General features: G+C 60.5%; 110 protein-coding genes, 3 tRNA genes, 3 pseudogenes and 1 other annotated feature (2 of these 117 only partly in view). Of the genes and pseudogenes, 34 read left to right on the forward strand and 82 right to left on the reverse strand.

Translation table 11 applies throughout. The features are described from left to right. From ytfQ to pcsA, 7 genes are all read right to left on the reverse strand, one after another. A protein-coding gene (gene ytfQ / locus AC1DMK_RS00570) for a galactofuranose ABC transporter, galactofuranose-binding protein YtfQ (protein WP_037061626.1) crosses the window boundary here: on the reverse strand, nt 1–745 show its 5' portion. The gene continues 218 nt to the left of window position 1, outside the view; only the first 745 of its 963 coding nucleotides appear in the window; the start codon lies at nt 743–745; its stop codon lies beyond the left edge, outside the window. A gap of 147 nt (nt 746–892) precedes the next feature. Further along, a complete protein-coding gene (locus AC1DMK_RS00575; RefSeq protein ID WP_477856567.1) occupies nt 893–1,966 on the reverse strand; it encodes a BMP family ABC transporter substrate-binding protein in 1,074 nt (357 codons plus the stop codon). 49 nt (nt 1,967–2,015) lie between these two features. Next, nucleotides 2,016–2,936, reverse strand: a complete 921-nt coding sequence (locus tag AC1DMK_RS00580) for an ABC transporter permease (RefSeq protein WP_037061622.1) — start codon at nt 2,934–2,936, stop codon at nt 2,016–2,018. Next, nucleotides 2,933–4,018: an ABC transporter permease gene (locus tag AC1DMK_RS00585; protein WP_037061621.1), complete on the reverse strand. Its 1,086-nt coding sequence runs from the start codon at nt 4,016–4,018 to the stop codon at nt 2,933–2,935. The genes AC1DMK_RS00580 and AC1DMK_RS00585 overlap by 4 nt, the downstream gene beginning before the upstream one ends. Continuing rightward, on the reverse strand, nt 4,008–5,582 hold the full coding sequence (locus AC1DMK_RS00590; protein WP_037061620.1) for an ABC transporter ATP-binding protein: 1,575 nt from the start codon (nt 5,580–5,582) through the stop codon (nt 4,008–4,010). The genes AC1DMK_RS00585 and AC1DMK_RS00590 overlap by 11 nt, the downstream gene beginning before the upstream one ends. A 39-nt stretch (nt 5,583–5,621) precedes the next feature. After that, the gene (locus AC1DMK_RS00595) at nt 5,622–6,605 is read right to left on the reverse strand and encodes a quinone oxidoreductase family protein (RefSeq protein WP_037061618.1); all 984 of its coding nucleotides are present in this window, start codon (nt 6,603–6,605) and stop codon (nt 5,622–5,624) included. A gap of 10 nt (nt 6,606–6,615) precedes the next feature. After that, on the reverse strand, nt 6,616–7,344 hold the full coding sequence (gene pcsA, locus AC1DMK_RS00600; RefSeq protein ID WP_037061616.1) for a phosphatidylcholine synthase: 729 nt from the start codon (nt 7,342–7,344) through the stop codon (nt 6,616–6,618). 248 nt (nt 7,345–7,592) lie between these two features. Here pcsA and AC1DMK_RS00605 point away from each other — a divergent pair, with 248 nt between their 5' ends. Then, nucleotides 7,593–8,405 carry a ferredoxin--NADP reductase gene (locus AC1DMK_RS00605; RefSeq protein WP_477856569.1) on the forward strand — a complete coding sequence of 271 codons (813 nt, stop codon included), beginning with the start codon at nt 7,593–7,595 and terminating at the stop codon, nt 8,403–8,405. A 48-nt stretch (nt 8,406–8,453) separates the two neighbouring features. Here AC1DMK_RS00605 and AC1DMK_RS00610 read toward each other — a convergent pair whose 3' ends face one another. The 5 genes from AC1DMK_RS00610 to AC1DMK_RS00630 form a co-directional block, all read right to left on the reverse strand. Next, nucleotides 8,454–9,068, reverse strand: a complete 615-nt coding sequence (locus AC1DMK_RS00610; protein WP_477856571.1) for a GntR family transcriptional regulator — start codon at nt 9,066–9,068, stop codon at nt 8,454–8,456. A 106-nt stretch (nt 9,069–9,174) separates the two neighbouring features. After that, complete coding sequence (locus AC1DMK_RS00615; protein ID WP_477856572.1) at nt 9,175–10,383, reverse strand: ABC transporter permease; 1,209 nt, start codon at nt 10,381–10,383, stop codon at nt 9,175–9,177. Further along, nucleotides 10,364–11,089, reverse strand: coding sequence for an ABC transporter ATP-binding protein (locus AC1DMK_RS00620; protein ID WP_477856574.1), 726 nt, complete (start codon nt 11,087–11,089; stop codon nt 10,364–10,366). The genes AC1DMK_RS00615 and AC1DMK_RS00620 overlap by 20 nt, the downstream gene beginning before the upstream one ends. Before the next feature lie 10 nt (nt 11,090–11,099). After that, the gene (locus AC1DMK_RS00625; RefSeq protein WP_477856575.1) at nt 11,100–12,398 is read right to left on the reverse strand and encodes an efflux RND transporter periplasmic adaptor subunit; all 1,299 of its coding nucleotides are present in this window, start codon (nt 12,396–12,398) and stop codon (nt 11,100–11,102) included. Between the two features lie 265 nt (nt 12,399–12,663). Next, nucleotides 12,664–12,870 (reverse strand): hypothetical protein, encoded by a 207-nt coding sequence (locus AC1DMK_RS00630; RefSeq protein ID WP_037061607.1) that lies wholly within the window; start codon nt 12,868–12,870, stop codon nt 12,664–12,666. 300 nt (nt 12,871–13,170) lie between these two features. Here AC1DMK_RS00630 and AC1DMK_RS00635 point away from each other — a divergent pair, with 300 nt between their 5' ends. The 4 genes from AC1DMK_RS00635 (at nt 13,171) to AC1DMK_RS00650 (ending at nt 15,298) form a co-directional block, all read left to right on the forward strand. Further along, nucleotides 13,171–13,353 carry a hypothetical protein gene (locus AC1DMK_RS00635; RefSeq protein ID WP_037061606.1) on the forward strand — a complete coding sequence of 61 codons (183 nt, stop codon included), beginning with the start codon at nt 13,171–13,173 and terminating at the stop codon, nt 13,351–13,353. Between the two features lie 217 nt (nt 13,354–13,570). After that, a tRNA-Lys gene (locus AC1DMK_RS00640) sits at nt 13,571–13,646 on the forward strand. Between the two features lie 380 nt (nt 13,647–14,026). Next, entirely contained in the window at nt 14,027–14,275 is a 249-nt protein-coding gene (locus tag AC1DMK_RS00645) for a hypothetical protein (protein WP_477856577.1), read from the forward strand. 435 nt (nt 14,276–14,710) lie between these two features. After that, nucleotides 14,711–15,298, forward strand: coding sequence for a hypothetical protein (locus AC1DMK_RS00650; protein ID WP_477856579.1), 588 nt, complete (start codon nt 14,711–14,713; stop codon nt 15,296–15,298). A gap of 289 nt (nt 15,299–15,587) precedes the next feature. On the opposite strand, the gene AC1DMK_RS00655 is transcribed toward AC1DMK_RS00650, so the two are convergent. Beyond that, the gene (locus AC1DMK_RS00655) at nt 15,588–15,923 is read right to left on the reverse strand and encodes a hypothetical protein (protein WP_477856581.1); all 336 of its coding nucleotides are present in this window, start codon (nt 15,921–15,923) and stop codon (nt 15,588–15,590) included. Nucleotides 15,924–16,461: 538 nt separating this feature from the next. Between AC1DMK_RS00655 and AC1DMK_RS00660 the strand changes: the two genes are divergently transcribed. From AC1DMK_RS00660 to AC1DMK_RS00675, 4 genes are all read left to right on the forward strand, one after another. After that, nucleotides 16,462–17,127 carry a class I SAM-dependent methyltransferase gene (locus tag AC1DMK_RS00660; RefSeq protein ID WP_477856582.1) on the forward strand — a complete coding sequence of 222 codons (666 nt, stop codon included), beginning with the start codon at nt 16,462–16,464 and terminating at the stop codon, nt 17,125–17,127. 507 nt (nt 17,128–17,634) lie between these two features. Next, nucleotides 17,635–17,964 (forward strand): DUF6665 family protein, encoded by a 330-nt coding sequence (locus AC1DMK_RS00665; protein WP_477856584.1) that lies wholly within the window; start codon nt 17,635–17,637, stop codon nt 17,962–17,964. Nucleotides 17,965–18,076: 112 nt separating this feature from the next. Then, nucleotides 18,077–18,826, forward strand: coding sequence for a cytochrome c biogenesis CcdA family protein (locus AC1DMK_RS00670; RefSeq protein WP_037061577.1), 750 nt, complete (start codon nt 18,077–18,079; stop codon nt 18,824–18,826). Nucleotides 18,827–18,873: 47 nt separating this feature from the next. After that, nucleotides 18,874–19,824: an AEC family transporter gene (locus tag AC1DMK_RS00675; protein WP_037061576.1), complete on the forward strand. Its 951-nt coding sequence runs from the start codon at nt 18,874–18,876 to the stop codon at nt 19,822–19,824. Here the strand turns inward: AC1DMK_RS00675 and AC1DMK_RS00680 are convergent. Genes AC1DMK_RS00680 through cysG form a run of 5 tightly spaced genes read right to left on the reverse strand, consistent with a single transcriptional unit; the run spans nt 19,804 to nt 25,007 of the window. Continuing rightward, on the reverse strand, nt 19,804–21,015 hold the full coding sequence (locus tag AC1DMK_RS00680) for a UbiH/UbiF family hydroxylase (protein WP_477856586.1): 1,212 nt from the start codon (nt 21,013–21,015) through the stop codon (nt 19,804–19,806). The two genes, AC1DMK_RS00675 and AC1DMK_RS00680, sit on opposite strands and share 21 nt — an antisense overlap. A 36-nt stretch (nt 21,016–21,051) precedes the next feature. Continuing rightward, nucleotides 21,052–21,564, reverse strand: a complete 513-nt coding sequence (locus tag AC1DMK_RS00685; protein ID WP_037061574.1) for a DUF934 domain-containing protein — start codon at nt 21,562–21,564, stop codon at nt 21,052–21,054. 10 nt (nt 21,565–21,574) lie between these two features. Then, nucleotides 21,575–23,245, reverse strand: a complete 1,671-nt coding sequence (locus AC1DMK_RS00690) for a nitrite/sulfite reductase (RefSeq protein ID WP_477856588.1) — start codon at nt 23,243–23,245, stop codon at nt 21,575–21,577. Nucleotides 23,246–23,253: 8 nt separating this feature from the next. Beyond that, the gene (locus AC1DMK_RS00695; RefSeq protein ID WP_037061570.1) at nt 23,254–23,568 is read right to left on the reverse strand and encodes a DUF2849 domain-containing protein; all 315 of its coding nucleotides are present in this window, start codon (nt 23,566–23,568) and stop codon (nt 23,254–23,256) included. A gap of 2 nt (nt 23,569–23,570) precedes the next feature. Beyond that, nucleotides 23,571–25,007: a siroheme synthase CysG gene (cysG, locus tag AC1DMK_RS00700; RefSeq protein ID WP_477856590.1), complete on the reverse strand. Its 1,437-nt coding sequence runs from the start codon at nt 25,005–25,007 to the stop codon at nt 23,571–23,573. A gap of 261 nt (nt 25,008–25,268) precedes the next feature. On the opposite strand from cysG, the gene AC1DMK_RS00705 reads away from it, so the two are divergent. Continuing rightward, nucleotides 25,269–25,856, forward strand: a complete 588-nt coding sequence (locus AC1DMK_RS00705; RefSeq protein ID WP_037061569.1) for a nucleoside deaminase — start codon at nt 25,269–25,271, stop codon at nt 25,854–25,856. 6 nt (nt 25,857–25,862) lie between these two features. Further along, nucleotides 25,863–26,696: a nucleoside triphosphate pyrophosphohydrolase gene (mazG, locus tag AC1DMK_RS00710; RefSeq protein WP_477856593.1), complete on the forward strand. Its 834-nt coding sequence runs from the start codon at nt 25,863–25,865 to the stop codon at nt 26,694–26,696. A gap of 3 nt (nt 26,697–26,699) precedes the next feature. Here the strand turns inward: mazG and hflX are convergent, their stop codons facing one another. The 8 genes from hflX to dusB all read right to left on the reverse strand — a co-directional run bounded on the left by hflX (nt 26,700) and on the right by dusB (nt 36,760). Continuing rightward, nucleotides 26,700–28,031, reverse strand: coding sequence for a GTPase HflX (gene hflX / locus AC1DMK_RS00715; RefSeq protein ID WP_477856595.1), 1,332 nt, complete (start codon nt 28,029–28,031; stop codon nt 26,700–26,702). Nucleotides 28,032–28,108: 77 nt separating this feature from the next. Continuing rightward, nucleotides 28,109–28,351 (reverse strand): RNA chaperone Hfq, encoded by a 243-nt coding sequence (gene hfq / locus AC1DMK_RS00720; RefSeq protein ID WP_003539403.1) that lies wholly within the window; start codon nt 28,349–28,351, stop codon nt 28,109–28,111. 110 nt (nt 28,352–28,461) lie between these two features. Then, nucleotides 28,462–29,325 carry a D-amino-acid transaminase gene (locus tag AC1DMK_RS00725; protein WP_037061557.1) on the reverse strand — a complete coding sequence of 288 codons (864 nt, stop codon included), beginning with the start codon at nt 29,323–29,325 and terminating at the stop codon, nt 28,462–28,464. A 61-nt stretch (nt 29,326–29,386) separates the two neighbouring features. Further along, entirely contained in the window at nt 29,387–30,751 is a 1,365-nt protein-coding gene (gene ntrX / locus AC1DMK_RS00730) for a nitrogen assimilation response regulator NtrX (RefSeq protein WP_037061554.1), read from the reverse strand. After that, complete coding sequence (locus AC1DMK_RS00735) at nt 30,741–33,011, reverse strand: HAMP domain-containing histidine kinase (RefSeq protein ID WP_037061548.1); 2,271 nt, start codon at nt 33,009–33,011, stop codon at nt 30,741–30,743. Before AC1DMK_RS00735 ends, ntrX begins: the two co-directional genes overlap by 11 nt. 193 nt (nt 33,012–33,204) lie before the next feature. Continuing rightward, nucleotides 33,205–34,656 (reverse strand): nitrogen regulation protein NR(I), encoded by a 1,452-nt coding sequence (gene ntrC / locus AC1DMK_RS00740; protein ID WP_037061546.1) that lies wholly within the window; start codon nt 34,654–34,656, stop codon nt 33,205–33,207. Continuing rightward, on the reverse strand, nt 34,653–35,807 hold the full coding sequence (locus AC1DMK_RS00745; RefSeq protein WP_037061543.1) for a two-component system sensor histidine kinase NtrB: 1,155 nt from the start codon (nt 35,805–35,807) through the stop codon (nt 34,653–34,655). Before AC1DMK_RS00745 ends, ntrC begins: the two co-directional genes overlap by 4 nt. Next, nucleotides 35,804–36,760, reverse strand: a complete 957-nt coding sequence (gene dusB / locus AC1DMK_RS00750; RefSeq protein ID WP_477856889.1) for a tRNA dihydrouridine synthase DusB — start codon at nt 36,758–36,760, stop codon at nt 35,804–35,806. The genes AC1DMK_RS00745 and dusB overlap by 4 nt, the downstream gene beginning before the upstream one ends. Before the next feature lie 207 nt (nt 36,761–36,967). On the opposite strand from dusB, the gene AC1DMK_RS00755 reads away from it, so the two are divergent. Then, nucleotides 36,968–38,188, forward strand: a complete 1,221-nt coding sequence (locus tag AC1DMK_RS00755) for a bifunctional 2-C-methyl-D-erythritol 4-phosphate cytidylyltransferase/2-C-methyl-D-erythritol 2,4-cyclodiphosphate synthase (RefSeq protein ID WP_477856599.1) — start codon at nt 36,968–36,970, stop codon at nt 38,186–38,188. Further along, complete coding sequence (locus AC1DMK_RS00760; protein ID WP_477856601.1) at nt 38,185–38,685, forward strand: CinA family protein; 501 nt, start codon at nt 38,185–38,187, stop codon at nt 38,683–38,685. Before AC1DMK_RS00755 ends, AC1DMK_RS00760 begins: the two co-directional genes overlap by 4 nt. Here AC1DMK_RS00760 and AC1DMK_RS00765 read toward each other — a convergent pair. From AC1DMK_RS00765 to AC1DMK_RS00845, 17 genes are all read right to left on the reverse strand, one after another. Then, nucleotides 38,676–39,119, reverse strand: a complete 444-nt coding sequence (locus tag AC1DMK_RS00765; RefSeq protein WP_477856603.1) for a type II toxin-antitoxin system RatA family toxin — start codon at nt 39,117–39,119, stop codon at nt 38,676–38,678. The two genes, AC1DMK_RS00760 and AC1DMK_RS00765, sit on opposite strands and share 10 nt — an antisense overlap. A 9-nt stretch (nt 39,120–39,128) precedes the next feature. Then, the gene (locus AC1DMK_RS00770) at nt 39,129–39,698 is read right to left on the reverse strand and encodes a P-loop NTPase family protein (protein WP_477856605.1); all 570 of its coding nucleotides are present in this window, start codon (nt 39,696–39,698) and stop codon (nt 39,129–39,131) included. Between the two features lie 36 nt (nt 39,699–39,734). Continuing rightward, the gene (locus AC1DMK_RS00775; RefSeq protein ID WP_477856607.1) at nt 39,735–40,307 is read right to left on the reverse strand and encodes a P-loop NTPase family protein; all 573 of its coding nucleotides are present in this window, start codon (nt 40,305–40,307) and stop codon (nt 39,735–39,737) included. A gap of 9 nt (nt 40,308–40,316) precedes the next feature. Continuing rightward, on the reverse strand, nt 40,317–40,868 hold the full coding sequence (locus tag AC1DMK_RS00780) for a P-loop NTPase family protein (RefSeq protein WP_477856609.1): 552 nt from the start codon (nt 40,866–40,868) through the stop codon (nt 40,317–40,319). Between the two features lie 72 nt (nt 40,869–40,940). Further along, nucleotides 40,941–41,912, reverse strand: coding sequence for a lipoyl synthase (gene lipA / locus AC1DMK_RS00785; RefSeq protein ID WP_037061527.1), 972 nt, complete (start codon nt 41,910–41,912; stop codon nt 40,941–40,943). Nucleotides 41,913–41,949: 37 nt separating this feature from the next. Next, entirely contained in the window at nt 41,950–42,198 is a 249-nt protein-coding gene (locus AC1DMK_RS00790) for a GlsB/YeaQ/YmgE family stress response membrane protein (protein WP_037061526.1), read from the reverse strand. Nucleotides 42,199–42,213: 15 nt separating this feature from the next. Beyond that, on the reverse strand, nt 42,214–42,468 hold the full coding sequence (locus AC1DMK_RS00795; protein ID WP_037061524.1) for a GlsB/YeaQ/YmgE family stress response membrane protein: 255 nt from the start codon (nt 42,466–42,468) through the stop codon (nt 42,214–42,216). A 118-nt stretch (nt 42,469–42,586) separates the two neighbouring features. Then, nucleotides 42,587–44,035, reverse strand: coding sequence for a dihydrolipoyl dehydrogenase (gene lpdA / locus AC1DMK_RS00800; RefSeq protein WP_477856611.1), 1,449 nt, complete (start codon nt 44,033–44,035; stop codon nt 42,587–42,589). Nucleotides 44,036–44,050: 15 nt separating this feature from the next. Further along, nucleotides 44,051–44,632, reverse strand: a complete 582-nt coding sequence (locus AC1DMK_RS00805; RefSeq protein ID WP_037061519.1) for a GNAT family N-acetyltransferase — start codon at nt 44,630–44,632, stop codon at nt 44,051–44,053. 2 nt (nt 44,633–44,634) lie between these two features. Next, nucleotides 44,635–45,276 (reverse strand): SGNH/GDSL hydrolase family protein, encoded by a 642-nt coding sequence (locus AC1DMK_RS00810; protein WP_037061515.1) that lies wholly within the window; start codon nt 45,274–45,276, stop codon nt 44,635–44,637. 19 nt (nt 45,277–45,295) lie between these two features. Beyond that, nucleotides 45,296–46,642 (reverse strand): pyruvate dehydrogenase complex dihydrolipoamide acetyltransferase, encoded by a 1,347-nt coding sequence (locus tag AC1DMK_RS00815; protein WP_477856613.1) that lies wholly within the window; start codon nt 46,640–46,642, stop codon nt 45,296–45,298. An 18-nt stretch (nt 46,643–46,660) separates the two neighbouring features. Next, nucleotides 46,661–48,049 carry a pyruvate dehydrogenase complex E1 component subunit beta gene (locus tag AC1DMK_RS00820; protein ID WP_477856615.1) on the reverse strand — a complete coding sequence of 463 codons (1,389 nt, stop codon included), beginning with the start codon at nt 48,047–48,049 and terminating at the stop codon, nt 46,661–46,663. A 15-nt stretch (nt 48,050–48,064) separates the two neighbouring features. Next, the gene (gene pdhA / locus AC1DMK_RS00825) at nt 48,065–49,111 is read right to left on the reverse strand and encodes a pyruvate dehydrogenase (acetyl-transferring) E1 component subunit alpha (protein WP_037061508.1); all 1,047 of its coding nucleotides are present in this window, start codon (nt 49,109–49,111) and stop codon (nt 48,065–48,067) included. A 146-nt stretch (nt 49,112–49,257) separates the two neighbouring features. Further along, nucleotides 49,258–49,578, reverse strand: coding sequence for an FtsB family cell division protein (locus AC1DMK_RS00830; protein WP_037061506.1), 321 nt, complete (start codon nt 49,576–49,578; stop codon nt 49,258–49,260). A gap of 138 nt (nt 49,579–49,716) precedes the next feature. Beyond that, the gene (gene eno / locus AC1DMK_RS00835; protein ID WP_037061503.1) at nt 49,717–50,991 is read right to left on the reverse strand and encodes a phosphopyruvate hydratase; all 1,275 of its coding nucleotides are present in this window, start codon (nt 50,989–50,991) and stop codon (nt 49,717–49,719) included. Between the two features lie 141 nt (nt 50,992–51,132). Then, on the reverse strand, nt 51,133–51,978 hold the full coding sequence (gene kdsA, locus AC1DMK_RS00840) for a 3-deoxy-8-phosphooctulonate synthase (protein ID WP_196246746.1): 846 nt from the start codon (nt 51,976–51,978) through the stop codon (nt 51,133–51,135). After that, a complete protein-coding gene (locus AC1DMK_RS00845; protein WP_037061500.1) occupies nt 51,975–52,856 on the reverse strand; it encodes a VOC family protein in 882 nt (293 codons plus the stop codon). Before AC1DMK_RS00845 ends, kdsA begins: the two co-directional genes overlap by 4 nt. A 202-nt stretch (nt 52,857–53,058) precedes the next feature. Between AC1DMK_RS00845 and lexA the strand changes: the two genes are divergently transcribed. Next, nucleotides 53,059–53,781, forward strand: a complete 723-nt coding sequence (gene lexA / locus AC1DMK_RS00850) for a transcriptional repressor LexA (RefSeq protein WP_037061498.1) — start codon at nt 53,059–53,061, stop codon at nt 53,779–53,781. Nucleotides 53,782–53,940: 159 nt separating this feature from the next. On the opposite strand, the gene AC1DMK_RS00855 is transcribed toward lexA, so the two are convergent. Further along, complete coding sequence (locus AC1DMK_RS00855) at nt 53,941–54,078, reverse strand: ComEC/Rec2 family competence protein (protein WP_477856619.1); 138 nt, start codon at nt 54,076–54,078, stop codon at nt 53,941–53,943. Nucleotides 54,079–55,198: 1,120 nt separating this feature from the next. Here AC1DMK_RS00855 and gltA point away from each other — a divergent pair. Further along, the gene (gene gltA / locus AC1DMK_RS00860; protein WP_477856621.1) at nt 55,199–56,488 is read left to right on the forward strand and encodes a citrate synthase; all 1,290 of its coding nucleotides are present in this window, start codon (nt 55,199–55,201) and stop codon (nt 56,486–56,488) included. A 50-nt stretch (nt 56,489–56,538) separates the two neighbouring features. On the opposite strand, the gene lpxB is transcribed toward gltA, so the two are convergent. The 15 genes from lpxB to AC1DMK_RS00935 all read right to left on the reverse strand — a co-directional run bounded on the left by lpxB (nt 56,539) and on the right by AC1DMK_RS00935 (nt 71,580). After that, nucleotides 56,539–57,720 (reverse strand): lipid-A-disaccharide synthase, encoded by a 1,182-nt coding sequence (gene lpxB, locus AC1DMK_RS00865; RefSeq protein ID WP_477856623.1) that lies wholly within the window; start codon nt 57,718–57,720, stop codon nt 56,539–56,541. After that, nucleotides 57,717–58,598 carry an LpxI family protein gene (locus AC1DMK_RS00870; RefSeq protein ID WP_477856625.1) on the reverse strand — a complete coding sequence of 294 codons (882 nt, stop codon included), beginning with the start codon at nt 58,596–58,598 and terminating at the stop codon, nt 57,717–57,719. The genes lpxB and AC1DMK_RS00870 overlap by 4 nt, the downstream gene beginning before the upstream one ends. A 3-nt stretch (nt 58,599–58,601) precedes the next feature. Further along, entirely contained in the window at nt 58,602–59,420 is an 819-nt protein-coding gene (gene lpxA / locus AC1DMK_RS00875) for an acyl-ACP--UDP-N-acetylglucosamine O-acyltransferase (protein WP_477856626.1), read from the reverse strand. After that, nucleotides 59,417–59,884, reverse strand: a complete 468-nt coding sequence (gene fabZ, locus AC1DMK_RS00880; RefSeq protein ID WP_037061490.1) for a 3-hydroxyacyl-ACP dehydratase FabZ — start codon at nt 59,882–59,884, stop codon at nt 59,417–59,419. Before fabZ ends, lpxA begins: the two co-directional genes overlap by 4 nt. Further along, nucleotides 59,877–60,938, reverse strand: coding sequence for a UDP-3-O-(3-hydroxymyristoyl)glucosamine N-acyltransferase (gene lpxD, locus AC1DMK_RS00885; RefSeq protein WP_477856629.1), 1,062 nt, complete (start codon nt 60,936–60,938; stop codon nt 59,877–59,879). Before lpxD ends, fabZ begins: the two co-directional genes overlap by 8 nt. A gap of 50 nt (nt 60,939–60,988) precedes the next feature. Continuing rightward, nucleotides 60,989–63,328, reverse strand: a complete 2,340-nt coding sequence (bamA, locus tag AC1DMK_RS00890) for an outer membrane protein assembly factor BamA (RefSeq protein WP_037061767.1) — start codon at nt 63,326–63,328, stop codon at nt 60,989–60,991. Between the two features lie 195 nt (nt 63,329–63,523). After that, nucleotides 63,524–64,657 (reverse strand): RIP metalloprotease RseP, encoded by a 1,134-nt coding sequence (gene rseP / locus AC1DMK_RS00895; protein WP_477856630.1) that lies wholly within the window; start codon nt 64,655–64,657, stop codon nt 63,524–63,526. A gap of 28 nt (nt 64,658–64,685) precedes the next feature. Continuing rightward, nucleotides 64,686–65,519 carry a phosphatidate cytidylyltransferase gene (locus tag AC1DMK_RS00900; protein WP_477856632.1) on the reverse strand — a complete coding sequence of 278 codons (834 nt, stop codon included), beginning with the start codon at nt 65,517–65,519 and terminating at the stop codon, nt 64,686–64,688. Continuing rightward, on the reverse strand, nt 65,519–66,265 hold the full coding sequence (locus AC1DMK_RS00905; RefSeq protein WP_477856634.1) for an isoprenyl transferase: 747 nt from the start codon (nt 66,263–66,265) through the stop codon (nt 65,519–65,521). Before AC1DMK_RS00905 ends, AC1DMK_RS00900 begins: the two co-directional genes overlap by 1 nt. Before the next feature lie 45 nt (nt 66,266–66,310). Continuing rightward, nucleotides 66,311–66,871 (reverse strand): ribosome recycling factor, encoded by a 561-nt coding sequence (gene frr / locus AC1DMK_RS00910; RefSeq protein WP_037061483.1) that lies wholly within the window; start codon nt 66,869–66,871, stop codon nt 66,311–66,313. Between the two features lie 52 nt (nt 66,872–66,923). Next, entirely contained in the window at nt 66,924–67,646 is a 723-nt protein-coding gene (pyrH, locus tag AC1DMK_RS00915; RefSeq protein ID WP_037061481.1) for a UMP kinase, read from the reverse strand. A gap of 94 nt (nt 67,647–67,740) precedes the next feature. Then, nucleotides 67,741–68,667, reverse strand: coding sequence for a translation elongation factor Ts (gene tsf / locus AC1DMK_RS00920; RefSeq protein ID WP_477856637.1), 927 nt, complete (start codon nt 68,665–68,667; stop codon nt 67,741–67,743). Nucleotides 68,668–68,911: 244 nt separating this feature from the next. Continuing rightward, a complete protein-coding gene (gene rpsB, locus AC1DMK_RS00925; protein WP_037061479.1) occupies nt 68,912–69,676 on the reverse strand; it encodes a 30S ribosomal protein S2 in 765 nt (254 codons plus the stop codon). A 219-nt stretch (nt 69,677–69,895) separates the two neighbouring features. Next, nucleotides 69,896–70,549, reverse strand: a complete 654-nt coding sequence (locus AC1DMK_RS00930; RefSeq protein ID WP_477856890.1) for a pentapeptide repeat-containing protein — start codon at nt 70,547–70,549, stop codon at nt 69,896–69,898. Between the two features lie 194 nt (nt 70,550–70,743). After that, a complete protein-coding gene (locus AC1DMK_RS00935) occupies nt 70,744–71,580 on the reverse strand; it encodes a cell envelope integrity EipB family protein (RefSeq protein ID WP_037061478.1) in 837 nt (278 codons plus the stop codon). 136 nt (nt 71,581–71,716) lie between these two features. Here AC1DMK_RS00935 and AC1DMK_RS00940 point away from each other — a divergent pair, with 136 nt between their 5' ends. From AC1DMK_RS00940 to AC1DMK_RS00955, 4 genes are all read left to right on the forward strand, one after another. Continuing rightward, a complete protein-coding gene (locus tag AC1DMK_RS00940) occupies nt 71,717–72,187 on the forward strand; it encodes a RidA family protein (protein WP_037061477.1) in 471 nt (156 codons plus the stop codon). Further along, the gene (locus tag AC1DMK_RS00945; RefSeq protein ID WP_477856640.1) at nt 72,184–72,903 is read left to right on the forward strand and encodes a glycerophosphodiester phosphodiesterase; all 720 of its coding nucleotides are present in this window, start codon (nt 72,184–72,186) and stop codon (nt 72,901–72,903) included. Before AC1DMK_RS00940 ends, AC1DMK_RS00945 begins: the two co-directional genes overlap by 4 nt. A gap of 78 nt (nt 72,904–72,981) precedes the next feature. After that, nucleotides 72,982–74,172, forward strand: coding sequence for a GNAT family N-acetyltransferase (locus AC1DMK_RS00950; RefSeq protein WP_037061473.1), 1,191 nt, complete (start codon nt 72,982–72,984; stop codon nt 74,170–74,172). A 50-nt stretch (nt 74,173–74,222) separates the two neighbouring features. Then, entirely contained in the window at nt 74,223–74,648 is a 426-nt protein-coding gene (locus tag AC1DMK_RS00955) for an HIT family protein (protein ID WP_037061471.1), read from the forward strand. On the opposite strand, the gene AC1DMK_RS00960 is transcribed toward AC1DMK_RS00955, so the two are convergent. From AC1DMK_RS00960 to AC1DMK_RS00995, 8 genes are all read right to left on the reverse strand, one after another. After that, entirely contained in the window at nt 74,649–75,590 is a 942-nt protein-coding gene (locus AC1DMK_RS00960; protein WP_477856642.1) for a phosphatase PAP2 family protein, read from the reverse strand. Between the two features lie 111 nt (nt 75,591–75,701). Continuing rightward, nucleotides 75,702–78,212, reverse strand: a complete 2,511-nt coding sequence (gene clpA / locus AC1DMK_RS00965) for an ATP-dependent Clp protease ATP-binding subunit ClpA (RefSeq protein WP_477856643.1) — start codon at nt 78,210–78,212, stop codon at nt 75,702–75,704. Between the two features lie 10 nt (nt 78,213–78,222). Beyond that, nucleotides 78,223–78,576: an ATP-dependent Clp protease adapter ClpS gene (gene clpS / locus AC1DMK_RS00970; protein ID WP_037061466.1), complete on the reverse strand. Its 354-nt coding sequence runs from the start codon at nt 78,574–78,576 to the stop codon at nt 78,223–78,225. Nucleotides 78,577–78,839: 263 nt separating this feature from the next. After that, entirely contained in the window at nt 78,840–79,208 is a 369-nt protein-coding gene (locus tag AC1DMK_RS00975; RefSeq protein ID WP_037061465.1) for a phasin family protein, read from the reverse strand. A gap of 216 nt (nt 79,209–79,424) precedes the next feature. Continuing rightward, on the reverse strand, nt 79,425–79,871 hold the full coding sequence (locus AC1DMK_RS00980) for a DUF3597 domain-containing protein (protein ID WP_477856645.1): 447 nt from the start codon (nt 79,869–79,871) through the stop codon (nt 79,425–79,427). 252 nt (nt 79,872–80,123) lie between these two features. After that, nucleotides 80,124–80,330: a DUF3126 family protein gene (locus AC1DMK_RS00985; RefSeq protein WP_037061461.1), complete on the reverse strand. Its 207-nt coding sequence runs from the start codon at nt 80,328–80,330 to the stop codon at nt 80,124–80,126. A 150-nt stretch (nt 80,331–80,480) separates the two neighbouring features. Beyond that, nucleotides 80,481–81,314: a serine O-acetyltransferase gene (gene cysE / locus AC1DMK_RS00990; RefSeq protein WP_037061459.1), complete on the reverse strand. Its 834-nt coding sequence runs from the start codon at nt 81,312–81,314 to the stop codon at nt 80,481–80,483. Nucleotides 81,315–81,435: 121 nt separating this feature from the next. Further along, on the reverse strand, nt 81,436–82,221 hold the full coding sequence (locus AC1DMK_RS00995) for an alpha/beta fold hydrolase (protein WP_477856646.1): 786 nt from the start codon (nt 82,219–82,221) through the stop codon (nt 81,436–81,438). A 159-nt stretch (nt 82,222–82,380) separates the two neighbouring features. On the opposite strand from AC1DMK_RS00995, the gene AC1DMK_RS01000 reads away from it, so the two are divergent. Together AC1DMK_RS01000 and AC1DMK_RS01005 are read left to right on the forward strand one after the other, a co-directional pair. Beyond that, the gene (locus AC1DMK_RS01000; protein ID WP_037061456.1) at nt 82,381–82,626 is read left to right on the forward strand and encodes a zinc-finger domain-containing protein; all 246 of its coding nucleotides are present in this window, start codon (nt 82,381–82,383) and stop codon (nt 82,624–82,626) included. A 31-nt stretch (nt 82,627–82,657) separates the two neighbouring features. Next, the gene (locus tag AC1DMK_RS01005; protein ID WP_477856649.1) at nt 82,658–83,809 is read left to right on the forward strand and encodes an FAD-dependent monooxygenase; all 1,152 of its coding nucleotides are present in this window, start codon (nt 82,658–82,660) and stop codon (nt 83,807–83,809) included. On the opposite strand, the gene AC1DMK_RS01010 is transcribed toward AC1DMK_RS01005, so the two are convergent. Next, complete coding sequence (locus tag AC1DMK_RS01010) at nt 83,810–85,000, reverse strand: cystathionine beta-lyase (RefSeq protein WP_477856650.1); 1,191 nt, start codon at nt 84,998–85,000, stop codon at nt 83,810–83,812. A 369-nt stretch (nt 85,001–85,369) separates the two neighbouring features. Here AC1DMK_RS01010 and AC1DMK_RS01015 point away from each other — a divergent pair, with 369 nt between their 5' ends. The 4 genes from AC1DMK_RS01015 to AC1DMK_RS01030 all read left to right on the forward strand — a co-directional run bounded on the left by AC1DMK_RS01015 (nt 85,370) and on the right by AC1DMK_RS01030 (nt 89,649). Then, entirely contained in the window at nt 85,370–86,395 is a 1,026-nt protein-coding gene (locus AC1DMK_RS01015) for an amino acid ABC transporter substrate-binding protein (RefSeq protein WP_037061450.1), read from the forward strand. A gap of 94 nt (nt 86,396–86,489) precedes the next feature. After that, nucleotides 86,490–87,692, forward strand: coding sequence for an amino acid ABC transporter permease (locus tag AC1DMK_RS01020; protein WP_477856652.1), 1,203 nt, complete (start codon nt 86,490–86,492; stop codon nt 87,690–87,692). Between the two features lies 1 nt (nt 87,693). Continuing rightward, nucleotides 87,694–88,845: an amino acid ABC transporter permease gene (locus tag AC1DMK_RS01025; protein ID WP_477856654.1), complete on the forward strand. Its 1,152-nt coding sequence runs from the start codon at nt 87,694–87,696 to the stop codon at nt 88,843–88,845. 30 nt (nt 88,846–88,875) lie between these two features. Beyond that, complete coding sequence (locus AC1DMK_RS01030; protein WP_037061447.1) at nt 88,876–89,649, forward strand: amino acid ABC transporter ATP-binding protein; 774 nt, start codon at nt 88,876–88,878, stop codon at nt 89,647–89,649. Nucleotides 89,650–89,786: 137 nt separating this feature from the next. Here the strand turns inward: AC1DMK_RS01030 and AC1DMK_RS01035 are convergent, their stop codons facing one another. Next, complete coding sequence (locus AC1DMK_RS01035) at nt 89,787–90,221, reverse strand: hypothetical protein (protein WP_037061761.1); 435 nt, start codon at nt 90,219–90,221, stop codon at nt 89,787–89,789. A gap of 228 nt (nt 90,222–90,449) precedes the next feature. Here AC1DMK_RS01035 and AC1DMK_RS01040 point away from each other — a divergent pair, with 228 nt between their 5' ends. The 3 genes from AC1DMK_RS01040 (at nt 90,450) to AC1DMK_RS01050 (ending at nt 91,966) form a co-directional block, all read left to right on the forward strand. Further along, nucleotides 90,450–91,511 (forward strand): class I SAM-dependent methyltransferase, encoded by a 1,062-nt coding sequence (locus AC1DMK_RS01040; protein ID WP_477856656.1) that lies wholly within the window; start codon nt 90,450–90,452, stop codon nt 91,509–91,511. A 235-nt stretch (nt 91,512–91,746) separates the two neighbouring features. Continuing rightward, nucleotides 91,747–91,821, forward strand: a tRNA-Glu gene (locus AC1DMK_RS01045). Between the two features lie 70 nt (nt 91,822–91,891). Then, a tRNA-Glu gene (locus tag AC1DMK_RS01050) sits at nt 91,892–91,966 on the forward strand. A 22-nt stretch (nt 91,967–91,988) separates the two neighbouring features. Here the strand turns inward: AC1DMK_RS01050 and AC1DMK_RS01055 are convergent. The 6 genes and pseudogenes from AC1DMK_RS01055 to AC1DMK_RS01080 all read right to left on the reverse strand — a co-directional run bounded on the left by AC1DMK_RS01055 (nt 91,989) and on the right by AC1DMK_RS01080 (nt 97,681). Then, nucleotides 91,989–92,567: a hypothetical protein gene (locus AC1DMK_RS01055; protein WP_037061442.1), complete on the reverse strand. Its 579-nt coding sequence runs from the start codon at nt 92,565–92,567 to the stop codon at nt 91,989–91,991. A 134-nt stretch (nt 92,568–92,701) separates the two neighbouring features. Beyond that, a pseudogene (locus AC1DMK_RS01060) lies at nt 92,702–93,034 on the reverse strand (thiamine pyrophosphate-binding protein); the annotation flags it as partial. A 206-nt stretch (nt 93,035–93,240) separates the two neighbouring features. After that, the gene (locus tag AC1DMK_RS01065; RefSeq protein WP_037061440.1) at nt 93,241–94,053 is read right to left on the reverse strand and encodes an aldolase; all 813 of its coding nucleotides are present in this window, start codon (nt 94,051–94,053) and stop codon (nt 93,241–93,243) included. A 28-nt stretch (nt 94,054–94,081) separates the two neighbouring features. Continuing rightward, on the reverse strand, nt 94,082–95,236 hold the full coding sequence (locus tag AC1DMK_RS01070; RefSeq protein WP_477856659.1) for a M20 aminoacylase family protein: 1,155 nt from the start codon (nt 95,234–95,236) through the stop codon (nt 94,082–94,084). 10 nt (nt 95,237–95,246) lie between these two features. Continuing rightward, nucleotides 95,247–96,482: an allantoate amidohydrolase gene (locus AC1DMK_RS01075; RefSeq protein ID WP_477856660.1), complete on the reverse strand. Its 1,236-nt coding sequence runs from the start codon at nt 96,480–96,482 to the stop codon at nt 95,247–95,249. Continuing rightward, the gene (locus AC1DMK_RS01080; RefSeq protein ID WP_477856662.1) at nt 96,479–97,681 is read right to left on the reverse strand and encodes a diaminopropionate ammonia-lyase; all 1,203 of its coding nucleotides are present in this window, start codon (nt 97,679–97,681) and stop codon (nt 96,479–96,481) included. Before AC1DMK_RS01080 ends, AC1DMK_RS01075 begins: the two co-directional genes overlap by 4 nt. 97 nt (nt 97,682–97,778) lie before the next feature. On the opposite strand from AC1DMK_RS01080, the gene AC1DMK_RS01085 reads away from it, so the two are divergent. After that, a complete protein-coding gene (locus AC1DMK_RS01085; RefSeq protein ID WP_477856664.1) occupies nt 97,779–98,252 on the forward strand; it encodes an Lrp/AsnC family transcriptional regulator in 474 nt (157 codons plus the stop codon). Nucleotides 98,253–98,272: 20 nt separating this feature from the next. Here the strand turns inward: AC1DMK_RS01085 and recJ are convergent, their stop codons facing one another. From recJ to AC1DMK_RS01105, 4 genes are all read right to left on the reverse strand, one after another. Next, a complete protein-coding gene (gene recJ, locus AC1DMK_RS01090) occupies nt 98,273–100,075 on the reverse strand; it encodes a single-stranded-DNA-specific exonuclease RecJ (protein WP_037061431.1) in 1,803 nt (600 codons plus the stop codon). 134 nt (nt 100,076–100,209) lie between these two features. Next, nucleotides 100,210–101,532 carry a homoserine dehydrogenase gene (locus tag AC1DMK_RS01095; protein ID WP_037061427.1) on the reverse strand — a complete coding sequence of 441 codons (1,323 nt, stop codon included), beginning with the start codon at nt 101,530–101,532 and terminating at the stop codon, nt 100,210–100,212. A gap of 63 nt (nt 101,533–101,595) precedes the next feature. Further along, the gene (locus AC1DMK_RS01100; RefSeq protein ID WP_037061425.1) at nt 101,596–102,816 is read right to left on the reverse strand and encodes an LL-diaminopimelate aminotransferase; all 1,221 of its coding nucleotides are present in this window, start codon (nt 102,814–102,816) and stop codon (nt 101,596–101,598) included. Between the two features lie 224 nt (nt 102,817–103,040). Then, entirely contained in the window at nt 103,041–103,457 is a 417-nt protein-coding gene (locus tag AC1DMK_RS01105) for a hypothetical protein (RefSeq protein WP_037061423.1), read from the reverse strand. A gap of 154 nt (nt 103,458–103,611) precedes the next feature. Here AC1DMK_RS01105 and phaC point away from each other — a divergent pair, with 154 nt between their 5' ends. Then, nucleotides 103,612–105,450 (forward strand): class I poly(R)-hydroxyalkanoic acid synthase, encoded by a 1,839-nt coding sequence (gene phaC, locus AC1DMK_RS01110; RefSeq protein WP_477856668.1) that lies wholly within the window; start codon nt 103,612–103,614, stop codon nt 105,448–105,450. A gap of 24 nt (nt 105,451–105,474) precedes the next feature. Here phaC and AC1DMK_RS01115 read toward each other — a convergent pair whose 3' ends face one another. Then, nucleotides 105,475–106,497, reverse strand: a complete 1,023-nt coding sequence (locus AC1DMK_RS01115) for a methyltransferase (RefSeq protein WP_477856670.1) — start codon at nt 106,495–106,497, stop codon at nt 105,475–105,477. A 370-nt stretch (nt 106,498–106,867) separates the two neighbouring features. Here AC1DMK_RS01115 and AC1DMK_RS01120 point away from each other — a divergent pair, with 370 nt between their 5' ends. Beyond that, nucleotides 106,868–108,181 (forward strand): DUF2778 domain-containing protein, encoded by a 1,314-nt coding sequence (locus AC1DMK_RS01120; RefSeq protein WP_477856672.1) that lies wholly within the window; start codon nt 106,868–106,870, stop codon nt 108,179–108,181. Nucleotides 108,182–108,217: 36 nt separating this feature from the next. Here the strand turns inward: AC1DMK_RS01120 and AC1DMK_RS01125 are convergent, their stop codons facing one another. Together AC1DMK_RS01125 and AC1DMK_RS01130 are read right to left on the reverse strand one after the other, a co-directional pair. Next, a complete protein-coding gene (locus tag AC1DMK_RS01125) occupies nt 108,218–108,895 on the reverse strand; it encodes an NAD(P)H-binding protein (RefSeq protein WP_477856674.1) in 678 nt (225 codons plus the stop codon). Nucleotides 108,896–109,047: 152 nt separating this feature from the next. After that, nucleotides 109,048–109,242 (reverse strand): annotated as a pseudogene (locus AC1DMK_RS01130) (SulP family inorganic anion transporter); the annotation flags it as partial. 93 nt (nt 109,243–109,335) lie between these two features. Continuing rightward, nucleotides 109,336–109,391, reverse strand: a sequence feature (sul1 is cis-regulatory element that is thought to sense ions involved in sulfur or methionine metabolism; They are found in Alphaproteobacteria). 872 nt (nt 109,392–110,263) lie between these two features. Here AC1DMK_RS01130 and map point away from each other — a divergent pair. The 3 genes and pseudogenes from map to AC1DMK_RS01145 all read left to right on the forward strand — a co-directional run. Beyond that, nucleotides 110,264–111,100 carry a type I methionyl aminopeptidase gene (gene map, locus AC1DMK_RS01135; RefSeq protein WP_037061410.1) on the forward strand — a complete coding sequence of 279 codons (837 nt, stop codon included), beginning with the start codon at nt 110,264–110,266 and terminating at the stop codon, nt 111,098–111,100. Nucleotides 111,101–111,223: 123 nt separating this feature from the next. Continuing rightward, a pseudogene (locus AC1DMK_RS01140) lies at nt 111,224–111,553 on the forward strand (JAB domain-containing protein); the annotation flags it as partial. Nucleotides 111,554–111,634: 81 nt separating this feature from the next. After that, a protein-coding gene (locus tag AC1DMK_RS01145) for a dual specificity protein phosphatase family protein (RefSeq protein ID WP_051973978.1) crosses the window boundary here: on the forward strand, nt 111,635–111,672 show its 5' portion. It continues 553 nt past the right edge of the window; the window shows 38 of its 591 coding nt (coding positions 1–38); its start codon is at nt 111,635–111,637; the stop codon falls past the right edge of the window.

Below are 111,672 nucleotides of genomic sequence, written 5' to 3' on the forward strand. Positions count from 1 at the left end.
CGATCGAGACAACGAGGATATCCTTGCCTGGCTTCAGGCCGGCTTCCTTGATTGCCTGGATACCGCCGACGGCCATGTCGTCGTTGTGTGCGTAGAGAGCGCAGATGTCCTTGCCGCCGTTCTCAGCTTTCAAGAAGCTCTCCATGACTTCCTTGCCCTTGGTGCGGGTGAAGTCGCCGGTCTGGCTGCGAACGATCTTGAAGTTCGACTTGCCTGCGATGGCTTCCTCGAAGCCCTTCTTGCGGGCGATTGCCGGCGACGAGCCGGTGGTGCCCTGAAGTTCAACGATGTCGCATTTCTTGTCGCCGACCGTCTTTACCAGCCAGTCGCCGGCAACCTTGCCCTCGTGAACCTGATCGGAGGTAACAGCCGTTAGGTAGAGGTCCTCAGGTGCCTTGATGTTGCGGTCAAGCAGGATGACCGGGATATCGGCTTCCTTGGCTTCCTTCAGGACGGCGTCCCAGCCGGTCTCGACGACGGGGGCGAGAAGGATGGCGTTGACGCCCTGAGCGATGAAGGAGCGGATCGCCTTGATCTGGTTTTCCTGCTTCTGCTGGGCATCGGCGAATTTCAGGTCGATGCCGCGCTTCTTCGCTTGTTCCTTGGTGACGGTCGTTTCAGCAGCGCGCCAACCGGATTCCGAGCCGATCTGCGAAAATCCCACAACGAGCTCGGCAGCGGAGGCCGAACCGAACATGCAAGCAGCAAGAATCGTGGCACTCAAGAGTGCAGTCTTCAATTTCATGATTTCCTCCCAAAGCCGCCTCTTAGCGGCACACGTAAGGAAAATCATATAGTATTACTTTTGTAAATGGACATTGTTGCATGCAGTGCAGCAAAAAGGGCGCCCGACGGGGGCGCCCTTTCGCATCTGCTAATTGAAGTAGCCGGTTTACTTCGGCAACTTGTCGTCAACGCCTTCGACGTAGAAGTTCATACCGAGCAATGTACCATCATCGGCCTTTTCGCCAGCCTTCAGCCATGGCGTTCCGTCCTGCTTGTTGATCGGGCCGGTGAACGGATGCAGTTCACCCGACTTGATCTTGGCTTCGGTTTCCTGGGCCATCTTCTTCACGTCGTCTGGCATGTTGGTATAGTCCGCCATCTTGAGGATGCCGTCCTTCAATCCATCCCAGCTCTGCTCGGACTTCCAGGTGCCGTCCAGGAGCGCGTGAACGCGCTTGGAGTAGTAGTTGCCCCAAGTGTCGACGATCGCGGTCAGCTGAGCCTTCGGGCCGGCTGCGATCATGTCGGAAGCCTGGCCGAATGCGTGGATGCCACGCTCTTCGGCAACCTGCATCGGCGCAGTGGTATCGGTGTGCTGCGTCAGCACGTCCACGCCCTGGTCGACCATTGCCTTTGCGGCATCGGCTTCCTTGCCAGGGTCAAACCAGGTGTTCACCCAGATGACCTTGAGCTTGAAGTCCGGATCGATCGATTTGGCGCCCTGCTCGAAGGCGTTGATGCCCATGACCACTTCCGGAATCGGGAAGGAGGCGATGTAGGCGGCGCCGTGGTTCTTCGACGTCTTTGCTGCGATCTGACCAAGGATGTAGCGGCCTTCATAGAAGCGCGAGTTGTAGGTTGCGAGATTCGGACCAGACTTGTAGCCGGTGCCGTGCTCGAACTTTACTTTCGGGAACTTGGCGGCAACCTTGACCGTCGCGTCCATGAAGCCGAAGGACGTGGTGAAGATCAGTTTGCAGCCAGAGCGGGCGAGACGCTCAATGGCGCGCTCGGCATCCGGGCCTTCCGGCACGTTTTCAAGATACGGTGTGTCGATCTTGTCACCGAATTCCTTCTGGATCTGCTGACGTCCAAGATCGTGCGCCTGCGAATAGCCGCCGTCCGTGTGCGAGCCGACGTAAACGAAGCAAATCTTCGTCTTGTCCGCGGCCTGGGCGGCGGTGCCGACGCTCAGGATCGCAGCTGCCGAGGTAGCTAAGGCGAATGCTAGTTTTTTCATGATAACCCCTGTTGGTTTGAGTTTCCGGATGCCCGTCTCATTTTTGTGTTTAACGTTCCGGGACGAAAGGCTTTCCCAGCGACGCAGGCGTATTGATCAACGTTGTGCGGCGATTATGAGAAATGATGACAAGAACTACAATAGTCGCCGCATAGGGCAGCATCGACAGGAACTGCGCCGGGATACCGACGCCAAAGGCCTGCGCGTGCAGCTGCAGGATCGTGACGGCCCCGAAGAGGTAGCCGCCGGCGAAGACGCGCCATGGACGCCAGGACGCGAAAACCACCAGCGCCAGCGTGATCCAGCCGCGACCGGACGACATGTTCTCAACCCATTGCGGTGTGTATACCAGCGACAGCTGCGCGCCCGCCAGGCCAGCGCAGGAGCCGCCGAACATTACGGCGAGATAGCGGGTGCGAACAACGTTGATGCCGAGCGCATGAGCGGAGCCGTGGCTATCGCCGATCGCACGGAGCTTGAGGCCCGTGCGGCTGCGGAACAGGAACCAGCTGACCCCGAGGAGAAGCGCAACCGACAGATAGACCGTCAGATCCTGCCTGAACAGGACGGACCCCAGAAGCGGAATATCGGAGAGGTATGGGATGACGATCGGCGCGAGGCGAACGCCCGGCACGCTGACGTAGCCCTCGCCCAGCATACCGGATACTCCGAGACCAAGGATCGTCAACGCCAAGCCGGTCGCCACCTGGTTGGCGACGAGCGTGAGCGTCAGAAAACCGAAGAGCAGCGAGAAAAGGGCGCCCGCGCCGATCCCGGCCAGCAGCCCGATGTAAGGCGAGCCCGTAGCCTGCGCGCCAGCGAAGGCCGCAACGGCACCCATGATCATCATGCCCTCGATGCCGAGATTGAGCACGCCCGATCTCTCGGCCACCAGTTCGCCCAGGGCTGCGATGACGAGTGGCGTCGAAGCCGTGATGACGGTCAGAAGGATTGCTTCGAAAATGCTCATGCGAGGCCTCCCCGCAACCGCGACCAGACGATGCGGATCTTGTAGTAGATCAGCGTATCGCAGGAGAGCACGAAGAAAAGCAGCAGGCCCTGGAAGACGCGGGTGACCTTGTCAGACACGCCGATCGAAAGCTGTGCCGCTTCGCCGCCGAGATAGGTCAGCGCCAGCACCAATCCCGATGCGATAATGCCGAGCGGGTTGAGGCGGCCGAGAAACGCAACGATGATCGCCGTGAAACCGTAGCCGGGCGATATGGCCGGCTGCAGGTGGCCGATCGAGCCGGACACCTCGGAAATTCCGGCAAGTCCCGCGAGCGCGCCGGAAAACAGAAAGCTGAACCAGATCATCTTCTTCGACGAGAAACCGGCAAAACGCCCTGCCCGCTCGGATTGGCCAAGCACCACGATCTCGAAGCCTCTCAGGGTGAATTTCAGCATGAACCAGACGAGAATGGCGGCAATGATGGCGAAAACGAAAGCCCAGTGCGCGCGGCCGGACTCCTCCCAGATCGCGGGCAATGTTGCCTCCGGTGCGAACGGCACGCTTTCGGGGAAATTGAAGCCCTGAGGGTTGCGCCATGCGCCACGGATCAGCCAATCGAGGAAAAGCTGCGCAATATAGACCAGCATCAGGCTCGTCAGGATCTCATTGGTGTTGAAGTGCGCCTTTAGAAGTGCCGGGATGGCGGCGAAAAGCGCGCCTCCTATCGCTCCCATGACCAGCATCAGCGGCAGCACCATCGGCGAATGCCACTCGGTGAACAGGATCGGCAGTGTGGAGCCGGCAATCGCGCCCATCGTAAACTGGCCTTCGGCACCGATATTCCAGTTGTTGGAGCGATAACAGACCGCAAGCCCAACCGCGATCAAGATCAGGGGCGCTGCCTTGACAGCCAATTCGTGCAGCGACCAGACTTCTAGCAGCGGCTCGAGGAAGAAGGCGTCCAGCGCCTCGACCGGATCCTTGCCGAGAATCGCAAACATGATCGCACCGGCGATCAGTGTCAGCGCCAGTGCCAGCAGGGGCGATACGAAACCGTACAGCCGCGAAGCCTGAGGCCGCTTTTCGAGTTCAATGCGCATTGTCCGTCTCCGGTGCGGTCGTGCTTTCGTGCAGGCCGCCCATCAAGAGGCCGATCTTTTCGCGCGACAATTCGCCGGCTGCAAAGGGCTGCGACAAGCGCCCCTCGGAGATGACTGCGATTTCGGTCGCAACCTCGAATATCTCGTCGAGGTCCTGGCTGATGACGACCACGGCGGAACCGTTGCGCGCCAAATCGACCAGCGCTTGTCGAATGCGGCTCGCCGCCCCGGCGTCGACACCCCAGGTCGGCTGGTTGACGACCAGCACCGCGGGCTGGCGATCGAGCTCGCGGCCGACGATGAACTTCTGCAGGTTGCCGCCGGAAAGCGAGCCGGCGGCAGGATCCTCGCCGCTCTTTCGCACGTCCATCTCTTGGGAGATGCGCCTGGTCGCGATCCTCACCGCGCTACGGCGAATGATCTTCAGAAAGCCGCCGCCAAGGAACGCCTTGCGGTCGGATTGGCTACGCGCCAGCACCAGATTGTCAGACAGCTTCATGGCAGAGACGGCAGCGTGGCCGTGGCGTTCTTCGGGAACGAAGCCGGCGCCGAGCAGACGACGGGCGGTAATTCCGAGGGTCCCGACCGGCTTGCTGCGGATGGTGACCGCGGCAGATGTCGAAACCGGATATTCGCCGGACAGCGAATCGAAAAGCTCACCCTGGCCGTTCCCGGCAACACCGGCGATCGCAAGTATTTCACCCGACCGCACGGCCAGAGACACATCCTTGAGCGGCATGGCGAAAGGGGTGCGAGCCGCAACGGACAGATTTGAAACCGCGAGCTGGACGTCGCCCTTATTGCCGCGATCCGGGTGCGTGACGGTGGCAACGTCGTTGCCGACCATCATGCGGGCGAGCGAGGCCGGGGTCTCCTGACGCGGGTCGCAGGCGCCCGTCACCTTGCCATGACGAAGGACGGTGGCGCGATCGCAGATGCGCTGCACCTCTTCAAGGCGATGGCTGATATAGAGGACGGAGCGGCCCTCAGCCTTAAGCTTGAACAGCGTTTCAAAAAGCCTGTCGGCTTCCTGTGGCGTCAGCACCGAGGTCGGTTCGTCGAGAATGATGAGCTTGGGGTTCTGCAGAAGCGCGCGCACGATCTCGATGCGCTGGCGCTCGCCGACGGAAAGATCGGCGACATGGGCGTGCGGATCGAGAGGCAGGCCGTAGGCGCGCGAAAGCGTCCGTGCCTCTTCGGCGATCCTGCCAATCGGAATGCTGTCGTCCAGGGAAAGCGCGATATTCTCGGCAACCGTCAGCGCCTCGAACAGCGAGAAATGCTGAAAGACCATGCCTATGCCGAGCTTTCGGGCGGCACCCGGCGATGTGATCGATACAGGTCGACCTTCCCACACCACCTGCCCGTGCGTCGGATCGAGAACGCCGAACAGCATCTTGACCAGCGTCGATTTGCCGGCGCCATTTTCGCCGAGAAGAGCGTGGATTTCACCCGGCGCGATATCGAGATCGATCTCGCTACAGGCAGCAAAGCTGCCAAACAGCTTCGTCAGCTTCTGAACCGACAATAACGCGCCGGAAACCGGCACATCCGATGAAGACACGTTCCCCTCATTTCCCGCTGCCGATCTGCCCGTTATGGATCATTCTGGGATCAGCAGTGTAGTTCCGGTCGTTTTTCTTGACTCCAGATCCGTGTGGGCCTGCCCAACCTCACGCAACGGATAGGTTTGGTTGATATTGATACGCACTTTGTTGCTCAAAACAACATCAAATAGCGCGTTTGCACAATCAGTTAGCTCTTGGCGCGTGGCGATGTAGGAGAAAAGCGTGGGACGCGTCGCAAAGAGCGAGCCCTTCTGCGCGAGCATTGCCAGCGTGAAGTTTTCGATCGGTCCGGACGACTGCCCGAAGGACACGAACATGCCAAGCCGTTTCAAACAGTCGAGCGACTGCGGAAAGGTATCGCGGCCGATGGAGTCGTAGACGACATCGACGCCCTTGCCGCCGGTGATCTCCCGAATTCGTTCGACAAAATTCTCCGTGTTGTAGTTGACGACGTGGTCGTAGCCATGGTCGAGCGCCATGCGCACCTTGCTGTCCGATCCCGCGGTACCGATCACCGTTGCGCCCAGCGCTTTCGCCCACTGGCCGGCAATCTGGCCGACGCCGCCAGCCGCCGCGTGGAACAGGATCGTCGTGCCGGGACCGACCTTGAAGGTCCGGTTCAACAGATATTGCGCAGTCATGCCTTTCAGCATCATCGACGCGGCCGTCTCCAGCGAGATGCCATCCGGCACCTTCACGAGATGCTTCGTCTCGATATTGCGCTCGACGCTGTAGGCGCCGTCTGAGCCGGCATAGGCAACGCGATCGCCGAGTTGAAAATCGTCCACACCGGGGCCGATTGCGGTGACTGTGCCGGCAGCCTCCTTGCCCGGCACGAAGGGCATGTGCGGAGCTTTGTAGAGGCCCGTGCGGAAATACACGTCGATGAAGTTCAGGCCGACAGCGGCATGCCTGATCTGGACTTCCCCGGCAGACGGCGGCGACAGATCGACGTCGGCATATTCCAGTACATCAGGCCCGCCGGTCCTGTTCAGCACTATCGCCTTTGTCCTCATCATCGTCCGCCTCCTACCCGTTTCGTCCCAGCGCCGGGAAGAACTGCAAAACGGCGCCGATGCAGTAGAGATAGATGCCGCTCAGAATGAAGAGGACAAGCGCCCAATGCGGGATACTGAAGTGCATCAGGAGCGCGTACATCCCCAGTGCCGACCACAACAGAAAGATACCGAGGTTGAGGGGACGCAGGCGTTGAACGCGGACCGGGTGCAAAAAGTTGATCGGCAGGAACGTCAGGATCACCGACACGGTGACGACGACAAGCGCCGTGGCCGCGCTCGCATCGATGACGAAGAGCGTGAAGACGATCATGTTCCAGACAACAGGGAAGCCAGAGAAAAAATACTCGTCGGTCTTCATGCCCATGTCGGCGTAATAGATGGCACTAGATACGACGATCATCCCCGCCGCGACGAACGACCAGGGCTCGCCGATCATGCCACTCTGATAAAGAGCAAATGCCGGCAGCAGCACATAGGTCACGTAGTCGATGATATTGTCGAGCGTGTCACCAGACCAGTTCGGCAGAACCTCCTTGACCTTGACCTTGCGTGCGATCGGCCCGTCGATCCCATCGACCAGGAGCGCAAGGCCGAGCCACCAGAACATATCGATAAAACGATGTTCTGCGGCCGCCACCACACCGAGAAATGCCAGAAACGAGCCAGAAGCCGTCAAAATATGGACGGAAAAGGCGCGCATCTCCGCATAAGGTACGCGCTTGTACTTGAAAATCTTCATGTTTCCCCGAGCAGCCCAAGCCATTCGCACCCGGCAGGCGCGATTTTTTGCTTAATATGCATCCTTTGCATCGGTTCGCCAGCGCAAAAGCGACGGATGGTCACAGGGCGCTCGAATCCTGACGATGACATGCATATTTCGTGCAAGTCCCCCGAGAAAGAATGGAATACCTTTCACCGAAGGCCTATTTGTAATATCTGGCTCGCATCGAAAAGATCATTCGAAGAACTACGGGATCCGAAACCGCAATGAACGCCCCTGCCAAGACCGAAGACTTCGCCTCACCGATACCTGCCGGCGTCTACGCCGAAACCGTGCTCAGCGTCACGCACTACACGGATCACCTGTTCCGTTTCACGATGACGCGCCCGCAGGGCTTCCGCTTCCGCTCCGGCGAATTCGCGATGATCGGTCTGATGGTCGAAGGCAAGCCGATTTTCCGCGCCTATTCCATCGCCAGCCCGGCGTGGTCCGAGGAACTCGAATTCTTCTCGATCAAGGTTCCGGACGGTCCGCTAACCTCGCACCTGCAGGCTATCAAGCCGGGTGACCAGGTTCTGATGCGCAAGAAGCCAACCGGCACGCTGGTGCTCGATGCGCTGACCCCCGGCCGTCGTCTCTATATGTTCTCGACCGGCACCGGCATCGCGCCTTTCGCGAGCCTTATCCGCGATCCCGAGACCTACGAGAAGTTCGAGGAAGTTATCCTCACCCACACAACGCGCGACGTTGCCGAACTGAAGTACGGTTTCGACCTCGTGCAGGAGATCCAGCAGGACGAACTGCTCAAGGAAGTCGTCGGCGACAAGCTGCGCCACTACGCGACCGTCACCCGCGAAGATTTCGAATATCGCGGCCGTATCACCGACCTGATCTCGTCGGGCAAGCTGTTTACCGACCTCGGCGTGCCGCCGCTCGATCCGGCGATCGATCGCGGCATGATCTGCGGCTCCTCCGCTATGCTGAAGGACACCAAGGCACTCCTGGAAAACGCAGGCCTCAATGAAGGTGCCAACAGCAAGCCCGCGGAATTCGTCATCGAAAGGGCTTTCGTCGGCTAGACCGAACGAAACAGGATAGAGATCGCGGCCCCGGAAACGGGGCCGTTTTCATTGGCGACTGTGGTAATCGATGAGCGACGTCATCGCCTTGCGGGCGTCGGCCACATTGCCCTGCTGGATGGCACGGATAACGGCGACGTGCAGCGAGATAGATCGGTCCATGCGATCGTGGTTMGCCTTCGCGTACCAGAGCCGACGCGAATGCGTCTGAACGGGCGCAAGCGCCGAAATGATGAAGGCGTTGGGGCATGCTTCTTCGAGAATCTCGTCGAACGACTTGTCGGCGGCAAAGAATGCAGCCAGATCGCCGCTGACGGCGCAGTCTCCCATCCTGCGGGCGCAGTCGATAAGCCGATTTCGCTGGACGTCAGTCGCATGTTCCGCAACGAGCGCTGCCGCAATCGGTTCGAGCTCGCGGCGAACCTGCATGACATGACTGTGATCACTCGGCTTGATCTCGGCGATCTGCAGACCGACACGCGGCTTGACGACAATCAGGCGCTGCCAGGCGAGCTTCTGGATTGCCTCGCGCACCGGCGTGCGGCCGTGGCCAGAGAGATCGATAAGCTGCTTCTCGGTCACAAGCGCGCCGGGCAGCAAGGCCAGCGTCACGATCGCGTGCTCCAGCGCCAGATAGGCAAGATGGCTCTGTGAATTCTGCATCGCAGGTCCGTGTTCGCTCTGATATATCTTAGTTGGGCCAGCCATGAATGCAATGGCAAGTTGCCATGATATATCAGAGCGATGCTGGGCGCCGCGGCCAACCCCGCTATTCGTGGCGAAGCGCCTCGATCGGGTTGAGCTGTGCTGCGCGCCGCGCCGGAAAGTATCCGAAGATCATGCCGATCGCCGCCGAAAAGGCAAATGCGACAACAATCATCATAGGGCTTACGACAAAGGGCACCTTCAGCAGCGTCACGGCGCCGAAGCCAAGGCCCAGTCCCAGCAAAATGCCGGTCACCCCGCCGAAGATGGAGAGGGCGACCGCCTCCACGAGGAACTGCAGCAGAACCTGCTTCTCCAAAGCGCCGATCGCCAGTCTAATGCCAATCTCGCGCGTGCGCTCAGTGACCGAGACCAGCATGATGTTCATGATCCCAATGCCGCCGACGAGCAGACTGATTGCCGCAACCGCACCCAACAGGCTGGTCAGCAGCGTTGTCGTGCCGGTCATGGCTTCGGCAATTTGCGTCATGTCGTTGACGTTGAAATCATCCTCGCGGCCAGGGACGATCTTGCGCCGCTCGCGCAGCAGGTTTTCCGTTTCCGCCTGTACCTTCGACGTCGAAACGCCGTCACGCGCCGAGATCACCACCATCGAAACGTTTGCATTGGCTTTGCCGCCGATCCGGCGCTGATAGACCTTGACAGGTATGACGACGACATCGTCCTGGTCGTTGCCCATGCCGGACTGGCCACGTTTGGAGAGCACTCCGATGACGCCGCAAGACACCTTGCCGACCCGGATCTGCTGGCCGGTCGGGTCGGCGGCCCCGAAGAGCTGCGAGCGGACGGTCTCGCCGAGGATGCATCGAGCGCGCCCGCGCTCTTCGGCCGCCTCGAAGGTGCGGCCGACGGCCATGTCCCAGTCCTGGGCGATCAGGTAGTCGTTCGTCGTTCCCATGACGGTCGTCGAATGGCTCTGACCACCGTAGATGACAGTCGCAGTGGTCTGATTGAGCGGCGCAACCGCGCGCAGACCGCCGACCTGATCGCGGATGGCTTCGACATCGGAAACGGTGAAGCGCCGTGCCTCGGAGCTGGCGCGGCCGGGGCCGAACTGGCCCGGGCGCGCAAACAGCATGTTCGTTCCAAGGCGCGACAGCTCGGAGGTCACCTGGGCAGTCGTGCCGTTGCCGATCGTCACCAGCGCGATGACGGCCGCAACGCCGATGACGACGCCGAGAACCGTAAGGAACGAACGCAGCATGTTGCGGCTGATCGCCCGCAGCGCGAGCTTAAGCGTCTCGAAGAACATGCTCAGCCCTCCCGCTCCCGGTCCCGTCCGTTTCGAGCTTGCCGTCGACGAAACGAAGCAGACGCTGCGCATAGGCCGCAATATCAGGTTCGTGCGTCACCATGACGACCGTGATGCCCTGCTCGCGGTTTAGGCGCGTCATCAGGTCCATGATCTCGACACTGGTCTTGGTGTCGAGGTTGCCGGTCGGTTCGTCCGCAAGCAGCAGCGACGGTCGGGTGACGATCGCCCGCGCGATGGCGACGCGTTGTTGTTGGCCGCCCGAGAGTTCCTGCGTCTTGTGATGCTCGCGCCCGGACAGACCGACAAGGCCCAGCGCTTCCATGGCCAGACGGTGACGCTCGCCGGCGTGCATGCCGCGGTAGATCAGTGGCAGCTCCACATTCTCCACCGCCGAGGTCCTCGGCAGCAGATTGAACCCCTGGAAAACGAACCCGAGCATGTGACGGCGCAGCATCGTCAGCTGCGCGCGATCGAAGCCCTGGGTGGAAATGCCCTGAAAGAGGTATTCACCCGCGGTCGGCACATCGAGACAGCCGAGAATGTTCATCGCCGTCGACTTGCCGGACCCGGACGGCCCCATGATCGCGACGAACTCATGCGTGCGAATCGACAGATCGACGGCATCGAGCGCGCGTATTGCCGCTTCACCATGGCCGTAGATCTTGGACACATGCCTGAATTCGATAAGTGGCGGGCTCGTCATATCGGCCCGCCTATTTCGACTGCTCGGTCGAGTCGGTTACCAGGGCATCGTTATCCTTCAGCCCGCCGGAAACCACCTGGGTGAACTGCCCGTCCGACGAGCCGACCTGGATGATCACAGGCGCAGGCTTGCCGGCCTTCAACACCCACACACGGCGTTTGGCTCCGGTCAGAACCTCGCCGCCCTGGTTGCCGCCGCTTCGTGGCCCCATCCGCGGCGGCCGAAACAAGCCGAACAGACCACGCCCGCGCGACGATTCGACAGCAGGCGGCGCATAGCGAAGCGCCTGGTTCGGAACCATCAGGATGTCCTTGACCGCCTCGACCGTGACGTCAGCGATGGCCGTCATGCCCGGACGCAGCAGCAGCTTGGCATTGTCGACCGACAGGATCGCCTTGTAGGTCACCACGTTGTTCGTCGTCTCCGACGCGAAGCGGATCTGCTTGATCTCGGCCGGGAACGTGCGATCGGGATAGGCATCGACGGTGAACGTTGCCTTCTGGCCGACCGCGATCTGTCCGACGTCGGCCTCGTCGACATCGACCTGCAGCTCCATCTTTCTGAGATCGCCGCCGATGACGAACAAGACCGGCGCCGACAGCGAGGCGGCAACGGTTGCCCCCGGATCGACCGAGCGCGTGAGAATTACCCCGTTGATCGGCGAAACGATCTTTGCCTTTGCAAGGTTCACCTCGGCAAGCTGCAGATCGGCCTCCGCCGATAGCACGGCGGCTTCGTTTATGTCCTTGGCGGCCACGGCGGAATCAAGCTTGTAGCGTGCATCCTCCAGGCTCTGCTGGGTGGACACATTGCTCTGCACCAGATTGCGGATGCGTTCGTAGGAGCTTTGAGCGGATTCCAGATCGGCATTGGCCTTGACCACATTGGCCTTTGCTGAAACGAGCTTGGCTCGCGTGCTCTTGACGTCCGCCTCCAGCTTGTTGGTGTCCAGCACGGCCAGAACCTCGCCTGATTTGACCTCGCTGTTGTAGTCGACATTGACGTCGCGGACGGTGCCTGACAGCTCGCTGGAGATGTCAACCTGCTCGGTCGGCTGCACGGATCCCGTCGCCGTCACCAGCACGGTCAGATCGCCACGCTTGGCCGGTTGGGTGGTGTAGCTCAACTGACTGGCACCCTGTCGCGAATAGACATAGGCCGAAGCGGCGCCTGCAAGGATCAGCAGCAGCAGCACCAACGAGCGCCTGAACCAGAGCCCGTTCTTCTTTCGGCCGGACGCAGCAAGAATGGCGGCCAGATCCGCGCTTCCGGTGGTCGTCGCCTGGCTGACATTCCCAGTATCGTTCATTCGCGCCTCGATCAATTTCAGCCAATCCGGCCGTCCGTCCTCGAATAGCAACGTGAAGCGGAACGCAGCATTAGCAGCGACCGCATTGGCACGCCGACGCCCGAAAAGGAAATGAAATCTTGGTAATGAAAGTCTGGTTTTGACAGACCGCTTCGCAATCCGCTGTGGGACACGGACGTTTGGCTACGACTTCGCCGCGCTCGCACATGCCCCGGACGCCTTTGCATGTTTCGAAAACGATCACGACAAAGGCGGTCAGGCGGTGTCACGCACCGAGCGCAGCCAGGGAAACAGGTGGACGGCGCTTGGCCGCCATCAGGAGGTCCAGCTCAGTCGCCGACGGCCCAAACTTGTCAAAGAGGCGTGTCGCCTCGTCCTCTTCAAGCCGGTACTTCCGCGCGAACTCGATGAGGCTGTAGGGCCGACCGCGCAAGACCTTTCGTGTGGTGGGGTGTTCGATCACGTTGGTCATAGTAATCTCCTTTCGATGAAGGGTTAGGTAGGGCGCTACACGCATTTGTGAAGCAGGTAGCGATACCGAAGGGTTTGATTTACTTAAATTTTTTTGCGGAACATTCTCGTTTGTCGTGCATTGTGACGCGATAGCGCACGAGCACTGCCGTTTGATCCGGGCAGCTCCCCAATCGACCTGGGCTAAACGAGTTCTTCGTGGAGCATCACGAAATATTAAACCGGGGAACCCCTCTGCGCCGCCAGGGTTTAGCACCTTGAGGTCCGACGTGGCCTCACGTTCAAACCCAAGGAGACCGAAATGGCAAACCAAGGTGGAACCCACGATCAGCACGTCAAGGCCGGCAAACAGAGCCAAAAAAATGCCGGCGCCTCCGGAAGCGAGCGCAACATGTCTTCGTCCGGTTCCCGCGACCAGCAGGGCAGCAGCAAGAATGAAAAGCAGACGAAGGCTGACCAGCAAAGCGACAAGGGCAAGCACTAGCGTCGACTCGAGACGCCCATCAACAATCCCGCAAATATGCGGCCCGCGCCCCAGGCGCGGGCTTTCGTTGAGACAACCTCCGTCGCCCTTTGCAGGCACACCGCAAGAAATGTGCCTAATGCACAGAATAAGGTCGATTTTTCGGTTGACCACGATGGGGCCTCTGCATATGTTCCGCGCACTTCCAGCCGGGGCGAATTTGAGCCTTGGAACAAGGGAGAGCGTAGCTCAGCYGGTAGAGCAACTGACTTTTAATCAGTAGGTCTCGGGTTCGAACCCCGACGCTCTCACCAATAAAGACAAGCACTTAGCGACAAAATACGACCGATCTCAAGCGCTGGTMGCCACCATGGGGCTCGCGTCACTTTGGTTCTCGGACCGAGACCCAAATATTCCGGTTGGTTGCCCTAGTTTCGTACAAAGACAATCCATGCTCGATTATGGAGATAACATCGGGAATCACGGGCAACCGCCCGAGCGCAAACTTGAATGTAAAGAACCAAGGGCTTGAGTTGAGCGTTTTATAGCGTGCTAGGATTTTGATCTCTCTAGACGCCTTTCTGATGTCTTCCGCTGCGGACTCTCGTCTCAACCTCTCAGCGGACAGTGCGGCGGATTACGTTTGCCTCCGCACACGGTAGCCAACCAATTGTCAACGGTGTAATGCTCGCGAATGGCCCTCGACCCTATCAAAGCTCTGTCGGACTACGGTGAAGCAAAATGCACCGTGCAGTTCTGGGTTACCGACGCACCTGCAGTCGAATTCAATTCTCTCAAGGCTGCTGTCCGCTATGCAAAAGATAATGGCGGGCGATGGGAGGAGGTCGAAATCACGGTGCACCTCCCAAGGGAAGACATCGTTTACGCGACGGAAAAAGTGCACCGATTGATCGATGCATTGCGAGATCGCCGCCAGAAGTAGCTTCCCTCGGAACCATTCGGATGTCGGGCAGCATTACTGCCGGTACGGTCTTCCGCGATTGGGCGCCACAATCTCCTCGCACCGCAACTGATCGGAACCTGACAGGAAGCGCTTGAGGTTGCCAAACTGCATATCCTCATGCCGCGGGCACGCGCCATTCCTTTTATGGGGTTTGCACAAACCGCAAGCCGCAATACACGGGCGCTTTCTCTTGTGATGCACTACCGCCTCCGAACATCCTCGGTGCGCCCCTATGGCGCACGAACATGTGTCGGAGATGGTTTCGATGCGGCCTCATGAAGTGATTGGTAACCACGGCGATCGAGAAACCGAAACCCGCCGGCATGTGGGCGCCCGCCGGCGAGCATTTGGTGCGACCATTGCTCCCATTGCCAAGTCTCGCTACTTTTCAGGTCACCTTAGAGGGACTTCATCATGGACGTTCTCTTATCGTGGCTTCGCCTCCCATGGAACGATCTTGTGTTCTATGCAAAGGCACTAATCTCAGTGGGGGCTATTGGAACTCTCTGGGAACTTTTCAATTGGCTGAGAGAGCGTCGGAAGGAGGCCAGGGAATCGGCCGAAGCAGCAGAACAGCTGAGGATCGAGGCCTATAATGATGGCTATCGAGCCCTCAGCGATCGATACGTGGCCCTACTCACTTCCTTGGTACAACATCCAGAGCTTGGAGTCCTGCCGTGGATGGATTCAGCCGCCAAATTGTCAGCCGCAGACATCGCCCGCAGGAGCATCTACTTTGAAATGCTCATGTCTATTTTTGAAAGTGCGTGGGTCAATCGAGATCGGACTGACGAAATAGCAAAATATCAATGGCCCGGGTGGGAGCGCTTCATTATTTCGATGCTTCGGTCGCCGCACTTTAGAGAACACGTCAGCAAAGATCCGAGTTCGGAGGAGTTCGGTGGATACGATCAAAGATTCGAGGCCTATCTCGATGATCTTTTGTCCAAACATGGTGTCGCTACACCCGTCATCTCTGGCGCGGCGGGTCGAAAACGATAGCATCGCCGCCCCAAGGAGGCTACGGAAAGGTGCTCCAGTTGATCGATGCATTGAGATCGACGCCGGAAAGTGGGCTTCCCTTGTGATGGTACGGTCACTTCGGAGTTCCACCCGACCACACGGTTTTCTTCGGTCGCCTACTCTCCTTCCACTTGGAGAGATCCTCGACGTCCTCCCCTGCCCCCGAAGCGACGAGCTTGGACAGGTAGTCGCAGGTCGGCATCCAGTCCCTCTAGGCGTCAGCAAAAATGGCCCGACGTTTACCAGCGCCGAGCCTACCCGCTACCGGCTAGTAGTCAAAATAGAGGGTTACTCCCGACCTCCGTTGGTAGCCGTAGTAGTCAGGATAGCCGCCGTAGGGCCGCTGATAGCCATAGTACGTCGGATAACTGCGGTATCCGTATGGGCGAGCGTAGCAGTTGCCGTAGCAGGACCGATAGGCGTACCGACGGTTCGAGTGACCATACGCATGCCCGTTACCGTGACCCTTGTCTTTGACAAGCTCGACGTCAGCGGTGTGGACAGGTATCGCCTTCGGCACGACGATCGGTGTGGCGTTTAGCGGCAGGGCGAAAGATGCAGCCACGACCATGGCTGCGAATGGGGGAAAAAGCTTCTTCATCATTGGCGCATCCTTTCAGGCTGCGAACCTGGCTTAATTAGCATTAACCTCCGATGAACGGCTGCACGCTGCGGACTTCCAAAAAAACACCGGCCGGCGCGCTGCTGGTGTGGGCACGGGCGGTGATCGCGCCGGTCATTGCGATAAAAAGCCTGCCGCTGGCCAGGGCGATCGGCAGCAGGCGGCGCGCAAGATCGCGCCATGAAATGGTAGCGGGTGGTATGCCACCACCACCCGCCCGGCCGACGGTTCACGCGTCGAGCCGCCCCCGCGGGGGTCTGAACTATTGAAGGTCTTCCCCGAAGACCCTGACCGCGTCGCAGTCCGGCGTTTGCGTGGTCATCCCTCGTCAGGACGCCCTCGCGCAGGCATGTAACCCCAGCGTTGTCTGCATCGTCGGCGCCATCAGTGATTGCATCACCACCTCCCAAGTAATGAAGCGGATACATCCAATGTTTGAGATAAAAGTGTCCTTCCGATCGGATACGCTCCGCCATGGAAAGTCGAAACTCGCGGGGGATAGGCGATGGCTGCAGAGAGTGTGCGCAACTTGTTCGTCAACAGTGACTATTCTCTCTCCGAGCGAATGCGGCAAAAGCGCTGGGAGCTGACTCTTAGACTTTTTCCAGACCTTTCGGAAATGAAGGTCTTGGATCTCGGCGGAACGAGGGAATGGTGGCTGAGGGCCCCCGTTCGCCCTCGTCACGTCACAGTTCTCAATCTAGACGGCGGAGAACAATCCGGTTGGCTTACAAAGATCGAAGGTGATGCCTGCCATGCCGATACGCTGCTGGCCGGTCAGAGCTTTGATCTTGTATTTTCCAACAGCCTTATCGAGCATGTCGGGGGCCACAAGGCGTGGTCGATGCTCTCACAAGCAATTCGATCGCTTGCGCCAAGATACCTGGTGCAAACGCCATACCGTTACTTTCCGATCGAGCCCCACTGGTTGTTTCCCGGGATGCAATTTCTACCGCTGCAGTTCCGCTCCAAGATCGCCTCCAGCTGGCCGCTAGGCCACACCTCGGGCTGGCCGAAGAACCAGGCGCTAGAAGAGGTTATGTCGACACAATTGCTTACGGCTACGGAAATGCGAGCGTACTTCCCTGATGGAAAACTGTATTGGGAAAGGTTCCTGGGACTTCCGAAGTCGATGCTTCTCGTCCGGCAGGCACAGGCCTCCGACGTTGCCGCCGGGCCCGCCTGACTGAAAGACCGCTCCATGTCAAACTGAGCGTATGGCGGTGTGTTTACTCAGCGCCACGCAGGACGCTTCGCGGATTGTCGCCGGCGGCGGCAATCTTGGCGTCGACCTCACCAAATTGTCAGGAACACCCGACGGAGCAGATTCGGCAAGCAAACGCGTCTCACGCGGCCGGCTGTTGATTTTCCCGCGCCAAACTGTCGGTATCCTGTTCCAATTTCGCCGGAAACCTGCCAAAAGCCCGGTCGGGCGCGACTGCCGTTAACTTTAGAACGGGGTCGGGTGGCAGATTGACGTCACGCTGCTGCCACGAGATCACGTGGCCGTCCTTTTTGTCGCTCCTCGTCGAGCTGCCAACAGGCAGCGGTATCGCCCTCTTATGCTCGCGATTGCCTCCCTTTACGAAAACCGACGACGGCAATAGAGTTTCACCGGTCTGTTCACGCCTGAACGGGTGGAAACGCCGAAGACGGCCGGCCACCTTGATGCGGGCGACCGTGGAGGGTTTCTATGAGCTTTCGTCCACCACAATCGCTGAGGCAACCGTTTTCGGTTGAAAGCGGATTCAACGTCCTTGAATACGAGCTCATGGCCGAGCGCGCGAACTCCCTTGGGCGCCATGGACGCAAGGTCGAATCGGCCCTCCGCGATCTGAAGGCATGGGACGCCGGGCGCCAAGGCGACCGCGCAAGGGAGAGCCTGCTGAACGAAGCGTCGGATGCGGTCTGGGCGTTGTTCGTGCAGCGCGAAATTTGCGGATTGCGAAACAGCCGCGATGTCATCCAGCGCTACGACATACCGGAGGCGGTACTGGCGCGCCTTGGATCGACGCGCCGCTGACCGCTTCGGACATGCCGCGTATTGCCAGCCTAAACGCGAAAAGGTGATTGGCGGGATAGGGCCGGCTGAGGTAGGACTTCGCACAATATTGCCTGCCGGCGGAGAAGACCGAGTGTCGATTGCTGATATTTCCTTGCTGAGCGCTCTGATTGCCGGTGCGCTTTCGTTTCTGTCGCCCTGCGTCCTGCCCCTGGTCCCGCCCTATCTCTGCTACATGGCCGGCATTTCCGTCGAGCAGTTTCGCGGCGGCGGCGCTGTTACGGTCGCACCTGACGTGCGGCGCGGCGTTCTCTTTTCAGCGCTGTTCTTTACCCTTGGCTTTGCCACCGTATTCGTGGCGCTGGGTGCCGGTGCATCGAGCATCGGCATGGCGCTTCGTCAGCATCTCGACCTGCTGTCGAAGATCGGTGGCCTGATCATCATAATCATGGGCCTCAACTTCCTCGGCCTCTTCCGAATTGGACTGCTCGCACGCGAAGCCCGCTTCCAGGGAAGCGGCAAGCCGGCGACGCTGACGGGGGCCTATGTCATGGGGCTTGCCTTCGCCTTCGGCTGGACGCCCTGCATCGGTCCTGTTCTCGGCGCTATCCTCGGTGTTGCTGCCTCACGCGAAACGGTCGGCTCCGGTGCCGGGCTGCTTGCCGTCTATTCGCTCGGGCTTGCCATTCCGTTCTGGATCGCAGCTGGCTTCTCCGGGGCCTTCATGGGCTTCCTTGCGCGCTTCAGGAGGCATCTAGGTGCTGTCGAGAAGGTCATGGGCGTGTTCCTGATCCTGACGGGCCTTGCCTTCATGTTCGGATTTGTCAGCGATGCCGCGATCTGGTTCCAGCAGACCTTTCCAATCCTGATGAAAATCGGCTAAGCGGGTATCGCGCCCACGCCCGCCGACCATCCGCACTGGACTAGCAATTGGCCGATATCGTCAGTCTTCTGTTGCCGTTCTTCGGCCTGATCCTTATCGGCTACATGGCTGCAAAAGCCACAAAGCAGCCGGCAGAGGCGCTCGGATGGCTGAACACCTTCATCATCTACGCCGCCCTGCCCGCGCTTTTCTTCAAGCTCGTCTCGCGCACGCCGTTCGAAGATCTGACGCGGATCGATTTCATCGCAACGGATCTGGCGGCCACCTACTCGGTCTTCATTGCGCTCTTCGCGATCGCACGATGGGTCCGCGGGAACGCGCTCGCCGACTGCACGATCCAGTCGTTTGCAGGAGCCTACGGCAATATCGGCTATATGGGACCGGGTCTGGCGCTGCTGGCGCTTGGAGAGGAGGCGGCGGTCCCGGTCGCGCTCATCGTCTGCCTCGAAAACGCGCTTCACTTCATCGTGGCGCCGGCGCTGATGGCAGCCGCCGGCGATGACCGTCGCTCTCGCGGGCAACTCGTCTTCGACATCGCCCGGAAAGTGGCCTTCCACCCATTCATCCTATCGACAGCACTGGGCTTCGCGGCGGCTGCCTTCCGTATCGATCAGCCGCTCGCATTCCAGCGGCTTGTCGACTATCTCGCGCAGGCCGCCGCCCCGTGTGCGCTGTTTGCGATGGGTGTCACACTGGCGCTGCGCCCGCTGAAACGCATACCGGCCGAAATCGGCTATATCGTTCCGGCAAAGCTGATCATTCACCCGCTTGTCGTGTTTCTCGCCCTCAGGGCGATCGGCGGGTTCGAGCCGGTGTGGGTCTATGCGGCCGTCCTACTCGCCGCCCTGCCGACTGCAACCAATGTTTTCGTCATCGGCCAGCAATACGGGGTCTGGCAGGAGCGTGCCTCGGCGACGATACTGATCACCACGCTGCTCTCGGTGGCAACCGTGTCGCTCTTCCTGACAGCTATAAAATCAGGCTTTCTTCCGACGTAGGCTCTCCCTGATCGCAGCCGGAATATCGCGGAAACCGCGACCGGGCTCGATACCCTCGCGCATGACGATGCTGCGGAGCGGCGGGAACGCCGACAGGATATGCAGGCCTGCCGCGCGCAGCATTTGCACGGGAAGGAAATCGGAGAGCAGCGACCGGTTGAGGAGATCGACGCTCGCGGTGCGTGTCATGATATCGGCGCGGCGCTTGCGGTCGAACTGGTCGCCGGCATCAGCGGCAACAGGCAGTTCGGGACGCGCGCAGAGAATATCGGTCAGCGCCATCACGTCGCGCAGGCTAAGGTTCAGGCCCTGTGCGCCGATTGGCGGAAAGACGTGCGCCGCTTCACCAATCAGCGCGGCGCGGCCTTTGCCGGAGCGATGCGCCATCATGCCGGAGAGCGGCCAGATCTGAACGCCATCCTCGACGTTGACCTTGCCAAGGAGCGACTGCATGCGCTCCTCGACGACATTGCTCAACTCGGCATGCGAGAGTTCGCAGCGCGCCTCGGCATCCGACGGGTTCTGGACCCAGACGAGGCTTGAACGGTTGCCGGGCAGCGGCACCTGTGTGAAAGGGCCGCTCTCGGTATGAAATTCGGTCGATATGTTCTCGTGCGGCAGCGAATGGGAAAAATTCAGGACCATCGCCGTTTGCGGATAGGACCAGTTGCGAACGTCGATCCCGACCGTTTCCCGCAGCTTCGACCGGCGGCCGTCGGCGCCCACGGCAAAGCCGGCAGTGAGAACCTCACCGTCCGCCAGCGTGATCGAGACTGCGTCGGAGGAGAGCACTATCGCGTCAGCGAATGCGCTGAAGCGCGTGATGTTGCCCTCAGTCGCGACCGCGGCGTCCAGCACCTCAATCAGCGCCTTGTTCGGAAAATTGTAGCCGAAGGCTTGGAGGCCGACCTCGACCGAGCGGAAGGTCGTAGGGGGGGCGCGCAGCAGGCGATTCGTGCCGTCGATGATGCGCATGGTGGCGAGCGGCGCCGCCGAGGGTCGCAGCTTTTCCCAAAGTGTCAGGCGGTCAAGGAAGCGGATCGACTGGTCCATCAGCGCGGTCGTGCGCCGGTCCTCCCTTGGTGCCGGCGGCGCAACGAGTGCCACATTGCGTCCACCGCGCGCCAAAGCGATTGCGGCGATCATGCCTGCCAGGCCGCCGCCGATCACCGCTATTTCGAAAGTCTTCATTGCACCGTTCCGTCAACTGATGACGGCGAGCCGGCCTTATGCCACCGGCTTCGCCTGACGGCGCCAACTATAACTCTTGCCGGCGTCCGCGTCACGGGCAGTGGGCTGATAATAATGCGGAATGTCCGGAAGGCGCTTCTCGGCAAGGCGCTTCAGCGCAGTCTCGTTGGTGACTGAGAAGCTGTCGATGCCGACGCGCAGCATCAGCGGTACCTGGTCGATCAGGATGTCGCCGACGGCGCGCAGCTCGTTGGTATAGCCCAGCCGATCACGCAGCAGAGACGCATGGCTGAAGGCGCGGCCGTCGTTGAACGCCGGGAACGCGACCGCCACAAGTTCGAGCCTGTACAGATAGGGCTCGAGCTTGCGGACGTCATCAGCAGGCTTGATCAGAACGCCGAAGCTGACCTCGTTGCTCTCATCGGCCTTGGCGATCAACTCTTCCAGGCTGAGAAGGGGCTTCTGCCCCTCGCCTGCCTTCAGCTCTTCCGTTTCGATCACCCACGGATCGTTCTCGACGAAGCCGGTTTCTCTCCAGATCTTGGTCATGCTCTTTTCCTTATGCCGCTTGCGCTGCCGAGCCGTAGAGCGCGTCCTTGAACGGCTGCGGGCCGACGCGGCGATAGGCTTCGAGGAAGATCTCCGACGGATCCTTGCGGAGCCCCAGGTAGGTATCGACAATGGTTTCGATCGCGTCCGTCACCTTGTCCGGCTCGAATCCGCGGCCGATGATCTCGCCGATCGATGTATGTTCGTCGCCGGAGCCGCCAAGCGTGATCTGGTAAAGCTCGGCACCTTTTTTCTCGACGCCGAGCAGGCCGATATGACCAACGTGATGGTGGCCGCAGGCGTTGATACAGCCAGAGATCTTGATCTTCAGCTCACCGATCTCGGCCTGGCGTTCGGCGGCGCCGAATCGGGTCGAGATTTCCTGCGCGAGCGGGATCGAGCGCGCGTTGGCAAGTGCACAGTAGTCCAGCCCGGGACAGGCAATGATGTCCGTGATCAGGCCTGCATTGGCTTCCGCAAGGCCGATCGCCACGAGACCGCGGTAGACGGCTTCGAGGTCAGCGAGCGCCACGTGCGGCAGGATCAGGTTCTGCTCATGGCTGACGCGGATTTCGTCGAAGGCGTATTCCTGCGCGATATCTGCAATCGCGTCCATCTGGTTGTCCGAGGCATCGCCCGGAATACCGCCGATCGGCTTCAGCGAGATGGTCACCATGCCGTAGTCGGGGTTTTTGTGCGGCTGCACGTTCTGCTGAACCCAACGGGCGAAGTCCGCATCGGCCTTCTTCCAGCGGGCAAGGTTTTCCCAGCCTTCGGCGCGCTCGGGCAAAGCCGGCGGCGCGAAGTAGGCGCTGATCGCCTGAACGTCGGATTCCGGCAGCTTGAGTTCCGTGTCCTTCAGCTGCGCGAACTCGACCTCGACCTGGCGCGCCAGTTCTTCGGCGCCGGTTTCGTGCACGAGGATCTTGATGCGGGCCTTGTACTTGTTGTCGCGGCGACCATGCAGGTTGTACACGCGCATGACGGCGGTCGTGTAGGACAGCAGATCCTCTTCCGGCAGGAAGTCGCGGATCAGCTTGGCGATCATCGGCGTGCGGCCCTGGCCGCCGCCGACGTAGACGGCAAAGCCGATCTCGCCCTTGTCGTTCTTCTTGAGGTGCAGGCCGATATCGTGAACCTGGATTGCGGCGCGGTCGCGCTCGGCGCCCGTCACGGCGATCTTGAACTTGCGCGGCAGGAACGAGAATTCCGGGTGAACCGACGACCACTGGCGCAGGATTTCCGCGTAGGGACGCGGATCGGCGACTTCGTCGGCGGCAGCGCCGGCAAAATGATCGGCCGTCACGTTTCTTATGCAGTTGCCCGAGGTCTGGATCGCATGCATCTCGACGGTCGCAAGCTCGGCCAGCACGTCAGGCATGTCCGACAGTTTCGGCCAGTTGAACTGCAGGTTCTGGCGCGTCGTGAAATGGCCGTAGCCACGGTCATAGGTGCGCGCAACATGCGCGAGCATGCGCATCTGGCGCGAGCTCAACGTGCCGTAAGGGATGGCGATACGCAGCATGTAGGCATGGAGCTGCAGGTAGACGCCGTTCATCAGGCGCAGCGGCTTGAACGCATCCTCGGCGAGCTCGCCGGAGAGGCGGCGCTGAACCTGGTCGCGAAACTGCTCGACGCGCTCGGCGACAAAGGCGTGGTCAAATTCGTCGTAACGGTACATCTGCTTCCTCAGACTGCGATGAATTCGGGATCGGCCGGCTTGTAGCCCGGCGCATATTCCATGGTCGGACCCTGCGCGCGAATACGCTCGCGAAGGCGCAACGGCCAAAGAACCCCGTCGGTTTCCTGAACCTCGATGACATTGACGTCAACGACCTTGTTGTCGGCATAGGACTTCTTGCCGATTTCTTCCAGTGCGGTGACGGCTTCGGCATGGCGGGCAACGAGCGCATCCTGCAACGAGGCCACCCATTCGCCGTTGGCGTCAAGCCATACGGCAATGCCATCCGTCAGCCGGTTGGCGGTCAGAACCTTGTCTACCATATTCAGCTCCTTGCAAATTCCTCGACCCGCGCGCGTTCACGCACCAGCGGTTCGGACAGTTCGAAATTGGCGCCTGCAACCGCATCGCCGATAATGACCATAACGGGTCCGGTCAACTCGTCGCGGTGCTGCAGATCAGGGAGATCCCGCAGAATACCGTGCAGCAGCCGGCGATCTGCCCGGCTTGCGTTCTCGATCACGGCAACCGTGGTCTCCGGGGGAAGGCCTGCCTGCATCAGGCGCTCGGCAACGGAGGCCGCAACGGTACGCCCCATGTAGACAGCAATCGTGGCACCCGAAACCGCCAGGCTTGCCCAGTCCGGCAGGACATCGCCGGTCAGATCGTGACCTGTTGTAAAGACCAGCGACGAAGCGACACCGCGCAGTGTCAGCGGCAGCTCGAAATCGGCAGCCGCCGCAAAAGCGGAGGTGATACCGGGAACGACCTCGTAAGAAATGCCCGCAACACGCAAAGCCGCCATTTCTTCGCCTGCCCGGCCATAGACCAGCGGATCGCCGGATTTCAGGCGAACGACGCGCTTGCCTTGACGGCCGAGATGGACGAGCAGGTCGTTGATCTCCTCCTGAGATTTGGAATGACAGCCCTTGCGCTTGCCGACAGAGAGGCGTTCCGCATCTCGGCGGCCCATGTCGACGATTTCCTGCGGCACCAGTGCGTCGTAGACGATGACGTCTGCTTCCATCATCACGCGCTGCGCACGCAACGTCAGCAGATCAAGGGCACCCGGGCCTGCGCCAACGAGCCAGACATGGCCGCGAACATTGTCCAAGGACTGCAGCAGACCGTTGGCAACCCGTTTCGCGTGCGGCAGGTTTTCGTTTGCAACAGCGTCGGCGACCGCTCCGGAAAAGAACCGGCGCCAGAAAAGGCGGCGTGCGGCACCCTTCGGCACGAGATGCTCGACGGTCTTGCGGTAGCTGGTCGCAAGCTGCGCCAGTCGTCCGAGTGACGGCGCCAGCAGCTGATCGACCTGAGCACGGATCATCTGGGCCAGCACCGGACCGGCACCTTCCGTACCAATCGCCACGGCGACGGGGGCGCGGTTGACGAGGGCCGGCGTGAAGAAGTCGCAATAGTCGGGCTGATCGACCGCGTTTGCCGGCACGCGCTCCGCACGCGCTGCGTCCACGATCGATCGATCACGAGCGGCATCGCCAGTCGCGGCAAAGACCAGGACGGCTCCGCGCACCTGACCGGCGGCAAAGCCTGCGCGCACCGTCTCGATCCGGTTCGCGATCAGATAGGCATGATAATCCGCTTCCGGCTTCTCGGCATAGGCGACGATGCGCGCCTGGGTGTTCAACAGCAGACGCACCTTCGCAAAGGCTTCTTCGCCATTGCCGAAAACGGCCGCAACCTTGCCCTCAACGCGGAAGAAAGCAGGAAACACCGACAGCTGTTCACTTTTGGAAGGCATCATCAATCCATTTCGAAGTTGCCGGAATATGCACTGTCCGCCCAGCCAAATGAAGAAACAGAAATTCGAAAGCCCGCGCGGGCGCGTATTCTTTTACTCGGCTTGTCAGTGATTTGAGCAAAAGTCACCAGTGAGGCGTCAGGAACACACCGGCTTCTGCCGCAGCGCAATACAAAGGCTGTGACAAATCCGGTCCACGGCCGAAATCGGCATTTGCCTGCTGGTTTGCTGACGATAGAGTGGCTGACCAAGGAGATAGCCATGCCCGACAACACAATCGCCGCCCGCCTGCTCGATGTCATGGAGCACGACATCCTGCCAATAACCGAAAGCGGCGTCGCCCTCGGCAACAAGGTGTTCGGCGCTGCGATCCTGCGTAAATCCGACCTGTCTCTCGTCGTGGCCGAGACCAACAACGAGCTGGAAAATCCGCTCTGGCATGGCGAAATCCACACGCTGAAGCGTTTCTACGAACTCGGCGAAAAGCCAGCCACCAAGGATCTGATCTTTCTGTCGACGCACGAGCCGTGCACGATGTGCATGTCGGCGATCACCTGGGCCGGTTTCGACAACTTCTATTATTTCTTCAGCCACGAAGATTCGCGCGATGCCTTCGCAATCCCGCACGACCTCAAGATCCTCAAGGAGGTGTTTGGCCTAGAGGCCGGCGGCTACCGACGCCGGAACGCCTTCTGGAACAGCTTTGCCGTCGCCGATCTTGTGGAAACGGAAAATGATGGCCTGAAGGGCGAGTTGAAGACCCAGACAGCACGGATCAAGGCGCGCTACGACGCCCTCTCCGACGCCTATCAATCGTCCAAGGGCGAAAACGACATTCCGCTGAACTGAGATACCATGGAACATTCAAAAGACATTTCACGCCTGATCGAGATCATGGCGGCGCTACGCAATCCGGAAACGGGATGCCCGTGGGACATCGTCCAGACGTTCGAGACGATCAAGCCCTACACGATCGAGGAAGCCTATGAGGTTTCCGACGCGATCGAGCGCAACGACATGGACGACCTATGCGAGGAGCTCGGCGACCTGTTGCTGCAGGTCGTGTTCCACGCGCGCATGGCCGAGGAAGCGGGCGAATTTTCCTTTGGCGACGTGGTCGAGGCGATTACCGCCAAGATGATCCGCCGCCACCCGCATGTCTTCGCCCGTTCCGACGCGGATACGCCCGACGCGGTGAAGAAACAGTGGGACGAAATCAAGCAGGCGGAAAAACGCGAGCGTACCGAGCGGCGGGCCAGGCGCGGGATATCAGAGGATTTCAAGGCGGGCTTTCTCGGCTCCGTGCAGCGGAGCTTTCCTGCTCTCACCGAGGCGCTGAAGCTGCAGGAAAGGGCCGCCAAAGTAGGCTTCGACTGGTCCGCGCCCGAACCCATCCTCGACAAGATCGAGGAAGAAATCGGCGAGCTTCGCGTAGCGCTGAAAGAAGGCGACCAGACAAAGGTCAGCGACGAACTCGGCGACCTGATCTTCGCCGTCGCCAATATTGGCAGGCACGTCAACGCCGACCCGGAACAGGCTCTGCGCGGGACGAATACGAAGTTCCGACGTCGTTTCAACCACATCGAAACGACACTTCATGCGGAAGGTGAAACGTTGGAGGCCGCTACTCTCGAACGGATGGAAGCAATCTGGCAGGCAGCGAAGGCTATCGAACGGCAGCTGGGCTGACCGCTATTCCCAATCTTCGCGCGGCGTCTTCGGGCCATTGCCCAAGCGGCGCTCAAGCTCGACGGCCTCGGTCTCGGACAGGCGCAGATCGAGCGTGATCGATCCGTCCTCGTTGTCCTCGCGGCTGTCGATGATCGCGTGATCGTAGAGCCAGGGAAGCAACGCCAGCCTGTCCACAGGCAGCGTGACTGTCGCTTCGGTCAGCACGCCGGACAGCCTGCGGCTGATCTCGTCCATCAGGCCGTCGATGCCCTCGCCGCTGACGGCAGACACAGCGACGACATTCGGAGTTCCCTGCGCCTTCTGGACGATGGCCTCGTGGAATTCCGGCTCCAGGCGGTCGATCTTGTTCCAGACTTCGATGATGCGCCTTTCGCCCTCTGCCTCGTCGATGCCGAGGTCCCTGAGGATACGCAGCACGTCGGCGCTCTGCGCCTGATTGTCGACATCGGCCATGTCGCGCACGTGCAGAACAAGATCGGCCTCCAGCACCTCTTCGAGTGTCGCGCGGAAGGCGGCAACAAGGTGCGTGGGAAGGTCGGAGATGAAGCCGACCGTGTCCGAAAGAATGACCGTTCGCCCATGCGGCAGCTTCATGCGGCGCAGTGTCGGGTCGAGGGTCGCAAACAGCATGTCTTCGGCAAGCACGCCGGCGCCGGTGATACGATTGAACAGCGTCGACTTGCCGGCATTGGTATAGCCGACGAGCGCCACGATCGGATGCGGCACCTTCTTGCGCTTGGCGCGATGAAGCTGGCGGGTGCGTACCACCTGCTCAAGTTCGCGCTCGAGCTTGATGATTCGGTCCTGCAGCATGCGGCGGTCGGCTTCGATCTGGGTTTCGCCCGGACCACCCATGAAACCGCCACCGCCGCGCTGGCGTTCAAGGTGCGTCCAGCTGCGGACCAGGCGGCCCTTCTGATAATTGAGATGCGCGAGATCGACCTGCAGCGTGCCTTCCTTGGTGGAGGCCCGGCGCCCGAAGATTTCCAGAATAAGGCCGGTACGGTCGATAACTTTGGCGTTCCATTCCTTCTCGAGGTTGCGCTGCTGGACGGGCGTCAACGGGTGGTCGACGATGACGAGACCAGAGTCGTTCGCGTCGAGCGAGACTTTGATCTCCTCCAGCTTGCCGGTGCCCATCAGAGTTGCCGGGCGCGGATCATTAACTGAAACGATGACGCCATTCACCACATCGAGGTCAATCGCCTGTGCAAGGCCGATTGCCTCTTCGAGGCGGCTCTCGGGGGTCCGTGTCACGGTCGCCTGACTGTCGGACGCATTGCGCCCGCCGCGCGCCTTCTTCAGGACCGGCACGATAACGGTCGCGCGCATGTCATCCCGGTGCTTTACGGCTTCCGGGATGATCGAATCATTCTTGGTATCGCGTGTCGAAATGACGGCTTGTCCTGTTAGGAAGCGGCTTCTTCGCTCTCGAACATCTGCATCGGCTGGCCGGGCATGATCGTCGAGATTGCGTGCTTATACACGAGTTGCGAGTGGCCGTCACGGCGAAGCAAAACGCAGAAATTGTCGAAGGAGGTGACAACCCCCGTCAGCTTAACACCGTTGATAAGAAAAATTGTCAGTGAAATCTTTTGTTTGCGAACAGTATTGAGAAATAAGTCCTGCAAATTCTGAGAACGTTCCGCCATCGCGCCGATTCTTTCTTTATTGCCGGCTTGGTTTCGCCGGTGAAATAGTATTCATCCTCGCCTGCAGGCAGCCGACAACCCTCATCCCCGCTGCCCAGAAAGCCTTGGTATCAAATCGCAATCTTTTCCGCAACGTCGAAAAAGGCTTCACGAATTTTCGCAGAGACGCTGCCCGGATGTCCGTTTGCGATCGTCTGACCGTCGATAGAAACGACGGGGAAGCAGATGCTGGTCGCGGCCGTTATGAAGACTTCACGCGCACCCAACATCTCGCAAACCGAGAATTTACGTTCCGCAATCTTCAACCCCAGCTTCGCACCGACATCCACCAGCGTGCTGCGCGTGATGCCGCGCAGGATTCCATGCTCGGCCGGACGCGTGACAAGCGTTCCGTCACGATCGACGATCCAGACGTTCGTGGCGGCACCCTCCTTCACCATGCCGTCCGTATCGACGTAGATCGCTTCCTGGGCTCCCGCCTCCTTCGCCTGCTGGCGGGCCATGGCATTCGGCAGCAGGCCGACGGACTTGATATCGACGCGATCCCAGCGGTTGTCTGGAACTGTGATCGCCTTGATGCCGTTGGCGTTCTTCTTCGCGATGATCGCTGGATCGGTGCTCTTTGCAGTGATCACCAGAGCGGGGCGCGTGCCTTCTGCCGGAAACACGTGATCGCGCCGGGCAACGCCGCGGGTGACCTGCATGTAGAACAGCCCGTTGCGAACGCGGTTGCGGCGCAGCGTCTCGCGAATCACTGATGTCAAAGCGTTACGGGTCATCGGCCAGGCGATGCGCAGTTCGCCCAGAGAGCGATCCAGCCTGTTCAGGTGCCGCGTCAGATCGACGATATAGCCGTGTCTGACTTCGCAGACCTCGTACACGCCGTCTGCGAATTGATAGCCACGATCCTCGATATGTACCATGGCGTTCGAATGCTTGACGTAGCGGCCGTTTACATAGGCTATTCTGGGCATGGAAAACCTGATTGACGAAAGATCCAGAAGAATGAGGGCGGCGCGCCGGCGCCGCCCGTAATCAGACGCCGAGCGACTTCAACTTGCGGTGAAGCGCCGAGCGCTCCATGCCGACGAACTCGGCCGTGCGCGAAATGTTGCCACCGAAGCGGTTGATCTGGGCGATGAGGTAGTCCTTTTCGAACATCTCACGCGCCTCGCGGAGTGGCAGTGTCATGATGTGGTAGTCGTTCTTCGCCGATACTTTCGGCAGCATGTCACCGAGATCGGTTGGCAGCATGTCAGCGGTGATCGGCGCGTCAGGGCCATCGGAGCGGGCCAAGATCATCAGGCGCTCGATGTTGTTGCGAAGTTGGCGAATGTTGCCTGGCCAGTCATGCGCCTGCAGAACGGCCATGGCGTCGTCGCCGATACGGCGGGTGCGGATGCCCGCCTGCTCGGAAATCTGCCGCATCAGCTGATCGACCAGGAACGGGATATCTTCACGACGCTCGGCCAGCGCCGGAACGCGGACCGGCACTACCGCCAGACGATGGTAGAGATCCTCGCGGAACCAGCCTTCTGCGATCCGGCTTTCAAGATTGTAGGCGGTGGATGAGACGATGCGCACATCGACCTTCACCCGCTTCGACCCGCCGACCCGCTCGAACTGCTGGTCGACAAGTACGCGCAGGATCTTGTTCTGCGTCTCTCGCGGCATTTCGCCGACTTCGTCGAGATAGAGAATACCGCGGTGGGCTTCCTCAAGCGCGCCGATCTTGCGGGCCTGCCCCGGCGATCCCTCGGTGCCGAAGAGCGCGACCTCCATGCGATCCGGCGTGATGTTGGCCGCATTGAGGGCGACAAACGGGCCGTTCGAGCGCGTCGACTTCTTGTGGATCATCCGCGCCACCAGCTCCTTGCCGGAACCGGACGCACCGAGAATCATGATGCGGCTATTGGTGGGAGAGACCTTTTCGATGTTCTGGCGCAGCTGCGAAACCGCGACCGACGTACCGATCAGCTCAACGGGGTCACCGGCCTTTCGCTTCAGCTCGGACACTTCGCGCTTGAGCTTGGAGTTTTCAAGAGCGCGCTCGGCGATCAGGATTAGCCGATCGGCCTTGAACGGCTTCTCGATGAAATCGAAAGCGCCACGCTTGATCGCCGAAACCGCGGTCTCGATGTTGCCGTGGCCCGAAATCATCACGACGGGGATATCGGGGTGGCGCGTCTTGATCTCGTCCAGCAACGAAAGGCCATCGAGCTTGCTCCCCTGCATCCAGATATCGAGGAAGATCAGCCGCGGCGCGCGGTCGGATATCGCCGCGAGCGCGCTGTCGCTGTCGTGCGCCATGCGCGTCTCGTGCCCCTCGTCGGAGAGAATGCCGGAAACAATCTCGCGAATGTCGTGCTCGTCGTCGACGACCAGAATATCAGAGGCCATATGCGCTTTCCTTGTCACTTGCGGCCGGAACGGCGGGCGCGGTTTCCAGGCGTGGCAGATGCACGCGGATCATTGCCCCTCGTCCCAGGTCAAAATCGGCGGGCGCGTCGTGCAATTCGAGCTGTCCGCCATGTTCTTCAATAATCTTCTTGACGATGGCCAGGCCGAGACCGGTCCCCTTCTCGCGCATCGTCATATAGGGTTCCAGGATGCTGTGGCGGTTCTCCACCGGCAGCCCGCGACCGTTGTCGATCACGTCGACGGTAAATCGATCGCGCGCCGGATCGAGTGACGCACGTACGAGAACCTTGCGCTCATCGCGCTCGTTGCTGGGCACGGCCTCGATTGACTCCACGGCGTTCTTTATCAGGTTTCCGAATGCCTGACCGAGCATACGACTGTCAAATTGGCCCTCCAGCGGCCCATTTCCCAGTTCCTGCTGGAAGGTGACGTGGCTGTTGCCCATCTCGCGCAGGAAGACCGCATCGTGCAGGATCTTGCGCAGATCGCTCGGCTCCTTGGTCGGCTTCGGCATGCGGGCGAAGGAGGAAAATTCGTCGACCATCCGGCCGATGTCTCCCACCTGTCGAACGATGGTTTCAGTGCACTGATCGAACACACCCCGATCCGCCGGATCTATCTGCTTGCCAAAACGGCGCTGAATGCGCTCGGCCGAGAGCTGGATCGGCGTCAACGGGTTCTTKATCTCGTGGGCAATACGCCGCGCCACGTCACCCCAGGCGGTCGAGCGCTGAGCAATCACGAGATCGGTGATGTCGTCGAGCGTGATCACGTAGGATTCGCTCAGGTCACGCACTTCCTCGCGCGTCACCTGCACGCTCAGCGTCCTCACCGTTCCGGCGCGAACCAGGGCGATCTGCTTGCGGAAGTCGCCGCGATAGCGCGCAGCCGCCTCGGTCAGAACCTGATCGACTTCGGGAGCGATCTCAGAGAGGTTCTTGCCCAGCATCTCGGAGGCCGGCAGGGCCATCAGCGTTTCGGCCGAGCTGTTGACGATCGTCACGCGGCGGTCGTGCTCGACGCCGATGACGGCCGCGGTCACCCCTGACAGCACCGCCTCGATGAAGCGGCGGCGATCGTCCACCTCGTCCTTGGCTTCCAGAATTTCGTCGCGCTGCGTGCGAATCTCCGAGATCATCTTGTTGAAAGTGCGCGACAGGTTGGCAACGTCGCCATCCACCACATGCACAGGCACAACGACATCCATGTTGCCGGAGGCCACGCTGTCGGCGGCCGTTATCAGCAGCCTGATCGGCCGCACGATACGGTCCGCAACGGCAATCGCCGTCCAGATCGCGGCAAGCAGCACGATCAGGGCAAAGCCGATATAGAGAACGGCGAAAGCGATTTGCAGAGAGAAGCGGCCGGCTTCCATCGATTTATATTCGTTGGCATTCTCCTCCATCATCCGCATCGCGGTCATGACCTTGGGGTCAACCGCGCGAACCGTATAGAGAAATGCTCCGTCGACCGCTTCCAGCTTGATGATGGCGCCGACGAGGTTGGTCACTCCAGGCGGGATCAGGGTCGGTTGCCCGGCAGACGCCTTGTTGAGCGCATCCGTCGGGATCGCGGGCAACGGCTTTTCCGTCTTGATGTCCGCCTGCGTGATGACCGAACCGTCCGACTGGACCAGAAATGCGCCGAGAAGCCCGCGGCCTCGCGCCTGACGTGTCATCAGGTCCGCAAATCCGGTGCGGTCAAGGGTGAACAGTTGACGATTGCGCTCCAGGTCGTTCGCCATGGAAACGGTCTGCCCCTGAAGGTAGCTCGCGTTCTCCATCATGTATGCCTGCCCGATGTTGCGGGAGGAACTGACGATCGATTGCGTTCGCAAGGCGAACCAACGGTCAAGGCCGGCATTCAGCGTGATGCTGGCGAAGATGGCGACGAGGATGGCCGGCGTTATCGCCACGATCGAAAACAGCAGGACGATACGGATATGCAGCCGCGCCGCCGCCCGGCCGCGCTTGCGCGCCTTGACGAGACGCAAGACCTCGCGCCCGATCAGGGCCATCAATCCCAGCACGAAGAAGGAATTCACGACCACGGAGGTGATGACGACAGGCGATGTCGGAGCGATGGGGGTCAGTCCGAGAAGCACAAAAAGCGTCACCGTGGCACAGAGAAGTGCACCACCTGCAAGGATCAACCCGGGCAGAGCAAACAGCGCGCGGCGATCGGTTACGGCCGTGACCGCATCGCCTTCCGCCGCTGACGGCACCGCATTCTGCTTCATTCGCTTAAATCTCCTCGCGGCGGATCATAGCATCCGCAGCAACCATGGATCGGAGCCGGAAACCGCAACACTGCCCGCCCGAGAACGTCGAGCGAGGACCGGATGGGTCTAGAACAGCTGCGAAAACACAAACCCCTTGCGTGACTTATAAGCAACGCAATGTGGCGAAAATGCAACGCAGCCTGTCACATTGTCAAGCGGTGCGGGAGCTTCTGTACACGGATACGCCGAGTTCCCTGATCTTCTTGCGCAGCGTATTGCGGTTGAGGCCAAGCAGATCGGCAGCCTTGATCTGGTTGCCACGCGTGGCCGTCAGCGCTGCGAGTATGAGCGGATACTCCATCTCCGTCAGCACGCGATCATAGAGACCGGGGGGCGGCAAGTTGTCGCCGAAACTTGCGAAATAGGTTCGCATGTTCTCTTCGACAGCCTGCGCAATGGTCATGTTGCCGTTGCGGATCGGTCCCTTCTCGATCGGACTGTCGGGAACGTCCGACCGCAGCTCGGACTCGATGATCTCCCGCGTGATGACGTCCTGCGGATAGAGCGCCATCAGACGGCGAATGAGGTTCTCGAGCTCGCGCACGTTGCCCGGCCAGGCATAGGCCTTCATCAGGTCCAGCGCCTCCTGATCGAAGCGCTTGGTGCCCAGGCCTTCCTTTTCCGCCTGCTGTATGAAGTGCCGGACGAGGTCCGGAATGTCCTCAGCACGGTCGCGCAGTGGCGGCAGGCGCAACGGCACGACGTTGAGGCGGTAATAGAGGTCTTCGCGGAACAGGCCCTGGTTGATGGCCTGCTTCAGGTCCTTGTTGGTCGCCGCCACGATGCGGACATCGGTGCGGATCGGTGTGCGTCCGCCGACGGTCGTGTATTCGCCCTGCTGAAGGACGCGAAGCAGGCGCGTCTGCGCATCCATCGGCATATCGCCGATTTCGTCCAGAAACAGCGTGCCGCCTTCGGCCTGTTCGAAGCGCCCAGTCGAACGCGCCTGAGCGCCGGTAAACGCTCCCTTTTCGTGGCCGAACAATTCCGATTCGATCAGATCGCGCGGAATGGCGGCCATGTTGATGGCCACGAACGGACCGTTGCGGCGCTTGCCGTAGTCGTGAAGCGCCCGGGCGACGAGCTCCTTGCCGGTGCCCGATTCGCCGGTGATCATCAGTGTCAGATCGGTCTGCATCAGGCGCGCGAGCACGCGATAGATTTCCTGCATCGCCGCCGAACGGCCGACCAGCGGCATGCCGTCCTGCATGTCCTCTTCGAGCTTCACGGGCTTGCGTTTCGGCTCCGCCAGCGCACGCCCGATGATGCCGATCAGTTCCGTCAGGTCGAAGGGCTTCGGGAGATAGTCGTAGGCGCCCTTCTCCGATGCCTTGATGGCCGTCATAAAGGTGTTCTGCGCGCTCATGACGAGCACGGGCAAGTCCGGACGCGCCTTCTTGATGCGCGGCAGTAGATCGAAGGCATTCTCATCCGGCATCACAACGTCGGTCACGACGAGATCGCCCTCGCCGGCCGAAACCCAGCGCCACAACGTTGCGGCATTGGAGGTGATACGTACGTCATAACCGGCGCGGCTCAAGGCCTGATTAAGCACGGTACGAATTGCCGCATCATCATCTGCGACGAGGATCGTTGCTGTCATCGAGAAGGTCCTGTGGGGTTCATGATCGTTGCATCTTCAAGCGAGGCATCCTTGGATGCAGGCATGAGAACGCGGAAGGTCGTCTTGTTGCTCTGGCTGTCGCATTCGATGATGCCACCGTGATCGCCGATGATCTTGGCAACGAGCGCAAGGCCGAGGCCGCTGCCGTTCGTCTTGGTGGTGATGAACGGGTCGAAGAGATGGGGCAGCAGATCGGACGGCACGCCGGGGCCGTTGTCCTGAACGCAGAATTCCAGCGGCAGCGAAATCTTCTCGCGCGTTCCGGCGACCGACAGGCGAATGCCGGGCCGGTAGGCGGTCGTCAGCACGATCTCGCCGTCCGGCCGGTCGCCGACCGCCTCTGCAGCATTCTTGACGAGGTTGAGGAAGACCTGAACGAGCTGATCGCGGTTGGCGTAGACCGACGGCAGCGATGGGTCGTAGCTTTCCGTGATCCGCAGATGGCGCGCAAAGCCTGCCTTGGCAACCGCCTTCACATGATCAAGAACAGAATGGATGTTGACCGGCACGCGGTCCACCGGCCGCTCGTCGGAGAAAACCTCCATGCGATCGACCAGCGAGACGATACGGTCGGTTTCGTCGCAGATGAGACGGGTCAGGGCACGATCTTCATCGCCGGCGGACTGCTCAAGAAGCTGCGCTGCGCCGCGAATACCCGAGAGCGGATTCTTGATCTCATGCGCAAGCATCGATGCCAGGCCGGTCACCGAGCGGGCTGCCGCGCGATGAGTCAGCTGCCGATCGATCTTGTCGGCCATCGAGCGCTCCTGGAAGACGATCACGACGGACCCCGGTTCGCTGACCACCGGCGCCACGTAGATATCCACCAGCTTGTCCTGACCGAGCCGCGGGGAGCTAATGTCGACGCGATACTCGTTGATCGGTGCGCGGCGTTCCCGCACCTGATCGATCAACGCCAGAAGCGGGCTTCCGAACGGGATGAACGTGGAGATCCTGTAGCGAGCGAGATGCGAGGCGCTGGCGCCGAAAAACGCCTCGGCCTCCCAATTGGCAAATGCCACAAGACCGGCCTCATTGACCATGACGACCGGATTTTGAATGGCGTTGAGGACCGCCATAGCAACGGCACTGCCGGCGTGGTCGGCCGATAGCGGCACATCGTTTGTCATGCGGCCTCCCGGGTCTCATTGTCCGATGCCGCGGCTAACAGGGCATCGTTGAATCGTTGCGAAACCTCACCGGCATCCCGCGCGGTCATGATTGCAGCTTTGTCGGTCGCTGCAATTGCCGGAGCGAAGCGTTCGAGATACCAACCGAGATGCTTGCGCGCGTGGCGCACGGCAACCGCCTCGCCATAGAACTCAAGCATCATTCGGTAGTGCTCGACGGCAATATCGGCGATCTCCCAGGCCTGCGGCGCCTTCCCGCCTGCAAGCACGCCCGCATGCCAAGGCCGCCCCTGGCACCCGCGACCGACCATCACCGCGTCAGCGCCTGAGCGGCGCAAAATCTCACGAGCATCTTCAACTGTCTCGACATCGCCGTTGGCGACCAGTGGAATGGAGAGGGCATCGCGGACAGCACGGATTGCGTCCCAATCGGCACGCCCCTCGTAGAACTGCATGCGCGTGCGGCCGTGAATGGTCACGAGCTGAACGCCGGCATCCTCGGCGCGCTTGGCGATCTCAGGCGCATTGATGGAATTCTCGTCCCAACCCAGACGCATCTTCAGCGTCACAGGTACGTCAACGGCCTTGACGGTCGCCTCGATGAGACCAAGGGCATGGTCGGGATCGCGCATCAGCGCAGAACCGGAATAGCCGCCGATCACCTTCTTGGCAGGGCAGCCCATGTTGATGTCGATGATGTCGGCGCCGTGGTCCGCGGCAATTTTTGCCGCCTCGGCCATCCAGTGCGCCTCGCGCCCGGCGAGCTGGACCACATGCGGCTGGAAACCCGCAGCCTCCAGTCGCGCCCAGGATTCGGAGGTATTGTTGACGAGTTCGCGGCTTGCCACCATTTCCGTCACGACCAGGCCGGCACCATGGCGCCACGCCAGCTGGCGGAAGGGCATATCGGTTACGCCGGACATGGGTGCCAGCACGACGCGGTTGCGCACCATGACGGTTCCGATCCGCAAAGGGGATGCGAGGTCTACTTCAGACAAATGATTATCTTTCAGGCACGCCGGATAGGTGCACTATTTTTAGACAGGTTTGAATGGCTTGCCAAGGGGGCAGTGACCGAATTGATATTTTTCGGGCAAATGCTGGAATTCGGTGCGCCAAGCCGTTAGAGCACCAGTGCAAATTCTGCTTTTTGGGGATTTATGCCGCAAATGCATCAAACGCAACCGATATCGATCGGAATTGTCGTCGTGGCCGCCGGACGTGGCGAGCGAGCGGGCGCGTCCGAAGAGGGGCCGAAACAGTATCGCCTGATCGGCGGCAAGCCCGTCATTGCCCATACGCTTGAAAAGTTCATCGCATGGCAGGCAGCGCGACAGATCGTCGTGGTGATTCATCCAGATGACGAGGCGCTCCTTGCCAAGACGGCGGGCGGACTTGCCCCCGGCGTCCCGGTCGATGCCATTCACGGCGGCGCCACGCGCCAGCAGTCGGTTCTGGCGGGCCTGCGTCATCTGAAGGCCAAGGCGGTGACGCATGTCCTGATCCATGACGCGGTGCGGCCGTTCTTCGAGCACGACCTCCTGGACCGTATCGCCGCCGCCCTGTCGGATGGCGCGGATGCCGTCTTGCCGGCCATGGCCGTCGCAGACACCCTGAAACGCGCCGATGCTGCCGGGACGGTGATCGAAACGGTTCCCCGCGCGCAGCTTTATGCCGCGCAGACGCCGCAGGGCTTCGCCTTCGAAACGATCCTTGTCGCACACGAGAAAGCAGCGGCCTCGGGGCGCGACGATTTCACTGACGATGCTGCCATCGCCGAATGGGCCGGCATTCCGGTTATGATCGTCGAAGGAGCCGCGGACAACGTGAAGCTGACAGTGAGGCGCGATATCGCAATGGCGGACGACAGACTTTCAGGCACACATCTTCCCGACGTGCGTACCGGCAACGGCTACGACGTGCATCAGCTCGAGCCCGGCGACGGCGTGACGCTCTGCGGCGTCTTCATTCCGCATGACCAGAAGCTGAAGGGACATTCTGATGCCGACGTTGCGCTTCACGCACTGACGGACGCATTGCTGGCCACCTGTGGTGCCGGCGATATCGGCGACCATTTCCCGCCATCGGATCCGCAGTGGAAAGGCGCCCCGTCGCGCATCTTCATCGAGCATGCCGCCAGGATCGTGCGGGAGCGCGGCGGCACGATCATGAACGCCGACGTGTCGCTGATCGCCGAAGCACCGAAGGTCGGTCCGCACCGCGATGCAATGCGCGCCAAGCTCTCGGAATATCTCGGCATTTCGATCGACCGCTGCTCGGTCAAGGCCACCACCAACGAGACGATCGGCTTCGTCGGGCGCCGCGAAGGCATCGCTGCGATCGCCACCGCCACGGTCGTCTATCAAGGCGCCAAGCCATGAGCCTGTTTCCTGCCGACATTATCGCGGATGCCGAAGCGATCATCCGCGGCTTCACCGCAACTGGTATGATGATCTCGACGGCCGAATCCTGCACCGGCGGCCTGATCGCGGGCGCACTGACGGAGATCGCCGGCTCTTCTGCGGTCGTGGATCGCGGCTTCGTCACCTATACGAATAGCGCCAAGATGGAGATGCTGGGCGTCCAGGAGGCCACCCTCTCCCGCTATGGCGCCGTCTCGGAAGAGACGGCCCGGCAGATGGCGAACGGCGCCCTCTTCCGCTCGCGTGCCGACATCGCGATTGCGGTGACCGGCGTGGCCGGGCCAGGCGGCGGATCGGCAGAGAAGCCCGTCGGTCTTGTTCACCTTGCAGCCAAGTCACGGCGCGGCGGACTTGTGCATCAGAGAATGCTCTACGGCGATATCGGCCGCGACCAGGTGCGTCTTGCCACCGTCAGAACGGCGCTTGCCATGATCAGGCGGCTCGCTCAGGCATAGATCTTTCCGGCGCGCGTCTCGAAGGCCTCGGAAAACATCCGGAAGGCGCGGTCGAACATCGACCCCATGAGCGCCCCGAGGATGCGGCTCTTGAATTCGTAGTCGATGAAGAAGTGCACGTTGGAGCCGGCCGCGGTATCCTCGAAGCGCCAGCAATTGTCGAGATACTTGAACGGCCCGTCGATGTATTTGACGTCGATGACACGCTCCGCCTTGTTGAGCAACACCTGCGTCGTGAAGGTCTCGCGGATCGCCTTGTAGCCGACGGTCATGTCGGCAATCAACAGGATCTTGCCGTTGCGCTCCTTGCGGCTGCGGATGGCCAGGGCTTCACAAAGCGGCAGGAATTGCGGATAGCGCTCGACATCGGCGACGAGGTCGAACATCTGGTCTGCGGAGTGAGGCACGGGTCTATGCGTTTCGAATTGAGGCATGATCGGCAGTTAAGCGGGAGCGCCGAGAAGATCAAGAAGGTGACGCATCTGACGGCGGGATTTTAGTTCGATAACCGGCTTATCCGGCCCGTGAGCCGCCATACCAGCAACTATATGCGGCGTATACCTTTCCTCGAAAGTCCAAATGAACGCCAAGAATTCCCAATCGATCTTCTCAATACAGCCCGGCGCCATTTCCGGCCGCGTGCGCCCGAGAAACCTCAGCCAACGGGTGACAGCACCCCAGATACAAAGCAGGCGCGGCATGCGTACCCAGATGACGATATCGCTGCGCGCGACGCGAATATCGAAACTGGACGTGCTGGTGCCATCCATGATCCAACGGTCCCCGGCAATCCTCTCCAAAATGCGTTGGCGCTGCTCTTCCTTGCTGCGCAGGTTCCAGCCAGGCAACCAGCGGACATCCCGATCGATGGAGATATAGGTCAAACCGAAACGCGCAGCGATCGCTTGCGACACGGTTGATTTCCCGCCACCCGAACAGCCGATCACAAGGATGCGGTCTGCGCTGCTTAGGAGAGCGGCGGCCTGGTCAAAGTCAGCGACAAAATTCAGCATATTCCATTCCTGCAAATATCGAATCGACCTGGTCACTCAGGCGACGGGGGCGACGCCCTGAAGCAGATCGCTCATCTCTGCCCTGCTGCTCAGCTGCACGATCGGAACGGAGGGACCGTGCTCCTCAAATTCCACGAGGATTTTTGGCACGAAACGCTTCTCGAAGGTCCAGATATAGGTAAGGAATTCCCTGTCCGGGAACTGCTCCAGGCATCCCGGAGCCATGTCGGGCCGTGTCTTGCCGAGATGCCGGAAAGCACGCTTGCAGATGCCCCACAGGCAAAGCCAACGCGGCATGCGAACCCACACGACGGCCTCAGCGCGGGGCAAACGGATGTCAAAAGTCGATGGACCCGTGCCGTCCATAAGCCATCGTCTGCCTGCAACGGCTTCCACAATCAACTGCCGCTCTTCCTCCTTACTCCGTTTGACCCAGCCGGGGAGCCAGAAGAATTCGCGGTCCATGGAGATGTAAGGCAGATCCAGCACCTCAGACAGCTTGTGAGACAGCGTGCTCTTGCCGCCGCCGGAGCATCCGATGACCATGATGCGCTCTGCATTCTTCAGGAGCACCGCCGCGTCGGCCGCGCTTTCGACGAATTTCAGCATCTTGTCCCTCTACAATGCGGCCAGCAACATGTTGCTCTCGCGGTAAGAGCGAAGAACGAGCACCCGCACGCCGCCATGCCGGGCCAATGCGCCCGCGAACTCGGGAACCTCGTCGCGCTCGAAGTTCCAGACATATTTCAGGAATTTCCAGCTGATGCGCTCGGGGCATCCGTCTGCCATCTCCGGCCGGACCTGCCCGCGATATTTCATCCAGCGGCCGAAGATGCCCCTTAGAGAGACAAGACGTGGCGGACGGCACCAAAGCGCGAGATCGGCTTTGGCGAGACGAATGTGAAGGCTGCCGGGGCTATTTCCATCGATGATCCAGCGAGGGCCAGCGGAAAGCTCCTCCATCCGCTGCAGCGCCTCCGGCCGATCTCGCATCTTCCAGCCCGCAAGCCAGAAAACACCACGATCGAGGGAGACATAGTCGAGGCCGCGCCTAGCTGCCAAAGCCTGGGCGAGCGTCCTCTTGCCGCTGCCCGAGCAGCCGAAGACGAGGATGCGCGTGGCAGACCGGACCGGCGGTGCGGCCTCTTCGATGCCGTCCAGGAATCGCACCAGCACCCTCTCCTCAAATAAAAAGCCGCGGCAATATCGCCGCGGCTCTCTGAAAATGCAAGTCTTCGTTGTTTATTCTGCAGCCACAAGTAATTTCTTCTCGCGCGCAGCCCTCAGGCGGGTGAAGTCATCGCCGGCGTGGTGCGAGGAGCGCGTCAGCGGGCTCGAGGCGACCATCAGGAAGCCCTTGGTGTAGGCTACTGTCTCGTAGGACTTGAACTCGTCGGGTGTCACGAAGCTCATGACCGCATGATGCTTGCGGGTCGGCTGCAGGTACTGGCCGATCGTCAGGAAGTCGACGTCTGCTGTGCGCAGGTCGTCCATCAGCTGCAGCACTTCGTTGCGCTCTTCGCCGAGGCCCACCATGATGCCGGACTTGGTGAACATCGTCGGGTCCAGCTCCTTCACACGCTGCAGCAGGCGGATGGAGTGGAAGTAGCGTGCGCCCGGGCGAACCGTCAGGTAGTTGCCAGGCACGGTTTCCATGTTGTGGTTGAAGACGTCGGGCTTGGCAGCGACAACGCGCTCCAGCGCTCCGGGCTTCTTCAGAAAGTCGGGCGTCAGGATCTCGATCGTGGTGGCCGGAGATGCGGCGCGAATGGCCCAGATCACCTTCTCGAAGTGCTCGGCGCCACCATCTACGAGATCGTCGCGGTCGACGGAGGTGATGACGACGTGGCTGAGACCCATCTGCTTGACGGCCTTGGCGACGTTTTCGGGCTCGGCCATGTCGAGCGCGTTCGGCTTGCCTGTCGCGACGTTGCAGAAGGCACAGGCACGCGTACAGATCTCGCCCATGATCATGAAGGTCGCGTGCTTCTTGTCCCAGCACTCGCCGATATTCGGGCAGCCGGCTTCCTCGCAAACGGTGACGAGCTTATGCTCCTTCACGATTGAACGCGTTTCAGCGTAACCCTTGGAGGTCGGCGCCTTGACGCGGATCCAGTCCGGCTTGCGCATGACTTCCGTATCCGGGCGATGCGCCTTTTCCGGATGCCGCACGCGTTTTGCGTCGGGATTGATCGTGTCGAGAATGGTTACCATAGCAGTTCAACTCTCCACCGCCCCATGCGGCAAGGATCTATCGGCGCGCAATCCGCGCCACGAATATCAGCAGGCAGGCACCAAGGAAACCCGTAATGAAATAGCCGAGCCTGCCGCCGGCCACTTCAAGATGAAACTGCGCCAGGATCGCGGTCGCCACAACCGAGCCGACGATCCCGAGCACGATGTTCAGCAATATGCCGTAACGGGCTTCCATCAGCTTGCCCGCAAGCCAGCCCGCAAAACCGCCGATGATGATTGCTGCAATCCAGCCTACGCCTTCCATACTGTCCTTCGCCCCTTACGCTATCGCTCTTGCGATCAGCACCACGACGATGGCACCGACGGTTGCGTGAATGATCTGCACCACAATTGCATTTTCAATCCCCAGCGAAATGCCGAGCGCGTTGAAGAGAAACCCTCCGACGAACGCGCCGATGATGCCGCTGAGCAGGCACCGTATCAATCCGCCTCCCCCGACGATCAGGCTGGCGAGAAAGCCTGCGACGAGACCGATCAGAAGAAAGATGAGCAGTGCCTGCGCACCCATAGACATGATGATTTCCTTTCGTTTTTTCCACCCCTTGGGATGGCTCCCGCCACCCGGGATGGCTGTCGCCACTCCTGAGGGACGGCTTACGCCGCCCTCAGATAAAGGGCGGCGCAGGAAATTATCAAGCGTTCAGAACGCGGCCGTAAGCGTCGAGAACCGCTTCCTTCATGCTTTCGGACACCGTCGGATGCGGGAAGATCGTGTGCATCAGTTCTTCTTCGGTCGTCTCGAGGTTCATTGCCACGACGAAGCCCTGGATCAGTTCGGTCACTTCGGCGCCGACCATGTGCGCGCCGAGCAATTCGCCGGTCTTCTTGTCGAAGATGACCTTGACCATGCCCTGGTCTTCGCCCAGCGCGATGGCCTTGCCGTTGGCCGCGAAGGAGAAGCGGCCGACGCGAACGTCGCGGCCCTGCTCCTTGGCCTTGGCTTCGGTGAGGCCGACGGAGGCGACCTGCGGGTTGCAGTAGGTGCAGCCCGGAACCTTGCTCTTGTCGGTCGGATGCACGTTCGGCAGGCCGGCGATCTTTTCGACGCAGACGACACCCTCGTGCTCGGCCTTGTGGGCGAGCATCGGCGGGCCGGCAACGTCGCCGATGGCGTAGATGCCCGGCACGTTGGTTTTGCCGTAGCCGTCGATCACCACGCAGCCGCGGTCCGTTTTCACGCCGACGGCCTCGAGACCGAGGTTTTCGATGTTGCCCTGCACCCCCACTGCCGAAATCATCCGGTCGGCCGTGATCTGCTGGACCTTGCCGTCAGCTGTCTCGACATGCGCGGTTACGCTGTTTGCGGCCTTCTCGACCTTAGTGACCTTGGCGCCCGTGAAGATCTTCAGGCCGCGCTTTTCCAGTTGCTTGCGGGCAATCGCCGTCACTTCCGCGTCTTCAACGGGCATGATGGTCGGCATGACTTCGACGACGGTGACATCAACGCCCATCGAACGATAAAAGCTTGCGAACTCGATGCCGATCGCGCCCGAGCCCATGACGATCAGCGACTTCGGCAGCTCATCCGGCTTCAGCGCTTCGAAATAGGTCCAGATCAGCTTGCCATCCGGCTCGATGCCGGGCAGTGCGCGCGGACGGGCGCCGGTGGCAATGATGATGTTTTTTGCGGTGTAGGTGCCTTCGGCGCTCTTGATGTTCTTCGGCAGCGGATGCTGCGGCTCGACGGCTGGCTTGCTGGGCTTGGTGACGACGATCTCGCCTGGTTTGGTGATCTTGGCTTCGCCCCAGATCACATCCACCTTGTTCTTCTTCATCAGGAAGCCGACGCCACTATTCAGGCGGGCGGAGACGCCGCGCGAGCGGGCAACGACGGCCTTCACGTCGGCGCTGACCTTGCCCTCGAGAACAAGGCCATAGTCCTTCAGGTGGTTGGAATGGTCGAGAATTTCGGCCGAACGCAGCAGCGCCTTGGTCGGAATGCAGCCCCAGTTCAGGCAGATGCCGCCCAGATGTTCGCGCTCCACGATCGCGGTCTTGAGGCCCAGCTGACTGGCGCGTACAGCGGCGACATAGCCGCCCGGACCGGAGCCAATTATGATGACGTCGTAATTCTCAGCCATATTTTCCTGCCTTTGTTATCGGGCGTCGCGGGTGAGAAGCACCCACTCGTGTTTCCTGCTGCTTTCGAAAAAAGACACCGCATCGACGCGCGCCTTCTCCGAAAAACCATTCCTCTTGTAAAGCGTCAGTGCCGCTTCGTTATAGCTCGCGGTGATCAGGCTTACCGGCAGTTCCCCCGCCCGCTCGATCTGGTCTTCGAGTATCCGGTTGCCGATCCCGATGCCTCGTAAATGGCTGTAGACACCGAGCGTCACGATAAACCAGCTTCCAATCACCGTCTTCTGCAGATCGATGACCGGCTTGAGAGCCGGGCGATCCGGTTGAATGTCCCGTATGCCTTCGCCGAGACCGTAACCGATCGCCGCTCCGGCGATCTCGCCATAGGCCTCAGCGATGACTGCGTCGCCCCAGTTGCCACGACCTTCGTCGCGGCGCATTTTCCGCCGCCCGAGCTCCATCGGCGTGTCACCGCCGCCGTTTCCAACTTCGGTCAGCCAGAGCCACGAGGCAAAGCCATGCGCGGCAATATCCACGAGAACCGCCAGTTCGGCCGCGTCCTCCCGCACAGCGGGACGGAGCGTCACGAAAGAGCCCATGGTCACAGCCCCAGCATCATCCGCACGGTCGATTCCAGGCCGCGCCCGAGAGCGCGGGTATTCTCTGCATCAAGGTGTATGCCATCGAGCGGCGTCGTCCTGGCAACCGAATTGCCATCGAAGAAGCCGCAACCAAGCTCGTCCGCGAGATCGCGATAGAGCGTCGCAAGCTTGGCGGACTCCTCGATGCCACCGACGAAGGACGCAGCAAACGGCACGTTTGCCGTCTCGCACAGTTTCGGCGGCGCGACGATCAGAATGTCCGGCGCGTCGAATTCGAAAGGCCAGGCATGATTGCGGATCAGCCTGACCAACCGGGCGATGCCTTGGCAGGCGGCAAACGCCGATCCCGCCACGACCGGCTTCATGTCGTTGGTGCCGAGAAGGAGGATGACGAGATCGAGCGGCGCATGCGTCTGCAGGATTGTCGGCAGAATGCGGGCACCGTTGCGATCGCAATCGGCGAGGTGATCGTCGAATGCGGTCGTGCGACCGTTCAGGCCCTCGGCAATGATCCTGACCTCATTGCCGAGCGCTGCCTGCAGCGTGCTCGGCCAACGGTCCTTGTAGTCATGACGACCGATGGAAACAGCGTCATAACCCCAGGTCAGCGAGTCGCCGTAGCAAAGAACGGTCTTCGTCATTTCCGTCTCCGCTTCCGTCTCAGACGAGCATGCCCATCGGATTTTCGATATAGCCCTTGAATGCCTGGAGCAGCTCGGCACCGAGAGCGCCGTCGACACAGCGATGGTCCGTCGACAGCGTGACGCTCATCACGGTTGCGATGACCATTTCGCCCTTGCGGACAACGACGCGCTGTTCGCCAGCGCCGACCGCGAGGATCGTTGCATGAGGCGGGTTGATGACGGCCGCGAACTGCTTCACGCCCATCATGCCCATGTTGGAGACCGAGGTGGTGCCGCCCTGGAACTCCTCGGGCTTCAGCTTTCGATCCTTGGCGCGCTTGCCGAGGTCGCGCATCTCGTTGGAGATGACCGACAGGGTCTTTTCCTCAGCCTTGCGGATGATCGGGGTGATCAGGCCGCCCGGGATTGAGACGGCAACGCCGACGTCGACATGTTTGTGCTTGACCATGTTGCTTTCGGTCCAGGAGACGTTGGCATCTGGAACATCGCGCAGCGCAAGCGCCATGGCCTTGATGACCATGTCGTTGACGGACAGTTTGTAGGAGGCGCCACCATCCTTGCGGGGAGCCGCATCGTTGAGCTGGGCGCGCAACGCCAGCAGCGCATCAAGTTCGCAATCGACGGTGACGTAAAAGTGGGGCACAGTCTGCTTGGATTCGACGAGGCGCTTGGCAATGACCTTGCGCATGCCGTCATGCGGCACAAGTTCGTAGGAGCCAGGTTCGAACAGCTTGAGAACGGCCTCCTCCGAAGCGCCCTTCGGCGCGGCAGCGGCCGAAGCCGGAGCAGCAGCTTGCGGGGCAGCGGCAGCAAGTGCCGGAGCAGCCTTGGCACCAGCGCCTGAGGCCGCGGCTTCCACGTCGCTCTTGACGACGCGGCCATGCGGACCAGAACCAGCGATTGCGGACAGGTCGATACCTGCTTCCTTCGCCAGTCGACGTGCAAGCGGCGACGAGAATGTGCGGTTGCCGTCTGCCGAAACCGCTGCCGGTGCAACAGCCTGGACAGGAGCAGCAGCCGGCGTGGACGGCGCGGGTGCGGCCTTCGGCGCTTCGGCAGCATCGGCCTTCTGGGCCGGAGCGGTAGAGCCTGCACCGCTGGCAGCGGCGCCGACATCTTCCCCTTCGGCGGCCAGAACCGCGATCAGCGCATTGACCTTGACGCCTTCGGTGCCGGCCGGAACGACGATCTTGGCAACGGTGCCTTCGTCGACGGCTTCGACTTCCATCGTCGCCTTGTCTGTTTCGATCTCGGCGATCACATCGCCTGATTTAACGGTGTCGCCTTCCTTGACCAGCCACTTGGCCAGATTGCCTTCTTCCATCGTCGGAGAGAGGGCAGGCATCGTGATGTTGATAGGCATCGAAATACCCTCCCCTTGTTACTTGTAGCAGACGGCTTTCACCGCCTGAACGACTTCGTCGACGTTCGGGAGCGCAAGCTTCTCGAGGTTGGCGGCGTAAGGCATCGGAACGTCCTTGCCGGCAATCGTCAGGACAGGTGCGTCGAGATAGTCGAAGGCCTGCTGCATGACGCGGGTGGCGATTTCGGTGCCGACCGAGTTCTGCGGATAACCCTCCTCGACGGTGACCAGACGGCCGGTCTTCTTGACGGATTCGATGACCGTCGGCAGGTCCATCGGACGGATCGTGCGAAGGTCGATCAGTTCGACGTCGATGCCGAGCTTTTCGAGTTCGGCGACAGCCTTGACGGCATAGGTCATGCCGATACCGAAGGAGACGACCGTGACATCCTTGCCCGGACGGTGGATTCGAGCCTTGCCGATCGGCAGAACGAAATTGTCGAGCTTCGGCACGTCGAAGTGCTGACCGTAGAGAATCTCGTTCTCAAGGAAGACAACCGGGTTCGGATCGCGGATGGCAGCCTTGAGAAGGCCCTTGGCGTCGGATGCCGTGTAGGGCATGACGACCTTGAGGCCCGGGATCTGGCTGTACCACGAAGCGTAGTCCTGGCTGTGCTGGGCACCGACGCGGGCTGCGGCGCCGTTTGGGCCGCGGAAGACGATGGGCGCGCCCATCTGGCCGCCCGACATGTAGAGTGTCTTGGCAGCGGAGTTGATGATCTGGTCGATCGCCTGCATGGCGAAGTTGAAGGTCATGAACTCCACGATCGGCTTCAGGCCGGACATCGCAGCACCGACGCCGACGCCGGCAAAGCCGTGCTCGGTGATCGGGGTATCGATCACGCGGCGCGGTCCGAATTCCTGCAGCAGACCCTGGGTGACCTTGTAGGCGCCCTGGTATTCGGCAACTTCCTCGCCCATGACGAAGACGTTGTCGTCAGCGCGCATTTCTTCGGCCATTGCGTCGCGGAGCGCCTCGCGAACGGTCATGGAGACCATTTCGGTGCCTGCCGGGATTTCGGGATCGTTCGGCACGTAAGCCTTTGGCTCGGCCGGTATGGGAGCCTGTGCAGCCGCAGCAGCCGGCTTTTCTTCGGTCTGCGGCGCATCGGCCGGAGCCGGCGCTGCCGCCGGAGCGGACGCGGAAATGTCAGAAGCCGTTTCACCGTCCTGGAGGAGAACGGCGATCTTGGCGTTCACCTTCACGCCTTCGGTACCAGCTGGAACCAAAAGCTTGCCGATGACGCCTTCGTCGACGGCTTCGACTTCCATGGTCGCCTTGTCGGTTTCGATCTCGGCAATGACGTCGCCGGAGGTGACCTTGTCACCTTCCTGCTTGAGCCATTTGGACAGTGTGCCTTCTTCCATCGTCGGAGAGAGGGCGGGCATGAGAATATCGATTGGCATGGGTCAACCCTCCCCTTAAAGCAGAATGTCGGTGTAAAGCTCGGACGCATCCGGCTCAGGAGCGGACTGGGCGAAATCGGCGCTGTCGGCAACTATATCGCGGACGTCCTTGTCGATCGCCTTCAGATCGTCCTCAGATGCCCAGCCCTTCTCGATGAGGCGCGCCTTCACCTGCTCGATCGGATCGGATTCCGAGCGCATCTTCTGCACTTCATCCTTGGAACGATACTTCGCCGGGTCGGACATGGAGTGGCCGCGATAGCGATAGGTCAGCATTTCGAGAATGATTGGGCCCTTGCCGGCGCGGCAATGTTCCAGCGCCTCGTCGGCCGCCGCCTTTACGGCGCGAACATCCATGCCGTCGACCTGAATGCCGGGAATACCGAAGCCCGAGCCGCGTAGCGAGTAGTTCGACTGAGCCGTGGCGCGCGCTGTCGACGTACCCATGGCGTAGCGGTTGTTCTCGACGATGTAGATGATCGGCAGCTTCCAGAGAGCAGCCATGTTGAAGCTCTCGTAAACCTGGCCCTGGTTGGCGGCACCGTCGCCAAAATATGCAATCGAAACGCTGTCGTTACCGCGGTAGCGATTGGCGAAAGCCAGACCCGTGCCGAGAGACACCTGGGCACCAACGATACCGTGACCGCCGTAGAAATGCTTCTCCTTGGAGAACATGTGCATCGAGCCGCCCTTGCCTCGGGAATAGCCGCTGATGCGTCCGGTAAGTTCCGCCATGACGCCACGGGCGCTCATGCCGGTGGCCAGCATATGACCATGGTCACGATAGGCCGTAATGACCTGATCGCCTTCCTTTTGGGCCATCTGCATGCCAACGACGACAGCTTCCTGGCCAATGTAGAGATGACAGAAACCGCCGATGAAGCCCATGCCGTAAAGCTGACCCGCCTTCTCCTCGAAGCGGCGGATGAGAAGCATCTCGCGATAGGCCTTCAGCTCCTCATCGCGATCGAAGTCGGCAATGGCACCTCCGTTCGATTCTTTGCGTGCAGGTTTCGCGCTGGTTTTGCGGCTGGAAACGGTCGCGTTTTTTCGCGGCGCCATTCAACCCTCCCTATGGGTTTATCGGTTCTTAGGTGGCGCGTACCATAGGGAAGAAATTTCGCCACAGCAATGCCATAAATGCATGGCTCATATTCTGCGTTAAATTATTGATAAATCTACACTTATTTCAATTAACCTGTATTTGGTTAATTCGAATAATGATTGAATATGACGACCTCGTCGGCACGCGAGAAATTCAGCTGCAGACGCGCTTTCTCGTCCAGCATATCTTTGTCCATCGAACCATCACTCAACAGCGCGACCTGATTTTCAAGATGCTCGCGCTTGCCCTTCAGAACCGCCAGCTCCCTCTCCCGCGCGACACGTTGGCGCTCGAACACTTCGGTTGCGCGCAGGCCGTAATCGCCATGGATGCAATGGTAGCCGAAATAGGAAAGAAAGGCGACCGCCATGGCCGGAACGACGAACCGGCCGATCTTTTTCTTCTTATGGTGCTTTGTCCACATACACGCATTCTCGAAACGCATTACCTTTGCGAGTGAGACTACCGATGAGAGATTAACCGTCCGTTGACTATGAACGTCGCACAACAAAAAACCCGCGCCGGACGGGCGCGGGTTCCAAATGTTTGAAATCAGACGGAATTAACCGCGGATGATCGAACGGCCGGCGTAGCGAGCCTGCGGGCCGAGCCCCTCTTCGATGCGGATCAGCTGGTTGTACTTTGCGAGGCGGTCCGAGCGCGACAGCGAGCCGGTCTTGATCTGACCGCAGTTGGTGGCAACCGCGAGATCGGCGATCGTCGAGTCTTCGGTTTCGCCCGAACGGTGCGACATGACGGCGGTGTAGGCTGCCTTGTGCGCGGTATTGACGGCGTCCAGCGTTTCCGTCAGCGAGCCGATCTGGTTGACCTTGACGAGAATCGAGTTGGCAACGCCCATGCGGATGCCGTCGCGCAGGCGCGCGGAGTTGGTGACGAAAAGATCGTCGCCGACCAGTTGAACCTTCTTGCCGGCCAGATCGGTCAGGGCCTTCCAGCCGTCCCAGTCGTCTTCCGCCATGCCATCCTCGATCGAGATGATCGGGTACTTGGCTGCGAGTTCTGCCAGGTATTCGGCCATGGCGCCCGGCTCAAGCGTCCGGCCTTCGCCTTCGAGAACGTACTTGCCGTCCTTGAAGAATTCGGTCGATGCGCAGTCGAGGCCAAGCGAGATGTCGTCGCCCGGCTTGTAGCCGGCCTTCTCGATCGACTTCATGATGAAATCGAGCGCCTCAGGCGCGCTCTTCAGGCCCGGTGCGAAGCCGCCTTCGTCGCCGACATTGGTGTTGTGGCCCTGCGCCGACAATTCCTTCTTGAGGACGTGGAAGACTTCCGAACCCATGCGGACCGCTTCGCGGATCGAATCGGCGCCGACTGGCAGGATCATGAACTCCTGGAAGTCGATCGGGTTGTCGGCATGCGCGCCGCCGTTGATGATGTTCATCATCGGGACCGGCAGCAGGTGCGCGCTGGCGCCGCCAACGTAGCGGTAGAGCGGCAGGCCGGAGGCTTCGGCTGCAGCCTTTGCGACGGCGAGCGAAACGCCGAGGATGGCGTTTGCGCCGAGGCGGGACTTGTTCGGCGTACCGTCCAGCTCGATCATCAGATTGTCGATCTGGATCTGGTTTTCGGCATCGATGCCGCCGATTGCGTCGAAGATTTCCGTGTTGACGGCCTCGACGGCCTTTTCGACACCCTTGCCGAGATAGCGCTTTCCGCCGTCGCGAACTTCGACGGCTTCGTGCGCGCCTGTCGAAGCGCCCGACGGAACCGCCGCTCGGCCCATGCTGCCATCTTCAAGATAGACGTCGACTTCGACGGTGGGGTTGCCACGGCTGTCGAGAATCTCGCGGGCGATAATATCGGTAATTGCGGTCATCGGCTCTTCCTGCTCGAGGGTGGATAAATCGTTTGAAATTCGTCTTAGTCGAAGACGCGCAAATTACAATCGCGGTTTGCGCGTCCTCAATGACGATCGTCGTGCGTGCCCTATTACACGATCATGTCAGTCTTTTGAACGTCAGTTCTTGGCGATCGCATCGAAGGCCAGCAGCTTTTCGAGAAGGCGCGGCATATCCTTGAGAAAGACCATGTTCGGACCGTCCGACGGCGCGTTGTCGGGATCTTCATGCGTCTCGACGAACACACCTGCAACGCCGACGGCAACGGCCGCGCGTGCCAGCGTTTCGACGAATTCGCGCTGGCCGCCGCTGGAGCCTCCCTGTCCGCCAGGCTGCTGGACCGAATGGGTCGCATCGAAAACCACAGGCGCGCCCATGGCCGCCATGATCGGCAGCGAACGCATATCGGAAACCAGCGTGTTGTAGCCGAAGGAGGCGCCGCGCTCGCATAGCAGAATGTTCGGATTGCCGGTCGAATTCAGCTTGTTGAGAACGTTCTTCATATCCCAGGGCGCCAGAAACTGCCCCTTCTTGACGTTGATCGCGCGGCCGGTCCTGGCGGCAGCGACCAAAAGATCCGTCTGGCGGCTGAGGAAAGCCGGTATCTGCAGAATATCTACAACGGTCGACACTTCGGCGCACTGCTCTTCCGTGTGGATGTCGGTCAGAACGGGAAAGCCGTATTCCTTCTTGAGATCGGCGAAGACTTCAAGCGCCGTCTGCAAGCCGATGCCGCGTTGTGCTGAAAGCGAGGTGCGGTTTGCCTTGTCGAAGGAGGACTTGTAGACCAGTCCGATGCCGAGCTTGTCGCAGAGTTCCTTGAGTACGCCGGCGACCATGAACGCATGATCGCGGCTCTCCATCTGACAGGGGCCGGCGATCAGGGACAGTTTGCCGCTATTCGAAAATACAACCGCGCCGGCACCCTCGCCAACTGCGACTTCGGAGTTTGTCTGGCTCATCACTTCTCCTCGAAGGCAAAGAGCGCGCCCTGCCCGGACGCTGCCTTTACCAGAATTCGATTGTTCTTGCGCGTGTAGGTGATCCCGTTAGCAGCCAAATGCGCTTCTGTCACGGCGAGATCGCCGACCTTGAACACGATGGCAACGCCGCGCAGGCCGCGATCGGTGCCGGGCGCGGCGAGATCGAAATAGGCATTCAGTCCATCCGGCGAAAGAATGCTGATGCGAACATTGGGCGTGGCAAGGCTAATGCCAAACGCTTCGTCCCGGACCAACGGCGCCGAAGAGGAAAAGCGCAGGAACAGGCCGAACGCCTTCGGGTCCGGCGCGGCGAGCACGATCTCGGCGATCCCGGTCACGCCGTTGGTATGCGTTTCCAGCGTCTTTCGGTCTGGAGGAAGTGCATTGATCCGCTGGCAGGTGAAGAGAAAGAAATCGGGTGCACGAAGGTCCGCGGCGAAGGCGAGCCTAAAAGCCGCGGTCGTCTCGGATCCATCGGGCATCTTCATCGGACGTTCAAACTGCAGCATCTCGCCGCCGCTTATCCTGTCGGCATGGAAACGGGCGTGGTCGCGATCGGCATCCGTCGTTGCCAGGACGACTGCCGAGAGGCCGTTCTCGCCGCACCGGAAGCGGAAGGCGCGATCGCGCGCTGTAAAGACGTTGCCCTTCTTGATCGACGCCTCATACGCATCCGCACTCGCGATTGCGAGCGGCTCGAGATATGTTTTGTCGGCGAAGAAGATGCAGGCGTTTTCTGTACCAAACGGGTGGCGCGCATCGGCCGCCACGGTGAAACCGAGCTTGCCAAGGCGTTCGCGCGCCAGGCCGACATTGGCGACAGGCAGGACAACATGGTCCAGCGGACGGGCTTCACTCATGGCAAATCCTCTTCCGAAATTCGCGAATGATGTGCGCTGGCTTGCACGACAATGCAAGAGGCCTCAGCGGCATACGTCGAATGAAGTGTAAAAACGCGACAAATCGGAGCCAAGTTTTACGAAAATTTAGGTACTTGCGGAACACATATGGAACATATAGTGTCTGTTCTGGCTTTGTTTCACGACTCTGGGGTTGACTTCGATGCTCACACGCAAGCAACAGGAACTTCTTTTATTCATTCACGAGCGAATGAAGGAGTCCGGTGTCCCCCCTTCCTTCGATGAAATGAAGGATGCGCTGAACCTTGCGTCGAAATCGGGCATCCACCGGCTGATTACGGCGCTCGAAGAGCGGGGGTTCATTCGCCGACTGCCCAATCGAGCCCGCGCACTCGAAGTCATCAAGCTCCCGGAAGCGTACAATCCGAGCCTTCAACCGCGACGTGGGTTCTCGCCGAGCGTCATCGAGGGCAGCCTCGGAAAGCCGCAGATGGTCGCGCCCGCCGCACCGAAGCCGGCTCCCAGTGCCGATAACGGCAATTCGGCCTCCGTGCCTGTCATGGGACGCATCGCAGCAGGTGTTCCGATTTCAGCCATCCAGAACAATACCCATGACATCGTGGTTCCAGCCGACATGCTTGGTTCGGGCGAACACTATGCGCTGGAGGTCAAGGGCGACTCCATGATCGATGCCGGTATCTTCGACGGCGACACTGTCATCATCCGCAACGGCAGCACAGCAAATCCGGGTGATATCGTCGTCGCGCTTGTCGATGACGAGGAGGCGACACTGAAGCGCTTTCGGCGCAAGGGTGCCTCGATCGCGCTCGAAGCCGCGAACCCCGCCTATGAAACGCGCATCTTCGGGCCTGACCGCGTCAAGGTGCAGGGCAAGCTTGTCGGCCTCATCCGCCGCTATCACTGATTGCCATCATGATGAAAGCGCGCTCGGCGGAGACGGCAAAGCCCGAAATGAGCCAATAGGCCGCAACGCCAGAAGCGCACCTGATGCTGCGATCTACTTTGCCGGATAGGCCTGCGCGAAGGCTGGGAAGAGCCCGGACGGCGACCGCAGCCCGACAAATCAGATGCCGGCCGAGAGCGCCATGTTCAGACCGGAAATCTCAACGATATGGGCGAGTGCGGACTGGCGTTGCGCCTCGGTCGTTTCCGGAGAGATGGCGCGTCGTTCATCTGTTACCAGCGATGCCGCAAAAGACACCTCTATCGCCCGGCAGGATTGATCGGATACGATCGCCGATGCCGCTCCTTAGCCGGTAGAGCCACTCCATTGCCTCATTCTGCGTAGAGAGAAACCATTGACGCCCTCCCCGTCGAAGTGGGCGGAGAAGGCAAGTCGTTCAGGCCTGGAAGTGCAGGCCCCGCCGGCGGCATCAGCCGGACGCGCCTTGTAAGCCAGGCACCGACTTCCAGCGGCGCGCAGCCGTGCGCGACCAGGGACACGTGCGTCGGCGCACGCCTCACCCTCGAAGCATTTGTCTCGGTCACGCCCACGATGTAGCGCCATCGGCCCTTGTCGTTCCCTTCCCGACGCTCGACGCGCCCAGTCAGCGTGGTCGTCACGACGGAATCCAGGATCACCGTTCCCGCGCGCCGGGTTTCCAGATGGGCTGCCGGCGACGATCACGCACAGCAAGCCGGCCAGAGCGGCTCGCCGGACGATCATGCGCCGGATCCCGGCCGCCAGCATGACCAAGAGCAGAACGACGAACCGTGCCGCGAGCCGCGTCGAAGCAACGTCGGAATCGAACTTGAACCACGCGACCGCGCCTGCTCCCAGAAAGACCGGCGAGATCAGGGGAGTACCGTCCGTGATCGAGTTCCTCGCCCAGCGCGAGGCTGCGCCCGGCGGCGTCATATCTGCGAGTGGCGCGTTCGGTTCTTGCCGTCCAGCGAGAAGCGGATTGCGTCTGCGCGGGCCGTATCCTTATGGCACGGCCGTCCTCGTCAGGAAGAGCGCAGAAATTTTGCGGGCGCGCCGCCTCCGACGCTGCCGACCCCGCTTCGATCGTTTTCGACTCCGGCATGCGTCCGCACCCGCAAGCCACCCTTACCCGCAACCAGAATGCAGGCTTCCGACGCTTCAGGTAACAATAATCGATTGAATTCCGAAGAGAAATCGGAACGCGGAAAAGACAAGGATAATCATCGGCTTCCGCTATGCGCGGCGGGCATCGCTGCGCTGCTTAAAAGTTGATACTGCGATGCACAAAATGGCGTCGAGAGAACTTGGCATTAACCGCGCGATCATATAGCTATCGCAGACGACGCTTAACCCTATGGCGCTTTTATGGCGCCACCCGCCAGTTTGGAGGATCACAATGACGGATCGAAGCGCAACACTGAAACTTGGTGACAAGTCGGTCGACCTCGCCGTGAAAAGCGGCACGATCGGCCCTGACGTCATCGATATCGGCGCCCTCTACAAAAACACGGCTTCCTTCACGTACGATCCTGGTTTCACCTCGACCGCGTCTTGTGAATCGAAAATTACCTACATCGATGGCGACGAGGGCGTCCTGCTCCATCGCGGTTATCCGATCGAGCAGCTGGCCGAGCATGGCGACTTCCTTGAAGTCTGCTACCTCCTGCTCTACGGCGAGCTGCCGACCGCGGCGCAGAAGAAGGACTTCGACTACCGCGTTACGCACCACACGATGGTGCACGAGCAGATGTCGCGCTTCTTCACCGGCTTCCGCCGCGATGCGCATCCGATGGCTGTCATGTGCGGCTGTGTCGGCGCACTGTCGGCCTTCTATCACGACTCGACCGATATCACCGATCCGCATCAGCGTATGGTCGCCAGCCTGCGCATGATCGCCAAGATGCCGACGCTTGCTGCCATGGCCTTCAAGTACCATGTCGGCCAGCCCTTCGTTTATCCCAAGAACGACCTGGACTACGCATCGAACTTCCTGCGCATGTGCTTTGCCGTTCCCTGCGAAGAGTATGTCGTCAATCCGGTGCTTGCCCGCGCCATGGACCGTATCTTCATTCTGCACGCCGACCATGAACAGAACGCGTCGACCTCGACTGTGCGCCTCGCCGGCTCTTCGGGTGCCAACCCGTTCGCCTGCATCGCGGCCGGCATTGCCTGCCTCTGGGGTCCGGCTCACGGCGGTGCCAATGAAGCAGCGCTCAACATGCTGACCGAAATCGGCTCGGTCGACCGTATTCCGGAATATATCGCCCGCGCCAAGGACAAGAACGATCCGTTCCGCCTGATGGGCTTCGGTCACCGCGTCTACAAGAACTACGATCCGCGCGCCAAGATCATGCAGAAGACGACGCATGAGGTTCTCGGCGAACTCGGCATCAAGGACGATCCGCTGCTCGACGTGGCAATGGAACTGGAGCGCATCGCGCTTACGGATTCCTATTTCATCGAGAAGAAGCTCTATCCGAACATCGACTTCTACTCCGGCATCACGCTGAAGGCGCTCGGCTTCCCCACGACCATGTTCACAGTCCTGTTCGCCCTTGCCCGCACCGTCGGCTGGATCGCTCAGTGGAACGAAATGATCGAGGATCCCCAGCAGCGCATCGGTCGCCCGCGCCAGMTCTACATCGGTGAGCCGCAGCGCGACTACATTCCGGTTTCCAAGCGCTGATCGGTGGCTTCAGACGTCAATCGGCGTCACAAGCCAACAAAAAAACCCGGTCAGAATTGGCCGGGTTTTTTCTTTCGGAGAACCTCCAGGACGATCTCGGCGGCGTGTTCGCCCGGCGGCTTTTCTGTTCGCATCCGCTCCCAGACGAGATCGTAGCCTTCCATCATGGATCTGCGCGGCAGGGTGTCGGTGGAGAGCTTTTCCATCCACCGCGTGAAGCTTGCGCCGCGCACGACCTCGTTGATGTATTCAGGGACCACGGCGTAGTCGGCAATCAGGTTCGGGATGGCTGCAGTCCAGATCTTGATGCGGCCTGTCAGCAGCTTGATGATCCAGTCGGTCTTGTACGCGGAGACACAGGGCACCCCAGTCAGCCCCAGCTCGAGGATGACCGTGCCGGATGCGGCCATGGCCGCATCCGCGTCGGCAAATGCCTGCCACTTTGCATCCGTTCCGGTGACGATATCAGGCTTTGTCGCCCAATCCTTGACCAGTTCGCGAACCAACGCCTCCCTGCGCGATGTCGTCGGCAAGACGAAGCGCATCTCGCCGTTGCGCGCTCTAAGCTCGCTGACGGCATCGCCGAAATACGGAAGCAACTTGGTTATTTCGGAGGCGCGAGAGCCGGGCAACAGCATGATCGTCTTGCGAACATCATCGCGAAGCGGTTTCATCTCGGCCCTGCGGCGGCGCGCCTCCAGCAGCGCCGGTTCCGCCGTCAGGCGATGACCGACATAGGTCGTCGGCGGTCCGCCGAGCGTCCTCATGACCTCGGGCTCAAACGGAAGCACGGCGAGGACGTGGTCGACATAGGGGAGCATGCGCTGCGCCCGGTATTCCTTCCACGCCCAGACGCTCGGGCATACGTAGTTCACCACGGCCAAATCAGGCAACGCCGTGCGCACGCGCTTGGCGACGCGATGAGTGAAATCGGGGCTGTCGACGATCACCAGGACATCCGGTTTCGCGGCGATGATCGCGGCGGCCGTCTGGCGAATGCGACGGACAAGGTTGGGCAGCTTGCCAAGTACCTGCGTGATGCCCATGATCGACAGCTCGGAAAAGTCGAACAGCGACCGCAAGCCCTGTGCCTCCAGCCCCTCGCCGCCAACGCCGATCAGTTCCACCGGACCCGCATATTGCCCCTTTAGGCCCGCGATGAGATCGGCGGCGAGCAGGTCGCCCGAGACCTCGCCGGCTATGATTGCAACCTTCAACGCACGCGCACTCATTCAAGTCCCCAGGAAGGCAATCCGCGATCCAGACCGCAGATGAAGATACCGGCTTCGTTGGCCGCTGCGATTACAGCCACCCGATCGAGGATCAGCGAACGTCCCGCGTCGACGGCGACACCCGCGAGCCCCGCTTTGCGGGCATTCTCGACCGTCGAAATCCCGATGGAGGGCAAATCAGCGCGAATATCCTGCTGCGGCTTGCAGAGCTTCACCAGAACCCCGCGGCGGCGCTGGGAAATCCGCCCCCCTGCGCGCAGACCCGCGACGCGCTCCAGCATGCTGTCTGTTCCTTCCACGCCCTCAAGCGCGACGATGCGTCCACCGACTGAAACGGCACCCTGGCCGACATCGAGCCGTCCAAGCGCCTCGGCCGCCTCACCAGCTTTTGCAATGTCCTTCAGGTCGTCTGCATCAGGCACAACGGCACCGAGCGGCCCGACCGTCGCCAGCAGATCTGGGGCGATCTCCTGCGCCCCAATGACCCGGCGACCGTCTTTCTCGATCAGCTTGATCACCATGCGCAGTACGGTGTCGTCGCCACCAGACATCAGGGTACGAACGATGGAAGGAACCTTGGCCAATGTCTTCAGAGTTGGACGGACCTCACGCCATTCGGGACGACGTCTGACGCCACCTGACATGACCACGCGCTCGATACGGTTGACCTCGAGCAAGCGGTCGATTGCGGCAAAGTCCCCCACACCGACGACAACATGCTCAAAACCATCCCAGGAGCGATCCGTTTCGTTTTTGAGTGCGATGATCAGGGGGGCCTCCCCCCTGATCCGGGCCGCCTCGGCGACATAGGACGGCAGAAAGCCGCTGCCTGCAATAATTGCCAGACGGCCTTTCGCCCTATCGCTGACCGGAGACAAAACTCACCCTTTCTGTCCCCTGGTCGGAGAGGAAAGTGCGCGGTCGCTGTCTGCGGCAATAAAGTCGAGGATATGCATTGCCTGCTCGCAATCGGCATACTCTTCGCGGATGGCCGCGGCATTCTCGCGCAGAGAGCCGGCGCCTTCGAAGATTGCTTTGTAAGCACGGCGAACGACGTGGATGGTGGCGCGATCGACGCCGGCGCGTGTCATGCCGACGACGTTGAGCCCCCCAAGCACGCCCGGATTCCCGTTCAGCATGCCATACGGGATGACGTCGTAGCTGACAGCGGAAAGACCGCCGACAAACGCGTGCCGACCGACGCGCGTGAACTGATGTACGGCCGAACCACCGCCAAGGATGACGCGGTCTTCGATGACCACATGACCGGCAAGCATGACATTGTTCGACATGATAACATGATCGCCGACACGGCAATCATGCGCGACATGCGAATTTGCGAGGAAGAGATTATTGTTGCCGACGATCKTCTTGCCGCCGAAATCGGCGGTACCGGTGTTCATCGTGACACCTTCGCGGATCGTGCAATTGTCGCCCACCGAAAGCGTCGTCTCTTCGCCGCCGTGATGAACGCTCTGCGGATCGCCGCCAATGACGGCCATTGGGAAAATGCGGGTTCCCTTGCCGATCGTCGTCCTACCGGCCACGACTGCGTGCGCAAGCAACTCGACGTTATCGCCAAGAACGACATGCGGTCCAACGTGGCAGAATGGACCAATCTTGGCGTTTTCACCGATGACGGCGCCATCTTCTACGACCGCCATGGCGTGAATATTGGCACTGGCTGCAATTCTGCTCATGCTTCTTCCTTGCGAACGATCATCGCACCAATGTCGGCTTCGGCGACGAGCTTGCCGTCAACCTTGGCGTCGCAATGGAATTTCCAGATGTTGCCGCGCTGCTTTTGCTTGCGCACATGATACTCGACGCGGTCACCGGGCACCACCGGTTTGCGGAAGCGGGCATTGTCGATCGTCATGAAGTAGACCAGATTGCCGCCTTCGCTTTCCTTCCTGGCACAGATCGCACCGGCCGTCTGGGCCATGCCTTCGACAAGAAGAACACCAGGCATGATCGGCTTTTCCGGAAAGTGACCGGTAAAATGTGGCTCGTTTGCCGTCACGTTCTTGATACCAATCGCCGAATCGTCACCGTCGATCTCGATGATCTTGTCGACCAGCAAGAATGGATAGCGGTGCGGCAGGAGCTTCATAATCTCAATGATATCCGCCGAAGAAAGCGACTTCTTGACTTCCTCAGTCATTCTTTTCTCCCGTTTTCTTGGGGCTCGTCGTCCGCATCATCACTGCTGCAACTTCGCGCAGGAAATCATGCACCGGCCGTGCGGGTATGCCTCCATAGCGTTCCCCGGCGGGGATATCGGAGATGACACCGCTCATTGCAGCGATCTGGACGCCGTCGCCAATGGTTATATGGCCCTTAATGCCGCTATGACCACCGATCTGGACGCCGTCGCCGATGACGGCACTCCCGGCGATCCCGACCTGCGAGACGACAGCGCAATGCCGCCCGATGCGAACATTGTGACCAATCTGTACCAGGTTATCGATCTTGGTGCCTTCGCCGATGACGGTGTCATCCATCGTGCCGCGGTCGATCGTAGTGTTTGCGCCGATCTCGACATGATCCTGGATGATGACGCGCCCGATCTGAACGATCTTGATCATTCCACGCGGGCCCGGCGCGTATCCGAAGCCGTCCTGCCCGATGCGGGCGCCGTTGTGAATGATGACACCGTTTCCAACCAGCGCACAGAGAACGCTGGCGCCTGCGGCGATCGAGCAGTTCCGGCCGATCTTGACGCCAGGTCCGATAATCGCGCCGGCCCCGATACGGGTACCCTCGCCTATCTCGGCGTGCGCGCCGATGGCTGCGAAAGGCTCGATGGCGACGTTGTTCTCGAGCCTGGCTGTCGGATCGACGACTGCACGGTCGGACACGCCCGAACCGTCCGACAGAAGTGTCAGCGGCTGCAGTGCTTTCGGATACAGAAGTCCGCCCGCCATCGCGAACGCAGCATGCGCGTTCTTCGACACAAGAACCGGCAAATCAGGCGGCACAATGGACTGTAGGGCGGAACTGCAGAGAACAGCAGAAGCCTCGCATGTCGCGAGTTCGTCCTTGCTTCTCTTCGAGATAACGTAACACAGGTCTCCGGGTTTCGCCCGGCTGACGGGCGAAACCGAATGAATCAGGACGTCGGCGTGCTTGGGGTCAGCAAGCTCTGCCCCAAGATACTGCGCCAGCTCCCAGAGCTTCACGCCATCATGGGGCAGAAAAAAACCAGTTTGCTCCATCGGCAAATCTCCAGAACGGAATTCGAGTGTACGGTTCCGGACTGCCGATATCAGAATTGGTTGTTGATGCCAAACTTGAAGTGCTGAACCTTGTCGAAGTCTTCCTTGAGAACCGGAAGTGCGTAGTCGACACGCAATGCGCCAAACGGCGAATTCCAGACCAGACCAACGCCGACGGACGCACGAATTGCTGCATCTTCGCCGTTCACGAACTCCGGAGAATTGACCGACACTTTGTTTCCGAACAGCGTACCGGCGTCCGCAAACACCGCGCCACGTAGTCCGAAGTCACGCGGCACAAGCGGAAGCGGGAACGACGCTTCTGCCGAAACGGTGAAATAGGTCGTACCGCCCAAAGGATCGTCTGGACCGCCGCCAACGCGCGGGCCGATACCCTTGTTCTCAAAGCCTCTGATATCGCCGTTCGTCAGCGTAAACTGATCGAACACATTCAGATTGTCCTTAAATCCAATGACATAACCGGCGGAACCGGCCACCGAACCGATGATGTCGGCATCGTCAGCCAGCAGATGGAAGTAACGCGCCTTGCCGTAAAGCTTGTAGAACTGGGAGTCACCGCCGAGACCGGCGATTTCCTGCGTGGCGCTCGCGTAAATACCCTCGCGCGGCAGGATCATGTCATCAAGCGTGTTGTAGGTCAGCGTCTGCGAGACTGAAGACTTCACCCACGGGCTGTTCTCGACGAGATTCTGGTACGGCTCCGACAGGTTGGACAGCGATCCGGACGGATCGTACTTCATCTGCTTGTAGTTGTAACGGAACGTCGTCGCTAGGTCTTCCGTGATCGGTGCCGTTGCGCGCAGAACGACGTTGTTTTCCTCGTAGTCGTAGTTGTCGTTGCTCGACGTCTCACTGTGATTGAGATCGAAGCCGACAGCCAGACGATAGCCCAGGAAGTAGGGTTCGGTAAAGTTCAGGCCGTAGGTCCGCGAACCTTCCTGACCGCCACCCGCCGTCACCTTGATGTACTGACCGCGTCCGAGGAAGTTCTTCTCTTCGATCGACGCTTCGAGCAGCAGGCCGTCGCCGCCTGCGGCGTAACCTGCACCGATACCGAACGAACCGGTCGACTGATCCTGCACGTCCACGACGACGACAACACGGTCCGGAGAACTGCCCGGCTGCGTCGTGATATTCACCGACGAGAAGTATCCGAGAGCTTCAAGGCGACGCTTGGCTCTGGTGATCATCTGCTGGTTGAAGGCATCACCTTCGCTCATGTCGAACTCGCGGCGAATGACGAAGTCACGCGTGCGGCTGTTGCCGCGGATCTCGATACGCTCGACGTAGGCGCGCTCGCCCTGGTCGACGAGGTATTCGACACCGATCGTATTGTTGTTCAGATCGCGGTTGCCGCGCGGGGTGACCCGAGCGAACGGATAGCCGGCAGACGCCACCTGATCAGAAATCGCTTCCATCGACTTCTGAACCTTGTTGGCGCTGTAGACATCGCCTTCCTGTGTCTGGACGAGGCCCTGCAACTGCGCGCCATCGACACCCTGAACGGTCGACTGAACGGAAATTGCGCCAAAATCGTAGCGCGGACCTTCCTCGATGTTGAAGGTCAGCGTGTACTTGTTGGTCGCCTCATCGAATGCAGCGTCCGACGAGACGATACGGAAATCGGCGTAACCGCGATTGTAGTAGAACTGACGAAGCGATTCCTCATCGGCATGCAGCTTATCGTCGCTGTAAACGTCCTTGCGCGTCAGGAAGGACAGGAAATTCGAACGCTTGGTATTGATGACGGAAGCCAGACGGCCAGAGCTATAGGCGCTGTTGCCGACGAAATTGATCGCGGCAATCTTGGTCCGATCGCCTTCATTGACGACGAACGCCAGATTGACGCGGCCCTCGCCGAGCGGAACGACCTGCGTCGTCACCTCAACTTCGTTGCGGCCAGTGGCAGCATAGGCGTCCTTGATGGACTGAATGTCGGCCTGAACCTGCGCTTCGCTGTACGGCCCGGATGCATGAGTCTTCACGACAGCGGCAAGCTTGTCGTCCTTGATCTTCCGGTTGCCGTTGAAGACAACCTGATTGACCAGCTGAGCTTCCTCGACCGTGACGACCAGCGTGCTGCCCGAGACGGAAATCTTGACGTCGGAGAAATAGCCTGTGTCGTAAAGCTGCTTGACGGAGTCGTCGATATCCGTGTTCGAGAAGCTTTTCCCGGGCGAAATCGTCAGGTTGGATCGCACAGCCTCCGCGCCGACACGGCTCGCGCCGCGCACATCGACGCGCTGGATGACCGCAGCCTCGGCTGTTGTAGCAGACACGAATACAGTTGCACCTGCTCCCGAAGCAACAACACCAGCAGACAGCGCAACCGCCGATACTGCGTTCAAAAATCTTGAACCAGCCTTCATTTCACCCATTACCTTTTTTCTCGTCCCCGGCTTCAGGCGTCCCCCGATTCCGGTCACGTGTGTCGTTTTACCCGCTTTTGACATACAAGCAAGGGAGCAAGTTAATTTCTGTTTACTTCATTTCGAAGCGTGACGCATTCGCCACTACAGCTTTGAAACATCGTAAATAAACGGTAATTTTCCTTCGTCCTGCAATCAGCCAATCAGTGCACTTATATCGTTCCACGTAGCAAAAACCATCAGGCTCAGAACCATGGCCAGTCCAATGCGAAATGCAATCTCCTGTGCCGACGAACCCAACGGCTTTCCCCTTACCGCCTCAACCGCATAGAACATCAGGTGGCCGCCATCAAGTACCGGAACCGGCATCAGGTTGAGTAATCCGATAGAAACCGACAAGACGGCAGCCAACTGAAGCAAAGCCGCAACGCCGAGCGTCGCCATCTGCCCCGAAGCCTGCGCGACCCGGATAGGTCCTCCGAGCTGGTCGGGCTTCATGTAGCCGGAAATCAGGTTGCCGATATACTTGAAAGTCCCGGTGACGATGTGCCAGGTCTGGATCGTGCCCTCCTTGAGAGCCTCCAGCGGCGAATATGTCTGCAGGCGGAAGTGGCCAACCTCCTGATTGGTCACGATGCCGATCAGGCCGATCTCGATCTTGTTGCCGAACTGGTCAGTCATGTCGGTCCGGGCGGGGACCATGGGCACATCAAGCTTCTCGCCGTTTCGCTCGATCGAAACCACGATTTTTTGCTCGGGGCGAATGCTGACATAGCGACGGACGTCGTCGAAGGTCTGGACCTTGGTGCCGTCGATTGCAATCAACAAGTCGCCGGGGATGACACCGGCGTCGGCTGCAACACTTCCCGGCTTAACCTCTGCGACCACGGGATCGGCGACCGATCGGCCATAAATTGCAAACAGCACGGTAAAGATGGCGATCGCCAGGATGAAATTTGCAATCGGGCCGGCAGCGACCGTAGCGGCTCGCTTCCAGAGCTTGGCGCCGGCGAAAGATCGCGCGCGCTCTTCGTCCGACATGGCCGCAAGCCTATCCTCATCGGGCTTGCTCGATGCGTCCTCGTCGCCGAAGAAACGCACGTAGCCACCGAGGGGTATTGCGGAAACCCTCCAGCGCGTCCCATGCCGATCGGTGAAACCGACAAGTTCCGGCCCGAATCCGATCGAGAAAGCCAATATCCGGATGCCACTCCAGCGGCCGACGAGATAATGCCCCATCTCGTGCACGAAGACGAGCAACGACAACACGAGAACGAAAGGAACGATATATCCCGTCAGAAACGCAAAAATTCCGGTCAAGCCTGCCATAAGATCTTTCCGCCAGCCTTTGCAGACATCATACGCCGAACAGGGCTGCGCCGAGCGACGTCACTTCACCGCCCTTTATCAGCGAAAAAAGCCCAGCTAGCAAGAACGCCGCAAAACAGGCGAAAATGAGCCCGTCAGCGCGGTCCATAACGCCTCCGTGTCCCGGAATAAGACGGCTGGAATCCTTCACCCCGAAGCGGCGTTTGATAAACGATTCGAAGAGATCGCCGGCCTGGCTGCAGACCGACAAGATGAACGCGGTCGGCGCGGCCAGAAAAACGCTTTCGGGGAACGTCAGGTAGGCAACCAGGCTCCCTGCGACGACGGCAGACACGGCGCCGCCGATCGCACCCGACCAGGTTTTCCCTGGCGATATCTTCGGTGCGAGCTTCGGACCACCGATTGCCCGGCCAACGAAGTATGCAAGGATGTCTGTCGCCCAGACGACCGCGAACACGAATAGCATGGCATATAGCCCGACGCTGTCGGCACCGCGGATACCGGAAAGCGCTATTCCCGTCAGCCCGGCGTAAACCGTGCCCGCCGGAAACCAGCGCGACGTGCCGCGCACGGCTACAAAGCCGAGCGCTATCGCAAAGAACAAAGCCAAGAGAATGAGCGAATAGCCAACGGTTCCGGCGACGACGGCCACGGCAATAGCGGCCTGCCCTATCCAGCCAACGGCGTTGGCAACGGGCTGCTCCGTCCGCAGACGCGTGATCGTCGACCATTCATAGTAGATCAGCAGCCCGATCAACGCCGAAAGAACGCTGAATGCGATGCCGCCGTACCACGTGGCACCGAGAACGATAGTCGCCAGAATCAGTCCGGAAACGATGCGAAGCCGCAATTCCTGATGCATCAGGTGCCCACTGCCGCTGCCGCCTGCGCGACCAATCCGCCGAAGCGGCGATTGCGCGACGCGAAGGTCTCGAGCGCCGAATACAGTATCTCCCGGCTGAAATCCGGCCAGTACTCTGGAACGAAGATGAATTCCGAATAGGCGGCCTGCCACAGGAGGAAGTTGGACAGGCGCTCTTCCCCGCTCGTGCGGATGATCAAGTCGGGATCGGGAATGCCAGCCGTGTCGAGCCGTGCATTGATCAGCGCAGGCGTAATGTCCTGCGCCCGCAAGCAACCGGCTTCCACATCTCTTGCAAGACTTGCGACAGCGCGGGCAATCTCGTCGCGAGAACCATAGTTGAAGGCAATCACCAGCGTCAGCGCCGTATTGGCCTTTGTCCGCTCTTCGGCATCGACCAGGAGACCGAGGATGTCGCTTTTCAGGCCGTGTCGGTCGCCGATCACTTTCACGCGCACGTTCTGACGGTGCAACTCCGCCAGATCGCGCCTGATGAATGCCTTGAGCAAGCCGAGGAGATCGGTGACTTCCGTTTCCGGCCGGCGCCAGTTTTCCGAGGAGAAGGCGAACAGCGTGAGATATTTGATGCCAACGTCGCCAGCCGCGCGGACAGCCTCACGCACGGCATCGACGCCCTTGCGATGGCCCATCGTCCGCGGCAAACCGCGTTGCTTGGCCCATCGGCCGTTGCCATCCATTATGATGGCAACATGTTCTGGCACTGTCAAAAATGTTCGTTCAGACATTTCCCGTCCGGTTTCTTCCAGCCCGAGGCGCAGGCGCAGGGCGCCTTATACCTGCATGATTTCCTTTTCCTTGTCGCCAAGCAAGCGGTCGATCTCAGAAATCGTCTCGTCCGTCATCTTCTGCACACGATCCGACTGCGCCCGGCTTACATCCTGGCCAATCACACCGTCCTTTTCGGCTTTCTTAAGGCCGTCCATGCCGTCTCGGCGAACATGGCGAATCGCCACCTTGCTCTTCTCGGCATAGTCGTGCGCAACCTTAACGAGGGACTTGCGGCGCTCTTCGTTGAGTTCCGGCAGCGGAATGCGCAGGTTCTGGCCGTCGATGATCGGGTTGAGACCCAGATTCGACTCGCGAATCGCACGCTCGGTCGCGGAAACCATGGACTTGTCCCACACCGAAACCGACAGCATACGCGGTTCCGGGACGGTGATATTGGCGACCTGATTCAGCGGTACGCGCGAACCATAGGCCTCGACCGTCACAGGATCGAGAATATTGGCCGAAGCGCGGCCAGTGCGCAGCGATGCGATATCGCTCTTGAACGAGGAAATGGCGCCATCCATGCGGCGCTTGAGTTCCTTGATGTCGATGCCTTCACTCATGTCAGTGCTCCCGTCTCGGTAGAAGCTGCGGCCAATTGGCGCCGCCACTCAATCAATTGTCGGAGACGATGGTCTTGAGGCCACCGCCCTTGAGGATTTCAGCAAAACCACCCTTCTCGTGGATCGAGAAGACGATTATCGGAATGGAATTCTCGCGCGCGAGCGCGACAGCTGCAACGTCCATGACGGCAAGTCCCTTATCGAGGACCTCCTTGTGTGTCAGTCGATCGAAGCGCGTGGCGTCCGGCTCCTTCTTCGGATCGGCAGAATAGATACCATCGACCTGCGTTCCCTTGAAGATCGCTTCGGCGCCCATTTCCGCGGCGCGCAAGGCTGCTGCAGAGTCCGTCGTGAAGAACGGGTTGCCCGTGCCGCCGGCGAAGATGACGACCCGGCCCAGCGACAGGTGATAGAGCGTGGCGCGCTGCGAGAAGCTCTCGCAGATCTCGGGCATCGCAATCGCGGAAAGCACGACGGTATCGATGTTGAGCTTGCGCAACGAGGTCGCCAGCGCAAGTGCGTTGATGATTGTGGCGAGCATTCCCATGTGGTCACCCGTCACGCGATCGCCGCCCTTCGAGGCAACAGCCACGCCGCGGAAAATATTGCCGCCGCCGACGACGACGCCAACTTCCACGCCCATCTGCCGCGCCTCGGCGATATCGGCGGCGATGCGATCGGCAACTGCTACATCGATTCCAAATCCCTGGCTGCCCATGAGGGCTTCGCCTGAAGCCTTGAGTAGAACGCGTTTGTAGACAGGTTCTGACGACATCTTGGCTCCTCGTTTGTGACCGTTGACTGCCGGATACACGAAGGGCACCGCGTTGTCACGCGATGCCCTTCGGTTTTCACATGTATACGGCCGATCAGCCCTTGGCAGCAGCGGCGACTTCAGCAGCGAAGTCCGTCTCTTCCTTTTCGACGCCTTCGCCGAGCAGGAGACGGGCCATGCCGGTGACTTCGATCGGCGCACCGGCTTCCTTTTCAGCTTCCTTGATCGCAGCGCCGACCGTCAGATCGGGGTTGATCACGAAAGCCTGCGAGAGAAGGGCAACTTCTTCGAAGAATTTGCGCATGCGGCCGTCAACCATCTTTTCGATAATGGCCTCAGGCTTGCCGGATTCGCGGGCCTGCTCGATGAAGACGTTGCGCTCGCGCTCGGCAACGGCGGTATCGACTTCGTCGGCGCGAATGGCGAGCGGATTGGTCGCAGCGATGTGCATGGCGACCTGGCGGCCGATCGACGTCAGAACAGCCTTGTCGCCAATCGACTTCAGCGCAACCAGAACGCCGAGCTTGCCGATACCGTCGCCGGCGGCGTTATGGATGTAGGTCGCAACAACGCCATGCTCGACTTCCAGCTTGGCTGCGCGACGCAGGGTCATGTTCTCGCCGATGGTCGCGATCGCGTCCTTGACGGTATCGGCAACCGGCTTGCCAGATGCCGGATAGGTCGCAGCCGAAATGGCCTCAACCGTGCCGTCGGTCGAAAGAGCAACGCTGGCGATGCCGCGAACCAGATCCTGGAAGGCGTCGTTACGGGCAACGAAGTCGGTTTCGGAATTGAGTTCGACGACAACTGCCTTGTGGCCGGCGCCGGCAATGCCGATCAAGCCTTCAGCAGCGGTACGGCCCGACTTCTTGTCGGCCTTGGAGATGCCCTTGGCGCGCAGCCAGTCGATCGCTGCTTCGATATCGCCGTTGTTTTCGATCAGCGCCTTCTTGCAGTCCATCATACCTGCGCCGGACTTTTCGCGCAGTTCCTTCACCAGTGCAGCCGTAATCTCGGTCATAAGCTTCCTCTTGTCGGTTCAAACGGTGGCCCGCAAAAAGGCGGCGCAGCACCGGATTGAGGCACGAAATGTACCTGTATGTATGACAGCGTGATGAATGACGCGTCATAACGAAACTCTTGTGGCGGTGGGCGAATCGCCCTCGCCTGAAACGGTCAAGGCCGCCGAACTTCCAAGAGTCGCGAGCGGCCTTTCCCAATCTCTGGAAAGCATGGCGGACAATTCTGCCCGCCTGCTTCTTCTATCAGGCGCCGGTTTCGTCGAGCGCCGGCTCAGCCAAGGCTTCGATCGACGCGCCGAGGTCGCGGCCCGACGAGCTCTGCTGACGAGCGATGCCGTCGATGGCAGCGCGCGAGATCAGATCGCAGTAAAGAGCGATGGCGCGCGATGCGTCGTCGTTGCCCGGGATCGGATAGTCGATCAGGTCCGGATCGCAGTTCGAGTCGATGATCGCGACAACCGGGATGCCGAGGCGCTTGGCTTCATCGATTGCGATCTTTTCCTTGTTGGTGTCGATGATGAACATCAGGTCCGGCGTGCCGCCCATGTCCTTGATACCACCGAGGGCCTTGTCGAGCTTTTCGCGCTCGCGCTCAAGGTTCAGACGTTCCTTCTTGGTGAAGCCCTGGGCATCGCCATTGAGGATTTCGTCGAGCTTGCGCAGACGCTGGATCGAGTTGGAGATCGTCTTCCAGTTGGTCATCATGCCGCCGAGCCAACGCGAGTTGACGTAGTACTGAGCGGAGCGTTTTGCGGAGTCTGCAATGAGCTCCGACGCCTGGCGCTTGGTGCCGACGAACAGAACGCGGCCGCCACGGGCAACGGTGTCGCTGACGACCTGCAGCGCACGCGACAGCAACGGAACCGTCTGTGCAAGGTCGATGATGTGGATGTTGTTACGATCGCCGAAAATGTACGGCTTCATCTTCGGGTTCCAGCGGTGCGTCTGGTGGCCGAAGTGGACGCCTGCTTCGAGGAGCTGGCGCATAGAGAAATCGGGCAATGCCATGCCTTGTTATCCTTTTCCGGTTGAACCTCCGCAAGGCGAACAGCATCCTCTTCGAAGATGCCACCGGGCGGAACCATCCGGATTTCTCCCGGACAACCCCATGCCTTACGTGTGGAATGCGGGTGGCCATAACCTCACTACGCTGGAAAAGCAAGGCTTATGGCCAAAAATAATGCCTTGCCTCGCGACGGCGGAGGCAAAAGGCCGATACGGCGCGCCTCAATCGGAATCGCAGGGCCAGCTCTGCGGTATCGTCAGCCCAGCCGGCAGTTTCGTATTCGAATCGCCGCATGCGAGCTCGATCTGCGCCTGCTCCAGGCCGGTTGCACTGGAAAGATCAAGACCGCTGATACGCGTCAGAAACATGAAGGCGCGGTCGAACGAAATCGGTCCCTCGAATGTCGCTCCGCTGAGATCGGCCCGCGACAGGTTCGCGAGCGAAAAGCTTGCCCCTGTCAGCACTGCCTTGCTGAAGCTTGCGCGGCCGAGTTCGGCTTTTTCGAAATTCGCACCGGTCAGCGTCGCGCCATTGAAATTGGATCGCTGCAGCTCGGCGCCCGCAAAGGATGCGCCTTGGGCAGAGACGTTCTCAAAGCCGGAGCGATAGGCTTCGACCTTCGCGAAATTTGCGTTGTCGACCTGCGCACCGGTAAACCAGGCGCGTACCAGCGTTGCCTTTTCGAGATTTGCCGAGGTGAGATTGGTTCCGCTCAGATTGGTCAGCGTGAAGTCGGCATCGACAAGATTGGCCTTCTGAAAGTCGCCGCCCTCCAGCATCAGATTCTTCTTGTTGCAGCCGCCCCAGTCGATCCCGGAGGACGGTGTCACGCCGCAATCGGCGGCAAAGGAAGAACTCGGTAATGCCGCGGCCATCACGCCAGCGGTCACACCCAACAGGGCAATCATCGACACCGTATAACTTGCAGCCAAGATCCTCACTCCATCCCGCGGTCACCGCTCAATCGCAAGCCTACTCCTAGCACAGAGGACATCCCGCTGGATACATCGGCGATCGTCTGACCGCCCGACGATCGTCCAATGCTAGCAATTACTTACAGGCGACCGCCTTACTTGCAGGCAACAGGCTTGGCGTCGAGCAGCTCGAGCTTCGACAGCTTGCCCGAGAGTACGAAGTCGCCGTAATCCATCGTCAGGTCGCGCGTGATGCCGTTCTCGTAGAGCTTGAACGACATGCGGTAGACGGGCAATGCGTCCGTCTTGGTGTTTTCGTTGAAGTAGGAAATGGTCACCGGCCAGAAAGCAGTCTTCGAGAAGGCGCCGGCATTGCCTGCATCCGTTTCGTCTTTGGAAGGCGTCACCTGCTTGCCGACGACTGTGGTCGTGGCAAGAGCCTTGTCGCCGTCGTCTGAGCCGTCGAAGACACGCGCCTCGAACAGGCGCTTGCCGGCCTTGGCGTTCTGGATCACGTCCAGCATGTGCTCGGTCGGGAAGCGACTTGCGGCCAGTTGAAGCTCCTTGCTTGCAGGCTGCTTCAGATCGACCTTCACGCCCTCTGCCCGATCCTCAGCCGCACCGTTGACTTCCTTGTCGAGCTGGTCGTCGGTGAAGGACTTCGTGTCGAACGTGAACTTCCGGTCCTTCAGGTTTTCGAAGGTTTTCGTCTGCTGATCGCTGAGGCGTACCGTGTCACCGGTATCGATCTGCGTCACGAAGCGGAAGTTCGTAGTGTAACCGGTACAATAGTCGCCGTCGAACTCGTAGACCATGCGGCCCGACATGCCTGATATGCCGGAGCGCTCGGACGCGTCCTTCAGCTCCAGATCATAGACGGCGCGATGAGCGACCAGACCCGTGGCAATTGCCGCGCTGGTTACCGGTGCCGCCGCAAAGGCGTTTGCCGAAACGCCCGCTAGGAAGAGTGCGGCAAGACTCGATCGGACCATTGATAATCTCCTGTTGGACTCGCCTGCGATGTTATAAGAACGCTTTCGGCCAAATCGAGGCTCGATCGTGTCACAAAATAGATTCAGGCCTTGATGCATAATTTTAGAACTATTGACAACAAAAGCGGAGAGGAAAATGTCCGATCAAATCGCTGCGCGGCTGAAAGAGATGGGGATATCCCTGCCCGAGGCTGCGGCACCCGCCGCAAACTACGTTCCCTATGTGATCAACGGCAACCATCTCTACATTTCCGGACAACTGCCGCTTGAAGGCGGCAAGATCGCCGTGTCCGGCCACCTTGGCAAAAACGTCGACGTGCCGACGGGTCAACGGGCAGCGGAGCTGTGCGCCATCAACATCCTCGCGCAGGCCAAAGCCGCGCTCGGCGGCGATCTCGGCCGCATCAGGCGGGTCATCAAACTGAACGGCTTCGTGGCATCGACGCCCGACTTCGTCGAGCAGCATCTCGTGATCAACGGCGCGTCCAACCTGATTGCCGGCGTCCTCGGCGAGGCTGGGAAACATGCCCGCGCTGCTGTCGGGATGGCGGCACTTCCGATGAACGCCGCAGTCGAAATCGATGCAATCATGGAAGTTGCGTCATGACGTCTGCAGCATGGCTCAAGGAACTGCCCGTCGCTCACCGCGGCTATCATGACCTCAACAAGAAGGTCTGGGAAAACACCCTCTCGGCGTTTTCGCGCGCTGTCGAGGCCGGCTTCGCCATCGAGTGCGACCTGCACTACGCTTCCGACGGCGTGCCCGTGGTTTTCCATGACGAGGATCTGGAGCGCTTGTGCAACCTGAAGGGTGACGTTCGCGAGCGGACGTCGCAGGAATTGGGGTTGCTTTCGATCGGCGGCACCAGCGACAAGATTCCGACGCTGAGACAGCTTCTGGATCTGGTGAAGGGCAAGGTCCCGCTGGTGATAGAGCTCAAGGGCCGCGAAGCCGACGACACGGGCTTCGTCGAAGCTGTTCTCGAAGTGCTGGAGGGTTACGAAGGCAAGCTGGCGCTCATGAGCTTCGACCACTGGCTGCTGCGTGAGCTCAAGGCTCTCGATGCGCCCTACCCGCTCGGCCTGACCGCGGGCGGCAACAAGCCCGAGGAATTCGAAGTGAACGAAAAGGCGATGCAGCTCGGCCTCGACTTCATCTCCTACTTCTTCGCCGATCTTCCCAACCCCTTCGTCAGCGCGCAACGCGACAAGGGCATCGTCGTCATCACCTGGACTGTCCGTGACGAGAAGGCGCGCCAGCACACCTTTGAGAATGCCGACCAGATGACGTTCGAGGGATTTGATCCGCGCGTTTCGGTTTGACGCTCGCTTTTTGGACAAGATCATGCGCAGACTGGACCGGAGCCCCATTATCCTCCCCAACGGTCTCGCACTCGCTTCATGACAGACGAACTTTCAATCCGCATCGAGCGGTCTTTCACCGATATTTCCCCGGAGAGCTGGTCGCGGCTTTCCGGGGCCTCGAAAGCCGATAACGCGCTCGCGTACAATCCATTCGTCTCGCACGCGTTCCTGTCCTCGCTGGAGGAATCGGGATCGGCAACCGCCGGGACCGGCTGGCTCGGGCATCATATGCTGCTCGAGGCTGCCGACGGCCAACTCGTCGGCGCCCTGCCCGGCTATCTGAAAAATCACAGCCAGGGCGAGTATGTCTTCGACCACGGCTGGGCCGATGCCTTCGAACGGGCCGGCGGCCGCTACTATCCGAAGCTCCAGTGCTCGATACCGTTCACGCCCGCAACCGGTCCGCGCCTGCTCGTCGCAGCGGGTCTGGAGCGCCGCCCGATTCAGGACGCAATGGCAGAGAGCCTCAAGGAGGTCGTTCGCCGGCTGGGCGTGTCGTCGGCGCACGTCACCTTCGTTGCGGAGGACGAGATCGCCGTGTTCGAGACCGACGGCTATCTGCACCGAACCGATCAACAGTTCCATTTCATCAACGAGGGCTATGCCAATCACGAGGCGTTTCTCGAAACATTGGCCTCGCGCAAGCGCAAGGCGCTGCGCAAGGAGCGCCGCACGGCGCTGGAAAACGGCATCAGCATCGACTGGCTGACCGGCAGCGACCTGACGGAGCACATCTGGGACCAGTTCTTCGCCTTCTACATGGACACTGGCAGCCGTAAATGGGGTCGGCCGTATCTGACGCGCCGATTCTATTCGCTGATCGGCGAGCGCATGCCCGACGACATTCTGCTCATCCTGGCTAGGCACAACGGCCGCTATGTCGCCGGCGCGATCAACTTCATCGGGGGCGATACGCTCTACGGCCGGCATTGGGGTTGCATCGAGGATCATCCGTTCCTGCATTTCGAGGTCTGCTACCATCAGGCAATCGACTTCGCGCTGGCGAAAGGGCTCAAACGTGTCGAGGCCGGGGCGCAGGGCGAGCACAAGCTGGCGCGAGGTTACCTGCCGGTGACGACGCATTCCGCCCACTATGTCGCCCATGCCGGCCTGCGTCGGGCGATCGCGGACTATCTTGAGCGCGAGCGCGACGACGTCGAGCACATGAACGAAATTCTGGCCGAGCACAGCCCGTTCCGGAAAGGCGACCGGCTGCAAGAGGATTGACGCCCTCGCCTTTGCCACGCTACCCCAAGGCAGCAATGAGGAGATTTCGCATGACCAGCGCCGCTTATGACACCAACAATATTTTCGCAAAGATCGTGCGTGGCGAAATTCCCTCGCACCGCATCTACGAGGACGACAGCACCGTTGCGTTCATGGACGTGATGCCACAGGCGCCCGGCCATGTTCTCGTCGTCCCCAAGGCGCCGTCGCGCAACCTTCTCGATGCCGATCCGGCAACGCTGGCGCAGACCATCCCGGTCGTCCAGAAGATCGCCAATGCGGTCAAGGACGCCTTCGATGCGGACGGCGTCTTCGTCTGCCAGTTCAACGAGCCGGCGGCCGGCCAGACCGTCTTCCACCTGCACTTCCACGTCATCCCGCGCCACGAGGGCGTGGCGCTGCGTCCGCATTCAGGCACGATGGAGGACAATGCCGTTCTTGCCGCAAATGCGGAGAAGATCAAAGCCGAGCTCTGATCATCGCTCCGCGCTGGTGGCGACTGTGCTTGGCGATTGTGCCTGTAGCGCTTCGCTTTGGCGCACCGCGGCGCCCGCTAGGCGATATGCAATGGCAAACACGACCAGGCCACCGATGACGTCAGCGAGATTGTGCCCGCCCTGAATGAGGATCGCGGGCACCATCAGTGCATTGAGAACAACGAACGGCACCGCTAGCACGCCAAAGCGCAGAAGGAAGCAGGCGGACATCGCCGCCATGACTGTGTGAAACGATGGAAATCCGATCACGCCAAGGACATTCTTCGGCGACAGATACGTGGCACCGTGGCGGCCCAATTCGACAAGCTGCGCACCGTAATCCGGGCCCACCGCCAGTGGAACTGCATCCATCACCTCCTTCGGCAACCGATAGATCGACGAGGCGCCGAATGAGGGGAAGAACGACCAGCACACGATTGCGAGAAGCGCCCCGATCACACCCGTCAGCAAGAAGTGGTGCAGCAGGCGTATCCTGCCTGAAAACCCCAGAAAGAAGAGAATTGCTAGCAGTTGAGGCAATGACGTCGTGTAGACGGCTTGCAGCAGCATTCCGGTGCGCGGATACTGCGACGCCCAGGTCACAAAGCTTGGCCAGTGAAAGCCGAGCAGTTCATCGAAGCGTGCGAGAACCGGATCAACTGGATGAAAGCGTAGCGGCAGCAACAGGTAATTGAATACCGAGCCGACAATCGTGAAGAGCACGAAAAGCCCCGCAGCCGTTGCAGTGGCTGCAATTCCCTCGTTGGGCCTAACATGTCGGTAAAACTGACCGAGAGCGATCGCGGATGCTCCGCACGCGACCAGGCCTGCATAGCTGACGACATCGAAGCCGACATCCTTCCACCAAATCAAATAGAGGTCGAGCAACGCCAGCGCCGCTATAACAGTGACAATGAAACGTTCGGCGGGCAGAAACACCATGGATCGGCTCCTTGCTGACGCCCGGCATAATCGATTACGCTTAATATTCGGCTAAGCGGCCGCCCGCGACGACAAAGAAAAAGCGGCCCGAAAGCCGCTTTTTCTCCAATTTTACTTCTTCGGCACCCGTGGGACCGCGCTGCCCTTCCTGGGCGGGCTCCTGACCTCGGGCTCGGCGACGGCCGCCTTCGCCTTTTTCACGGAGGCCGTGGTCTTCTTTGGGCGCGTCTTGGTCTTCAGTTCGCCGTCATCCTGGTCATCCCCCTCGGGGTGGATGACCTCGGCCTCCGGCTTCGGCTTGATCGGTGCACTGTCAGACACCGATTCAAGGATGATGCCGGGTTTGCCATCTTCCTTCGGGCCGACAGTGACGCTGACGACGCCACCCTTCTTCAGTTTGCCAAAGAGGATTTCGTTGGCCAGCGGCTTCTTGATAACGTCCTGGATCACACGCGCCAGCGGGCGGGCACCCATCTTTTCGTCGTAACCTTTTTCCGCCAGCCAGGCGATCGCATCCTCGTGCAGGTCGAAGGTAACGTTCCGCTCGGAAAGCTGTGCCTCAAGCTGCATGATGAACTTCTGCACGACCTTGTGAATGACCACAGTTGGCAACGCCGCGAACGGAATGATCGCGTCGAGTCGGTTGCGGAACTCCGGCGTGAAGATACGGTTCAGCGCCTCTTCGTCCTCGCCCGTCCGCTTGGACGAACCGAAGCCGAATGCCGCCTTGGCCATCTCCGATGCGCCCGCATTGGTCGTCATGATCAGGATGACGTTGCGGAAGTCGATCTTCTTGCCGTTGTGGTCGGTCAGCGTGCCGTGGTCCATGACCTGCAGCAGGATGTTGTAGATGTCGGGATGCGCCTTTTCGATTTCGTCTAGCAGCACCACGCAATGCGGATGCTGGTCGACGCCATCGGTCAGAAGACCGCCCTGGTCGAAGCCGACATAGCCGGGAGGTGCACCGAGCAGACGGGAAACCGTATGCCGCTCCATGTATTCCGACATGTCGAAGCGCAGAAGCTCGACACCGAGCGACGACGCCAGCTGCTTGGCCACCTCGGTCTTGCCGACGCCCGTCGGGCCCGAGAAAACGTAGGAGCCGATCGGCTTGTTCGGTTCGCGAAGGCCCGCACGCGCCAGCTTGATCGACGTCGACAGGGCTTCGATCGCGGTATCCTGGCCGTAGACGACCGAACGCAGTTCCTTTTCGAGATTGGCTAGAACGGCTTCGTCGTCCTTCGACACGGTCTTCGGTGGGATTCGAGCCATCGTGGCAACCGTCGCCTCGATCTCCTTTTCGGTGATCAGCTTGCGGCGCTTGGACGGCGGCAGCAGCATCTGGGCCGCACCGGTCTCGTCGATCACATCGATCGCCTTGTCGGGCAGCTTGCGGTCGGAGATGTAGCGTGCCGACAGCTCGACGGCCGTCTTGATCGCCTCGTTCGAGTAGCGCAGGTGGTGATACTCTTCGAAATAGGGCTTGAGGCCCTTCATGATTTCGATCGCATCATCGATCGACGGTTCGGCGACGTCTATCTTCTGAAAGCGGCGAACCAGAGCCCGGTCCTTCTCGAAGAACTGACGGTACTCCTTGTAGGTGGTCGATCCGATGCAACGGATCGCGCCTGACGACAGAGCCGGCTTCAGCAGGTTCGACGCATCCATCGCTCCGCCGGATGTAGCGCCGGCGCCGATGACCGTGTGGATTTCGTCGATGAACAGAACGGCGCCCGGATACTCTTCGAGCTCCTTGACKACCTGCTTCAAGCGCTCTTCGAAATCGCCACGGTAACGCGTTCCGGCCAGCAGCGTTCCCATGTCGAGTGAAAAGATGGTCGCGTCGGCCAGCGCTTCCGGCACCTTGCCTTCGACGATGCGCTTGGCGAGACCTTCGGCGATCGCAGTCTTGCCGACGCCAGGATCACCGACGTAAAGCGGGTTGTTCTTCGAACGGCGGCACAAGATCTGGATCGTACGGTTGACCTCTGCATGACGACCGATCAACGGATCGATCTTGCCGACCTTAGCCTTCTCGTTGAGGTTCACGCAATAAGCCTTCAGGGCATCCTGCTGCTTCTTTGCGCCGCCTTCTTCCTGTTCGCCGCTGCCGCGCGATGCCGGCTTGCTCTCCGATTCGCCATCGTCGGCGCCACGCGGCGTGCGCGTTTCGGACGATCCGGCGCGCTTGCCGATTCCGTGCGAGATGTAGTTGACGGCATCGTAGCGGGTCATTTCCTGCTCCTGCAGGAAATAGGCGGCATGGCTTTCGCGCTCGGCAAAGATGGCGACGAGCACGTTTGCTCCGGTCACTTCTTCGCGACCGGACGACTGAACATGAATGACCGCACGCTGAATGACGCGCTGGAAGCCGGATGTCGGCTTGGAGTCCTCGTCATAACCCGTGACCAGGTTGGAGAGTTCGTTATCGACATATTCAACAAGCGTTTTGCGCAACGCGTCGAGATTGACATTGCAGGCGCCCATGACCGCGGCCGCATCGGCATCGTCGATCAGGGCGAGCAGCAGATGCTCGAGCGTTGCATATTCGTGATGCCGCTCGTTGGCAAAGGTCAGTGCCTGATGGAGCGCCTTCTCAAGACTAGGCGAAAATGTTGGCACGTTCAGATCCTCACTTCTTTTCCATGACGCATTGCAGCGGATGCTGGTGCTGTCGGGCGAAGTCCATCACCTGACTCACCTTGGTCTCCGCCACCTCGTATGTAAATATTCCGCATTCGCCGACGCCATGATTATGGACATGAAGCATGATGCGGGTGGCACTTTCACGGTCCTTCTGAAAAAAACGCTCCAGGATATGGATGACGAACTCCATCGGCGTGTAGTCGTCATTCAGAATCAGCACACGGTACAGATTGGGTTTCTTGGTCTTTGGCTTTGTGCGCGTGATGACCGAGGTGCCGCGATTTCCGTTGTCCCCGTTCCTTTCGCTATCATTTTGCATCCGGATCGGCTGTACGATCATATTCATTCATTCCCCGATCAATCCGGCGGTGCATGGGAGGCCTGCTTTACCCGCCGAATATCTGAATTACTAACTTAGTTCATTGTAGAGCGATTTTAAGCCCCTCGCTCCACACTGCAATCACAATTCAACCGGACTTGACGCAAAGACACAAAAACTAGCGACAGGGACGTGGAGCATGTGGTGAAAAACGAAAAGACCGGCTGCAGATGCGTAGCCGGCCTTCGTTTTTCAAGAGGTATGCAGCTTATGCACCGCCGCTCCTATGCGGCGGCGGGCGTCACCACCGCAGGCTTGGCGGCTTTCGCAACCGCGGCAGCCACCGGCGCTTCGTAGGGCTTGTAGGCGCTCTTGGCGAGATCCGCGTACATATCGCTCAACTTCGTCGCTTCAGCGACAAAGCTGTCATATGCAGCCTTCACATAGCCGGTTTGCAGTTCGAAGACGGCTTCGAGACTGCGTGCGCCGGACAGCGTCTCGAAATGCGTGACTGCATCCTGGAAAGATCTTTTGGAATATTCGGTCGCCTCCGTGGCGATCGCCTGAAATCCCTTGGTCGTCTCAGAATAGCTCTTCAACACTGTTTCCATGGCTTCCTTGCTCTTTCCAGCGGCGTCATCAAAGTTCAGCATGAAAATCCTCCTTGTGCTCGGAAGCCCCAACGGTAGCCGCACCGCACACAAAGATCAAGCGATCTTGTGCATCGCAAAACAATCACAGATTGCATATGGGAGCGTACAGATTCCAATTGCTGCAAGCGAGGCGCCTCAATAATTGATTTTGCTAAAATATATCAGAGGGCCGCAACCAGAGGCTTCGCAAAGAATCCGATCGCGGCACTCAAGCGACTAATCGAGGAGGTCGGCCGGGACCTTGCCACCGTTTTCCGACAGCCGCTTCATCAGCGCCTTGTGCAGAAATATGTTCATCGTCGCGGTGTCGTGCGTGTCGCCGGTGTAGCCGAGTTCAGCGGCCAGTTCCTTGCGCTCGGCAAGGCTCGCATCCATTCCCACGGCTTTCATGAGGTCGACAATCGAACGGCGCCAGTCGAGCTTCTGCCCGCTTTTCTTCACCGCCGCATCGAGCACCGGAACAATATCGACGACAGCCGCAGGCGTCGCTGCCGCGGGCGAAGCACTTGGCTCGGGCGAAGCACTTGGCGCAGGGGACGGCGCGGCCGAGGGTGAAACAGGTGCCTGTGCCGGCTCTATCTTTGGCGCCGCTGCTTGGGTCACCGGGGCAGCCTGCGCCTCTCCCCCGAAAATGGCATGCTTGATCTTGTCGAAAATACCCATCCTCAACATCCCCTTGCTGGCAATTGAGCACATGCTCACCACTCAAGATGGAGCGGTTGGCCGGTTGGTCCAGAGACGACTTCTCTTTTCGATACGCCTTCGAATGGCGGTCGGCGTGATATTTCAACTATTTCGGGGGAATTTCGGATAGTCCGACGATGCCGGCGCGCTACCGGCCCCGGCTGTCGACAAGTCGCATAGGCTGCGGCTTGTGTCTTCGCCTGCGCACGAGCCAGGGCTCAGCACCTGAGGTCATGCCAGATCGACGTCGAGGATCGCCATCGAAAAATTATAGGAGCGGTCACCGTCCTCGTCATCAATATAGACGACACCCAGAAACTCTTCGTCGAGGTACACTTCAGCGGAATCGTTCTTGCGCGGACGTGCCTTGACGACAATCTGCGGGTTGAACGTGCGCTTGAAATACGCGTCGAGTTTCTTGATTTCTTCGGGCTTCACACTGCATCTCCTGAGCGATCTCGATTGGCCGCTTCTTGCACATGAATGACGGCGCTGTAAAGGCGCGGGGACCGATGATGACCGCTATCCCCGCCGTTGTACCGGCAGCCGGCTGACTGCATGCGACACACAATACCTTGGATGTCGGACTTAAATGTCGGCGCCGATTACCTGATCCATGATCCGCGACGGCTCCGAACACCCTGCTGCTCCGACCACCCGTGCAGGCACGCCCGCGACCGTGGTCTTCGGAGGCACCGCCTTGAGCACGACCGAGCCGGCGGCGATGCGCGAGCAATAGCCGATCTCGATGTTGCCGAGGATCTTCGCACCGGCGCCGATCAGCACGCCGCTGCCGATCTTCGGATGCCGGTCCGCACCTTCCTTGCCGGTGCCGCCGAGGGTCACGCCATGCAGGATCGATACGTTGTCGCCGATCACCGCGGTCTCGCCGACGACGAGGCCGGTCGCGTGATCGAGGAAGATGCCGCGGCCGATCCGGGCAGCCGGATTGATGTCCGTCTGGAATACGCTCGAAGACCGGCTCTGGAGATACAGGGCAAGATCGCGGCGTCCGCGGTTGAGGAGCCAGTGTGCCAGGCGATGCGTCTGCAGCGCATGGAAACCCTTGAAATAGAGCACGGCTTCCATGAAGCGCAGGCAGGCGGGATCACGGTCATAGATCGCCTGGATGTCGACTCGCAGGATCGCGCCCCATTCCGGCCAGTCTTCCAGCATCTGGTCGAAGGTCTGGCGAAGCAGTATCGCCTGCATGTCGGGATGGTCGAGGCGCTCGCAGATGCGGTAGATCACGCACTCTTCCAACGAGCGATAGTTGAGCACGGTCGAATAGAGAAACGCCGCCAACACCGGATCGTTTTCGGCGGCGGCGCGCGCCTCCTCGCGCAGGCTGTCCCAGATCGGATCCATCACCTTGAGCGAGCTTGCCGTCTCAAGAGGACGAATGTCTGTCTTTGCGACCATGGAAGGTCTCCTCGTATGCCGTCTGAATGGCTCTATATACGGCAAAATGCCGCTGACATAAATGGGTTATGCGAGAATGGTTTCCCGCATGTTTCCGCCGCGGCAAACGACGATCGCGATGTCACCCCCCGGCGACTTCGTCGTAAAACTCGAGCACGGCTTTCTTGAAAACCCTGTCACCCACGGCCAGCATATGATCGCGTCCGGGGATATCGAGCGGCCTGGCATTCGGCATCAGCGCGGCCAGTTCCTCGGCGGATCCGGCGATATCGTCCCTGGTTCCCACGCCGATCAACGTCGGTGCTTCGATCTTTCCCATGTCGGCTCTCGCCACAAGGTCGCGCGAACCGCGAATACAGGCGGCGAGCGCCCGGCGGTCGCTCTTCGTCTGCTCGGCGAAGGCACGAAACATGCGACCGCGCTCATGGCTCACGTCATCCAGCGAGGGCGCGAGCAGTGCATCGGCGATCGGGTCCCAGTCGCCAACGCCATCGGTCATGCCAATGCCGAGCCCCCCGAGCACCAGCGATCGCACGCGGTCGGGGTGGGCGAGTGCGGCAAACACGGAGATGCGCGCGCCCATGGAATAACCCATGACGTTGGCTTGCGCTATGCCGAGATGATCGAGGAGCGCAAGCGAGTCGCCAGCCATGTGCCATGGTCGGTAGGCCTCGGCGTCATGCGGCTTGTCGCTGGCGCCGTGGCCTCTGTTGTCCATCGCGACCACCCGGTAGCCGGCATCGCCGAGCGTCTTCACCCAACCGGGATGCACCCAGTTCACACTGGCGGTCGATGCGAAGCCGTGAATCAGCAGCACCGGGGCGCCGCTTGGATCACCTTCATCGAAATAGGCGAGTTTGAGCCCATCATGCGTGAAGCTGGAAAAGGCGGGCGTATTCAAGTTCATCGAGGCCGTCCTGTTTTTCGGCGGACCATATTTTATCGACCGGCGGACGGAAACCCCCGCCCTGGCCAAAAACCGTCTGGAGTGCGTCTCTTTGGCTCTACACATTTGCGGCGAAGGATTATAAGGTCCGCGCACATTTCAAAGCATTCGGAGATCACCATGGCCGGTCACAACATTCCCCACTTCCAGAACGACGGCGGACACCGCGTTGTCGAAGTCGGCGTGAAGGAATTCATGTGCACCGGCGCCTCGGCTCCCTTCGATCACCCGCATATCTTCATCGACATGGGCGACGACAACGAGAAGGTCTGCTCCTACTGCTCGACGTTGTACCGCTTCAACAGCTCGCTCAAGGCAAACCAGACCAACCCTGCCGGCTGCGTTTTCCACGTCAAGGCAGCCTAAAGCCGCCGCGCCCTAGAGATCGGACTCACAGATGCCGGTCGAACATGCCGCCATCATCGGCGCGGGCGTCGCGGGCCTGACGGCCGCGCTTGCGCTGGCAAAGCACGCCATCAGCTCCGAGATTTTCGAGCAGGCACCGGCGTTGACGGAGGTTGGCGCAGGCCTTCAGCTTTCGCCAAACGCGACAGGGATTCTCGAAAAGCTCGGCGTTATGGAGAGCTTGACCAATGTCTGGCTCGAGCCGCAGTCCATCCGGCTGATATCAGGCACATCGCTCCGCGAACTCGCCGCGGTTCCCTCGGGCCAGTTTGCACGCACGCGCTGGAACGCGCCCTATGGCGTGCTGCATCGCGCGACCCTGCAGGCCACCCTGCTCGATGCAGTCCAGAAGAACCCGCATTGCACGCTGCATCTCGGCGCCGGCATAGAAAACGGCGAGTTGCCTGGCGCGATCCGCAAGGCCGATGTGCTGATCGGCGCAGACGGCGTCTGGTCGAAGGCGCGCGGGCTGATCGCCGGCAGCCCCTCCTCCCGCTTTTCCGGCAATGTTGCCTACCGTTTCACGATTGCCGCGGCGAATGCTCCGGCATTCCTTGATCGCAACAGCGTGTCGGCTTTTCTCGGGCCGTCGGCCCACCTTATCTGTTACCCTCTCAGGGAAACCGAGAGCTTCAACATGGTGGCGATCGCCGCCGGGCATGCGGCGATGCATGCCTGGCTGGAGCAGCCGACGGATGCCCAGCGGCAGCGCCTGATGTCGCGGTTCTCACGCTGGAACAGCGCGCTGGTTTCACTTTTCGCCGGTGCCGACGACATGACCTTCTGGCCGCTTTACGAAGCGACGGCCGGCAAATGGCAGAACGGTCGCGATACGGTGCTGATCGGTGATGCCGCGCATGCGATGATGCCGTTCGCCGCGCAAGGGGCGGCAATGGCGATCGAGGATGCCTATGAAATCGCCGCGTTCCTCGCCACGCGCCCTGCAGCCGAGGCCCTGCCGCTCTTCGAAGCGCATCGCATGCCGCGCATAAACCGGCTGCGACAGCGCGGCGCCTTCAACCGGTTCGCCTATCACGCCCGGGGGCCGATCCGCGTCGGGCGCGACATCGTGCTGTCGCTGAAACCGCCGCAAAGCCTCGCGGCGGATCTCGACTGGATCTACGGCTATCGTGCCGTCGATTGATCAGACGGCCTTTGCGGCGGCAAAGCCCCGCTCGATATCGGCCTTGATGTCGGCGACATCCTCCAGGCCGATCTGCAGGCGGATGACCGGTCCTGCGGTCGGCGCCTTGGCGACGCGGCGATCGTTGAGGCTCACGTGAACCGCAAGGCTCTCGAAGCCGCCCCAGGACCAACCGAGACCGAATATCTGCAAGGCGTCGAGGAAGGCATGCGCCTTGGGCTTGAAGCTACCGGCGGCGTCGACCTTCAGCACGAAGGAAAAGATGCCGCTCGCGCCCTTGAAGTCGCGCTTCCAGAGATCATGCCCCGGAGAACTCGGCAGAGCGGGGTGCAGAACTGCTGCGACGTCTTCCCTGCGCTCGAGCCACTTGGCGATGGTCAAAGCACTCTCGTAGTGGCGTTCGAGACGCACGCCCATGGTCCGCAGGCCCCGCAGGATCTGGTACGCGTCGTCCGGCGCACCGCAGATGCCGAGCGCGATATTCGCCTCGTGGAGCTGTTCCCAATGCTTGGCGTTGGCCGAGACCGTGCCCATGAGAATGTCGGAATGGCCGGACGGATATTTCGTGGCCGCGTGGATCGAGATATCGACACCGTAATCGAGCGGCCTGAAATAGATCGGCGTCGCCCAGGTGTTATCCATCATCACCACCGCACCGTGCTTGTGCGCGATCGCGGCGATTGCCGGAATGTCCTGCATTTCAAAGGTGTTGGAGCCCGGAGCCTCGGTATGGACCAGCTTCGTGTTCGATTTGATCAAGGCATCGATGCCCGCGCCGACCATCGGGTCGTAGTATTCGACCTCGACGCCGAGGCGCTTCAGCATGGTATCGCAGAAATGGCGCGTCGGACCGTAGACCGAATCGACGACAAGCGCATGGTCGCCTGCCGACAGGAACGCGAGGAACGGAACAGTGACAGCAGCAAGGCCAGACGGGACCAGGATCGTGCCTGCTGATCCTTCAAGCGCGTCGATCGCTTCGCAGAGCGCGTCGGTGGTCGGCGTGCCGCGCGTTCCGTAGGTGTATTTCTGCGCGCGCGTTTCCATTGCCCTGGCCGTCGGGAAAAGCACGGTCGAGGCGCGCACGACCGGCGGATTGACGAAGCCGTGGTAATCGGCGGGATCGTTGCCGAGGTGGGAAAGGCGGGTATTGATGCCTGCGTTCTGAAGCAGACCGTCTCTGTCTTTCATGTCGGAAATAGCCTTTGGCGGTGGGATGCAAGTGGCAAACTCTTGAACCTGCCGGACCGCGCGGTCAACCCCGACGCGAACGGCGAGCCAAGTTCCGACCTGATGGATCGACTAGATATATCAGCGTGTTTCAGCTGATTTTTTTGCCAAATGCTGCCTATTGGCTAGTCATTTGCTTGTTTTGCGCTTCTCGCTTAGCGAATTGCCGAATTATCACGCAATATTGCGGCGCGACACTTGACCATAGTGACATTTGCGACTGTGATAGAACCACTCGCGCCGGGAGGGTGTCGGGTCGCTTGGGAGGTTTGTGCGCTTCAGCCGACGCTCCCACAAGAAAAGATAAGACAAAGGAAAAGGTTGGGAAAAATGAAGATTAAGCTTCTGTCGGCTACGATCGGCGCAGCGATTTTCGCGCTTGGCGCTTCGGCCGCTTCGGCCACCACTCTTGAAGACGTAAAAGCCAAGGGCTTCGTGCAGTGCGGCGTCAATACCGGCCTCACCGGTTTCGCCGCGCCTGACGCCTCCGGCAACTGGGCCGGCTTCGACGTCGATTTCTGCAAGGCCGTGGCATCTGCCGTCTTCGGTGACCCGACCAAGGTCAAGTATACGCCGACGAACGCCAAGGAGCGCTTCACGGCTCTGCAGTCCGGCGAAATCGACGTTCTGTCACGCAACACGACCTGGACCATCAACCGCGATACGGCGCTCGGCTTCAACTTCCGTCCAATCACCTATTACGATGGTCAGGGCTTCATGGTTCGCAAGAGCCTGAACGTGAAGTCGGCTCTCGAACTCTCGGGCGCTGCAATCTGCGTACAGTCCGGCACGACGACCGAGCTCAACCTCGCCGACTACTTCAAGACCAACAATCTCCAATACAATCCTGTGGTTTTCGAAAACCTTCCGGAAGTCAACGCTGCCTATGACGCTGGTCGCTGCGACGTCTACACAACGGACCAGTCCGGCCTTTATTCCCTGCGCCTGACGCTCAAGAATCCTGACGAGCACGTCATCCTCCCGGAAATCATCTCCAAGGAGCCGCTTGGCCCGGCAGTTCGCCAGGGTGACGACCAGTGGTTCGACGTCGTTTCATGGACGTTCTACGCAATGATCAATGCTGAAGAGTTCGGCATCACGCAGGCCAATGTCGACGAGATGAAGAATTCTCCGAACCCTGACATCAAGCGCTTCCTCGGCACCGAAACCGATACGAAGATCGGTACCGACCTCGGCCTCACCAACGAGTGGGCCTACAACGTCGTCAAGGGCGTCGGCAACTACGGCGAAGTCTTCGAGCGCAACATCGGCCAGGGCAGCCCGCTCAAGATCGCGCGCGGCCTGAACGCGCTCTGGAACAAGGGCGGCATCCAGTACGCACCGCCGGTTCGTTAATCGAACCAGCAACGAAAGCCAGGAAAGGCGAGACATCGCCTTTCCTCTTCCAAAAAGAAAACCCGAAAACGGGCGCATAGGGGAATGGCTCGGCATGACGCAAGAGGCAGTAGAATCGACACATTTGTCCGGGACCGGCTGGAATTTAAGGTCGGCCATGTACGACCCCAAGTATCGGGGTATCTTCTTTCAGGTTCTGACACTGGTGATCCTGGTCGCCTTCGTCTGGTGGATTGCGCACAACACGGCCGCAAACCTTGCCCGCAGCAACACCGCATCCGGCTTCGGATTTCTTCGCGGCCGCGCCGGCTTCGAAATCGGCCAATCGCTGATTTCATATTCGAGCGACGCGACCTATGGGCGCGCCTTGCTGGTCGGGATTCTGAATACCTTGCTTGTGGCCGTCACCGGCATCATCACGGCGACTATCATCGGCTTCGTCATCGGCATCGGGCGTCTGTCGCACAACTGGCTGATCGCCAAACTGTGCACGATCTACGTCGAAGTATTCCGCAACATTCCGCCACTGCTGGTCATTTTCTTCTGGTATCTCGGGGTTCTCGCCGTTCTACCACAGCCGCGCGAATCCGTGGCTTTGCCGCTCGGCATGTTCCTGAACAACCGAGGTCTCGCCTTCCCAAGAGCCATCTTCGGGACAGGCATGACAGCAGTCGGCATCGCATTTCTGATCGCAATTGTCGCCGTGTTCTTCATGGCGCGATGGGCTCATAGGCGCCAGGCAGCTACGGGTCAGCCGTTCCACACGGTGTGGGCGTCGATCGGACTGATCATCGGATTGCCGCTGATCGTCTTTCTCCTCTCCGGCCTTCCGCTGTCGTTCGACATGCCGATTGCCGGAAAGTTCAACCTGACGGGCGGTTCGGTCATCGGTCCCGAGTTCATGTCGCTCTTCCTGGCCCTGTCCTTCTACACTGCCTCGTTCATTGCCGAGATCGTTCGCGGCGGCATCCGTGGCGTACCCAAGGGGCAATCCGAGGCGGCCGGAGCCTTGGGGTTCCATCCGTCGAGCGTCACGCGACTTGTTGTCGTGCCGCAGGCGCTGCGCATCATCATCCCACCGCTGACCAGCCAGTATCTGAACCTGACGAAAAACTCGTCGCTCGCCATCGCGATCGGCTTTTCGGATCTCGTGGCCGTCGGTGGGACAATTCTCAACCAGAGCGGCCAAGCGATCGAGATCGTCTGCATATGGGGTATCGTCTACCTCGGCCTGAGCATCCTGACTTCGCTGTTCATGAACTGGTTCAATGCCAAAATGGCGCTGGTGGAGAGATAAGATGTCCGTATCCCATTCCTTCGTCAGATTGGCCATGATTGCCCCCGAGCCGGCTCCGTCCAGCCAAAGAGGTGCAAACGCGTGGATTCGCAAGAACCTGCTCGCGACACCCAAGGACGTGGTGCTGACGATCCTCGCGCTGACGCTGCTTGCCTGGTGCGTGCCGCACCTGATCAACTGGCTGTTCATCCAGGCAGTCTGGACCGGGCCGGACCGCACGTTCTGCGCAACGACCGTCCAGGGCGGCGTGCAGCCGGAAGGCTGGAGCGGAGCCTGCTGGGCGTTCGTCAGTGCCAAATACGATCAGTTCATCTTCGGGCGCTATCCGCTTGCAGATCGCTGGCGCCCGACCATCGTCGGCATCCTCTTTATTCTCCTTCTTGTGCCGATGCTGATCCCCTCGGTGCCGCGCAAGGGACTGAACGCCATCCTGCTCTTCATCGTGTTCCCGGTCGTCGCCTTCTGGCTGCTCCATGGCGGCTTGGGTCTCGAGGTCGTGGAAACGCCGCTCTGGGGCGGCCTGATGGTGACGCTCATCCTGTCCTTCGTCGGCATCGCCGTGTCGCTACCCTGCGGCATATTGCTGGCGCTCGGGCGGCGATCACAGATGCCCGTCATCCGGATGCTGAGCGTGGCCTTCATCGAGGTCATCCGCGGCGTTCCGCTGATCACCGTACTGTTCATGGCAAGCGTCATGCTGCCACTCTTCCTGCCGACCGGCTGGACGGTGGATAAGCTGCTGCGAGCGCTGATCGGCGTGTCGATCTTCACGTCGGCCTACATGGCCGAAGTCATCCGCGGCGGACTGCAGGCGATCCCGAAGGGGCAATCCGAAGGTGCGGATTCGCTCGGTCTCGGCTATTGGCAGAAGACACGGCTGATTATCCTGCCGCAGGCCATCAAGCTGGTCATCCCGAGCATCGTCAACACCTTCATCGGCACGTTCAAGGACACGTCGCTGGTCACCATCATCGGCATGTTCGACCTGCTCGGCATCGTGAAGCTGAACTTCTCCGACGCCAACTGGGCGACAGCCGTCACGCCGATGACGGGCCTGATCTTTGCGGGCTTCGTTTTCTGGCTATTCTGCTTCGGCATGTCGCGCTATTCAGGTTTCATGGAACGCCATCTCGACACAGGCTATAGACGATAAGCCGCAAGCAACAAGAACGAGGGAACAAGCATGGCTGAGATTAAACCCAAGAAATTGACCGTTTCCGCGACCGATGTGGCCGTCGATATCGTCAACATGAACAAGTGGTACGGCGATTTCCACGTGCTGCGCGACATCAATCTCAAGGTCATGAATGGTGAGCGTATCGTCATTGCGGGGCCGTCTGGCTCCGGCAAGTCGACGATGATCCGCTGCATCAACCGCCTGGAAGAGCACCAGAAGGGCCAGATCGTCGTCGACGGTGTGGAACTCACCAACGATCTCAAGAAGATCGACGAGGTGCGCCGCGAAGTCGGCATGGTGTTCCAGCACTTCAACCTCTTCCCGCACCTGACGATCCTCGAAAACTGCACGCTGGCGCCGATCTGGGTGCGCAAGATGCCGAAGAAGCAGGCCGAAGAGGTCGCGATGCACTTCCTCAAGCGCGTCAAGATCCCCGAGCAGGCAAACAAGTATCCCGGCCAGCTTTCTGGCGGTCAGCAGCAGCGCGTGGCGATCGCGCGCTCGCTCTGCATGAACCCGAAGATCATGCTGTTCGACGAGCCGACATCGGCGCTCGATCCTGAAATGATCAAGGAAGTCCTGGACACGATGGTCGGGCTTGCCGAGGAAGGCATGACGATGCTTTGCGTCACCCACGAAATGGGCTTTGCCCGCCAGGTGGCCAACCGGGTCATCTTCATGGACCAGGGGCAGATCGTCGAGCAGAATTCGCCGGCCGAATTCTTCGACAATCCGCAGCACGAGCGCACCAAGCTCTTCCTCAGCCAGATCCTGCACTAGTTCGTCGACGGACAAGCATGCGAAGGCCGCCGGCTATGCCCGGCGGCTTTTTCGTTCGGCATACCACCAGACGGCGAAATGCCGAAAAAAAGGGCCCCGCGATGCAGGGCCCTGGCGCTCTTGGCAAACGGGCGTTTTCAGGTCTTCAGCTTCGCATTGCAGAGGCTGTAGTAACCGCCGCCCTTCTGGATCCACTTCAGACCGTTGAGCGTGTTGGCGTCCTTGTTCACATGATAGGAGTCGACGCAGGTGTGCATGCGGCCCTTGCCCGGTGTCTCCTTGGCATATTTCGGGGCAATCGCGGCCGGGAACGTCACGCCCTTGGGTGCCGTCATCGTGGGCTTCACGGGCTCTTCGTCGGTCGCCATGGAAACATCCGGCTCGGCCGTCGCGTCAGGACCACACTGCGCCTTGCGGAAGTCGTTCCACTTTGTGTCCTTGGCGGACCCATCGGCCTGTGCCGACTTATACTTCGCGCTGCACTCCTTCATGGTGAGCGCCGAGGAGGGAGTGGCGAACGCGAGGGCGCCGAGCAGGGAAACGGTGCCGAGAATTGTCAAATGCTTGATCATGATCATTCCTCCAACGCCTCAGATAGGCTAACCGACTATCATTCCCGGTATTTTTCTTGTCAACGCGGCATTTTCGCAACCGATGCGATAAATTGTCGAACGCAGATCAATGTCCGCGCTATCGGCTACAGGCATCGACGCGGCGCCGGATGCGTCCTTCCGTGCCATCTGCGTGAGTGGTACACTGACCACTGCTGGTTCTTCCCTGCATTTCCAATGGAGGATGACATGCGCCAACCCGACATGCAAAAAGTGGAAGCCCTCGTCGGCCGGTTGATCGGCGACGTCGGCGCAGCCGTATCCGGGGCCCTGGTGGTGCTCGGCGATGACGTGGGATTGTTCAAAGCCATGGCCGACGGCGTTCCCGTGACCTCGACGGAGCTTGCCAGGAAGACGGCGATCAAGGAGCGTTACCTTCGCGAATGGCTCTCCGCACTCGCGGCCGCCGACTATCTGACATATGACGAGAAGACGGATCGCTTCTGTCTGACGCCCGAGCAGGTCATGGTCTTCGCCGAGGAAGGCAGCCCTGCATTCTTCACCGGCGCCTTCCAGGTGGTACAGGCCATGTGGACGGACGAACCCAAGATCGCCGACGCCTTTCGCACCGGCAAGGGCGTCGGCTGGCACGAACACAACAGTTGCTTGTTCCGCGGCACGGAGCGCTTCTTCCGGACGGGCTACAACAACAGTCTGATTGCCGACTGGATTCCTGCACTTCAGGGTGTCGAGGCCCGCCTGAAGGCCGGCGCCAAGGTTGCCGACATCGGCTGCGGCCACGGCGCCTCGACCATCCTCATGGCAAAGGCCTATCCTGCTTCGACGTTCTTCGGCTTCGACTACCACATGCCGTCGATCGAGCGGGCGAGAGCCGCCGCCAAGGAGGAAGGCGTTGCCGATCGCGTTACCTTCGAGCAAGCATCGGCGTCGAGCTTCCCCGCAGGGCGCTACGACCTGATCGCGATGTTCGACTGCCTGCACGACATGGGCGATCCTGTCGGCGCGGGAAAGCACGTGAAGGAATCGCTCTCAGAAGACGGAACGTGGATGATTGTCGAACCCTTTGCGCATGATTGCCTCAAGGACAACCTCAACCCGGTGGGCCGCATTTACTACGGCGCGTCGACGATGATCTGCACGCCTGCCTCGATGTCTCAGGAGGTCGGACTGGCACTTGGCGCGCAGGCCGGCGAGACGAAGTTGCGCAAGGTGGCGCTCGACGCCGGCTTCAAGCGCTTCCACCGTGCGACAGAGACGCCGTTCAACATGGTCTTCGAGGTGCGCGCCTGACACCCACCCATCACGCAAGCGAGCCGCGTGAGGTTTTCGCGCGGCCGGCCAAAAACGACATCGAAATTAATTCAACAACATCAATACTATACCTCGATACCCGGAACGCCTCGCTGAGATCAGACCGCCGACTTCATCCACAGGCACAGAAAAAATCGAGTCATTGAGACTTTTCTTTGCTTTGCCGCTTGCGGGATTCAGAAGGCCTGATTATAAGGGCGCCACCACGAAGGAAGCGCCCTTCGTCTATCGGTTAGGACACCAGATTTTCATTCTGGGAAGAGGGGTTCGACTCCCCTAGGGCGTGCCACTTCTCTCTGTTTTCCATCCAGTTGCACGCTTGCAGAAGACGCCCGTCGTCCTATTTCTATGGGCACGATGCGCCCTTCGTCTATCGGTTAGGACGACAGATTCTCATTCTGTAAAGAGGGGTTCGACTCCCCTAGGGCGCACCACTGCCGCCGCCCTCGCTTGCCCTCACGAGAAAGGTATGCGCGGATCCTGCACCAGGTAGAATTCGGCGACCGGCGTGACGTCGGTGATAAAGAAGCCAAACGCCGTTCGGTCTTGGGGATCCGCGTGGCCGTTTTCGAAGCGTAGCCGATCGACGCTCTCGAAGTGGTTTTCGAAACGGGCAAACCGGTCGGACGAGATGAAGTCCGGATTGGGGTTGGTCTGACCGAATGACAGACCGTCCTCGAAGTCGCTGGGTTTGCCGCGAACCTCCTGAAGTTCGAATTCGAACCCGATCCAGGCCAGTCCGCTCTTGTTCAGAGCGACAATACGCAGGTGGAAAGCCCCTCCGGCCAGCGTGTGAAGTTGACTTGGCGTGGCGGCCCTGATCACCAGAGTGACGGGGGCGGCGAAGTCGAGTTCCTCGTTGATTTCGATCGGATCGGATCTTGTACCTGAGCCTGTCACCGACAGAATGCGAAAGCCGCCAAGCTCGTCGGAGAAGGAATACTCCCCGGCATACCAGCGTCCATCATCAGCCGGCCCGGCACTGATGAGCGACAGTGAGAGCAACGCAGCCAGAATTCGCAAATGACGCGTCATCGATTTACATCCTTCGGGAACGACCCACGCGGCCTGGATGAGCGTCTTGAAGACATCTCCCAGAATGCTGGGCTGCCGAGTTGAATGTCGGGTCTACCTCTCGCAACAGGAGGGTGGCGGTCATGTTACATGCGTTCGGTCGTAAGCGGAGCATATAAGGGCAGATGGTATGACGCATGGTCGCCGACGATATTGATCATCGGAACGCGTGCGCGTCGGGCATTGTGAAGGTAGGCAAGACCGTTGACCAAACCTGGCCCGGTGTGCAGCAATGGTCGGTCGGTCATACGCGCGTAGCCGTCGGCCGCCCCGGTAACACCCCCCTCGAAAAGACCAAGGACGCAACGCAATTCGGGTTTGCGCTCAAGCGCCGCAACAAAGTGCATTTCCGAGGTTCCCCGATTTGCAAAGTACACCCTGAAATCGTTGGCCAGGAGGGTGCCACAAAGGCTGTCCGCTCCATTCATTGTCTTGGCCCCCGCAGTTTGAAAGCCTTTCGGAGATAGATTAAGCGCAACCCTGCATGGTTGTCACGACGGATCTCACCGTAAAGGTCCGCTACTGGCAAGTTTATAGCGAGCGGAATGATGAGGTTTGGTGCTGCCGAGACCAAGGGTCCCGATTCCCGCATCCCGCCGCCATGCCGAGCCGCCACCTACCCTCCCCGCCTGTTCTAGGTACGATATTGCGGTTCCTCTGCGTCGAGCGTGCGCTTGATCGCCTCCAGATGGAGCCGGGCCGATTCCGGGTCGCCCTCCCGCATCTGCCGATAGGCGGCTTGCGCGACAGCCGGATCGACCGGAAGCACCTGCCGGCCGGTCGACAGCGCCAACGTCTGCACCTGGCAGGCGCGCTCCAGAAAGTAGAGATCGTCCCATGCCTCGGCGATGTTGGGCGCAAGCACCATGACGCCGTGATGTTTCATGAAGACCACGTCGGCATCGCCGATCGCAGCGGCAATCCGGTCCCCTTCGCGCTCGTCCAGCGCCAAGCCATTGTAATTCCTGTCAAAGACAGTGCGCCCGTAGAACTTGAGCGCCGTCTGCCCAGCAAAGATGAGCGGGTCTCCTTCCGTCATCGACAGCGCCGTCGCATAGGGCATATGGGTGTGAAACGCCACCTTGGCACGCGGCACCCGCTTGTGGATTCGGGCATGGATATAGAACGCGGTCGCTTCCGGCTGGCCCTCGCCCGCCACCACATTGCCGTGGAAATCACACACCAGCAGCTTCGAGGCGGTCAGTTCGCGGAACGCGAATCCGTAAGGATTGACGATGAACAGGTCGTCGTAGCCCGGGACCACCGCCGAGAAATGATTGCAGATGCCCTCCTCCAGCCCGTATCTGGCCGCCATCCTGAAGCAGGCAGCAAGATCAACCCGCGCCTGCCATACGACGTCACCATCGAGATCAGGCTGATTCGCACCGGGAGCGTTCTTGCCGGAAGTGTGCGTGACGATGGACGGTATGTTCAGAGAGTGGGCCATGTGTCTATTCCAATGGGATCGTGGAGATTCAATTTTGCGGCAGGCGACGCCGGACGATTGCGGCATGGTAGCGGGCTCCGTGCAGAAGGCCAGCATCGTTGAAATCATAGTTCGGATTGTGAAGCGGCGCGGAACTTTCGCCATTACCGGTGAAAACAAAACAGCCCGGCACATGTGCTAGAAAGCGCGCAAAGTCCTCCGATGCGGTCATCGGCTCGCGCGCTGTCTTCACGTTGCCCCCGGGCAGCACGGACAACGCGGCGGCAAATGCCTCGTCGACCAACGCGGCATCATTCAGCAGCGGCACGAATTCTCGCGTGTAAGCCACTTCCGCTGCCACGCTGTAGGCAAGGGCCGTTCCCTCTGCGATCGTGCGCATCTGCCTCTCTATCTCGGCGCTCACCTCCGGGCGGAAGCTTCTGGCGTCGCCAAGAATGCGCGCGAGCCCCGGCAGCGCGTTACGCGTGCCGTCGGTGACGAGCTCCGTCACCGAGACCACAGCGACATCGGCGGGGCCCAGCCGGCGCGAAACGATGGTCTGCAGGCTGGTGACCAGAGCGCAGGCCGCGACCAGCACCTCGTTGCCCTCCTGCGGGCGGGCGGCATGCCCGCCGACACCGGCGAGCACGATCTCGAAATTGTCTTCCGCCGACATGTACGGCCCGGCGCGGGTTTCAAAATGGCCGACCGGCAGGCCCGGCATGTTGTGCAGGCCGTAGATCTCCTCGAACGGAAAGCGCTCCATCAGACCGTCGTCCAGCATCGCCAGCGCACCCTTGCCCCATTCTTCGGCAGGCTGGAACAGGAAGCGGACGGTGCCGTCGAAGCCACCCTGCTCCGCCAGAAGCCTTGCGGCACCCAGCAGCATTGCCGTGTGGCCATCATGGCCGCAGGCATGCATCGTGCCGGGCGTCTGCGAACGATAGGCCTGTTGTCCCTGCTCGGCGATACGCAGCGCATCCATGTCGGCGCGCAGCGCGATGGAGCGATTGCCCGAACCGCACGAAAGGGTTCCGACGACGCCGGTGCCGCCGATGCCTTCGGCCACCTGCAGCCCGAATTCCCGCAGCTTGGCTGCAACGAAGGCCGAGGTGCGCTTCTCCTCGAAGCCGAATTCGGGATGAGCATGGAGATCGTGCCTCCAAGCCGTCATCTCTGCGTGCAGCGCTTGCAAATCGGTCATCTGAGCTCCTTCATGCTCGCGCGGTCAGTTCGCTGACAACATCAAGCAGAATGTTTGCGCCTGCGACAAGGTCGGCTTCGGCAATAAACTCCCGTGGATTGTGGCTGATGCCGCCGACACTCGGAACAAAAATCATCGCGGACGGTGCAATGCGCGCGATTATCTGCGCATCGTGACCGGCACCCGACGTCATGCGCTTCGCGGCAAGGCCGCGTTTGCGCGCGGCGTTCTCGACCAATCCGACGATCCGCTGATCGAATGCCACAGGCTCAAAGCGCGCCAGGCGCTCGGCGGAAACGGACACACTCTCGCTTGCGGCCAGATCTGCGAGATAGGCGGCCAGTGCAGCCTCCTCCTCGCGAAGGCGTTCCTCGTCGGGATCGCGGAGATCGACCGTGAAGGTCGCACGCGAGGGGATGACATTGATCGCGTTTGGTTCAAAGGCGATGCATCCAACGGTGGCGACGGTCGGCGTGTTCGATGCGAGCGCCCGGCCACGGAGGAACGTCATGACCCGTGCCGCCGCATGCCCGGCATCGGCGCGCATGGACATCGGCGTCGTACCCGCGTGGTTCGCGACCCCGTCGATGGTGATGCGCTGCCATGAAATGCCCTGCAGGCTCTCGACCGCACCGATCGCAAAGCCTTCGCGCTCGAGGACCGGTCCTTGTTCGATATGCAACTCGATATAGGCGTGCGGTTCCAGGAGCCCCGGCTCCGTGGTGCCGGCATAGCCAATGGCTAGCAGCTCGTTGCCAAGCACGGATCCGTCCGTGCCGATGGTGGACAGCGCTTCGTCGACCGGCAGCCCCCCTGCATAGACCAACGAACCCATCATATCGGGCGCATAGCGGACACCCTCCTCGTTGGTGAAGGCAGCGACGGCTATTGGACGCGATGGCGCAAACCCGGTTTCCCTCAGCGTCTCGATCACCTCCAGGCCAGAGAGAACGCCATAGCATCCGTCGTAGATCCCGGCATCGATCACCGTATCGATATGCGAACCGATCAAAAGTGGCGCCTTGCCTTCATCCCCGCCGGCGTTCCAGATGCCGAAGATGTTGCCGATGCGGTCGATTGCGACATCCAGTCCGGCCTGATGAAGCCAGAAGACGAACAGGTCGCGACCTGCCCTGTCTGCATCCGAGGCTGCGAGACGGGTGAGCTTTCCGTCCTCCCGGCCGACATCGCCAAGCTGACGGATACGGCCGACAAGGCGTTCCCGGTTGACGGAACCTTCGCTCATGCTGGAGCTCCTGATCGGGCAACATCATCGGGCGCCATTCCGACAAGTTCCGCGTAGCGCTGCGGATCGGTGGCCCCTTCGGTGTTGATGACGAAGACACGGGATTGATCGTTCAGGCCGAGAGCCTGCCTTGCGGCCGGATCGTCCAGCGCACAGATAAGGCCAGCCAGGCCGGCGCCGCCGCTTTCGCCGGCGACGATCGGCGGATCGCCGGCGGACGGACGCGCCAGCCGGTTCATGGCGGCAATCGCATCGTTCTCGTCCACCGTCATGAAGGCGTCCGCCACGCGCGACAGGATACGCCACGCGACCGGTGACGGATCGTAGCACTCCAGCATGGCCATGACGGTCGGTTCGCCATGCCTGATCCTTACCGGCCGGCCGGCTCTCGCCGCTTCGAACATGCAGGCCGCCCGTGCGGGATCGACCACGGTGAAGACTGGTCGCGCCGCTCCGAAAACCTCAAAGAGGTGGGCCGCAACGGCTGCGGCAACGCCGCCGACACCGCATTGTACGAAGACGTGGGTCGGAGGGGCCTGCATCTGGCGCAGCGCCTCCCGCACCATCGCGGTATAACCCTGCATCACCATCCCCGGAATGAGCTCATAGCCGGGCCACGAAGTGTCCGACACGATCGTCCATCCATTCTCGGTCGCGACACGCGCGGCTTCGGCGACCGAATCGTCGTAGTTGCCGTCGACCCGGACCATCTCCGCCCCGAAACGGGCGATGGCGGCGACGCGTTCGTCGCTGACGCCGGCATGCACCGAGATGATAGCCCGGGCGCCGACAAGCTTCGCTCCCTGTGCCACCGAGCGGCCGTGATTGCCATCGGTCGCGCAGGCGAAGGTCATGGTTGCGGCGACTGCCCGGACTTCGGGCGCCTGCAACTCGGCAACATCGACAGCACGACCGAGACGCAGTCCAGCCTCGTCAAGCACCAGGCGAATAACGGCATACGATCCACCAAGCGCCTTGAAGCTGCCGAGGCCGAGGCGATGCCCTTCGTCCTTCACGTGGATGGATTGAACACCGAGCTCGCGGGACAAAGCCGGCAACGCGTGCAGCGGCGTTTCCGCGTGGTTCTCGCGATGCCGGAGATAACGCTCGGCATTTTCGGACGCCGGCACGCCGAGCGTCTCGGCGTCGGTTGCGGACAGAGGCGCGTTGTGGTCGATGTGGGTATTTTTCAAAAACATGTCGATCGCTCCCTTCGCCAAGGATATATTGCAAACAAAGCGAAAAAGGCGCTGCAATTGCGCCCCTCAATTGCAAGTTTGTTTCGTGGAGCATCTGATGCCACCCAGCCAAGCGGCGCTCGACGCCTTCGACATCGCAATCCTGCGGATCCTTCAGCAGGACAATACCACGCCGCAGCGAACGATCGGCGAGGCCGTCAATCTGTCGGCGCCGGCGGTCCAGAGAAGGATCAAGCGGATGGAGCAAAGCGGCATCATCCGGCAGAATGCAGCCCTGCTCGATCCAGCAAAGGTCGGCCAGCCGATCACCATCTTCGTGGAGGTGGAAGTCGAGAGCGAGAGAGCGGAGTTGATCGATGCGCTGAAGCAAAGCTTCGCCGCCGCTCCCGAGGTGCAGCAGTGCTACTATGTCACCGGCGAGGCCGATTTCGTTCTGGTGGTGCTCGTGCCTGACATGGCACACTACGAGCGGCTGACGCGGCGGCTCTTCTTCGACAGCGGCAACGTCAAGAAATTCCGGACCTTCGTCGCCATGGACAACGTCAAATCGACGCTCGCCGTGCCGCTCTGACTCTCCGCCGCTTTAGGCGCTCATCGCGCCGGGGCGCCGTCGAGAACGCGCAACTGGATGCGCCGCGAACCCTTATAGTGTTCGGCCCCCAGCGAGCCGGCAACATGCAGGCTGGCACCGCGCGCATTCAAAAACAGGTTGCCGAGCTGCGTATCGGCGGCACGGAAGGCAATTCCGTCGAGACGGGCGCCGTCCATCGCTTCGAGCGTCACCTTCACATGCTTTTCGCCGACGATGCGGGCATCGCGCACGCGGTGCGCGGGGATCGCAAAGATCGGCTGCGCGTGACCGGAGCCAAAGGGACCAGCCGTCTCCAGCCGGTCTACCAGATCGACGGTCGCACCGCTTGCGCCGATCGCTCCATCGATCTTCAGCGTCTCGTTGGCGACGAGGCTCGCTACCGTCTTCTCGGCGCGCTCCGAAAAGAAGCTGCGCAGGCGGCCGAGCTTTTCGCGCTCGACCGTCAATCCTGCCGCCATCGCGTGGCCGCCGCCCTTGACGAGCAGACCGTCATCGACGGCCGCGCGCACCATCTTGCCCATGTCGAAACCGTTGATCGAGCGTCCCGACCCCGTACCCCGGCCCGACGGATCGAAGGCGATCGCAAAGGCCGGGCGCTTGAACTTTTCCTTAAGTCGCGCAGCAATCAGCCCGACGATGCCGGGATGCCATTTCTCGTGCGCGGTAACGATCACCGAAGCGCCCTCGCCGTCGCCGTATTCGGCGAGCGCCTCGGCCTCGGCCTCCTGCAGCATCGCGGCTTCCATGAGCTGCCGGTCGCGATTGAGTTCATCGAGCTTCTGGGCGACTACCTCGGCTTCGCCGGTGTCCTCCAGCGTCAGCAGCCGGCTGCCCAGCGCAGCATCGCCGATGCGGCCGCCGGCATTGATACGCGGGCCGATCAGGAAGCCGAAATGGTATGGCGTCACCGGTCCGGCAAGCCCGGCCTTGCGAAACAGCGCCGAAAGCCCGGCATTGCCCTGGTGGCGCGCGGCAATCAGGCCCTTCACGACGTAGGCCCGGTTCAACCCCTTCAAGGGAACGACATCGCAGACCGTCGCCAGCGCCACGATATCGAGCCACTGCAGAAGATCGATGGATCTCGCACGCGGGTCGCCGGCCTCGCGTAAAAGGCGCAACGTGGCAACGAGAACGAGGAAGACGACGCCGGCTGCGCAGAGATGCCCCTGACCGGAAAGATCATCCTCCCGGTTCGGATTGACCAGCGCATGGCAGGGCGGAAGCTCGTGTGTCACCTGGTGGTGATCCACGACCAGGACATCGACATGGCGCCGGGCGGCCGCGGCCAGCGCCTCATGGCTCGTGGAGCCGCAGTCGACGGTCACGATCAGCCGGGCGCCGTTGTCGATCAACTGATCGATCGCGGCGGCGTTCGGCCCATAGCCTTCGAAAATGCGGTCAGGAATATAGATCGCGGCCTTGACGCCAAAATGCGTCAGGAAGCGGTACATCAGGGCCGAGGAAGAGGCGCCATCGACATCGTAGTCGCCGAAGATCGCCACTTGCTGCCGACCGCGGATCGCCTCGACAAGCCGCTTTGCGGCCTTTTCGCAATCGGTCATTGTGTAGGGATCGGGCATCAGGTTGCGCAGCGTCGGATCGAGGAATTCAACAGCCTCGTCAACGCTGACGCCACGCCCGGCCAGGACGCGCGCAATCAGATCCGGCAGGCCGTGCATCTGCGACATCGCCAGTGCACGGTTTTGGCCGGCCTGGTCCAGCCGCGATATCCAGCGATTGTCGAGAACGGATTTCTCAACGCCGAGAAACGCGCGCTGTACCGGATCGGCGGGTATTTCCACTCTGTCGCCTCTTTGCCTCGTCTGATGTCACCGCACCGGGACCGGAGCTGCGTCGGCACATCTAAGCGGCTTCCGGCGACGTGGCAACGCCCGCTCGTTCCTTCTCCCCAGCGGGAAGAAGAAACGGCTGCGGATCAGGTCTCTTTCGGGCGCTCGATGCGGATGACCTGCGGCTCGCCGACGTGGAAGCCCTCTTCCTTGATCGCGTTGACCGCCTTGCGCACGGACTGCTCGGTGGTCGCATGGGTGACCATGATGATCGTCTGGTGGTGCGAAGGCGCCAAGTGCTGCTTCGAGCGCTGCACGATCGATTCCAGCGAGATCTGGTTCTCGGCCATGTGTGTAGCGACGCTCGCAAAGACGCCGGTGCGGTCGAGCACGGTCAGGCGGATGAAGTAACCGCCTTCGTGGCTCTGCATCTGCGCCTTGCGGTAGGGCTCCAGCGACTTCGCGGGATGGCCGAGGACCGGAACCTGCTGCACGCCGGGGCGGCTCTTGGCGATGTCGGCGATATCGCCGAGAACGGACGACGCGGTCGCGTTGCCGCCGGCACCGGGACCAACCATCAGCAGTTCGCCAAGGACGTCCGATTCGATCGCCACGGCATTGGTGACGCCATCGACCTGGGCGATGACGGAATCGATCGGTACCATGGTCGGGTGCACGCGCTGCTCGATGCCAGATTCCGTCCGCTGGGCAACGCCGAGCAGCTTGATGCGGTAGCCGAGATCGGCAGCCGCATGAATGTCCTCGATTGAAATATTGGTGATGCCTTCGAGATAGATATCGTCGACCGCGATCTGGTTGCCAAAGGCAAGCGTCGTCAGGATGGACAGCTTGTGGGCGGTGTCATTGCCTTCGATATCGAAAGCGGGATCGGCTTCCGCATAACCGAGGCGCTGCGCCTCCTTCAGGCAATCTGCGAAGGACAGGCCTTCCTTCTCCATCTTGGTCAGGATGTAGTTGCAGGTGCCGTTCATGATGCCGTAGACGCGCGCGATCGTGTTGCCCGTCAGGGATTCACGCAGCGCCTTGATGACAGGAATGCCACCGGCGACAGCCGCTTCGAAGTTCAGCAGCGCGCCCTTCTCTTCCGCAATCGTCGCCAGCTCGACGCCGTGATAGGCAAGCAGCGCCTTGTTGGCCGTCACCACATGGAGACCACGCTGCAGAGCCGTGCGAACCGAGATGTTTGCCGAGCCTTCGGCACCGCCCATCAGCTCGACGAAGACGTCGATATCACCCTTTGCCGCGAGATCTTCCGGCCGATCGAACCACTCGATGCCGCCGACATTGATACCGCGGTCCTTGGTCTTGTCGCGGGCGCAAACACCCGTAATCAGGATCGGACGGCCACATGTTGCGGCAAGCTCGTTGCTGCGCTGCTGAATGATACGGACAAGCGAAGCACCAACGGTACCCAAGCCCGCAATGCCGATTTTGAGGGCATCTGCCATGGATCGATCCTGAGATTTGTCATGAGGGCAGCCGCCCGAAGCGGCTGCCGTTGAGGGATTATATCAGCGGTGAGCGTTCAGCGAGACGACATTGTGCATCGTCTGGTCCGCAGTCGACATGAACTTCTTGATGTTGCGGGCCGCCTGGCGAATGCGATGCTCGTTCTCCACCAGTGCAAGGCGAACGTAATCATCGCCCTGTTCGCCGAAGCCGATGCCGGGCGCTACCGCGACGTCTGCCTTCTCGACCAGCAACTTGGAGAACTCCAGCGAACCGAGATGCCGGAACTTCTCCGGGATCTTGGCCCAGGCAAACATCGTCGCAGCCGGTGGGGGCACGTCGAAGCCGGCCTTGCCGAAACTATCGACCATGACGTCACGGCGGCGCTTGTAGACGCTGCGAACCTCCGCAATGTCGGAACCGTCGCCGTTCAGCGCGTGCGTGGCCGCCACCTGGATCGGCGTGAAGGCGCCGTAGTCGAGGTAGGACTTGACGCGCGTCAGCGCCGCGATCAGGCGCTCGTTGCCGACGGCGAAGCCCATGCGCCAGCCGGGCATGGAAAAAGTCTTCGACATCGACGTGAATTCGACAGCCACATCGATCGCACCCGGAACCTCCAGAACGGAGGGCGGCGGAGCGTTGTCGTCGAAATAGATTTCCGAATAGGCGAGATCCGATAGCACGATGATGTCATGCTTCTTGGCGAAGGCGATGACGTCCTTGTAGAAATCGAGCGTCGCAACATAGGCCGTCGGGTTCGACGGATAGTTGAGGATGAGCGCGATCGGCTTCGGGATCGAGTGTTTCACCGCGCGCTCCAGCGGCGGGAAGAAGCTCTCGTCCGGCTCGACGGACATCGAGCGGATGACGCCGCCTGCCATCAGGAAGCCGAAGGCATGGATTGGATAGGTCGGGTTCGGGCAAAGGATCACATCGCCGGGCGCGGTGATCGCCTGCGCCATGTTGGCAAAGCCTTCCTTGGAGCCCAGCGTCGCAACGACCTGAGTGTCCGGGTTGAGCTTCACACCGAAACGGCGGGCGTAGTAGCCAGCCTGGGCGCGGCGAAGGCCGGGAATGCCCTTCGAAGAGGAGTAGCGATGCGTGCGCGGGTCCTGCACCACCTCGCAAAGCTTGTCGACGATTGCTTTCGGTGTCGGAAGGTCAGGGTTTCCCATGCCGAGATCAATGATATCGGCGCCGCCCGCTCGCGCGCTAGCTTTCAAACGGTTAACCTGTTCGAAAACGTAAGGCGGCAAACGCCGGACTTTATGAAACTCTTCCATCTCTTTCCCCACGGAAATGCGGCCACTGCGGTCGCGCTCGAAGTTCGTCCTAATTCCCGGCTGCTAGCGACACGAACTTCACAATCGCCAGCGCCGTATTGATCAGACTTTCAACGCGCGGCGATTTTTTGACGAAACGTCGCACAGACTGCGCATTATCAGGAAAATTTCATCTTCCGCTACTGGCGGAAGGCTTTGCTTCCAAATCGCCTCGAAGGCAAGGCCTAATTGGCAATTTCGGAGAGCGTATCGGCGCCATGCTGTTCAGCAAGCTTGCGGTATTCGGCCACGCGGCGCTGATACTCAGCTTCCGAGATCGCACCCGCCTTGCGCTGCGCACCGAGCGCGGTCAGCTTCTGCTGCAGGTTGCCAGCTTCCTCGTCGCTCATCTGGACGTTCGCGGCCGTGAGCGGCGCACCGAATCCGGGGTAGCCATCCTTATAGTGCGACAGGCCGCTCTCTGTGGGTGCAGCACCCTTGGTGGGCTCCATGATTACGGCGGTCGGGGCTGCCTGCTTCGCAGCGAAAGCTGCCTTTTCCTCCGGCGTTCGCATGCATCCCGCAAGCGCCATGGCCGCGGCGGCGCCGATCAGCGCGATGCGGGCAACGTTTGCGATAGTGCGAATGCCGTTCTTCGTCATGCCAGAGGTTCCAGATCCTTAAGCTGCTTCGACTTGTTAAATTCGCCGCAGGCACAAAGCAATAGCATGAACGCCCCACAGCGGAACTTGTTTTCTCGATCTTTCCAGATGTACAACTTGATTTGCAGAAATATGCTGCCGCCGGAGGAGACGCGTGACCGACAGCAAGCAGGAGAACGCCGACAAGGCGAAAGCGCCAGGCTTTGACGCAAAGGACCTCGATCCCTACCTCATGAAGGATCCCGAGGCGATGGCGATGAACTTTGCCCGCGCCCTCGAAAACCTCGGCAAAGCGGCTTCTGCATGGCTTGCCCCCCGCGAGCGCAGGGAGATCAGCGAGAATGCCGTCGAGCCAATGACCGACATGGTCAAGACGTTGTCCAAGGTCACCGAATACTGGATTTCGGACCCGCGCCGCGCCTTGGACGCGCAGACGCAGCTGATGAGCAGTTTTTTCGGCGTCTGGATGCGCTCCCTGCAGCGTATCCAAGGCGAATCGGCTGCGCCGGAACCAGAGCGCAAGGACAAGCGGTTTTCGGACGACGACTGGCAGAAAAACCCCTTCTTCGCGTTTCTGAAACAGGCCTATTTCGTGACCTCGGACTGGGCCGAGAAGCTGGTCACCGAGACCGAGGGCCTCGACGAGCACACCCGCCACAAGGCAGGCTTCTACCTCAAGCAGATTACCGCCGCGCTTTCGCCGACCAACTTCGTCGCCACCAATCCGCAGCTCTACCGCGAGACCATCGCGACCAGCGGCGAGAACCTGGTACGCGGCATGCAGATGCTGACCGAGGACATCATGGCCGGTCATGGCGATCTGAAGCTGCGCCAGACCGACATGAGCAAATTCGCGGTCGGGCGCGACATGGCGATGACGCCGGGCAAGGTCATCGCACAGAACGACATATGCCAGATTATCCAATACGAGCCCACGACGGAAACGGTGCTGAAGCGCCCTCTCCTCATCTGCCCCCCGTGGATCAACAAGTTCTATATTCTCGACCTCAACCCGCAGAAGTCTTTCATCAAATGGTCCGTCGACCAGGGACATACGGTCTTCGTGATCTCCTGGGTCAATCCCGACGCACGCCATGCGCGGAAAGACTGGGCAGCCTATGCCCGCGAGGGTATCGACTTCGCGCTGGAGACGATCGAAAAGGCGACCGACCAAACGGATGTGAACGCAATCGGCTACTGTGTCGGGGGCACTCTGCTCGCGGCGACGCTTGCGCTGCATGCCAAGGAGAAGAACAAGCGCATCAAGACAGCGACGCTCTTTACCACCCAGGTCGATTTCGCCCACGCGGGCGACCTCAAGGTTTTCGTCGACGAGGAACAGCTCACGCGGCTTGAGAAACAGATGGAGGAGACCGGCTATCTCGATGGCTCGAAGATGGCGATCGCTTTCAACATGCTGCGCGCGTCCGAGCTCATATGGCCTTATGTCATCAACAACTACCTGAAGGGCCAGGAGCCGATGCCCTTCGATCTTCTGTTTTGGAACGCCGATTCGACGCGCATGGCGGCAGCGAACCACGCTTTCTACCTGCGCAACTGCTACCTGAAAAACGCGCTGACGAAGGGCGAAATGGTCCTCGACGGCCAGAACGTCTCACTCAAGGCCGTCAAGATCCCGATCTACAATCTGGCGACCCGCGAGGATCATATCGCTCCGGCAAAGTCTGTGTTTGTCGGCAGCCAGTTCTTCGGTGGCAAGGTCGATTTCGTGCTCGCGGGCTCCGGCCATATTGCGGGCGTCGTCAATCCGCCGGACAAAAAGAAGTATCAATACTGGAGCGGAGGCGCCGTCAAAGGCGACTACGAGGACTGGCTCGACGCCGCCGACGAAACGGCCGGCTCGTGGTGGCCACATTGGCAGATATGGATCGAAGCCAAGGATGCAAAGCGCGTTCCGGCACGCAAGCCCGGAGGCGCCGCGCTGAACGCGATCGAGGAAGCACCGGGTAGCTATGTCATGGAGCGGACCTGAGTAGCGGGCCCGTCCCTCACCAGATCACTCGAAGAAGATCAAGCTTGCCGGCGACGGCGGCAGCGGCTTGGTGACGACATCGCGGAAGCCGGCGAGCCTCGCCATATCGGCGAGTTCGCGCGCCGTATAGGCATCGCCCCTCGGCGTCGTCGCCAGCATCACCCAGGCAAAAGCCGCCGGAAATTCCGGCGACACCCTGTCGTCGTTCGGGACGAACTCAACGACGGCAACCCGCCCCCCGGGCGCCAAGCTCGCTCGCACCTTCTTCAAAAGCATGACGCAGCCATCGGTATCGAAATGGTGAAGGAAGTTCGGCAGCAGGACAAGGTCGTATGCACCACCCCAATCGACGTCGAACGCGCTGCCCGGCACGAAGCTGAAACGGGCAGCCACGCCAGCATTCCCAGCATTCTGCTCGGTCACGGCAAGGACCGGCTTCCAATCCAGAGCGACGATCCTGGCGGACGGTGCCACCTTTGCAATTTCGATCCCGAAAGCCCCCGGACCGGCTGCGATGTCCAGTACCTTGGCTGGTAGCTTCGACCATCCGGCGACCTCCGATGCCAAAGCCTGTGCGCTGCCGCCGGTGAACGCGCCCATGGCCCGCGCAAACCTCACCCATACGGGATTGTCGGGCGCCACGTTCGCCAGACCGACCGCACCGCCGTTGCGCACGCAGGCAGACGGGTCGTCGAGGAACAGCGACAACATCTCTGGGGATGCCAGGAAATCGATCGCTGCCCCCATATAGGCAGGCGAACGCCGGTCGAGGAAGACCTGGCTGGACGGCGTCAATGCATAATCCTCACCACTCTTCGTCAGGAATCCCGCCACCACCAGAAAATCGCAGAGAATGCGCAATCCGCGCTCGGCGTATCCCGACTCTGCCGTCAGCGACTTTGCCGTGCGTTGTTCACCACCGATCATACTGAAGAGATCGAGTTCGATTGCAGCCTTCAGCGCGGCCGTCTTGCGATAGGCAAACATCCCATCAACCACCAAGGCCGGCGAGACATCGCTCATGGCCAAACCATCCGTCGAAGACATCGGCTTCCCCTCCCAAGCAACCCAACGCCACACTCTGTAGCAGAATCTGGATGCAATTACACCATTTTCTAATATTGCATTCGGATCAGATGGATAGAGACCGAAATTTGGTCGAGTGACAGAGCCGGTGGCCCGCGGAGGGGCGTCACCGCGGGAAAACCATGCAAAACCGAGAGCCTCCTCGCGGCGGTTCGGTGCAGATAAATCGAGCACGTAAAGAAATTGGTTACCATAATTCGTCATCCTGCAACTCGGCGGCAAATGGCACCGGGCCGCAATTTGGCCCTGTTGCTCCGTTACCCGCCCCGGCGAAGAAGTATCCATGTGTCAGTACCGCCGGCCTAGTAACGCGTTGTGAAAGACGAGTGCCATGGCGTTTGCGGTCGATGTGTTTGCCAATACCAGGCCAATAGGTAAGTCCATTTCTCGTTTACGCCGCTCATTCCGCTTCCTCTCAGGTGCAACTCTCTTTGGTGCCGGCTTCGCCGCTTCCGCATGGGTCGTCACGACGGTCGCGGCAATGCATGCGATAGCGCCTTCGACACAACCCGGCTCGCTGACGGACATCGCGCTCAAGCCCAGGGTCGCCGCCGTTGCGCCGACCAGGGAACGCATCGTCCACGTCACCAAATTTTCACGGTTGGGTGCGCTGACGGCCAAGGACGAGCGCGCCGTTGCGCCTTCCGCTCTGACGACGGCGTTTATCGGCAGCTCCGCTCCACTCGTCGTTGCGGAAGCCGCTCCAGCGCGGCCCACGACACTCGCCGCAGCAACACCGGTTGACCCGAAATCAAAGGATGACGCTCTGGCAGCAGTGCCCGCCGTGACTGTTGCCAGCGCCGCGACGAGCGATCGCATCGTCATCCCATCGAAGGCAGAGGTCGCGGCGATCGAAGGCCCCGCTCTTCTCGCGCTCGCCGCTGCGCCGCGTGCGGCAGCCGGGCCGGAGGCGCAGCCCGCCCGCAACCCGAAGATTCCCGAGAAGCCCATCGAGGTTGCAAGCGTTGCGGCTGATGCAGAGATGAAGGACGCTGTTGAAGAAGGCTCCGCCCAGCCATTCGATCTCGTCCTGAGCAACAGCAATGCTACCGTGCCGCTGCCGATGGCGCGTCCGGACGGCTTGAACAAGCGAGCCCCGGCAGCTGAGCGCGCAACCCGCCCCGCAGAACCGGTGCTTGCCTACGCGCGACCTGACGTCGGAGACGACGAGGGTGAGATCCCCGTCGTTCCCAAGCGGCTTTCCAACCCGGTCGCCCGCAACGGCGTCGCGGTCTACGACATCTCCGCCAATGTCGTCTACCTCCCGAACGGCGAGCGCCTTGAAGCCCATTCCGGCCTCGGAAAAATGCGCGACAATCCGCGCTACGTGCACGAAAAGAACCGGGGACCGACACCACCGCATACCTACGCCCTGACGATGCGCGAGAGCCTGTTCCACGGCGTGGAAGCAATCCGCCTCAATCCAGTCGGCGGCGCCGGCAATGTCTACAACCGCGTCGGCCTTCTTGCCCACACCTACATGCTCGGTGCCCGCGGCGATTCCAACGGTTGCGTTTCCGTCAGGGATTACAAGCGCTTCCTTGCCGCCTTCAAGCGCGGAGACATCCGCCAGCTAGTCGTGGTCACCAGCATGCCGAACAAGCCGGCATCGCGCCTCGCGTCGCTGTTTTCGTCCCGATCGTGAGCGGCGAGCGCGGCTGTCGAACGCTGGCACTTGCCGCTACCGGCGAATGCCCCTTGCCAAAGCATCGATCTCCTTGCTTCCAAGCACCGCACGTCCCCTGCCGGTCCTGGCCGCCTCAAGCATCGCCTTTCCGATGACCTCGGTCGTCAGGACAAGACCGGGCAGCAGCCGCCGGAAGACCGGAAGCACAAGCGCCGTGACGCTGTAGAGAAGCCGATAGGACCGCGTCTTCGATCGGATGCCGTGGAGCGGCTGGATGATGCCCGGCCGAAACAGAAACACTGCGGCAAACGGCAGGCGTTGCAGTGCGTTCTCCGTCTTGCCCTTGACGCGGGCCCACATGGTCCGCCCGGTCTCGGTCGCGTCCGTACCTGCTCCCGAGACATAGACGAAGGTCATCTGCGGGTTCAATCGCGCCAAAGCTTCCGCAACCGCCATCGTCAGATCGTAGGTAACGTGCGTGTAGGCGTCTTCTGTCATTCCGCCGGACGATACGCCAAGACAGAAGAAACACGCATCAAAGCCGGTGATCTGGCCCTGGATATCCTTGTAGTCGAACAGGTCGGCCATGACGACCTGCGTCATCTTGGGCTGGACGGCTGGTATCGGTTCGCGACCGACAACCGTGATCTGCCGGACGTCGTCGGCAAGCAGGCACTCGCGCAGTACGCCCTGACCGACCATGCCGGTCGCTCCGAATATCAGTATGTTCATTGGAATGTCCCTGATGACGCCGAAACGGCTCAGTCAAACCTCTTTCAAGTTTGTTGTCTTGTCGAGACGTCCGACCAGCGTCGCACTGGCCTGATTGAGCCCCGCCACCTCCACTTCTATGCCGTGCGACCTGAACCGCTGCACGACCCGCTCGCCGGCCGGCCGCCTGTAAAGGCAATGGCGATGCCGATGACGAAGGAGGCGAACAGGCCGACCTGCGGGTCTACGCCCGCGACAAAGGAGAAGGCAATGACCTCGGGGATCAAGGCGAATGTGGCGACTGCTCCAGCGAGCATCTCGCGCGTCGGACTGGCGAACCAATCCCTGCGGATGGAAGAAAATTGCATGTGCTGGATTCTCGCAAAGCGTAGCCGAACGCACTCTATAAAGCGTAGCCGAACGCACTCTATGGAGCGGTTGCATATGGCGTGCAGGTTTTGCGCTGTCTGGCGGATCGGCGGCCAGAAGAGCCACCCGGAGTTTCACCGGGTCCGTGGTGCGTGGGCGGTTTATAGACCGCATCGTCGACCCGATGCAACGTCGGTCTGCGATTTGCCGGTCTTGGGGCTATACCGTTGCGTGCATCGCCGGCGGCACGTCGGCGCCGTGTATGGCTCCCCGTTGTCGGATGAAGAGTTTTCCGCACCCAAGGACTTAGGTGCACTGGATTCCTGTGACAGGCACAGGAATGGGGGGATGTTGATATTGGCACATATGAGCAAAGTCAGTGGCTTAGCGGAAGTGCGCCACTCGATTACCTCCGCTCCGCAAACCCATGCCTGCAATTGCAGCGTCCCGGCGTCGGATGCACCGCAAAGCGTTGCGGCGAGGTGGGATCGGCGCTGGGTGTGGGATAACGACGCATGCTCTCCTATCTGGGGTTCGCAGAAAATGGTCTCCCTCTGGAGACGGCGGGGCTCCGTTGAAAAACGCCCCCCCCGAAATGAGCTTCGGACGTGCCTGTGCGCCACGCAAGGCCCCCAGGGGAAGTGCAAGCTTCTCCCCCGGCGAAGTTGGGAGGGGATACAGAGAGACCGGAGTTGCGAAAAAACCGTCGAACGGGGTGCTGGGAAGCGCTTTGTATTTTTACTCAATCGCGGAAATTTCCAGCGCCCCGTCCGAGTAAGCCTTGCCTTTCAAACCACAGGCTAGCCGGCCGCGTGGAGGAGAACCCGCGCCGTGGGCGAATGTGCGAAACGCGAAACTACTATCCCCTCGGCCGATCCACCACGGATCGGCAAGGTCGCAGGCAAGGGCGCACGGCAAGGGCGGTGCCCCATAAATCACCCCTGGCCCATTGATCCCGATGGACGAACCCGGCATAGCTGCATTATGTACGACGAAGACAGTTTCTGCTAAGGCCCTGCAATGGTAAATTACATCGAAGCCTCCTCCGCGCCGTCGAAGAATACCGGCGCCATCAGGCTCTACGGTTCTGAGGCATTCGAGGGCATGCGCAAGGCCTGTCAGGTCACGGCGCGCTGCCTGGACGCGCTTGCCGCGATCGTGCAGCCCGGCGTCGCTACCGACGCGATCGATCGGTTCGTCTTCGAATTCGGCATGGATAACGGCGCCTATCCGGCAACCCTCAACTACCGCGGCTACACGAAGTCGACCTGCACCTCAATCAATCACGTCGTCTGCCACGGCATTCCCGACGGGAAGCCGCTTCGCGAGGGCGATATCGTCAACATCGACGTGACCTATGTGGTCGATGGCTGGCATGGCGATTCCAGCCGAATGTATCCTGTGGGATCGGTCAAGCGTGCGGCCGAAAGATTGCTGGAAGTCACTTACGAGTCGCTGCTGCGCGGCATTGCCGCCGTTCGCCCGGGCTCGCGCACCGGGGCCATCGGCGAAGCGATCCAGACCTATGCGGAGGTGGAGCGTTGCTCGGTGGTGCGCGATTTCTGTGGCCATGGGGTGGGCTCGCTGTTTCACGACTCTCCAAATATCCTGCACTACGGTCGCGCCAACGAAGGGCCGGAACTGCGCGAAGGCATGATCTTCACCATCGAGCCGATGATCAATCTCGGTCGTCCGCATGTGAAGGTTCTCGCGGACGGCTGGACCGCCGTCACCCGCGACCGCTCGCTGTCGGCGCAATACGAGCACACGGTCGGTGTAACCGCCGATGGCTGCGAGATCTTCACGCTCTCGCCTGCCGGCCTCGACAGACCGGGGTTGCCGCCGCTCGGCCGATAAGTCGCTGATGGAGAAAGGACCCGCTCCGTTCAACGGCGATGAAGAGCCGCCTTTCGAGGCAGCCGATGAAACGGCCGTCGACGAGCGGGCGTTCTTGCGGAGCAGTCCGCCAATGCGATCTCGCATGGGCCGCCGGCCCACGAGACATGCGAGCAGTTCCGCATTCTCTTTCTCGACAAGCGCAATGCACTGATTGCAGTGCAGGGGTCGGCACGGTCGATCATACGCCGGTCTATCCGCGCGCGAAGTGGTGAAGCGCGCACTGGAGCTTTCCGCGACCGCCCTCATCCTCGTGCACAACCATCCCTCGGGCAATCCCACCCCTTGCCGTGCGGACGTCGACATGACCAAGATGATCATCGATACCGCGAAGCCGCTGGGATCACCGTTCACGATCACATCATCGTCGGCAAGGATGGGCATGCGAGGCTGAAAAGCCTGCATCTGATCTAAGTTCGTTTTTCGTTTTCAGGTGTCCGTCAGGTTTTGGTGGCAGAGCAGCGATGCTGCAACCATCCTGATCAGAGACCATTGATGACGAAGAAAATCGCGTCCCGAAATTCCTCCCTCTA

The organism is Rhizobium sp. 05L419 (assembly GCF_056397845.1).

Excerpts from the sequence above, each read along its gene's own strand:
- AC1DMK_RS00775 (WP_477856607.1), bottom strand. The coding sequence starts at position 40,307 with ATGCTGAAATTCGTCGAAAGCGCGGCCGACGCGGCGGTGCTCCTGAAG.
- AC1DMK_RS01100 (WP_037061425.1), bottom strand. The coding sequence starts at position 102,816 with ATGGAAGAGTTTCATAAAGTCCGGCGTTTGCCGCCTTACGTTTTCGAA.
- AC1DMK_RS00630 (WP_037061607.1), bottom strand. The coding sequence starts at position 12,870 with ATGACCAACGTGATCGAACACCCCACCACACGAAAGGTCTTGCGCGGT.
- AC1DMK_RS00900 (WP_477856632.1), bottom strand. The coding sequence starts at position 65,519 with ATGCATCAGGAATTGCGGCTTCGCATCGTTTCCGGACTGATTCTGGCG.
- AC1DMK_RS01005 (WP_477856649.1), top strand. The coding sequence starts at position 82,658 with ATGCCGGTCGAACATGCCGCCATCATCGGCGCGGGCGTCGCGGGCCTG.
- AC1DMK_RS01105 (WP_037061423.1), bottom strand. The coding sequence starts at position 103,457 with ATGACGAAGAACGGCATTCGCACTATCGCAAACGTTGCCCGCATCGCG.
- AC1DMK_RS00680 (WP_477856586.1), bottom strand. The coding sequence starts at position 21,015 with ATGAAGACTTTCGAAATAGCGGTGATCGGCGGCGGCCTGGCAGGCATG.
- frr (WP_037061483.1), bottom strand. The coding sequence starts at position 66,871 with ATGAGTGAAGGCATCGACATCAAGGAACTCAAGCGCCGCATGGATGGC.
- ntrC (WP_037061546.1), bottom strand. The coding sequence starts at position 34,656 with ATGACAGCAACGATCCTCGTCGCAGATGATGATGCGGCAATTCGTACC.
- AC1DMK_RS00795 (WP_037061524.1), bottom strand. The coding sequence starts at position 42,468 with ATGTCTATGGGTGCGCAGGCACTGCTCATCTTTCTTCTGATCGGTCTC.
- AC1DMK_RS00760 (WP_477856601.1), top strand. The coding sequence starts at position 38,185 with ATGAGCCTGTTTCCTGCCGACATTATCGCGGATGCCGAAGCGATCATC.
- AC1DMK_RS00940 (WP_037061477.1), top strand. The coding sequence starts at position 71,717 with ATGTCCGATCAAATCGCTGCGCGGCTGAAAGAGATGGGGATATCCCTG.
- cysG (WP_477856590.1), bottom strand. The coding sequence starts at position 25,007 with ATGCCTTCCAAAAGTGAACAGCTGTCGGTGTTTCCTGCTTTCTTCCGC.
- AC1DMK_RS01025 (WP_477856654.1), top strand. The coding sequence starts at position 87,694 with ATGTCCGTATCCCATTCCTTCGTCAGATTGGCCATGATTGCCCCCGAG.
- AC1DMK_RS01000 (WP_037061456.1), top strand. The coding sequence starts at position 82,381 with ATGGCCGGTCACAACATTCCCCACTTCCAGAACGACGGCGGACACCGC.
- AC1DMK_RS00575 (WP_477856567.1), bottom strand. The coding sequence starts at position 1,966 with ATGAAAAAACTAGCATTCGCCTTAGCTACCTCGGCAGCTGCGATCCTG.
- AC1DMK_RS00645 (WP_477856577.1), top strand. The coding sequence starts at position 14,027 with ATGGCCCTCGACCCTATCAAAGCTCTGTCGGACTACGGTGAAGCAAAA.
- AC1DMK_RS01035 (WP_037061761.1), bottom strand. The coding sequence starts at position 90,221 with ATGATCAAGCATTTGACAATTCTCGGCACCGTTTCCCTGCTCGGCGCC.
- pcsA (WP_037061616.1), bottom strand. The coding sequence starts at position 7,344 with ATGAAGATTTTCAAGTACAAGCGCGTACCTTATGCGGAGATGCGCGCC.
- lexA (WP_037061498.1), top strand. The coding sequence starts at position 53,059 with ATGCTCACACGCAAGCAACAGGAACTTCTTTTATTCATTCACGAGCGA.
- AC1DMK_RS01080 (WP_477856662.1), bottom strand. The coding sequence starts at position 97,681 with ATGTTTTTGAAAAATACCCACATCGACCACAACGCGCCTCTGTCCGCA.
- AC1DMK_RS01120 (WP_477856672.1), top strand. The coding sequence starts at position 106,868 with ATGGCGTTTGCGGTCGATGTGTTTGCCAATACCAGGCCAATAGGTAAG.
- AC1DMK_RS00765 (WP_477856603.1), bottom strand. The coding sequence starts at position 39,119 with ATGCCTCAATTCGAAACGCATAGACCCGTGCCTCACTCCGCAGACCAG.
- AC1DMK_RS01115 (WP_477856670.1), bottom strand. The coding sequence starts at position 106,497 with ATGTCTTCGACGGATGGTTTGGCCATGAGCGATGTCTCGCCGGCCTTG.
- AC1DMK_RS01095 (WP_037061427.1), bottom strand. The coding sequence starts at position 101,532 with ATGGCAGATGCCCTCAAAATCGGCATTGCGGGCTTGGGTACCGTTGGT.
- AC1DMK_RS01015 (WP_037061450.1), top strand. The coding sequence starts at position 85,370 with ATGAAGATTAAGCTTCTGTCGGCTACGATCGGCGCAGCGATTTTCGCG.
- dusB (WP_477856889.1), bottom strand. The coding sequence starts at position 36,760 with ATGGTGCGCAACCGCGTCGTGCTGGCACCCATGTCCGGCGTAACCGAT.
- AC1DMK_RS00830 (WP_037061506.1), bottom strand. The coding sequence starts at position 49,578 with ATGTGGACAAAGCACCATAAGAAGAAAAAGATCGGCCGGTTCGTCGTT.
- pdhA (WP_037061508.1), bottom strand. The coding sequence starts at position 49,111 with ATGGCGCCGCGAAAAAACGCGACCGTTTCCAGCCGCAAAACCAGCGCG.
- AC1DMK_RS00705 (WP_037061569.1), top strand. The coding sequence starts at position 25,269 with ATGCCCGACAACACAATCGCCGCCCGCCTGCTCGATGTCATGGAGCAC.
- AC1DMK_RS00585 (WP_037061621.1), bottom strand. The coding sequence starts at position 4,018 with ATGCGCATTGAACTCGAAAAGCGGCCTCAGGCTTCGCGGCTGTACGGT.
- mazG (WP_477856593.1), top strand. The coding sequence starts at position 25,863 with ATGGAACATTCAAAAGACATTTCACGCCTGATCGAGATCATGGCGGCG.
- clpS (WP_037061466.1), bottom strand. The coding sequence starts at position 78,576 with ATGATCGTACAGCCGATCCGGATGCAAAATGATAGCGAAAGGAACGGG.
- lpxB (WP_477856623.1), bottom strand. The coding sequence starts at position 57,720 with ATGAGTGCGCGTGCGTTGAAGGTTGCAATCATAGCCGGCGAGGTCTCG.
- AC1DMK_RS00905 (WP_477856634.1), bottom strand. The coding sequence starts at position 66,265 with ATGTCTGAACGAACATTTTTGACAGTGCCAGAACATGTTGCCATCATA.
- rseP (WP_477856630.1), bottom strand. The coding sequence starts at position 64,657 with ATGGCAGGCTTGACCGGAATTTTTGCGTTTCTGACGGGATATATCGTT.
- eno (WP_037061503.1), bottom strand. The coding sequence starts at position 50,991 with ATGACCGCAATTACCGATATTATCGCCCGCGAGATTCTCGACAGCCGT.
- AC1DMK_RS00665 (WP_477856584.1), top strand. The coding sequence starts at position 17,635 with ATGAGCTTTCGTCCACCACAATCGCTGAGGCAACCGTTTTCGGTTGAA.
- AC1DMK_RS01085 (WP_477856664.1), top strand. The coding sequence starts at position 97,779 with ATGCCACCCAGCCAAGCGGCGCTCGACGCCTTCGACATCGCAATCCTG.
- fabZ (WP_037061490.1), bottom strand. The coding sequence starts at position 59,884 with ATGACTGAGGAAGTCAAGAAGTCGCTTTCTTCGGCGGATATCATTGAG.
- pyrH (WP_037061481.1), bottom strand. The coding sequence starts at position 67,646 with ATGTCGTCAGAACCTGTCTACAAACGCGTTCTACTCAAGGCTTCAGGC.
- AC1DMK_RS00635 (WP_037061606.1), top strand. The coding sequence starts at position 13,171 with ATGGCAAACCAAGGTGGAACCCACGATCAGCACGTCAAGGCCGGCAAA.
- AC1DMK_RS01075 (WP_477856660.1), bottom strand. The coding sequence starts at position 96,482 with ATGAGCGAAGGTTCCGTCAACCGGGAACGCCTTGTCGGCCGTATCCGT.
- AC1DMK_RS01065 (WP_037061440.1), bottom strand. The coding sequence starts at position 94,053 with ATGGCCCACTCTCTGAACATACCGTCCATCGTCACGCACACTTCCGGC.
- rpsB (WP_037061479.1), bottom strand. The coding sequence starts at position 69,676 with ATGGCATTGCCCGATTTCTCTATGCGCCAGCTCCTCGAAGCAGGCGTC.
- AC1DMK_RS00725 (WP_037061557.1), bottom strand. The coding sequence starts at position 29,325 with ATGCCCAGAATAGCCTATGTAAACGGCCGCTACGTCAAGCATTCGAAC.
- AC1DMK_RS00650 (WP_477856579.1), top strand. The coding sequence starts at position 14,711 with ATGGACGTTCTCTTATCGTGGCTTCGCCTCCCATGGAACGATCTTGTG.
- AC1DMK_RS00820 (WP_477856615.1), bottom strand. The coding sequence starts at position 48,049 with ATGCCAATCGATATTCTCATGCCCGCCCTCTCTCCGACGATGGAAGAA.
- AC1DMK_RS01010 (WP_477856650.1), bottom strand. The coding sequence starts at position 85,000 with ATGAAAGACAGAGACGGTCTGCTTCAGAACGCAGGCATCAATACCCGC.
- cysE (WP_037061459.1), bottom strand. The coding sequence starts at position 81,314 with ATGGTCGCAAAGACAGACATTCGTCCTCTTGAGACGGCAAGCTCGCTC.
- AC1DMK_RS00950 (WP_037061473.1), top strand. The coding sequence starts at position 72,982 with ATGACAGACGAACTTTCAATCCGCATCGAGCGGTCTTTCACCGATATT.
- AC1DMK_RS00845 (WP_037061500.1), bottom strand. The coding sequence starts at position 52,856 with ATGAGTGAAGCCCGTCCGCTGGACCATGTTGTCCTGCCTGTCGCCAAT.
- map (WP_037061410.1), top strand. The coding sequence starts at position 110,264 with ATGGTAAATTACATCGAAGCCTCCTCCGCGCCGTCGAAGAATACCGGC.
- AC1DMK_RS01040 (WP_477856656.1), top strand. The coding sequence starts at position 90,450 with ATGCGCCAACCCGACATGCAAAAAGTGGAAGCCCTCGTCGGCCGGTTG.
- AC1DMK_RS00815 (WP_477856613.1), bottom strand. The coding sequence starts at position 46,642 with ATGCCTATCAACATCACGATGCCTGCCCTCTCTCCGACGATGGAAGAA.
- AC1DMK_RS00935 (WP_037061478.1), bottom strand. The coding sequence starts at position 71,580 with ATGGTCCGATCGAGTCTTGCCGCACTCTTCCTAGCGGGCGTTTCGGCA.
- AC1DMK_RS00620 (WP_477856574.1), bottom strand. The coding sequence starts at position 11,089 with ATGACGAGCCCGCCACTTATCGAATTCAGGCATGTGTCCAAGATCTAC.
- ntrX (WP_037061554.1), bottom strand. The coding sequence starts at position 30,751 with ATGGCCTCTGATATTCTGGTCGTCGACGACGAGCACGACATTCGCGAG.
- AC1DMK_RS00655 (WP_477856581.1), bottom strand. The coding sequence starts at position 15,923 with ATGATGAAGAAGCTTTTTCCCCCATTCGCAGCCATGGTCGTGGCTGCA.
- hfq (WP_003539403.1), bottom strand. The coding sequence starts at position 28,351 with ATGGCGGAACGTTCTCAGAATTTGCAGGACTTATTTCTCAATACTGTT.
- AC1DMK_RS00685 (WP_037061574.1), bottom strand. The coding sequence starts at position 21,564 with ATGACCAAGATCTGGAGAGAAACCGGCTTCGTCGAGAACGATCCGTGG.
- tsf (WP_477856637.1), bottom strand. The coding sequence starts at position 68,667 with ATGACCGAGATTACGGCTGCACTGGTGAAGGAACTGCGCGAAAAGTCC.
- AC1DMK_RS00580 (WP_037061622.1), bottom strand. The coding sequence starts at position 2,936 with ATGAGCATTTTCGAAGCAATCCTTCTGACCGTCATCACGGCTTCGACG.
- AC1DMK_RS01055 (WP_037061442.1), bottom strand. The coding sequence starts at position 92,567 with ATGACGCGTCATTTGCGAATTCTGGCTGCGTTGCTCTCACTGTCGCTC.
- lpdA (WP_477856611.1), bottom strand. The coding sequence starts at position 44,035 with ATGGCTGAGAATTACGACGTCATCATAATTGGCTCCGGTCCGGGCGGC.
- AC1DMK_RS00790 (WP_037061526.1), bottom strand. The coding sequence starts at position 42,198 with ATGGAAGGCGTAGGCTGGATTGCAGCAATCATCATCGGCGGTTTTGCG.
- lipA (WP_037061527.1), bottom strand. The coding sequence starts at position 41,912 with ATGGTAACCATTCTCGACACGATCAATCCCGACGCAAAACGCGTGCGG.
- AC1DMK_RS00955 (WP_037061471.1), top strand. The coding sequence starts at position 74,223 with ATGACCAGCGCCGCTTATGACACCAACAATATTTTCGCAAAGATCGTG.
- bamA (WP_037061767.1), bottom strand. The coding sequence starts at position 63,328 with ATGAAGGCTGGTTCAAGATTTTTGAACGCAGTATCGGCGGTTGCGCTG.
- AC1DMK_RS00755 (WP_477856599.1), top strand. The coding sequence starts at position 36,968 with ATGCCGCAAATGCATCAAACGCAACCGATATCGATCGGAATTGTCGTC.
- lpxD (WP_477856629.1), bottom strand. The coding sequence starts at position 60,938 with ATGGAGCAAACTGGTTTTTTTCTGCCCCATGATGGCGTGAAGCTCTGG.
- AC1DMK_RS00930 (WP_477856890.1), bottom strand. The coding sequence starts at position 70,549 with ATGGCCGCGGCATTACCGAGTTCTTCCTTTGCCGCCGATTGCGGCGTG.
- AC1DMK_RS00960 (WP_477856642.1), bottom strand. The coding sequence starts at position 75,590 with ATGGTGTTTCTGCCCGCCGAACGTTTCATTGTCACTGTTATAGCGGCG.
- AC1DMK_RS00605 (WP_477856569.1), top strand. The coding sequence starts at position 7,593 with ATGAACGCCCCTGCCAAGACCGAAGACTTCGCCTCACCGATACCTGCC.
- AC1DMK_RS01030 (WP_037061447.1), top strand. The coding sequence starts at position 88,876 with ATGGCTGAGATTAAACCCAAGAAATTGACCGTTTCCGCGACCGATGTG.
- AC1DMK_RS00980 (WP_477856645.1), bottom strand. The coding sequence starts at position 79,871 with ATGGGTATTTTCGACAAGATCAAGCATGCCATTTTCGGGGGAGAGGCG.
- AC1DMK_RS00595 (WP_037061618.1), bottom strand. The coding sequence starts at position 6,605 with ATGATGAGGACAAAGGCGATAGTGCTGAACAGGACCGGCGGGCCTGAT.
- AC1DMK_RS00995 (WP_477856646.1), bottom strand. The coding sequence starts at position 82,221 with ATGAACTTGAATACGCCCGCCTTTTCCAGCTTCACGCATGATGGGCTC.
- AC1DMK_RS01125 (WP_477856674.1), bottom strand. The coding sequence starts at position 108,895 with ATGAACATACTGATATTCGGAGCGACCGGCATGGTCGGTCAGGGCGTA.
- AC1DMK_RS01070 (WP_477856659.1), bottom strand. The coding sequence starts at position 95,236 with ATGACCGATTTGCAAGCGCTGCACGCAGAGATGACGGCTTGGAGGCAC.
- AC1DMK_RS00945 (WP_477856640.1), top strand. The coding sequence starts at position 72,184 with ATGACGTCTGCAGCATGGCTCAAGGAACTGCCCGTCGCTCACCGCGGC.
- AC1DMK_RS00695 (WP_037061570.1), bottom strand. The coding sequence starts at position 23,568 with ATGGTAGACAAGGTTCTGACCGCCAACCGGCTGACGGATGGCATTGCC.
- AC1DMK_RS00810 (WP_037061515.1), bottom strand. The coding sequence starts at position 45,276 with ATGACGAAGACCGTTCTTTGCTACGGCGACTCGCTGACCTGGGGTTAT.
- AC1DMK_RS00805 (WP_037061519.1), bottom strand. The coding sequence starts at position 44,632 with ATGGGCTCTTTCGTGACGCTCCGTCCCGCTGTGCGGGAGGACGCGGCC.
- hflX (WP_477856595.1), bottom strand. The coding sequence starts at position 28,031 with ATGCGCGCGACCGTTATCGTGCCGGTCCTGAAGAAGGCGCGCGGCGGG.
- AC1DMK_RS00625 (WP_477856575.1), bottom strand. The coding sequence starts at position 12,398 with ATGAACGATACTGGGAATGTCAGCCAGGCGACGACCACCGGAAGCGCG.
- AC1DMK_RS00770 (WP_477856605.1), bottom strand. The coding sequence starts at position 39,698 with ATGCTGAATTTTGTCGCTGACTTTGACCAGGCCGCCGCTCTCCTAAGC.
- AC1DMK_RS00745 (WP_037061543.1), bottom strand. The coding sequence starts at position 35,807 with ATGACAAACGATGTGCCGCTATCGGCCGACCACGCCGGCAGTGCCGTT.
- AC1DMK_RS00975 (WP_037061465.1), bottom strand. The coding sequence starts at position 79,208 with ATGCTGAACTTTGATGACGCCGCTGGAAAGAGCAAGGAAGCCATGGAA.
- AC1DMK_RS01020 (WP_477856652.1), top strand. The coding sequence starts at position 86,490 with ATGACGCAAGAGGCAGTAGAATCGACACATTTGTCCGGGACCGGCTGG.
- AC1DMK_RS00615 (WP_477856572.1), bottom strand. The coding sequence starts at position 10,383 with ATGTTCTTCGAGACGCTTAAGCTCGCGCTGCGGGCGATCAGCCGCAAC.
- AC1DMK_RS00690 (WP_477856588.1), bottom strand. The coding sequence starts at position 23,245 with ATGTACCGTTACGACGAATTTGACCACGCCTTTGTCGCCGAGCGCGTC.